The 102696-nt window shown below is 70.7% G+C and carries 90 protein-coding genes, 4 tRNA genes and 1 other RNA gene; 43 read left to right on the top strand and 52 right to left on the bottom strand.

The window, feature by feature from the left end:
- Positions 1-128: 128 nt before the first annotated feature.
- From WFI00_RS14580 to WFI00_RS14565, 4 genes are all read left to right on the top strand, one after another.
- Positions 129-338: a hypothetical protein gene (locus WFI00_RS14580; RefSeq protein ID WP_336633035.1), complete on the top strand. Its 210-nt coding sequence runs from the start codon at positions 129-131 to the stop codon at positions 336-338.
- Positions 335-1009 (top strand): hypothetical protein, encoded by a 675-nt coding sequence (locus WFI00_RS14575; protein ID WP_336633034.1) that lies wholly within the window; start codon positions 335-337, stop codon positions 1007-1009. The genes WFI00_RS14580 and WFI00_RS14575 overlap by 4 nt, the downstream gene beginning before the upstream one ends.
- Complete coding sequence (locus tag WFI00_RS14570) at positions 1009-1428, top strand: hypothetical protein (RefSeq protein WP_336633033.1); 420 nt, start codon at positions 1009-1011, stop codon at positions 1426-1428. The genes WFI00_RS14575 and WFI00_RS14570 overlap by 1 nt, the downstream gene beginning before the upstream one ends.
- A gap of 233 nt (positions 1429-1661) precedes the next feature.
- Positions 1662-2507, top strand: a complete 846-nt coding sequence (locus WFI00_RS14565) for a phage major capsid protein (RefSeq protein ID WP_336633032.1) — start codon at positions 1662-1664, stop codon at positions 2505-2507.
- A gap of 91 nt (positions 2508-2598) precedes the next feature.
- Here the strand turns inward: WFI00_RS14565 and WFI00_RS14560 are convergent, their stop codons facing one another.
- Positions 2599-2775, bottom strand: coding sequence for a hypothetical protein (locus WFI00_RS14560; protein ID WP_336633031.1), 177 nt, complete (start codon positions 2773-2775; stop codon positions 2599-2601).
- Between the two features lie 129 nt (positions 2776-2904).
- Between WFI00_RS14560 and WFI00_RS14555 the strand changes: the two genes are divergently transcribed.
- Positions 2905-2977: transfer RNA gene (locus tag WFI00_RS14555), tRNA-OTHER, on the top strand.
- A 97-nt stretch (positions 2978-3074) separates the two neighbouring features.
- Positions 3075-3209 (top strand): hypothetical protein, encoded by a 135-nt coding sequence (locus WFI00_RS14550; RefSeq protein ID WP_336633030.1) that lies wholly within the window; start codon positions 3075-3077, stop codon positions 3207-3209.
- Positions 3210-3221: 12 nt separating this feature from the next.
- On the opposite strand, the gene WFI00_RS14545 is transcribed toward WFI00_RS14550, so the two are convergent.
- The 4 genes from WFI00_RS14545 to WFI00_RS14530 all read right to left on the bottom strand — a co-directional run bounded on the left by WFI00_RS14545 (position 3222) and on the right by WFI00_RS14530 (position 7550).
- Positions 3222-3800, bottom strand: coding sequence for a type II toxin-antitoxin system PemK/MazF family toxin (locus tag WFI00_RS14545; RefSeq protein ID WP_336633029.1), 579 nt, complete (start codon positions 3798-3800; stop codon positions 3222-3224).
- 84 nt (positions 3801-3884) lie between these two features.
- The gene (locus WFI00_RS14540) at positions 3885-5111 is read right to left on the bottom strand and encodes an ammonium transporter (RefSeq protein ID WP_336633028.1); all 1227 of its coding nucleotides are present in this window, start codon (positions 5109-5111) and stop codon (positions 3885-3887) included.
- Between the two features lie 196 nt (positions 5112-5307).
- Positions 5308-6270 carry a cell division protein ZapE gene (gene zapE, locus WFI00_RS14535; RefSeq protein ID WP_336633041.1) on the bottom strand — a complete coding sequence of 321 codons (963 nt, stop codon included), beginning with the start codon at positions 6268-6270 and terminating at the stop codon, positions 5308-5310.
- Positions 6271-6320: 50 nt separating this feature from the next.
- Positions 6321-7550: an alpha/beta hydrolase family protein gene (locus tag WFI00_RS14530; protein ID WP_336633027.1), complete on the bottom strand. Its 1230-nt coding sequence runs from the start codon at positions 7548-7550 to the stop codon at positions 6321-6323.
- Between the two features lie 25 nt (positions 7551-7575).
- Here WFI00_RS14530 and WFI00_RS14525 point away from each other — a divergent pair, with 25 nt between their 5' ends.
- The 5 genes from WFI00_RS14525 (at position 7576) to WFI00_RS14505 (ending at position 13636) form a co-directional block, all read left to right on the top strand.
- Positions 7576-8166, top strand: a complete 591-nt coding sequence (locus WFI00_RS14525) for a DUF3000 domain-containing protein (protein WP_336633026.1) — start codon at positions 7576-7578, stop codon at positions 8164-8166.
- A complete protein-coding gene (locus WFI00_RS14520) occupies positions 8159-9355 on the top strand; it encodes a ribonuclease D (protein ID WP_336633025.1) in 1197 nt (398 codons plus the stop codon). Before WFI00_RS14525 ends, WFI00_RS14520 begins: the two co-directional genes overlap by 8 nt.
- A gap of 82 nt (positions 9356-9437) precedes the next feature.
- Positions 9438-10643, top strand: a complete 1206-nt coding sequence (locus WFI00_RS14515) for a thiolase family protein (protein WP_336633024.1) — start codon at positions 9438-9440, stop codon at positions 10641-10643.
- An 11-nt stretch (positions 10644-10654) separates the two neighbouring features.
- The gene (locus WFI00_RS14510; RefSeq protein WP_336642371.1) at positions 10655-12799 is read left to right on the top strand and encodes a 3-hydroxyacyl-CoA dehydrogenase NAD-binding domain-containing protein; all 2145 of its coding nucleotides are present in this window, start codon (positions 10655-10657) and stop codon (positions 12797-12799) included.
- A gap of 123 nt (positions 12800-12922) precedes the next feature.
- Positions 12923-13636 carry a TetR family transcriptional regulator gene (locus WFI00_RS14505; protein WP_336633022.1) on the top strand — a complete coding sequence of 238 codons (714 nt, stop codon included), beginning with the start codon at positions 12923-12925 and terminating at the stop codon, positions 13634-13636.
- Between the two features lie 39 nt (positions 13637-13675).
- On the opposite strand, the gene pepN is transcribed toward WFI00_RS14505, so the two are convergent.
- Together pepN and dxs are read right to left on the bottom strand one after the other, a co-directional pair.
- A complete protein-coding gene (gene pepN / locus WFI00_RS14500) occupies positions 13676-16189 on the bottom strand; it encodes an aminopeptidase N (protein WP_336633021.1) in 2514 nt (837 codons plus the stop codon).
- Positions 16190-16241: 52 nt separating this feature from the next.
- On the bottom strand, positions 16242-18212 hold the full coding sequence (gene dxs, locus WFI00_RS14495) for a 1-deoxy-D-xylulose-5-phosphate synthase (RefSeq protein WP_336633020.1): 1971 nt from the start codon (positions 18210-18212) through the stop codon (positions 16242-16244).
- 125 nt (positions 18213-18337) lie between these two features.
- Between dxs and WFI00_RS14490 the strand changes: the two genes are divergently transcribed.
- On the top strand, positions 18338-18919 hold the full coding sequence (locus WFI00_RS14490; protein WP_336633019.1) for a hypothetical protein: 582 nt from the start codon (positions 18338-18340) through the stop codon (positions 18917-18919).
- An 88-nt stretch (positions 18920-19007) separates the two neighbouring features.
- Here WFI00_RS14490 and WFI00_RS14485 read toward each other — a convergent pair whose 3' ends face one another.
- The 4 genes from WFI00_RS14485 to dut all read right to left on the bottom strand — a co-directional run bounded on the left by WFI00_RS14485 (position 19008) and on the right by dut (position 23822).
- The gene (locus WFI00_RS14485; protein ID WP_336633018.1) at positions 19008-21845 is read right to left on the bottom strand and encodes an aconitate hydratase; all 2838 of its coding nucleotides are present in this window, start codon (positions 21843-21845) and stop codon (positions 19008-19010) included.
- A 179-nt stretch (positions 21846-22024) separates the two neighbouring features.
- Positions 22025-22792, bottom strand: a complete 768-nt coding sequence (locus WFI00_RS14480; protein ID WP_336633017.1) for a DUF3159 domain-containing protein — start codon at positions 22790-22792, stop codon at positions 22025-22027.
- Complete coding sequence (locus WFI00_RS14475) at positions 22789-23376, bottom strand: DUF3710 domain-containing protein (protein WP_336633016.1); 588 nt, start codon at positions 23374-23376, stop codon at positions 22789-22791. Before WFI00_RS14475 ends, WFI00_RS14480 begins: the two co-directional genes overlap by 4 nt.
- Positions 23373-23822: a dUTP diphosphatase gene (dut, locus tag WFI00_RS14470; RefSeq protein WP_336633015.1), complete on the bottom strand. Its 450-nt coding sequence runs from the start codon at positions 23820-23822 to the stop codon at positions 23373-23375. The genes WFI00_RS14475 and dut overlap by 4 nt, the downstream gene beginning before the upstream one ends.
- Positions 23823-23834: 12 nt before the next feature.
- Between dut and WFI00_RS14465 the strand changes: the two genes are divergently transcribed.
- Positions 23835-24332 carry a DUF3093 family protein gene (locus WFI00_RS14465; RefSeq protein WP_336633014.1) on the top strand — a complete coding sequence of 166 codons (498 nt, stop codon included), beginning with the start codon at positions 23835-23837 and terminating at the stop codon, positions 24330-24332.
- Between the two features lie 49 nt (positions 24333-24381).
- Here WFI00_RS14465 and WFI00_RS14460 read toward each other — a convergent pair whose 3' ends face one another.
- A complete protein-coding gene (locus WFI00_RS14460) occupies positions 24382-24675 on the bottom strand; it encodes a DUF4193 domain-containing protein (protein ID WP_336633013.1) in 294 nt (97 codons plus the stop codon).
- 237 nt (positions 24676-24912) lie between these two features.
- On the opposite strand from WFI00_RS14460, the gene sepH reads away from it, so the two are divergent.
- Positions 24913-25944, top strand: coding sequence for a septation protein SepH (gene sepH, locus WFI00_RS14455; RefSeq protein ID WP_336633040.1), 1032 nt, complete (start codon positions 24913-24915; stop codon positions 25942-25944).
- 12 nt (positions 25945-25956) lie between these two features.
- Here sepH and WFI00_RS14450 read toward each other — a convergent pair whose 3' ends face one another.
- Complete coding sequence (locus tag WFI00_RS14450; RefSeq protein WP_336633012.1) at positions 25957-27090, bottom strand: alkaline phosphatase family protein; 1134 nt, start codon at positions 27088-27090, stop codon at positions 25957-25959.
- A 77-nt stretch (positions 27091-27167) separates the two neighbouring features.
- Here WFI00_RS14450 and WFI00_RS14445 point away from each other — a divergent pair, with 77 nt between their 5' ends.
- Positions 27168-29612: a DNA gyrase/topoisomerase IV subunit A gene (locus WFI00_RS14445; protein WP_336633011.1), complete on the top strand. Its 2445-nt coding sequence runs from the start codon at positions 27168-27170 to the stop codon at positions 29610-29612.
- An 18-nt stretch (positions 29613-29630) separates the two neighbouring features.
- Here WFI00_RS14445 and WFI00_RS14440 read toward each other — a convergent pair whose 3' ends face one another.
- The gene (locus WFI00_RS14440) at positions 29631-30293 is read right to left on the bottom strand and encodes a response regulator transcription factor (protein WP_336633010.1); all 663 of its coding nucleotides are present in this window, start codon (positions 30291-30293) and stop codon (positions 29631-29633) included.
- Between the two features lie 282 nt (positions 30294-30575).
- Here WFI00_RS14440 and WFI00_RS14435 point away from each other — a divergent pair, with 282 nt between their 5' ends.
- On the top strand, positions 30576-31700 hold the full coding sequence (locus WFI00_RS14435) for a sensor histidine kinase (RefSeq protein WP_336633009.1): 1125 nt from the start codon (positions 30576-30578) through the stop codon (positions 31698-31700).
- Between the two features lie 237 nt (positions 31701-31937).
- On the opposite strand, the gene WFI00_RS14430 is transcribed toward WFI00_RS14435, so the two are convergent.
- Positions 31938-34007, bottom strand: a complete 2070-nt coding sequence (locus tag WFI00_RS14430; RefSeq protein WP_442928332.1) for a DNA gyrase/topoisomerase IV subunit B — start codon at positions 34005-34007, stop codon at positions 31938-31940.
- A gap of 193 nt (positions 34008-34200) precedes the next feature.
- Between WFI00_RS14430 and WFI00_RS14425 the strand changes: the two genes are divergently transcribed.
- Both WFI00_RS14425 and WFI00_RS14420 read left to right on the top strand, forming a co-directional pair.
- The gene (locus WFI00_RS14425) at positions 34201-34419 is read left to right on the top strand and encodes a DUF7455 domain-containing protein (protein ID WP_292687390.1); all 219 of its coding nucleotides are present in this window, start codon (positions 34201-34203) and stop codon (positions 34417-34419) included.
- Between the two features lie 53 nt (positions 34420-34472).
- Positions 34473-35498 (top strand): sugar-transfer associated ATP-grasp domain-containing protein, encoded by a 1026-nt coding sequence (locus WFI00_RS14420; protein WP_336633008.1) that lies wholly within the window; start codon positions 34473-34475, stop codon positions 35496-35498.
- A 12-nt stretch (positions 35499-35510) separates the two neighbouring features.
- Here the strand turns inward: WFI00_RS14420 and WFI00_RS14415 are convergent, their stop codons facing one another.
- From WFI00_RS14415 to WFI00_RS14405, 3 genes are all read right to left on the bottom strand, one after another.
- Complete coding sequence (locus tag WFI00_RS14415; protein ID WP_336633007.1) at positions 35511-36209, bottom strand: coenzyme F420-0:L-glutamate ligase; 699 nt, start codon at positions 36207-36209, stop codon at positions 35511-35513.
- Positions 36206-37528, bottom strand: a complete 1323-nt coding sequence (locus tag WFI00_RS14410; protein ID WP_336633006.1) for an RNA polymerase sigma factor — start codon at positions 37526-37528, stop codon at positions 36206-36208. Before WFI00_RS14410 ends, WFI00_RS14415 begins: the two co-directional genes overlap by 4 nt.
- A 219-nt stretch (positions 37529-37747) precedes the next feature.
- Positions 37748-38671 (bottom strand): proteasome assembly chaperone family protein, encoded by a 924-nt coding sequence (locus WFI00_RS14405; RefSeq protein ID WP_336633005.1) that lies wholly within the window; start codon positions 38669-38671, stop codon positions 37748-37750.
- 97 nt (positions 38672-38768) lie between these two features.
- On the opposite strand from WFI00_RS14405, the gene WFI00_RS14400 reads away from it, so the two are divergent.
- The 3 genes from WFI00_RS14400 to sucB all read left to right on the top strand — a co-directional run bounded on the left by WFI00_RS14400 (position 38769) and on the right by sucB (position 43421).
- Complete coding sequence (locus tag WFI00_RS14400) at positions 38769-40232, top strand: leucyl aminopeptidase (protein ID WP_336633004.1); 1464 nt, start codon at positions 38769-38771, stop codon at positions 40230-40232.
- The gene (lpdA, locus tag WFI00_RS14395; RefSeq protein ID WP_336633003.1) at positions 40229-41599 is read left to right on the top strand and encodes a dihydrolipoyl dehydrogenase; all 1371 of its coding nucleotides are present in this window, start codon (positions 40229-40231) and stop codon (positions 41597-41599) included. Before WFI00_RS14400 ends, lpdA begins: the two co-directional genes overlap by 4 nt.
- A gap of 64 nt (positions 41600-41663) precedes the next feature.
- Complete coding sequence (sucB, locus tag WFI00_RS14390; protein ID WP_336633002.1) at positions 41664-43421, top strand: 2-oxoglutarate dehydrogenase, E2 component, dihydrolipoamide succinyltransferase; 1758 nt, start codon at positions 41664-41666, stop codon at positions 43419-43421.
- A gap of 18 nt (positions 43422-43439) precedes the next feature.
- Here the strand turns inward: sucB and WFI00_RS14385 are convergent, their stop codons facing one another.
- Positions 43440-44942, bottom strand: a complete 1503-nt coding sequence (locus tag WFI00_RS14385; protein ID WP_336633001.1) for a hypothetical protein — start codon at positions 44940-44942, stop codon at positions 43440-43442.
- 133 nt (positions 44943-45075) lie between these two features.
- Between WFI00_RS14385 and WFI00_RS14380 the strand changes: the two genes are divergently transcribed.
- Complete coding sequence (locus WFI00_RS14380; protein WP_336633000.1) at positions 45076-45786, top strand: DUF4191 domain-containing protein; 711 nt, start codon at positions 45076-45078, stop codon at positions 45784-45786.
- Between the two features lie 162 nt (positions 45787-45948).
- Here WFI00_RS14380 and WFI00_RS14375 read toward each other — a convergent pair whose 3' ends face one another.
- Positions 45949-46383 carry an RDD family protein gene (locus WFI00_RS14375; protein ID WP_336632999.1) on the bottom strand — a complete coding sequence of 145 codons (435 nt, stop codon included), beginning with the start codon at positions 46381-46383 and terminating at the stop codon, positions 45949-45951.
- 130 nt (positions 46384-46513) lie between these two features.
- Between WFI00_RS14375 and glnA the strand changes: the two genes are divergently transcribed.
- The 4 genes from glnA (at position 46514) to WFI00_RS14355 (ending at position 50791) form a co-directional block, all read left to right on the top strand.
- Positions 46514-47938: a type I glutamate--ammonia ligase gene (glnA, locus tag WFI00_RS14370; protein WP_336632998.1), complete on the top strand. Its 1425-nt coding sequence runs from the start codon at positions 46514-46516 to the stop codon at positions 47936-47938.
- 143 nt (positions 47939-48081) lie between these two features.
- Positions 48082-49857, top strand: a complete 1776-nt coding sequence (locus tag WFI00_RS14365) for a TIGR03767 family metallophosphoesterase (RefSeq protein ID WP_336632997.1) — start codon at positions 48082-48084, stop codon at positions 49855-49857.
- Positions 49854-50207 (top strand): hypothetical protein, encoded by a 354-nt coding sequence (locus tag WFI00_RS14360; protein ID WP_336632996.1) that lies wholly within the window; start codon positions 49854-49856, stop codon positions 50205-50207. Before WFI00_RS14365 ends, WFI00_RS14360 begins: the two co-directional genes overlap by 4 nt.
- A complete protein-coding gene (locus tag WFI00_RS14355; protein WP_336632995.1) occupies positions 50204-50791 on the top strand; it encodes a hypothetical protein in 588 nt (195 codons plus the stop codon). Before WFI00_RS14360 ends, WFI00_RS14355 begins: the two co-directional genes overlap by 4 nt.
- Here WFI00_RS14355 and WFI00_RS14350 read toward each other — a convergent pair.
- From WFI00_RS14350 to WFI00_RS14340, 3 genes are read right to left on the bottom strand one after another with little or no spacing between them, the layout of a single operon-like run.
- Entirely contained in the window at positions 50782-53781 is a 3000-nt protein-coding gene (locus WFI00_RS14350; protein ID WP_336632994.1) for a bifunctional [glutamine synthetase] adenylyltransferase/[glutamine synthetase]-adenylyl-L-tyrosine phosphorylase, read from the bottom strand. The two genes, WFI00_RS14355 and WFI00_RS14350, sit on opposite strands and share 10 nt — an antisense overlap.
- A gap of 6 nt (positions 53782-53787) precedes the next feature.
- On the bottom strand, positions 53788-55125 hold the full coding sequence (locus WFI00_RS14345; RefSeq protein ID WP_336632993.1) for a glutamine synthetase family protein: 1338 nt from the start codon (positions 55123-55125) through the stop codon (positions 53788-53790).
- A 50-nt stretch (positions 55126-55175) separates the two neighbouring features.
- Entirely contained in the window at positions 55176-55406 is a 231-nt protein-coding gene (locus WFI00_RS14340) for an SPOR domain-containing protein (protein WP_336632992.1), read from the bottom strand.
- A gap of 70 nt (positions 55407-55476) precedes the next feature.
- Between WFI00_RS14340 and ppgK the strand changes: the two genes are divergently transcribed.
- Complete coding sequence (gene ppgK, locus WFI00_RS14335) at positions 55477-56235, top strand: polyphosphate--glucose phosphotransferase (RefSeq protein ID WP_336632991.1); 759 nt, start codon at positions 55477-55479, stop codon at positions 56233-56235.
- 80 nt (positions 56236-56315) lie between these two features.
- Here ppgK and WFI00_RS14330 read toward each other — a convergent pair whose 3' ends face one another.
- Entirely contained in the window at positions 56316-56891 is a 576-nt protein-coding gene (locus WFI00_RS14330) for a dihydrofolate reductase family protein (protein ID WP_336632990.1), read from the bottom strand.
- A gap of 71 nt (positions 56892-56962) precedes the next feature.
- Here WFI00_RS14330 and WFI00_RS14325 point away from each other — a divergent pair, with 71 nt between their 5' ends.
- Together WFI00_RS14325 and WFI00_RS14320 are read left to right on the top strand one after the other, a co-directional pair.
- Positions 56963-57529, top strand: coding sequence for a TetR/AcrR family transcriptional regulator (locus tag WFI00_RS14325; protein WP_336632989.1), 567 nt, complete (start codon positions 56963-56965; stop codon positions 57527-57529).
- Between the two features lie 147 nt (positions 57530-57676).
- Positions 57677-59986, top strand: a complete 2310-nt coding sequence (locus tag WFI00_RS14320; protein ID WP_336632988.1) for a HelD family protein — start codon at positions 57677-57679, stop codon at positions 59984-59986.
- A gap of 6 nt (positions 59987-59992) precedes the next feature.
- Here the strand turns inward: WFI00_RS14320 and rnpB are convergent.
- The 3 genes from rnpB to WFI00_RS14305 all read right to left on the bottom strand — a co-directional run bounded on the left by rnpB (position 59993) and on the right by WFI00_RS14305 (position 62845).
- Positions 59993-60357: RNase P RNA component class A (gene rnpB, locus WFI00_RS14315), an RNA gene on the bottom strand.
- A 33-nt stretch (positions 60358-60390) separates the two neighbouring features.
- Positions 60391-62100, bottom strand: coding sequence for a bifunctional 3'-5' exonuclease/DNA polymerase (locus WFI00_RS14310; protein WP_336632987.1), 1710 nt, complete (start codon positions 62098-62100; stop codon positions 60391-60393).
- Positions 62101-62113: 13 nt separating this feature from the next.
- Positions 62114-62845 carry a zinc ribbon domain-containing protein gene (locus WFI00_RS14305; protein ID WP_336632986.1) on the bottom strand — a complete coding sequence of 244 codons (732 nt, stop codon included), beginning with the start codon at positions 62843-62845 and terminating at the stop codon, positions 62114-62116.
- A 106-nt stretch (positions 62846-62951) separates the two neighbouring features.
- Here WFI00_RS14305 and WFI00_RS14300 point away from each other — a divergent pair, with 106 nt between their 5' ends.
- The 3 genes from WFI00_RS14300 (at position 62952) to WFI00_RS14290 (ending at position 65211) form a co-directional block, all read left to right on the top strand.
- Complete coding sequence (locus tag WFI00_RS14300) at positions 62952-64454, top strand: amino acid permease (RefSeq protein ID WP_336632985.1); 1503 nt, start codon at positions 62952-62954, stop codon at positions 64452-64454.
- A 117-nt stretch (positions 64455-64571) separates the two neighbouring features.
- Positions 64572-64644: transfer RNA gene (locus tag WFI00_RS14295), tRNA-Val, on the top strand.
- A gap of 54 nt (positions 64645-64698) precedes the next feature.
- Positions 64699-65211 carry a ClbS/DfsB family four-helix bundle protein gene (locus WFI00_RS14290; protein ID WP_336632984.1) on the top strand — a complete coding sequence of 171 codons (513 nt, stop codon included), beginning with the start codon at positions 64699-64701 and terminating at the stop codon, positions 65209-65211.
- Here WFI00_RS14290 and WFI00_RS14285 read toward each other — a convergent pair.
- Positions 65208-66002 (bottom strand): MOSC domain-containing protein, encoded by a 795-nt coding sequence (locus WFI00_RS14285; RefSeq protein ID WP_336632983.1) that lies wholly within the window; start codon positions 66000-66002, stop codon positions 65208-65210. The two genes, WFI00_RS14290 and WFI00_RS14285, sit on opposite strands and share 4 nt — an antisense overlap.
- Before the next feature lie 159 nt (positions 66003-66161).
- Here WFI00_RS14285 and aceE point away from each other — a divergent pair, with 159 nt between their 5' ends.
- The 6 genes from aceE (at position 66162) to WFI00_RS14255 (ending at position 73770) form a co-directional block, all read left to right on the top strand.
- Entirely contained in the window at positions 66162-68891 is a 2730-nt protein-coding gene (gene aceE / locus WFI00_RS14280; RefSeq protein WP_336632982.1) for a pyruvate dehydrogenase (acetyl-transferring), homodimeric type, read from the top strand.
- An 8-nt stretch (positions 68892-68899) separates the two neighbouring features.
- Positions 68900-70111: a PucR family transcriptional regulator gene (locus tag WFI00_RS14275; RefSeq protein WP_336632981.1), complete on the top strand. Its 1212-nt coding sequence runs from the start codon at positions 68900-68902 to the stop codon at positions 70109-70111.
- Between the two features lie 102 nt (positions 70112-70213).
- The gene (locus WFI00_RS14270; protein ID WP_336632980.1) at positions 70214-71134 is read left to right on the top strand and encodes an ACP S-malonyltransferase; all 921 of its coding nucleotides are present in this window, start codon (positions 70214-70216) and stop codon (positions 71132-71134) included.
- Entirely contained in the window at positions 71131-72132 is a 1002-nt protein-coding gene (locus WFI00_RS14265; protein ID WP_336632979.1) for a beta-ketoacyl-ACP synthase III, read from the top strand. Before WFI00_RS14270 ends, WFI00_RS14265 begins: the two co-directional genes overlap by 4 nt.
- 79 nt (positions 72133-72211) lie before the next feature.
- Positions 72212-72460, top strand: a complete 249-nt coding sequence (locus WFI00_RS14260; RefSeq protein WP_005049448.1) for an acyl carrier protein — start codon at positions 72212-72214, stop codon at positions 72458-72460.
- A 71-nt stretch (positions 72461-72531) separates the two neighbouring features.
- Positions 72532-73770 carry a beta-ketoacyl-[acyl-carrier-protein] synthase family protein gene (locus WFI00_RS14255; protein WP_336632978.1) on the top strand — a complete coding sequence of 413 codons (1239 nt, stop codon included), beginning with the start codon at positions 72532-72534 and terminating at the stop codon, positions 73768-73770.
- 161 nt (positions 73771-73931) lie between these two features.
- Here the strand turns inward: WFI00_RS14255 and WFI00_RS14250 are convergent, their stop codons facing one another.
- The 3 genes from WFI00_RS14250 to WFI00_RS14240 all read right to left on the bottom strand — a co-directional run bounded on the left by WFI00_RS14250 (position 73932) and on the right by WFI00_RS14240 (position 75726).
- Positions 73932-74444, bottom strand: coding sequence for a DUF3145 domain-containing protein (locus WFI00_RS14250; protein ID WP_336632977.1), 513 nt, complete (start codon positions 74442-74444; stop codon positions 73932-73934).
- Between the two features lie 119 nt (positions 74445-74563).
- Positions 74564-74641: transfer RNA gene (locus WFI00_RS14245), tRNA-Ile, on the bottom strand.
- Positions 74642-74655: 14 nt separating this feature from the next.
- Positions 74656-75726 carry a DMT family transporter gene (locus WFI00_RS14240; protein ID WP_336632976.1) on the bottom strand — a complete coding sequence of 357 codons (1071 nt, stop codon included), beginning with the start codon at positions 75724-75726 and terminating at the stop codon, positions 74656-74658.
- Between the two features lie 42 nt (positions 75727-75768).
- On the opposite strand from WFI00_RS14240, the gene def reads away from it, so the two are divergent.
- Both def and WFI00_RS14230 read left to right on the top strand, forming a co-directional pair.
- A complete protein-coding gene (gene def / locus WFI00_RS14235) occupies positions 75769-76335 on the top strand; it encodes a peptide deformylase (protein ID WP_336632975.1) in 567 nt (188 codons plus the stop codon).
- 72 nt (positions 76336-76407) lie between these two features.
- Positions 76408-76638, top strand: coding sequence for a hypothetical protein (locus tag WFI00_RS14230; protein ID WP_336632974.1), 231 nt, complete (start codon positions 76408-76410; stop codon positions 76636-76638).
- Positions 76639-76700: 62 nt separating this feature from the next.
- Here the strand turns inward: WFI00_RS14230 and WFI00_RS14225 are convergent.
- The 5 genes from WFI00_RS14225 to dusB all read right to left on the bottom strand — a co-directional run bounded on the left by WFI00_RS14225 (position 76701) and on the right by dusB (position 82163).
- Positions 76701-76773 (bottom strand) — tRNA-Asn (locus WFI00_RS14225).
- Between the two features lie 70 nt (positions 76774-76843).
- Positions 76844-77605 (bottom strand): ATP-binding cassette domain-containing protein, encoded by a 762-nt coding sequence (locus WFI00_RS14220; RefSeq protein ID WP_336632973.1) that lies wholly within the window; start codon positions 77603-77605, stop codon positions 76844-76846.
- A 97-nt stretch (positions 77606-77702) separates the two neighbouring features.
- Positions 77703-79574, bottom strand: coding sequence for a DNA primase (gene dnaG / locus WFI00_RS14215; RefSeq protein ID WP_336632972.1), 1872 nt, complete (start codon positions 79572-79574; stop codon positions 77703-77705).
- Positions 79574-80962 (bottom strand): deoxyguanosinetriphosphate triphosphohydrolase, encoded by a 1389-nt coding sequence (locus tag WFI00_RS14210; RefSeq protein ID WP_336632971.1) that lies wholly within the window; start codon positions 80960-80962, stop codon positions 79574-79576. Before WFI00_RS14210 ends, dnaG begins: the two co-directional genes overlap by 1 nt.
- The gene (gene dusB, locus WFI00_RS14205) at positions 80952-82163 is read right to left on the bottom strand and encodes a tRNA dihydrouridine synthase DusB (protein WP_442928331.1); all 1212 of its coding nucleotides are present in this window, start codon (positions 82161-82163) and stop codon (positions 80952-80954) included. Before dusB ends, WFI00_RS14210 begins: the two co-directional genes overlap by 11 nt.
- Positions 82164-82225: 62 nt before the next feature.
- On the opposite strand from dusB, the gene WFI00_RS14200 reads away from it, so the two are divergent.
- Entirely contained in the window at positions 82226-82729 is a 504-nt protein-coding gene (locus tag WFI00_RS14200) for a glutathione peroxidase (protein WP_336632970.1), read from the top strand.
- Positions 82730-82732: 3 nt separating this feature from the next.
- Here WFI00_RS14200 and WFI00_RS14195 read toward each other — a convergent pair whose 3' ends face one another.
- Genes WFI00_RS14195 through recO form a run of 3 tightly spaced genes read right to left on the bottom strand, consistent with a single transcriptional unit; the run spans position 82733 to position 84970 of the window.
- Positions 82733-83398, bottom strand: coding sequence for a DsbA family oxidoreductase (locus WFI00_RS14195; protein WP_336632969.1), 666 nt, complete (start codon positions 83396-83398; stop codon positions 82733-82735).
- Positions 83399-83441: 43 nt separating this feature from the next.
- Entirely contained in the window at positions 83442-84245 is an 804-nt protein-coding gene (locus tag WFI00_RS14190; protein WP_336632968.1) for an isoprenyl transferase, read from the bottom strand.
- Positions 84242-84970, bottom strand: a complete 729-nt coding sequence (recO, locus tag WFI00_RS14185) for a DNA repair protein RecO (RefSeq protein WP_336632967.1) — start codon at positions 84968-84970, stop codon at positions 84242-84244. Before recO ends, WFI00_RS14190 begins: the two co-directional genes overlap by 4 nt.
- Positions 84971-85077: 107 nt before the next feature.
- Between recO and WFI00_RS14180 the strand changes: the two genes are divergently transcribed.
- Positions 85078-85764: a trimeric intracellular cation channel family protein gene (locus WFI00_RS14180; protein ID WP_336632966.1), complete on the top strand. Its 687-nt coding sequence runs from the start codon at positions 85078-85080 to the stop codon at positions 85762-85764.
- Between the two features lie 57 nt (positions 85765-85821).
- Here WFI00_RS14180 and leuA read toward each other — a convergent pair whose 3' ends face one another.
- From leuA to lepA, 13 genes are all read right to left on the bottom strand, one after another.
- Positions 85822-87582 (bottom strand): 2-isopropylmalate synthase, encoded by a 1761-nt coding sequence (leuA, locus tag WFI00_RS14175; protein WP_336632965.1) that lies wholly within the window; start codon positions 87580-87582, stop codon positions 85822-85824.
- Between the two features lie 203 nt (positions 87583-87785).
- Positions 87786-88721: a quinone oxidoreductase family protein gene (locus tag WFI00_RS14170; protein WP_336632964.1), complete on the bottom strand. Its 936-nt coding sequence runs from the start codon at positions 88719-88721 to the stop codon at positions 87786-87788.
- Entirely contained in the window at positions 88721-89614 is an 894-nt protein-coding gene (gene era / locus WFI00_RS14165) for a GTPase Era (protein ID WP_336632963.1), read from the bottom strand. Before era ends, WFI00_RS14170 begins: the two co-directional genes overlap by 1 nt.
- Positions 89611-90936, bottom strand: coding sequence for a hemolysin family protein (locus WFI00_RS14160; RefSeq protein ID WP_336632962.1), 1326 nt, complete (start codon positions 90934-90936; stop codon positions 89611-89613). The genes era and WFI00_RS14160 overlap by 4 nt, the downstream gene beginning before the upstream one ends.
- Positions 90933-91400 carry an rRNA maturation RNase YbeY gene (ybeY, locus tag WFI00_RS14155; RefSeq protein WP_336632961.1) on the bottom strand — a complete coding sequence of 156 codons (468 nt, stop codon included), beginning with the start codon at positions 91398-91400 and terminating at the stop codon, positions 90933-90935. The genes WFI00_RS14160 and ybeY overlap by 4 nt, the downstream gene beginning before the upstream one ends.
- Positions 91397-92428 carry a PhoH family protein gene (locus WFI00_RS14150; RefSeq protein ID WP_336633037.1) on the bottom strand — a complete coding sequence of 344 codons (1032 nt, stop codon included), beginning with the start codon at positions 92426-92428 and terminating at the stop codon, positions 91397-91399. The genes ybeY and WFI00_RS14150 overlap by 4 nt, the downstream gene beginning before the upstream one ends.
- A gap of 61 nt (positions 92429-92489) precedes the next feature.
- Positions 92490-92837, bottom strand: a complete 348-nt coding sequence (locus tag WFI00_RS14145) for an HIT domain-containing protein (protein ID WP_336632960.1) — start codon at positions 92835-92837, stop codon at positions 92490-92492.
- A gap of 61 nt (positions 92838-92898) precedes the next feature.
- The gene (locus WFI00_RS14140) at positions 92899-93687 is read right to left on the bottom strand and encodes a 16S rRNA (uracil(1498)-N(3))-methyltransferase (protein WP_442928330.1); all 789 of its coding nucleotides are present in this window, start codon (positions 93685-93687) and stop codon (positions 92899-92901) included.
- A gap of 3 nt (positions 93688-93690) precedes the next feature.
- The gene (dnaJ, locus tag WFI00_RS14135; RefSeq protein ID WP_336632959.1) at positions 93691-94803 is read right to left on the bottom strand and encodes a molecular chaperone DnaJ; all 1113 of its coding nucleotides are present in this window, start codon (positions 94801-94803) and stop codon (positions 93691-93693) included.
- A 51-nt stretch (positions 94804-94854) separates the two neighbouring features.
- Complete coding sequence (gene hrcA / locus WFI00_RS14130) at positions 94855-95892, bottom strand: heat-inducible transcriptional repressor HrcA (RefSeq protein WP_336632958.1); 1038 nt, start codon at positions 95890-95892, stop codon at positions 94855-94857.
- 118 nt (positions 95893-96010) lie between these two features.
- Complete coding sequence (hemW, locus tag WFI00_RS14125; RefSeq protein ID WP_336632957.1) at positions 96011-97228, bottom strand: radical SAM family heme chaperone HemW; 1218 nt, start codon at positions 97226-97228, stop codon at positions 96011-96013.
- Complete coding sequence (locus WFI00_RS14120) at positions 97228-97878, bottom strand: DUF1990 family protein (RefSeq protein WP_336632956.1); 651 nt, start codon at positions 97876-97878, stop codon at positions 97228-97230. Before WFI00_RS14120 ends, hemW begins: the two co-directional genes overlap by 1 nt.
- Positions 97879-97896: 18 nt before the next feature.
- The gene (gene lepA, locus WFI00_RS14115) at positions 97897-99741 is read right to left on the bottom strand and encodes a translation elongation factor 4 (RefSeq protein WP_336632955.1); all 1845 of its coding nucleotides are present in this window, start codon (positions 99739-99741) and stop codon (positions 97897-97899) included.
- A gap of 234 nt (positions 99742-99975) precedes the next feature.
- On the opposite strand from lepA, the gene WFI00_RS14110 reads away from it, so the two are divergent.
- A partial coding sequence (locus WFI00_RS14110) for an ExeM/NucH family extracellular endonuclease (protein WP_336632954.1) occupies positions 99976-102696 on the top strand: 2721 nt, incomplete at its 3' end.

The raw sequence follows: 102696 nt of genomic DNA, 5'->3' as shown, positions 1-102696 counted from the left end.
ACACCAGCCTCGGTAACCTCAGCCCCGCCGACTATGAAGCCCTTCACACCGCCGCAGAAATCGCGGCATGATCAACACACAAGAACCGTCCGGGAAACCGGGTCAGGCTCCCTCTGCATGAGGACCCGGTGAACGGGTGGGAGCGGCACAAGGTGACGGTGTATGAGTCGGCTCAGTACACGCCCGCGAGGATCGCGGAGGTTCGGGCGGCTCTGGGGTCGTTCACGTTCGCGTCGGATTACGAATGCGAGTTCGGGGACACGGACTCGCAACTGTTCGGCACCGAGATGGTGCGCGCGGCGTTCTCGCCGCTGGTGAAGCGATTGGAGTTGCCGTGAGTTCGTACACGGTGGGTTTGGACCTCGGGCAGGGGCAGGACTTCTCTGCCCTGGTGGTGGTGGAGCGGGTGCTGGTGTTGCCGCCGCTGGTGAGCGTGGGCGCGTTCTGGCGGGCACCGCAACTGGTGGGCCCGTCGATCCGGGAGGAGCGGCATGTGCGGCATCTGCGGCGCTGGGAACTGGGGACCCCGTATCCGGTGATCGTGGACGACGTGGCGACGATGATGCGCGCGGACGCCATGCGGGACGCGGTGCTGTTCATCGACCGGACAGGCGTGGGCCGGGCGGTGTTCGACATGTTCGTGGAGGCGTGGCAGGCGGAGGAGTTCGGCGCGTCGTATCCGCTGGGCGTGACGATCACGGCGGGGGCGAAGCGGAACGGCATGCACGTCCCGAAATCTGACCTTCTCGCGGCGATCCAGGTTCCCTTCCAGCAGGGCACTCTGCGGGTCGCGGACGGGCTGGCGCTGGGGCCGGTGCTGGAGCGCGAACTGGTGTCGTTCCGGCAGAAGATCAGCGACTCCGGGCGGGATTCGTTCGACGTTCAACGGCGTGCCGGTGAGGGGCACGGCGACCTGGTGACGGCGCTGTCTCTGGCGCTGTTCCAGGACAACACAATCTCTCGGCCGGAAGTGGTCGAGAACACCGATGCTCTGAAGGGGGCACTGTAATGACTGACGATGTGAAGGACGACGACCTGGCGGCGCTCCCTGCGGAGCGGCTGGCGGAGATGCTCCGCGAGAAGCGGCGCGCGGAGGCCACGGTGCGGTCCCGGCTCCGTGAGGTCGAGACGGAGCGGGATGCGCTGTCGGAGCGGGTGACGGCGTGGCAGGGTGACCGGTTCGCGGCGCTGGCGAAGGACGGCCGCGTGGTGGAGTCGGCGGTGAAAGACGTGGCCGCGCTGGTGCCGCTGGAGTCGGTGCTGGACGACGCGGGCCTGGTGGACGCGGAGAAGGTGTCGGAGGCGCTGATCGCTCTGCGGCAGGAGCGCCCGCACCTGTTCCAGCGTGTGGGGGCGTCGGGGCCGGATTCGTTCGGCGGCGCTCAGGGCGTCCCTCAGTCCGTGTCGTGGTCGGACGTGCTCCGGTAGGGCTGGGCGGCGCTGTGCGCCGATCTGAGCGGGTTTCGTGGCCTGGCGGGGTGATTGGTCGTCCTGCCGGGCCACGCGCTTAGATTCGATTCTGACGCGCCGGGGCGGCATCCAATGTCGCACTTGTGTCTGAACGGCCGTACACTGGTGGCGTGCCCTTGCGGCACGTTCTGACGCCCCTTGCGGGCAGACGAGAACTCATCGTTTCTCTCTGCTCTGGAAGGGGCTTTCTCGTGACTCTGTTCACCACCACCGACGACGTGAAGGGCATCAGCCCGGACGCCATCTCGACCCTCATCACGCTCCCCGTGGAGCGTCAGTCGGTCGCCGCTCAGGTCGCCACCGTCATCCCGACGAACGCAACCCGCACGCACATTCCGCTGGTCACCGCGGACCCTTCGGCCGCGTGGGTCGCGGAGGGCGCGGAAATCACCGCGTCGGACCCGACGCTGGACGACGTGATCGTGACCCCGGCGAAGATCGCGGGCCTGACGATCATCACGAACGAACTCGCCGCCGACACCAGCCCCGCCGCCGCGGGCATCGTCGGGGACGGCCTCTCGCGGGATATCGCCCGCAAGATCGACTCGGCGTTCTTCGGCTCGAAGGGTGCCAGCCCGGTCCAGCCCGCGGGCCTGGAGGACCTGGTGGGCGTCTCGGCCGTGGATGCCGGTGCGGACTGGGCGAACCTCGACCCGTTCGCCGCCGCGCTCGCGAACGCGGAGGGCTTCGGCCTGGCGGTGGATTCGTTCGTCGCGAACCCGGCCGACGCGCTGATCCTCGCGACTCTGAAGGAGTCCACGACCAGCCAGCGCCCGCTCCTGACCCCGGACCCCACCCAGCCGTCGAAGCGCCTCATTCAGGGCGTGCCGCTGTTCGTCTCCTCGGCCGTGACGCCGGGCACCGTGTGGGGCATCCCGAAGGTGCGGGCGATCCTGGTGCGCCGGAACGACGTGGACCTGGCCGTGGACCGCTCCGCGTACTTCACCAGCGACCGCACGGCGATCCGCGCGACCATGCGCGTGTCGTTCGCGTTCCCGCACGCGGCCGCGATTCAGAAGATCAGCCTGGGCGACTGATCTGCAAGCCTCCGCGCCCACACCCCCTCGGGTAGCGGATGGGAAATGAGGGGCCGGGCGGTCGTTGACGTTCGGCCCCTCTCTCGTGCGCTCAGTCGAACAGGCGCGACTCCCCCGGCGTCAGGTCGCGGTGGTGGCCGTTCGGGCACAGCCATTCGTCGTACTCGGTGCGGTCCCATCCGGGCGCGCGCTTCGGGCGGCGGTCGTCGGGCTTCACGCTGAGGCTCATGGGCTGGTCGCACTGTGTGCACGGGACGGTGTAGGGCATGCGCTCATCCTCGCGGGTGTGTGGATTCGTGTGTGGAATCCACACGCGGGAGGCCCCGGAACAGGCCGGGATGGAACGGGACGAGTCCCCGCCTGGAGCCCGTATTCACGGGGCAGACGGGGACTCGCCGGGATGGGGTGGGATGCCGTTTCCCTCTTTCACACGGAAGAGGTCATCAGTTCGAGTCTGGTATCGCCCACCAAGAGAGGCCCGGAATCACGCGAGTATCGCGGATGCCGGGCCCCTGTCGTCGGCCGATCGATCCGAGCGTGCGCGGCCGCGCGCGTCGTCACTCGAAGATGTCGCCGAACGACACGAAGTCCCACGCGTCACCGCGGGCGACGTTCTGGGACTACGTGGGATCGGGCGTCGCCCTCGCGGGCGCGGCGATCATCATCTTCGCGCCCGTCGTCCAGCGGGCCGCCTCCGAGTGATCCGAGGGCCGCCTACAGCTCGCTGACCCACCCGTACCGGCGCTGCAGCGCCTCGGCCACCGATACGAAGCGGGCCCGATCGAGGACGGCCGCCTCCCGGCGCATCCCTCGGCGATGCACGCTGTACAGCTGGTCGACGTCGATCCAGGACGGCCTGCCCCGTGAATCCCACGCGCCGGGTCCGATCGCGAGGAAGTCGCGATCTCCGTCGTGCGCTTTGCTGGTCAGACGCACCGCGAACACACGGTCCTCGCTCTGCCGCCCGATGACCAGGACGGGCCGGTCCTTGCCGCGGCCGTCGTTCTCGGCATACGGAACCCAGGTCCACACGACCTCGCCCGCGTCGGGATCTCCGTCCCGCTGCGGTGCGTAGGCGATGCGCAGGCCGGTCCGACCCGGTGCGGCGATCTCGCGCGTCGCCGTCTCGCCGGAGCGACCGGGGGTCGCGGCGTCCGTGTGTCCCGCAGGAGCCGACGACTGCCGGTGTCCCGCCGTCGACCGCTTCTCCACCGACGCAGGAGAGCCCGCGAGTGCCGTGACGATCCGTCTGATGAAGCCGTAGACACGTCCACGCTGTCCGGGTGCCGCCATCGCGCCAGCCTACCGGGCACGGCCGCGACGGACGCACGGCGAAGGGCGCCGGACCGGAGCCCGACGCCCTTCGCATGGCGATGATCAGTCGACGAGCGCGTAGCCCTCTTCACCGTGGACGACGGTGTCGATGCCGGCGATCTCGTCCTCGTTCTTGACGCGGAAGCCGATCGTCTTCTCGATGATCAGACCGAGGACGTAGGCGACGACGAACGAGAAGATCAGGACCGCGAAGGCGGCGATCGCCTGAACCACGAGCTGCTCGATGCCGCCGCCGACGAACAGGCCGGTGTCGGTCGCGAAGAAGCCGAGGTACAGCGTTCCGATGAGGCCGCCGACGAGGTGGACGCCGACCACGTCGAGCGAGTCGTCGTAGCCGAGCTTCCACTTGAGCTCGATCGACAGCGCGCAGACGGCACCGGCGATGACGCCGAGCAGGAGCGCCCAGCCCGGAGCGAGGTTCGCGCAGGACGGCGTGATGGCGACCAGACCGGCGACGGCGCCCGAGGCGGCTCCGACGGAGGTCGACTTGCCGTCCTTGAACTTCTCGACCACGACCCAGCCGATGATGGCCGCAGCCGTCGCGCCGAGCGTGTTGATGATGATGAGTCCGACGTGCGAGTCGGGAGTGCCGAGCAGTCCGGCGGTGCCCTCGGCGCCGGCGTTGAAGCCGAACCAGCCGAACCACAGGATCGCGGCGCCGAGCATCACCAGCGGCACGTTGTGCGGCTTGTGGATGCCCTTCTGGAAGCCGACGCGCTTGCCCAGCACCAGGGCCAGAGCCAGAGCGGCTGCACCGGCGTTGATGTGCACCGCGGTACCACCGGCGTAGTCGATGACGGACACGCCGTCGAAGCCGAGCGACTCGCCGAGCTTCATGATCCAGCCACCGCCCCAGACCCAGGCGGCGACGGGGAAGTAGACGAGGGTCGCCCAGATGCCCGTGAAGATCATCCACGAGCCGAACTTCGCGCGGTCGGCGATGGCGCCCGAGATCAGCGCGACGGTGATGATCGCGAAGGTCGCGCCGTACGTGGCCGACACGAGCGTGTCACTGTCGGCGGCGGCCAGACCGAAGTCGGAGAAGGGGTTTCCGGCGAGGAAGGAGGGGCTGTCACCGATCGCGGCCATGTTGAACCCGTACAGGATCCAGAGCACGCCGACCAGGCCCATCGCACCGAAGCTCAGCATCATCATGCTGACGACGCTCTTCGCCTTGACGAGGCCGCCGTAGAAGAACGCCACGCCCGGCGTCATAAAGAGTACGAGGGCTGCCGCGGCGACAGACCACGCGAGGTTTCCGCTGTCCATGAAGGTCCTCATTCAGGGTTGTGTGACTCAGTTACCCCTCCCCTGCAGCGTTTCGGGTCGCAGCGGTCCGGGCGATCCCCAGTGTGACCACGCGCGGTTTCCTGCGACATGCGTGTCGTGTTTCGGGGCCGTTACATACCCGGCGCGTATGTGAACATCACGTTTCGCGGACGGCCGGCGCGGGCACCTCGCCCCGTCAGGAGTGCGTCAGCGCGTTCAGACGCGAGATCGCACGCAGGTACTTCTTGCGATATCCGCCCGCGAGCATCTCGGGCGCGAACACGGCGTCCAGCGGCGCGCCGGTGGCGCGCACCGGGATCTGCGCGTCGTACGCCCGATCGACGAACGCGACGAAGCGCAGCGCGGCGGACTGGTCGTCGAGGGTGGCGACATCGCGCAGGCCGATCGTCTGCACGCCGTCGATGAGGCGGATGTACCGCGACGGATGCACCGCCGCGAGATGTGCGATGAGCGCGGCGAAGGCGTCATCGGACGTCGTCCCGCGCGCCGCGGCATCCGTCAGAGCCTCGGCGTACGCCGCCTCGTCGAGGGCGATCGCGTGACCGTCGATGGCGCGCTGCCGGTAGTCCGTGCCGTCGATGCGCAGCGTCTGGAAGCTCGCCGCCATCGCGTGGATCTCGCGCAGGAAGTCCTGAGCCGCGAACCGGCCTTCGCCGAGCGCGTTCGGCGGCGTGTTGGAGGTCGCGGCCAGGCGCGTCCCGGTCGGCACGAGCTCACCGATCAGGCGGGTCATGACCATCGTGTCGCCCGGGTCGTCCAGCTCGAACTCGTCGATGCACAGGAGGTCCGCGCCGCGGAAGAGCTCGACCGTCTTCTGATAGCCCAGCGCGCCGACGAGCGCGGTGTACTCGATGAACGAGCCGAAGTACTTCCGGCGTGCGGGCATCGCGTGGTAGATCGACGCGAGCAGGTGGGTCTTTCCGACGCCGAACCCGCCGTCGAGGTAGACGCCGGGCTTCATCTCCGGCGCCTTCTTCGCCCGGCGGAACAGGCCGCCGCGCTCAGCGGGCGCCCCTCCCCTGCTGAAGGTGATGAGGAAGTCCTTCGCCTCCTGCTGCGAGGGATAGGCGGGGTCGGCCCGGTACGTGTCGAACGTCGCTCCGTCGAACTGCGGCGGCGGGACGAGTGCGGCGACCATCTCCGCCCCGGAGACCTGCGGGGAGCGCTCGGTCAGGTGCACGACGGATGTCACGGAGCAGCCTCCTCGGCGGGCGCGAGGTCGAGTCGGCGCACCCAGTCACGGATCGCGTGGGTCCAGCGCTCCTGGTCGTAGTTCCACAGCTTCGTGTGCCGCGCGGTCGTGAACACCTGCAGCTCGACGAGGTCGGGGCGGGCCTCGGCGAGGCGATGCGACGCCGTGGACGGCACGAAGCCGTCGTCGTCGCTGTGGAGGATGAGGACGGGATGGCGCAGCTCCCCCGCGCGCGCCACGAGATCCAGTCGGTCGAACGGGATGCCGCCGCCGGACCGCGTCGCCGGTGCCGTCCAGTCGGCGCGCAGCGTCTCGATGGCGAGCCCCGTGACCGGCGCCGGCAGACCCAGCGCCCGCCCCTGGTAGGTGAGCACGGTCCGCCAGTCGACGACCGGCGACTCGAGGACGAGGCCTGCGATGCGCTCGCGGTGCGCCGAGCCCAGCGCGACCTGCAGGGCGATCGCGCCGCCCATCGACCATCCCATCAGCAGGACGCGCTCCGCGCCGTGCCGCAGGGCCCAGCCGATCGCCGCGTCCACATCGCGCCATTCCGTGGCGCCGAGGGCGTAGCTGCCGGTCCGGGTCCGCGGGGCGTCGCCGTCGTTGCGGTACGCCACGACGAGCGACGTGATCCCGAGCGCGTGGAACACCGGGACCGCCCGCAGGCACTCCGCGCGCGTCGTGCCGCGCCCGTGGATCTGGATGACCCACGTCCCGCTGGCGGCCGCGTCCGGGTCGACGGGGAACAGCCATGCCGGGCAGGGCCCGATGGCCGCGTGCACGACCTCACGGGTGAAGGGCAGATGCAGCTCCTCCGGACGGGGGAAGTACCAGCCGCTGAAGGCCGCCTCCGCCGCCAGGTGCATGTCGCCGCCGACCTCGGTGAGGAGCTTCCGCTTCACGCTGACGGCATCGCTGGACAGGACGGAGCCGATCTTGACGTAGTCCGTCGCCCCCGTCGTGAACAGGCCGTACCGACCGGGCAACGACGTGTCCGGGGTCCGCGCGAGAGTGATCGTCTGGGCCGCGACATCGACGTCGAGGATGCGGGTGTCGGCTGCGCGCGCGGCGGGCATGACGACACGGCGCGCGACGCGGAGGGTCAGGATCGCCAACCCCGCAGTGACGGCGAACAAGGCGGACGCGAGCGCCAGGATGACCGCGCGGAGCACCGCCGCGGAGCCGATTCGTGAGTCGCCGACGGCGGCGCGCCTGGATGCCTTCATCGTCCCCACATCCTAGTCTGACGACGTGGATGCACCCCGTCCCCCGGCCGGACCCCCGACGTTCGCCGAGGTCTCCGATACGCTGCGCGCGATGACGTTCCGCTCCGATTTCACGGTGCGCGAGATCCCGGCTCCGGGATCCCTGGCGCCGGAAGCCTTCGCCGTGGCAGGCGACGTGCGCCCGGACGCCGACGGAGCGTCGTCCGACTACGGCACGGGCCGGCTCATCCTCTTGCACGACCCCTCGGAGCCGGACGCATGGGACGGCGCGTGGCGGATCGTGTGCTTCGCGCAGGCGCCGCTGGAACCGGAGATCGGCACGGATCCGCTCCTCGCCGATGTAGCGTGGTCGTGGCTGCTCGACGCGCTCGAGGCGCGCGGCGCCGCGTTCCACTCCGCGTCGGGCACTGCCACGAAGACGCTCTCCAAGGGCTTCGGTAGCCTCGCCGGCGACGGCGACGGCGCACAGATAGAGCTGCGCGCGTCGTGGTCCCCCGAGGGCTCGCTCACCGCCCATCTCGACGCGTGGGCAGAATTGGTATGCATGCTGGCGGGACTGCCGCCGGGGTCGGAAGGAATCGCCGTGTTCGGAGCTCAGAGGAAGTCGCGTGGCTGAGTACGTCGTCGTCGCGGATATCGAAGGGCTCGAGGACGCCGCCCGTACTCTCGCCGCGGGCTCCGGACCGGTCGCCGTGGACGTGGAGCGCGCCTCCGGCTTCCGCTATTCGCAGCGCGCCTATCTGGTGCAGGTCTTCCGGCGCGACGCCGGGGTGTTCCTCTTCGACCCGCCGGCGATCGGCGACATGAGCGCGCTCCAGGCGGCGATCGGTGACGAGGAGTGGATCCTGCACGCGGCGAGCCAGGACCTTCCCTCACTGCGGGAGCTCCACCTCGAGCCGCCCTCGTTCTTCGACACCGAGCTCGCGGCGCGGCTGCTCGGCCACGAGCGCGTCGGACTCGGCGCCGTGGTCGAGGACGCGCTCGGGATCACCCTCGCCAAGGCGCACTCGGCGGCCGACTGGTCCACCCGCCCCCTGCCCCAACCGTGGCTGGAGTACGCGGCGCTCGACGTCCTCCACCTCGTCGACGTGTACGAGGTCCTCGTGCGGGAGCTCGCCGAGCAGGGCAAGTCGGAGTACGCCGCGCAGGAGTTCGAGACCGTGCGCACGCGCCCCGACAAGCCGCCGCGCGAAGAGCCGTGGCGTCGCTTGAGCGGGCTGCACACCGTCCGCGGCCGCCGGGCGCTGGCGATCGCCCGGTCGCTCTGGCAGGCGCGGGAGGACTACGCCCGGGAGCAGGACATCGCGCCCGGTCGCCTGGTGCCCGATCGATCGCTGGTGGCCGCGGTGCTGGCCAATCCGGCGAGCAAGCAGGATCTGTCGCGGGTGCGGGAGTTCACCGGCCGCGCCAGCCGCACTCAGCTCGACCGCTGGTGGGCCGCCATCGAGGCGGGCCGCAACGATCCGGCGCTGCCCGTCGAACGGGTGCCGGGCGACGGGATGCCGCCCGTGCGCGCGTGGGCCGATCGCAATCCCGCCGCCGACGCACGGCTGAAGGCATCGCGCCCCGTCGTCGAACACCTCGCGGGCGAGCTGCACATGCCGATCGAGAACCTCCTGACGCCCGACACGCTCCGCCGAGTCGCCTGGGCCCCGCCCGCCGAGATCGACGCCGCATCCGTCGGCGAAGCCCTCGCCGCGCACGGGGCTCGACCGTGGCAGATCGAGATCGCCGCGCCGGGGATCGCCGAGGCGTTTGTCGGATCCGTGCAGGAGGATCGGGACGCGTCGTCCGACGCCTCGTAGGATCGAGCCAATCGGTCCCGCGAGACTCAGTCTCACGTTACGCTGTACTCAATCCCATAATCACTGGAGCTCTGGAGGCAGTGTGGCCGAGATCTCGGATGTCTACTTCATCGACGGCGTGCGCACCCCGTTCGGTCGCGCGGGCGAGAAGGGCATGTACTGGAACACCCGCGCCGATGATCTCGCCGTCAAGGCGACCATCGGTCTCATGGAACGCAACCCCGGCGTCCCGGCCGACCGTGTCGACGACGTCGCGATCGCCGCGACCAGCCAGACCGGCGAGCAGGGCCTGACCCTGGGCCGTTCGGTCGCGATCCTCGCCGGGCTTCCCCAGACCGTGCCCGGCTTCGCGATCGACCGCATGTGCGCGGGCGCGATGACGAGCGTCGCGATGATGGGCGCCTCGATCGGCAGCGGCATGTACGACATCGCGCTCGCCGGCGGCGTGGAGCACATGGGCCACTATCCGATCGGAGGGAACGCCGACCCCAACCCCCGGTTCGTCGCCGAGCGGATGGTGGACCCGGGCGCCCTCAACATGGGCGTGACCGCCGAGCGCATCTTCGACCGCTTCCCGCAGCTGACCAAGGAGCGCAGCGACCGCTTCGGCATGCTGAGCCAGCACAAAGCCCAGGCCGCGTACGACGCGGGCCGGTTCCAGCCGGACCTCGTCCCCGTCGCGATCAAGGACGCCGAGGGCGGTTGGGGCCTCGCGACCGAGGACGAGGGCCGCCGCCCGCAGACCACGATGGACGACCTCGCCGCGCTGAAGACCCCGTTCCGCCCGCACGGCCGCGTGACCGCCGGCACCTCGTCGCCGCTCACCGACGGGGCGACGATCTCGCTCCTGGCCGGGCGCTCGGCGGTCCGCGAGCTGGGACTTTCCCCCAAGATGCGGATGGTCTCGTTCGCGTTCGCGGGCGTGCAGCCCGAGATCATGGGCATCGGCCCCATCCCCTCCACCGAGAAGGCGCTCACGAAGGCCGGCCTGACCATCGGCGACATCGGCCTGTTCGAGCTCAACGAGGCGTTCGCCGTCCAGGTGCTGTCGCTCCTCGACCACTTCGGCATCGCCGACGACGACCCTCGCGTCAATCAGTGGGGAGGAGCCATCGCGCTCGGCCACCCCCTGGCCGCATCCGGCGTCCGCCTCATGATCCAGCTCGCCGCCCAGTTCAAGGAGCGCCCCGACGTGCGCTACGGGCTCACGGCCATGTGCGTGGGACTCGGACAGGGCGGATCGGTCATCTGGGAGAACCCCCACTACGACGGCAAGAAGAAGAAGTGAGAGGCGGCGCCATGACGAACTACGACGAGATCGACTTCTCCCCGCTGACCGCCCTCACCGACGGCGAGGTGATCACCCACGCACGCGTGCGCGACGTCACCCTCCCCTCGGGGCGCATCCTCGCGCTGATCACGCTCGACAACGGACGCGACCACACGCGGCCGAACACGCTGGGGCCCGCCACGATGACGGCGCTCGGCGAGACCCTCGACGACCTCGCGCGGCGTGCCTCCGCCGGCGAGATCCATGCGGTCGGCATCACCGGCAAGCAGTACATCCTCGCCGCCGGCGCGGATCTGTCGGACATCACCCGTGTCGGGTCGAAGGACAACGCGCGCCTGGTCGCACAGCTCGGCCACAAGGTGTTCGGCAAGCTCGGATCGCTCGGCGTGCCCAGCTTCGCCTTCGTCAACGGGCTCGCCCTCGGCGGCGGACTGGAGATCGCCCTGAACTCCGACTACCGCACCGTCGACGCGTCCGCCGCGGCGATCGCGCTGCCCGAGGTGTTCCTCGGCATCATCCCCGGATGGGGCGGTGCGTATCTGCTGCCGAACCTCATCGGGATCGAGAACGCGCTCGAGGTCGTGATCTCCAACCCGCTGAAGCAGAACCGGATGCTCAAGCCCCAGCAGGCGTTCGACCTCGGCATCATGGACGTGATCTTCCCGGCGGCGACCTTCCTGGAGCGCTCCCTCGCGTGGGCCGACGGCGTCCTGTCCGGCGCCGTGAAGGTGGAGCGCAAGAACGTCCCGGGCAAGATCGAGCGCACCATCAAGTGGCCCGTCGCCGTCAAGATGGCGCGGGGCATGCTTGAGTCGAAGATCGGAACGATCCCGCGCTCCCCCTACGTCGCCCTCGATCTGCTGGACAAGGCACGCGGCGGGACGAAGGAGGAGGGGTTCGCACGCGAGGACGAGGCCCTCGCCGACCTCGTGACCGGCGATCAGTTCGCCGCATCGATGTACGCCTTCGACCTCGTGCAGAAGCGCGCGAAGCGGCCCGTCGGCGCCCCCGACAAGGCGCTCGCCAAGAAGGTGACCAAGGTCGGCATCATCGGCGCCGGTCTCATGGCGAGCCAGTTCGCCCTCCTGTTCGTCCGGAAACTCCAGGTTCCGGTGCTCATCACCGACCTCGACCAGGCGCGCGTCGACAAGGGCGTCGCGTACATCCACGACGAGATCGGCGCCCTCGAGGCGAAGGGCCGGCTCGACGCCGACAGCGCGAACAGGCTGCGCGCTCTCGTGACGGGGACGACGGACAAGAGCCTGTACGCCGATTGTGACTTCGTCATCGAGGCGGTGTTCGAGGAGGTCGGCGTCAAGCAGGCCGTGTTCGGCGAGATCGAGCAGATCGTCTCCGAGGACGCCATCCTCGCGACCAACACGTCGTCGCTGTCGGTCGCGGAGATCGGATCGAAGCTCGCCCATCCCGAGCGTCTCGTCGGGTTCCACTTCTTCAACCCGGTGGCCGTCATGCCGCTCATCGAGATCGTGAGGACGGATCACACGACGGATGCGGCGCTGTCGACCGCCTTCGTGGTCGCGAAGGGCCTCGGCAAGAACGCGGTGCTGACCGCGGACGCGCCCGGGTTCGTCGTCAACCGCCTGCTGGCCAAGGTGATGGGCGAAGCCGCTCGGGCGGTCTACGAGGGGACGCCCGTCGCGGACGTCGAGAAGGCATTCGGTCCGCTCGGCCTGCCGATGGGTCCCTTCCAGCTGATCGACCTCGTCGGCTGGAAGGTCGCCGCACACGTCCAGGACACGATGGTGCACGCCTTCCCCGATCGCTTCTACGCCAACGAGAACTTCCACGCCCTCGCGGAGCTCCCGCAGGTCGTCGAGAAGGACAAGGGCGGTCGCGTGACCGGGTTCACCAAGGCCGCCGAGAAGGCGCTCAAGGGTCAGGTCGGCTCGTCCCCGGCATCCGCCGACACGATCCTGCGCCGCGTGCAGGATGGGCTGGCGCAGGAGATCAGGCTGATGCTCGACGAGGGCGTCGTGCCCGAGGTCGAGGACATCGACCTGTGCCTCATCCTCGGTGCGGGCTGGCCCTTCATCGACGGCGGGGCATCGCCGTACCTCGATCGCGAGGGCGCCTCGGAGCAGACCTTCGGCGACACCTTCCACCACCCGCCGATCCGCGGGATCGGCGCCTGAGCCGCCGCACATCCATCTCACGAGACCGCGCAGATGTCACGCTCACCTCGGTGAAAGTGAACATCTGCGCGGTCTCGCGGTGCGGGGGTCGGCGAGGCGGGGGTCGGTGATAGCGTTTTGAACATGTCCAGTTCAGAGTCCGACACGCCGACCGACACCGAGAACGACACCGACATCGATCCCACGAGCAAGAGCGAACGCACGCGCACCCACCTGCGCGAACTCGCCCTGGAGTCGTTCCGCACGCGGGGTTACGACGCGACGACGATGCGGCTCCTCGCCACCGAGGCGGGCGTGTCGGTCGGAACGACGAACTACCACTTCGCCTCCAAGGTCGACCTCGTCCAGGAGCTCTACCTCGACGTGCAGGAGCGTCACCGCGCCGCCGCCGAGCCACTCCTCCAGGACGAGACGGATCTCGTCGCGCGACTGAAGATCGTCTACTCGACCGGTCTCGACCAACTGCAGCCGTACCACGCCCACGCCGCGGAGTTCGTGTCGGCGGCACTCGCGCCGAACTCGCCGATCAACCCCCTCTCGGTCGAGTCCTCGCCCGCCCGTGGCATCACCGAGGCCCTGTTCGCCGAGGCCGTCGAGGGTGCGCGGGCCTCCCTGCCCGACCGCATCGCCGCCGAGCTCCCGCGCGTCCTGTTCGTCGCGCACCTGCTTCTCGCGCTCTACTGGGCCTACGACGACTCGCCTCGCCAGAAGCGGACCCGCACCCTCCTCAGCCGCGGCCTGTCCCTGCTGAAGATCGGGCTGCCGCTCACGCGCCTTCCCCTGCTGCGCCGCCCGATGGCGGACCTCCTCGCGCTGATGGGCGACGTCCGCTCCTGATCCGTACGCAGCGCGGCGGGTTCGCGGCGGACCGTCGCGTCAGAGCGGAGGCTGCGCGGCCCGCACACGCAGATCGCGGGCCAGCCCGTCGCGCTGCTCCAGGACGAGACGCCGGAGCGCTGCGGGGGCATCCGTCTCGGCGTCCAGCCAGGCATCCACCGGCGCGAGCGACTCGGATGCCGGGAACAGCCCGATCACGAGACGTCGCGCGATCTCGATGCTCCGCTCGCTCCACGCGGGACGGATGCGCACGAAGTAGTCGTCGTCGAACGCGGCGATCAGGTCGCGCCGGCCGCCGGCGCCGACACCGGCGATCACCGCGTCGAGGTGATCGTTGGACAGCGTGCGATCGTCCCACGCCGCCGTCCACGCCTCCGCACGAACGTCGGGCTCGGGGCGCGCGGCGAGCACGGTGATGCGGGCTGTCTCGCCGTGCGCCGAGGGATCGCGGGCGAGCTCCGCGTCCGCGTCTTCGGCGGCGGCGTGGCCGGTCGCCGACAACGCGGTCAGCCAGCTCCAGCGCAGCTCCGGGTCGAGGGCCAGACCTTCCGGAGCGGGGATCTCGCCCCGGAGGATGCCGCGCAGCGGTGCACTGTAGGCATCGTCGCGCATCGCCGCGGCGCCGAGGGCCCTCGCCCACGCGAGCTGGGCGTCGGAGGCGGGGGCTGCGCCGTGCAGGGCCGACCACGCGGCGTCCAGCCAGCGACGCGCGAGCACGGGACGGGCGGCGACGGCCGCGTAGTGGGCGATCGCTCCGTCCGCGTGGGCGAGGGCATCCCCCAGCAGCGCCGCGTTCGTCTCGGCCGGCGCATGACGGACGACCATGTCGAGGTAGCGCTCGACGGGGAGCGCACCGTCACGCGTCGCGTTCCACAGCGAGGCCCATACGACGGCGCGCGAGACCGCGTCCTCGATCGTCGACAGCCCCGCGGAGACCGCGTCGAGGGAGACCTCATCCAGACGGATCTTCGCGTACGTGCGGTCGTCCACGTTGGGCAGCACGAGGTCCACCCCCTGCGGCAGCGGCTCCGGCAGCGCCAGGACCGAGCCCGCACCGTCGACCTCCGCGATGCCGCGAGGTTCCAGCCGTCCGGCGGCAGAGGAGAAGAAGCCGACGGCGATGCGGTCCGGCCGCGGTGCGTCGCGCACGACGACGCCGCCGCCCGCCGCATCACGCTCGACGCGCATCTCGGACACGCCCGTCGTCCGCAGCCACGCGTCGCTCCACGCCCCGAGGTCGCGCCCCGATGCCGCCTCGAGAGCCGCGAGCAGGTCGGGCAGTACGGTGTTGCCGTACGCATGGTCGGCGAAGTAGCGCCGCGCGCCGCGGAAGAAGGCGTCCTCGCCCACGAAGGCCACGAGCTGCTTGAGCACCGCGGCACCCTTCGCGTACGTGATCCCGTCGAAGTTGAGCTTGGCCGCTTCGAGATCGGGGATGTCGGCGACGATCGGATGCGTCGTCGGAAGCTGGTCCTGCGCGTACGCCCACCCCTTGCGGCGGCTGGCGAAGGTCACCCACGCATCGGGGAACCCGCCGGCGGCGACCGCGGCGTGCGCGCCCATGTAGTCGGCGAACGACTCCTTGAGCCACAGATCGTCCCACCAGCGCATCGTGACCAGGTCGCCGAACCACATGTGCGCCATCTCGTGCAGGATCGTGTTCGCCCGCCCTTCGTGCTGGGCGACCGTCGACGCCCCTCGGAACACGTACCGCTCCGTGAAGGTCACGAGCCCGGGGTTCTCCATCGCGCCGAGGTTGTACTCGGGCACGAAGATCTGGTCGTACGTGCCCCACGGATAGGGGAAGGCGAAGGCCTCCTCGAAGAACGCGAGACCCCGCCGCGTCACGTCGAGGATCTCGTCCGCGTCGAGGTGCGGTGCCAGGGAAGCACGGCAGAGCACACCGAGCGGGATCGTGCCGTGCGCGCCCGAGTAGACGCCCTCGACGCGATGATAGGGGCCGGCCGCGACCGCGGTCACGTAGCTCGACAACGGCGGTGTCTCGGCGAAGCGGACGAGCACTCCCCCGTCGACGGGCTCCCGCTCGGTCTCCGCCCCGTTGGACAGCACCTGCCATCCGTCCGGCGCCGCGACGACGAATCGCCAGCGCGCCTTCAGGTCGGGCTGCTCGAAGCACGGGTACACGCGCCGGCAGTCGGCCGGCTCGTACTGCGTGTAGAGATAGGTGGATCCGTCGACGGGGTCGCGGAACCGGTGGAGCCCCTCGCCGGAGGTGCTGTACAGCCCGCGTCCGCGCACCGTCACGGTGCTCGCCCGTTCCTGGTCGGGGGTCAGCCCGGTCACGCGGATGCGCGCGCCGTCCCAGTCGACCGGACGGGCCTCACCGTCGACGAGAACGGCCTCGACCGACTCACCGATGAAGTCCACCCAGGTCTCCTCGACCGCGCAGCGCAGCGTGAACGTCGACGAGGTGGGGAAGCTCCGGTCATCCGTCGCTGCACCGCGGAGATCCACCTCGACGTCGACGGTGTCGATGCGGATGCCGGCGGCGCGGGCCGCGGTCTCGGTGCGGGTCAGGTTCGCGGTGCTCATGCCTCCATCGTTCCACGCCGTCGCAGACCCGCGTCGGCGCCGGGTAGGACGGTCAGGACAGGTGGTCTCCGCGCTCGGCGTGCTCCTGACCCTCGCCGACGGTCCAGATCGCGCCGGTGTCGGCGGAGGGCCGGGCGACCGGGATGCGCGTTCCGAGGACCTGTGCGACGACGTCCTGGGCGATGCGTGCCGGGGTGAGGCCGGCGTCCTCGAGGATCTGCTCCCGCGACGCGTGGTCGATGAACTCGTCGGGCAGCCCGAGCTCGTCGACCGCCGTGTCCACGCCGTTCTCCCGCAGGACCTGACGCACCCGTGTGCCGACTCCGCCGACCCTGATGCCGTCCTCGATCGTGATCACCAGCCGGTGCGTCGCGGCGAGCTCCACGACGCTGCGCTGGACGGGCACCACCCAGCGCGGGTCGATGACGGTCGCACCGATCCCCTGCGCACGCAACCGCTCCGCCACGGAGAGGGCGAGCTCAGCCATCGGCCCGATGCCCACCAGGAGCACGTCTTCGGCACCCTGTCGCCACAGGACGTCGGTGCCGTCCGGGCGGCGTTCGAGGGCGGGGATGTCCGGCGAGACCGCGCCCTTGGGGAATCGGATGACCGTCGGCGCGTCGTCGACCTCGATGGCCTCGTCGAACTCCTCCCGCAGTCGCGACTCGTCGCGCGGGACGGCGATGCGGATGCCGGGCACGAGCTGCAGCATCGCGAGATCCCACACGCCGTGATGACTGGGGCCGTCGGGTCCCGTGACGCCGGAGCGGTCGAGCACGAAGGTGACGCCCGCCCGGTGCAGTGCCACGTCCATGAGCACCTGGTCGAAGGCGCGGTTCATGAACGTCGCGTAGATCGCGACGACCGGATGCAGGCCGCCGAACGCGAGCCCGGCGGCGGAGGCGACCGCGTGCTGCTCGGCGATCCCGACGTCGTAGACGCGGTCGGGGAACCGCTGCGCGAAGGGCTGGAGCCCGGTCGGGCGCAGCATCGCCGCGGTGATGGCGATCACGTCGTCGCGGCGCTCTCCGGCCGAGACGAGTGCGTCCGAGAAGGCGTCCGTCCACGCGACCGCGTCCGAGGATCCGAGGGGCTCGCCCGTGGCCGGATCGATCTTCCCGACGGCGTGGAACTGGTCGGCCTCGTCGTTGCGCGCCGGCTCGTAGCCGCGTCCCTTTTCCGTGATGACGTGGACGATGACCGGTGAGCGGTAGGCCTTGGCGAGCTGCAGCGTCTCCTCCAGGACGGCGAGGTCGTGCCCGTCGACCGGCCCGAGGTACTTGATGTCCAGGTTCGAGTACAGCGCCGCGTTGTTCGAGAACCGCGACAGGAACCCGTGCGTCCCTCCCCGCACACCGCGGTACACCGCGCGGCCGACCGGCCCCAGGCGGCGGAAGAACGTGTCCGATCCGCGCCGCAGGTTCTCGTACTGCTCCGTCGTGCGTACCCGGTTGAGGTAGCGCGCCATCCCGCCGATCGTCGGCGCATAGGAGCGGCCGTTGTCGTTGACGATGATGACGAGGTTGCGGTCGTTGTCGTCGGAGATGTTGTTGAGCGCCTCCCACGTCATGCCGCCCGTGAGCGCACCGTCTCCGACGACGGCGACGACGTGACGGTCCGTGCGCCCCGTGCGCGTGAGCGCGCGCGAGATGCCGTCGGCCCAGCTCAGCGAGCTCGACGCGTGGGAGGACTCCACGACGTCGTGCGGGCTCTCGGAGCGCTGCGGATACCCGGCGAGCCCGCCCCGCGAGCGCAGCCCGCGGAAGTCCTGACGCCCGGTCAGGAGCTTGTGGACGTACGACTGGTGACCGGTGTCGAAGACGAACGGGTCGTTCGGGGAGTCGAAGACCCGGTGCAGCGCGATCGTCAGCTCCACGACGCCGAGGTTCGGCCCGAGGTGGCCGCCGGTGCGCGAGACGTTCTCCACCAGGAAGTCGCGGACCTCCTGCGCGAGCTGCTCGAGCTGCGCCGGCGAGAGACCATCCAGATCGCGCGGACCGGTGATCGAAGCGAGCAGACTCATCCCCCGATTCTATGCGTCGCAGCAGCGACGCGCCCGGGTATCGCCGCCGTCCCCCGTGCGCCGCGGGCACCCGGACCGCCCCCGGGTAGATTGGCTGACAGCGGCGAGAGAGAGCAGGAGACCCCATGGCGAGATCGACGCGCGTCCCGTACCTCGACCGTGCGGACGAGGGACTCTCGCCATCGACCAGTCATCCCGGCTACGTCGCCGCCGCCCCCGCGTGGTTCTGGAGCGAGGACGATCCCCGCGCCCCCTTCGGCAGCGACGCCGGACACGACATGCTCAGCGCTTTGCACGAACACTTCGGCCGGGGAGGGAGCGACGCGCACGTGCCGGGCTGCGTGGCGACCGTGATCGCCGATGGCGAGCTGGTTCCGGAACGGATCTGGGACAGCTCCGCGGAGGAGATCGGGGCGTGGCTCGACGCCGACGAGAGTCATCGGGGATACCTCCACAGCGAGATCCACCTCTACGTCGCGGCCGCGTGCGGACAGTTCAAGATCTCCGGATGGATCCACCCCGCGCTGCGGTTCTGGGCCGAGCGCGCCCTGATGCTCCTCGAGCACGTCCTGCTGCCCTGGGAGCAGTCGACCCTCGGACTCGCCGCCGATCGCCACGACCCGAGGTTGGCCGCCGTCCGTGCGGTCATCCGCGACGCTCCTGAGCCTCCGAAGCGCATGCAGCTGCGGATGTATCGCGGGCGATGAGAACGACCCGCTCGCGGACATGCATGGCCGGTGAGTGGAGACGGGCCCCGACCGCGAGCGGTCGGGGCCCGTCTCCGAGCGGCGCGGCTCAGACGAGCGAGCGCAGCACGTACTGCAGGATGCCGCCGTTGCGGTAGTAGTCGGCCTCACCGGGCGTGTCGATGCGGACCTTCGCGTCGAACACGACGGTCTCCTTGCCCTCGGGCGAGAACTCGCTCGGCGCGGCGGTGACCTTCACGGTCTTGGGCGTGACGCCCTCGTTCAGCTGCTCGAGACCCTCGATCGAGACGATCTCGGTGCCGTCGAGGCCGAGGGACTTCCAGCTCTGTCCGTCGGGGAACTGAAGCGGGACGACGCCCATGCCGATGAGGTTCGAGCGGTGGATGCGCTCGAAGCTCTCGGTGATGACGGCACGGACGCCCAGGAGCGAGGTGCCCTTCGCCGCCCAGTCGCGCGACGAGCCGGAGCCGTACTCCTTGCCGCCGAAGACGACGAGCGGGGTCCCCTGCTCCTGGTAGTTCCGGCTCGCATCGAAGATGTACGACTGCGGGCCGCCGGCCTGCGTGAAGTCGCGGGTGAAGCCGCCCTCCACGATCTGACCGTCGTTCACCGCGGCCACGAGCTCGTTCTTCAGGCGGATGTTCGCGAACGTGCCGCGGATCATCACCTCGTGGTTGCCGCGACGCGAGCCGTAGGAGTTGAAGTCCTTCTGCGCGACGCCGTGCTCGGTGAGGTACTGCGCGGCCGGTGTGCCGGCCTTGATGTTGCCGGCCGGCGAGATGTGGTCGGTCGTGACCGAGTCGCCGAGGGTCGCCATGACGCGGGCTCCGTGGATGTCGCTGACGGGTGTCAGCTCCATCGACATCCCGTCGAAGTACGGCGCCTTGCGGACGTAGGTGGAGTCGTCGTCCCACTCGAAGATGGGCCCCTCCGGCGTCGGCAGGCTCGTCCAGCGCTCGTCGCCGTCGAACACCGTCGCGTACTGCTTGATGAACTGGTCGCGCGAGATCGACGAGTCGATGACCTCCTGCACCTCGTCGGGCGAGGGCCAGATGTCCTTCAGGAACACGTCGTTGCCGTCGGCGTCCTTCCCGAGGGGATCCGTATCGAAGTCGAAGTTCATCGACCCGGCCAGCGCGTAGGCGACCACGAGCGGCGGAGAGGCGAGGTAGTTCATCTTGACGTCGGGGCTGATACGGCCCTCGAAGTTGCGGTTGCCGGAGAGCACCGCGGTCACCGCGAGGTCGTTCTCGTTGATCGCCGCCGAGACCTCCTCGATGAGGGGTCCGGAGTTTCCGATGCAGATCGTGCAGCCGTAGCCGACCGTGTAGAAGCCGAGCCCCTCGAGCGCCTTGTCGAGGCCGGACTTCTCGTAGTAGTCGGTGACGACCTTCGAGCCCGGGCCCAGCGTGGTCTTGACCCACGGCTTGCGCTTCAGGCCCTTGTCGACGGCCTTCTTGGCCAGCAGGCCCGCCGCGAGCATGACCGAGGGGTTCGACGTATTGGTGCACGAGGTGATCGCGGCGAGCGTCACGGCACCGTTGTCGAGGATGTAGGACGTGCCCTCCGGGGTCGCGACCTTGACCGGCTTGGAGGCCGCGGCCGGTCCCCCGCTGGAGATGACGACCTCGCTCGTCTCGGGCTGCTCGTCTCCGGGCACGGGACCGGGGTCGGAAGCCGGGAACGATCCGTCGCCCTCGAGGTCGACGATGGAGTTCGAGACGGCGGGCGTCGCGTAGTTCAGGATGTCCTTCTCGAACTGGCTCTTCGCCTCGCTCAGCAGGATGCGGTCCTGCGGACGCTTCGGGCCGGCGATCGAGGGGACGACGGTCGACAGGTCGAGTTCCATGTACTCGCTGAACACGGGCTCGTTGGCGGCGTCGTGCCAGAGCCTCTGCTCCTTCGCGTACGCCTCGACGAGTGCCACCGTCTGGTCGTCGCGACCGGTCAGTCGCAGGTAGTCGAGGGTGACGTCGTCGATCGGGAACATCGCGGCGGTCGAGCCGAACTCCGGGCTCATGTTGCCGATCGTGGCCCGGTTGGCCAGCGGCACGGATGCCACGCCGGCGCCGTAGAACTCGACGAATTTGCCGACCACGCCGTGCTTGCGCAGCATGTCGGTGATCGTGAGCACGACATCGGTCGCCGTGACACCCGCGGGGATCTCCCCGGTGAGCTTGAAGCCGACGACGCGCGGGATGAGCATCGACACGGGCTGACCGAGCATCGCGGCCTCGGCCTCGATGCCGCCGACGCCCCAGCCGAGCACGCCCAGGCCGTTGACCATCGTGGTGTGCGAGTCGGTGCCGACGCACGTGTCGGGGTAGGCCCGCAGCACGCCGTCCCGCCCGGTGCGGTCGTAGATGACCTTGGCCAGGTGCTCGATGTTCACCTGGTGGACGATGCCGGTGCCCGGCGGGACGACCTTGAAGTCCTGGAACGCCGTCTGGCCCCAGCGCAGGAACTGATAACGCTCGCCGTTGCGCTCGTACTCGATCTCGACGTTCCGCTCGAGGGCGTTCTCCGTGCCGAACAGATCGGCGATGACGGAGTGGTCGATGACCATCTCCGCCGGGGACAGCGGGTTGATCTTGTCGGGGTTGCCGCCCAGGGCCGTCACGGCCTCGCGCATCGTGGCGAGGTCGACGATGCAGGGCACGCCGGTGAAGTCCTGCATGACCACGCGCGCGGGCGTGAACTGGATCTCCGTGTCGGGCTCCGCGTCGGCGTCCCAGTTGCCGAGCGCCTCGATCTGGGCCTTGGTGACGTTCGCGCCGTCCTCGGTGCGCAGGAGGTTCTCGAGGAGAACCTTCAGGCTGAACGGGAGCTTCTCGAACCCGGCGACGGTGTCGACGCGGTAGATCTCGTAGTCGGTTCCCCCGACCGTGAGGGTGCTCTTGGCACCGAAACTGTCAACTGTGGACACGTCTGCTCTCCTTCGTCGGGGGCACCGGACCGGGCTCGTCGCGGCGGCCTGCGCTTCCATCTTCCCCGCGTCCGCCACGCCCGGCTAGTGAGGTTGACCTTACTCGGCGGGAGGCGACGACACCCCGTGGAAGGAGCATCGCGCGAGGATGAATTTATCTTGATGTCAAGATAAATCTATCACGCCTCGGGGGTCGCCCCGGCCTTCGGGTACACGGCGCGGACCGCCAGCCAGGTCACGGCGATCAGCGGTGCGAACAGAGGCAGCCCCATGACGAGCTTGAGCGTGCCGAGTGTCGTGACGTCGCCGGAGAAATAGAACGGCAGCTGGACCGCGAGACGGAGGAAGAACAGCGACGCCCAGGCGATCGCGAGCCAGAAGAAGACCCGTCGCTTGCGCGGGTCGCGTCGCCAGGCCGTGCCCTCGTTCATGAGGAACCCGACCGCGAGGCCGATGAGCGACCAGCCGACCAGGGCGGACACGAGGAACGCCGTGCCGTTGGCGGCATTGGTCAGAAGGCCCGGGACGAAGTTGTCCTGACCGCGGCCGGTCCAGAGCGCCAGTCCTGCCGCCACGGCCGCCGCGATGAGACCTCCGAGCGCGGCTCCGACGGGAGAGCGTTGAGCGATGCGGACCAGGGTGAACACGGCGGCGAGCCCCACCGACACTCCGAGCGAGATCGGGAGGTCGGTCGTGACGGTGAACAGCACGACGAACGCCAGTCCGGGCAGGACCGACTCGACGACGCCCCTCCAACCGCCCATCGCCGACCATACGACGTGGCCGGTGTGGGCCTCCTTCGCGGGATCCATCCCCGCCCGGCGCGCGGCCTGGCCGAGCGCCTGCGCCACCAGGTCGGAGGCGGTCGGCCCCTCGACCGACGGGTCTCCCGTCGAGCCCGACGCGTCCCGCTCGGCGTCGCCGCGCGGGGCCTCGGGGGTGCTCATGCGGTGCCGGGGGCGGCGGGCATCTTCAGGGCGATCAGGTCGCGCGGCGGCATCGGCGTGCCGCCGCGGACGACCACGAGGGACCGGAAGAGGTCCTCGACCTTCGCCGCGGCGTTGACGTCGCTCGTCGCCGCTCCCCCGATGACGCCCCGGAGGAACCAGCGGGGGCCGTCGACGCCGACGAAGCGGGCGAGGCGCTTGCCCGGTGCGGCATCCGGACCGGCCGCGACGGGCACCTCGGCGAGGAGCTCGGGACCCAGCGGGCCCTCGCGCTCCTCGACGCGTCCACCCTGCTGGCGGATCTGCTGCCGGATCTGCTCACGCGTCTCCGCCCACAGCCCCGTCGTGCGCGGCGCGGCGAACGGCTGCACCTGCAGCGTCGAGTCGGCGTAGTCGAGGCCGACCGCGACGATCCGTTTGGTCTGCTCCTCTACCTCGAGGCGCATGTTGAGCCCCTCCCGGGGCAGGACCTTGATGCCGCCCAGATCGATGTAGGGGCGGACGGGATTCGCCTCGGACTCGTCGAACGGTCCCGCCGACGCCCGATCATCCGGGGCCGACTTCACCTGCGGCTCGTCGCTCATGACTGTCCTCCTGACTGATAGCCCGTCGAGCCGAATCCGCCCTCTCCTCGGGTGGAGTCGGGGAGCTCGTCGACGGGGATGAAGCGCGCGCGCGGCACCGGCAGGACGATCATCTGCGCGATCCGGTCCCCGACGGCGATGTCGTACGCCGCATCGGCGTCCGTGTTCAGCAACGACACCTTGATCTCGCCGCGGTAGCCGGCGTCCACCGTGCCCGGAGCGTTGACGATCGTGATCCCGTGCTTCGCGGCGAGACCACTGCGCGGCACGACGAAGGCCGCATAGCCCTCGGGCAACGCGATGCGGACACCCGTGCCCACCAGCGCCCGCTGTCCCGGCTCGAGGCGGACCGCCTCGGCGGCCACCAGATCCGCTCCGGCGTCGCCGGGATGCGCGTAGACGGGCGGATGCGACGCGATAATGGGAACGTCCACGGAATCGATCACCCCACGAGGCTAATGCACGCCCTCCTGAACGCAGACACCGCGTCCTCCGCCGTCACCTACCGCGAACGGCTGAGCCCGTCGCTGTGGACGCTGTTGAGCGCCGCGGTCGCCGCGCCGATGGTCACCCTCGTCTTCGTGCCACTGGACGCCACGGTCGCACTCGTCGCCGGTCTCGGCGTCGCGGTCGCGCTCGTCCTCGCGCTCGTGTTCGCCTCCCCCGTGGTCGAGGTGGCGGGCGGCGAGCTGCGCGTGGGCCGCGCCCACATCCCCGTCGGGATGCTCGGGAGCGCATCGGGAGCGGTCGGCGAGGAGGCGCGCCAGGTGCGCGGGCCCGGCCTGCCACGCACCGCCTGGCATCTGCTGCGCGGAGGAATCGACGGCGTCGTGCGCGTCGCTGTCCTGGATGAGCGCGATCCCGTCAGCGAGTGGGTCTTCTCCACGCGCACGCCCGATCGCGTCCTCGCCGCGCTCTCGCGCGCCCAGCGCGCCGCACAGGCCGACAACGACTGACGCCCCCGCGAGTCGCGGAGGCGTCGGTCGGATCCAAGGGATCGCGCGGTCAGGCCGCGCACTCGACGCACACGGCGCCGATCGAGTTCTCGTGGTCGATCTGGGTGCGGTGCTTCACCAGGAAGCACTCGATGCAGGTGAACTCGTCCTCCTGCGGCGGGAGCACGACGACGTCCAGCTCGAGGTCGGAGAGGTCTGCGCCCGGCAGCTCGAACCCCGAGGGGTTGTCGGCGTCCTCGGCGTCGACCGATCCCGACAGCTTGTCGGGAACGCGCTCCTTCAGGGCCTCGATCGACTCGCTGTCGTCTTCGGTCTTGCGCGGTGCGTCGTAGTCGGTCGCCATGCTCTCACTTCCAGGATGTATCGGTGCTGCCTCGGCCTTCGGGGGGCGGGGCGGCCATAGTTTGCATGACCGAGCGGGATTTGGCAAATGCCCCCGTGTTACGGAGGGGATCCACCCGGTGCGTCCAGGTGAACTCGCGGCGCGCCCGCGATATTCCCTGTCCCGGGGGATCACCGTGTCAGCATGGTCGCGGCATCGTCATCGATGTCCACGCAGGGATCTGGAGGCATGTCTCGTATGGAGCAGCTCAAAGTCATCGGAATCGAGGAAGGCGTCCTCGTCGTCGCGACCGACGCGGGCGAGAGGTTCGCGTTGCCGGCCGACGAGACGCTGCGTGCGCAGCTGCGCCGGCTGCAGCGGGCCGAGGAACCCCGCGCCGTCCGTCCCAGCCCCCGAGACATCCAGGCCCACATCCGCGCCGGCATGTCGGCGCAGGAGGTGGCCGACCTCCTCGGCGCCCGCCTGGAGGACATCGAGCGCTACGAGGGGCCCGTCGTCGCCGAGCGCGAGCACATCGTGTCCCAGGCGCTCGCTGTGCCCGTCCTGATCGGCGGCGAGCTCGACGCGAGCGCGCAGCCGACGTTCGGCACGGCGGTGCGCGCCAAGCTCGCCGAGGCGGGTGCCGCCGGCGAGCGGTGGACGAGCTGGAAGGACGAGTCCGGCTGGGTGATCAAGCTGGAGTTCACCGCGAACGAGGTGGACCACGACGCCCGGTGGAGCTTCGATCCGCGACGCTCGACGCTGGCGCCGCAGAACGCGGATGCGACCCAGCTCTCCCGCCAGGGCTCGCTCCCCGAGGGGCTCATCCCGAGACTGCGCGCGCTCGACCATTCGCCCCTCAAGGACTCGTCGAGGTTCGACTCCGGCGCCTTCGGGCCCCGGCGACTCGACCCCGACGCGGAGATCGTGAGCCGCGACGCCCGCCCCGCGGCGACCGCCGCCGTGCAGGACGCGGCGATCAAGCGCGCCCCCGAGCAGGGCATCACCTCCGCGGACACCGCCGATCTCCTGGAGGCGCTGCGCCGCCGCCGGGGTCTGCGCGAACCGATGCCGGAGGATGCGGCGGACGCCGCCGAAGCCGGAGCGACGGCGAGCCCCGCGGCGCTGTTCGATGCGCTGGAGCCCGGCTACGACGACGCCGCGTCGGATGCCGACGAGGGCGCGGAGCCCGAGGAGACGGTTCTGTCGGAGGCGTCCCGGCGCAAGGGACGTACGTCGATGCCCTCGTGGGACGAGATCGTCTTCGGTGCCCGCACCGAGGACGGCTGATCGTCCGGACCCTCAGCGTCCGAACGCGCCCAGACCGATGAGCGGGACGATGCGCTCGAGGTCGGTCATCGAGCCGTGCTGGCCGATCATCCGCTGCGCCTTCTTGTCCGCTTCCCGGTCGTCGTAGTACGCGACCACGCCGCGCGCGGCGACGAGCACATCGCCGATCCGGGGCAGCACCTCGGCGTCGACCCGGTCTCCGTAGAGCCCCGCCGCCACCGCCTCCTCGCGCGTCAGTACCCAGGAGCGGGCCTGCTCGCTAGCCCGCCAGCGGCGCGCGACCTCCTCGGCGGCCCCGTCGGTCGTGTAGAGCTGCAGCAGACGCGGTTCTCCCCCGACGAGCTCGACACCGTCGAGGAGATCGTCGCCGGCGCGCAGCAGCACGTGGCGGTCGGACGGGACGTCGACCATGCCGTGGTCGGCCGTGACCACGATGCCGGTGTCGCGCGAGGCACGCCGTTCGGCGGCTGCCATCGCCGCATCCAGGTTTTCGAGAGCGGCGATCCACTCGCCGCTCTCCCACCCGCGCGCGTGGCCGACGGTGTCGAGTTCGGGCAGGTACACGTAGACGAGCGCACCGGCGTGCTCGGCGGCGAGGTCGGCCGCGATCTCGAGGCGATCCTCGACACCGGCGCCCGCCACGAACCGCGCGCCCCGCTGGATCGCGCGGGTGAACCCGGAGCTGCGATAGATCTCCTTGGAGACCACGAAGCACGGACGCCCCGCCGCACCTTCGCGCGCGAACAGCGGCTCCGCCCGCTGCCAGCTCAGCGGGTCGAGCCCGTCCGTCTCCCAGCCCTTCAGCTGGTTGGGGGCCCGGAGCGTCCCCGGGATCCTGCCGCGATAGCCGACGATGCCGTGCACCCCCGCGTCCTCGGCCGTCAGCAGGCTCGTGAGGGCCGTCGCGGTCGTCGCGGGGAACACCGTGCGTGCCGAGGCCTTCTTCGTCATGCGCGATGCGAGGAACCGCGCGTGACCGGCGCGCGCGGTGAGGTTGCCCCGGCCAAGACCGTCGACGAGGACGAGGATCGCCGATCTCGCCTCCGGGAACCAGCCCGCGGCGCCCGACAGCGAGCCCAGCAGCTGCGGGACGAGGCCGGTGAGGCTCCGGGCATCGGGAGGGTCCGCGGGTAGGCTGAGTGACATCGGGGCCAGTCTCGCACACGCGGATGACGCGGCCCCGCTCCCGTCATCCGTCACTCCAGCGAGGGCACCCGAACGATATGGCAGCTGCGCGCACCGAGTCCACCCCCGACGACCAGGGCCGCATCGAAGACGTCGACGTGTCGGCGGAGATGCAGGACTCGTTCCTGGAGTACGCGTACTCGGTCATCTACTCGCGTGCGCTCCCCGATGCCCGCGACGGCCTGAAGCCCGTCCAGCGGCGCATCCTCTTCCAGATGGCCGACATGGGACTGCGGCCCGACCGCGGCCACGTCAAGAGCGCTCGCGTCGTCGGCGAGGTGATGGGAAAGCTGCATCCGCACGGCGACTCGGCGATCTATGACGCGCTGGTGCGTCTGGCCCAGCCGTTCGCCCTGCGCGTGCCCCTCGTTGACGGCCACGGCAACTTCGGCTCTCTGGACGACGGGCCCGCCGCGGCCCGCTACACCGAGGCCCGTCTCGCCCCCGCGGCGCTCGCCCTCACGGAGAACCTGGACGAGGACGTCGTCGACTTCGTGCCGAACTACGACGGACAGTTCCAGCAGCCCGCCGTGCTCCCGGCGGCGTTCCCGAATCTCCTCGTCAACGGCACGACCGGCATCGCGGTGGGCATGGCCACCAACATGGCCCCGCACAACCTCGTGGAGGTGGTCGGCGCAGCGATCCACCTGCTCGAGAACCCGGATGCCACCACGGCGGACCTCATGGAGTACGTGCCCGGGCCGGACCTCCCCGGCGGGGGGATCATCGTCGGCCTCGACGGCATCACCGAGGCCTACGAGACCGGGCGCGGCACGTTCCGCACCCGCGCGAAGACCTCCATCGAGTCACTGGGCCCGCGCCGCACCGGCATCGTCGTGACCGAGCTGCCGTACATGGTCGGCGCGGAGCGGGTCATCGAGAAGATCAAGGACGCCGTCGGTGCGAAGAAACTCACCGGTATCGCCGACGTCAACGACCTGACCGACCGCAACCACGGGCTCCGACTCGTCATCGGCATCAAGACGGGGTTCGATCCGAACGCCGTGCTCGATCAGCTCTACCGTCTGACGCCGTTGGAGGACTCGTTCGGCATCAACAACGTGGCGCTCGTCGACGGTCAGCCCCAGACCCTCGGGCTGAAGGCCCTCCTGCGGGTCTACCTGGATCACCGCCTGCAGGTCGTCATCCGGCGCAGCCGGTACCGTCTCGCCCGCAAGCAGGAGCGCCTGCACCTCGTCGAGGGTCTGCTCATCGCGATCCTCGACATCGACGAGGTCATCCAGGTCATCCGGGCGTCGGATGACGGAGAGCAGGCGCGCGAGCGCCTGATCAGCGTCTTCGACCTCTCGCAGCCGCAGGCCGAGTACATCCTCGAGCTCCGCCTGCGCCGCCTCACGAAGTTCTCGCGCATCGAGCTCGAGAGCGAGCGCGACCGCCTCACCGCCGAGATCGCGGAGCTCGAGGCGCTTCTGGCCAGCGACGCGCTCCTGCGCGCGCAGGTCGCCCGCGAACTGGATGCAGCCGCCGAGACGTTCGGCACTCCGCGGCGCACTCTGCTGCTCAACGGCGGCCCGGTCGCCACCCGCTCGCGCGCCTCGGCGCCCGCCGACCTCCAGATCGCCGATGCCCCGTGCCGCGTCCTGCTGTCGGCGACGGGCCGGATGGTGCGGGCCGAGCTGTCGCCCGAGGGCGGCATCGTCGCGCCGACGCGGCGGTCGGCGCACGACGGCATCCGGGCATCGGTCGACACGACCACCCGGGGCGACCTCGGCGCGGTGACCAGCGGCGGCCGCCTCGTCCGCTTCTCCCCGGTCGACCTGCCCTCGGTGCCCGCCAACGCCGTCCAACTGGCCGCCGGCACGCGTGCCGACTCCTATCTCGGCCTCACCGGTGGAGAGCACGTCGTGACGATCGTCCCGCTCGGCGACGAGGTGCTGGCCCTCGGCACGGCCCAGGGCGTCGTGAAGCGCGTGGCCGCCTCGGAGCTGCCCGCGGGCAAGCAGGACGTCGAGATCATCGCTCTGAAGCCCGGCGACAGCGTCGTGGGCGCCGGCCTCGCACCGAACGGGTCGGAGCTCGTCTTCGTCGCCTCCGACGCGCAGCTGCTGCGCTTCGACGCCGACGCCGTGCGGCCGCAGGGCCGCTCGGCGGGCGGGATGGCGGGTATCCGCCTGTCAGCCGGGGCGGACGCCGTCTTCTTCGCGCCCGTGCTCCCGGACGAGCAGACCGTCGTCGTCACCGTCGCCGGTTCGACCCAGTCGATCGCGGGCACCGACCCGGGCTCGGCGAAGGTCTCGGCCTTCACCGAGTTCCCGGCCAAGGGCCGCGCCACGGGAGGTGTGCGCGCGCAGCGCTTCCTGCGGGGTGAGGACGCCCTGGTGCTCGCCTGGGTCGGTGTCGAGCCGCGCGCCCTGGGATCGGACGGATCGGTCCGGCGACTGCCGGCCGCCGGTGCCAAGCGCGACGCGTCGGGGCAGGCTCTGGACGCCGTCGTGTCCGCCGTGGGCGCCGCGCTCGAGTGAATCCGCGTCACCGCGCTGTCAGGTGAGGGACACCAGTCCGAGCTGCGTCGCGCGGATCAGCACCTGGATGCGGTCGCGCACGCCCCACTTGGCGGTGATGCGCCCCAGGTGCGACTTCACGGTCGCCTCCGACACGAACATCGCGCCGGCGATCTCCGCGTTCGACATGCCCTGGGCCAGCAGGGTCACCACTTCGAGTTCTCGCTCGGTCAGCTCCTCGTCGCGCCCGAGCGGTCGGGTCGCCTGGCTGTGTCCGCTCTGCACCGATGACACGAGCTCCTTCGCCACGCGCGGGGAGAGCACGTATCCGCCCTCGTAGGCCAGCCGCGCGGCGTCGAGGATGCGGTCGGGAGAGGTGTCCTTCACGAGGTAGCCGGACGCGCCGGCGCTCAGCATGGGCACGATGACGCGCTCCGCCGAGAACGTGGTCAGCGCCACCACCTTGATCCCGGGGAACTCCTTCGTCAGTCGCGACGTGGCCTCGATGCCGTCCATGACCGGCATCTGCACGTCCATCAGGACGACATCGGGGCGGACCTCGCGCGCGAGCGTGATCGCATCGGCACCGTTGTCGGCCTCCCCGACCAGCTCGAAGCCCTCCGACGAGTCCAGGAACACCCGCAGCGCCGCGCGCACCAGGGATTCGTCGTCCACGATGATCACTCGAATCGAATCGGTCACGTCGCCATCCTACGAATGCCGCGCATCCTGCGATCGCACCCCCGAACCCACAATCGAGATATCAGACAAAAGTCGCTATCGAACTAGACGTATGACTGTCGTTTGGTGAGACGGACGTCGCAAGAATCGATTCGAACAGTTTCGCAATCGTGTAGGAGGTGCAACCATGTTCGACCTTATCTGGAAGATGCTCTTCGGCCGTTGATTCGCCCACAGGACATAATGCAAGATGTGAGTCCTGAATCCCGTCGCCCGCGTTGGCAACACCTCCAGAAATGGACGGTGTATCAGCCGATGCGCCCCGTGTCGCGACGGCTCGTGATTCTCATCTCCGCCTTATGGCTGATCCTCGACTCCCTCATCCGCTCGACGAGTAACGAACCGCCCTCGGTGTTCCGAGCGGCGACCGGAACCGCGATCGTGCTCTGCTTCGCTCTCATCGCGTGGCGGCCGCCGATCGCAGCCGTTGCATTGATCGTCACCTGCACCGTCGCCGCTATCGCGGGCGATGCAGGCAGCAGCGGCCTTCTGGGCGTCATCGTCGTCCTCGGAGCCATAGCCCTCACGACCACCGTGAGGCTGACCATCGTCTGCGCGATCCCTGCAGCCGCCTGGCTGGTTGCCGAGGTCGTGAAGCCGCAGTCCACCACGGGACCTCTGCCCGCTGCCGTCATCGCATTCCTCGGCGTCATCAGCGTCGCGGTCGGGCTCGCCGCGAAGCGGCAGGCCGAACGTTCGAGAGCGCTGGCCGACGAACTCGTGGCTCGCGATCACGAGGTCGCCGAACAACTCCGACACGAACGCGATCTGATCGCGGACGAACTCCACGACATCGTGGCCCACGAGATCACGATCGTCGCCTTGCACGCCGCAGTCCTCGAACGCACCGAGGATCCACAGACCCGAGCCCAGTCCCAGACCGCCATCCGCGAGGCGGCGGTCCAGGCGCTCACCGACATCCGGCGCGTCCTCGGGATGGTCCGGGGCGAGGAGAACCTCGCCCCCGAGCGCATCCCCTCGGCGGACAGCCTCCCGGAGACCATCAACGCCGTCACCAAGGAGCTCGGCCGAGCCGGCATCACCGTCACGGCAGATGTCCCCGTCGACGTGCGACTGCCCAGCGCGCCGCACGTCGCCCTCATGCGCGTGATCCGAGAGAGCAGCACCAACGTCCTCAAGCACGCCACGGGCGCCAAGAACGTGCGCATCTCCCTCGTGGTCGAGCGCGGGTGGGCGCGACTCGAGTTCGCCGACGATTCCCCACCCTCCCGGACGGCCGGACTCCCGGCGTCGGGATATGGCATCATGAGACTGCAGGAGCGTTTCCGCCTCTTCGGCGGATCCTTCTCTGCGGAGCAGCAGCCCAGAGGCTGGGTCGTCTCCGCGTCGCTCCCTCTCGATTCCTAGACGAAAGTCGCATGCGGATCATCCCTTCGTCGGTCTGACGCGGATGAGAGCGCGCCTAATGTGATTACTGCCGAAGTACCGATCCCCAGTCGGGACTTCTCGGAGCACAACGCAGCATCCGATGATTTCGGGGACGACAGTTCGCGTATCGCGACATCGTCATCATCCGAGGTGCGCGTGTGCCGCGGCGATGGCCCGAAACCGATCCCCCCAGCTCGGTTTCGGGCCCCGCGGTGCCTACGCGTCGATGGCTTCGCGGTCCAGCCGGTCGGCGGACGAGACGATGAAGTCCCGACGCGGCGCGACGTCGCTGCCCATCAGCAGCTCGAAGACGCCCGACACGGCTTCCGCGTCCTGCACGCGTACGCGCCGCAGGGTGCGCCCGGCACGATCCATCGTCGTGGTCGCCAGCTGATCGGCATCCATCTCGCCGAGGCCCTTGTAGCGCTGCACGGGCTCCTGCCAGCGACGACCTGACTTCTGCAGGCGTGACAGAAGGGCGTGCAACTCCTGCTCGGAGTACGTGTAGATCGTCTCGTTCGGCTTCGAGCCCGGGTTGACCACGATCACCCGGTGCAGCGGCGGCACGGCGGCATAGACGCGCCCCTCCTCGATGAGGGGACGCATGTACCGGAAGAAGAGCGTGAGCAGCAGCGTGCGGATGTGGGCTCCGTCGACATCCGCGTCGCTCATCAGGATGATCTTGCCGTAGCGCGCGGCGTCGAGATCGAACGACCGCCCCGATCCGGCGCCGATCGTCTGGATGATCGCCGCGCACTCCGCATTGGAGAGCATGTCGCTGATCGACGCCTTCTGGACGTTGAGGATCTTGCCGCGGATCGGCAGGAGGGCCTGGTACTCGCTGTTGCGCGCATGCTTGGCCGTGCCGAGCGCGGAGTCGCCCTCGACGATGAACAGCTCAGACTGCGCGACGTCGTTCGTGCGGCAGTCCGCGAGCTTCGCTGGCAGCGACGACGACTCGAGCGCGTTCTTGCGACGCTGGGTCTCCTTGTGGGTGCGCGCCGAGATGCGCGCCTTCATCTCGGAGACGACCTTGTCGAGCACGAGCGCGGTCTGCGTCTTGTCCTCGCGCTTGGTCGACGCGAACCGCGCCGACAACTCCTTCGAGACGACGTTCGCCACGATGGTGCGGACCGCCGGCGTTCCCAGGATCTCCTTGGTCTGACCCTCGAACTGCGGCTCGGGAAGGCGCACCGTCAGCACCGTGGTGAGTCCCGCCAGGACGTCGTCCTTCTCGAGCTTGTCGTTGCCGACCTTCAGCCGCCGGGCGTTCTGCTCGACCTGTGCGCGCACGACCTTCAGCAGTCCCTGCTCGAAGCCGGTCTGATGCGTGCCGCCCTTGGGCGTCGCGATGATGTTGACGAACGATCGACCGACCGTCTCGTATCCGGTCCCCCACCGCAGGGCGACATCCACCTCGCACGTGCGCTCGACCTCGGTCGGGACCATCGCACCGCCCGGCTGCAGGACGGGCACCGTCTCGACGAACGTCCCCGTGCCCGTGAGCCGCCACGTGTCCGTGACGGGCGCGTCGGGAGCGAGGTAATCGGCGAACTCCGAGATCCCGCCGTCGAATCGGAACGCCGTCGTGACGCGCTCGTCGCCGCGATCGTCGGCGATGTCGATCTCGAGGCCCGGCACGAGGAAGGCGGTCTGTCTCGCGCGCTGCTCGAGCTCGTCGAGGTGGAAGGCCGCGTCCTTCGTGAAGATCTGCCGATCGGCCCAGTAGCGGATGCGGGTGCCGGTCACGCCGCGCGGCGCCTTGCCGACCACGCGCAGCTCGGAGGCCCGCTCGAAGGGGGTGAAGGGCGAGTCGGGCGCGGGACCGTCGAAGACTCCGGGCTCGCCGCGGTGGAAGGACATCGCGTACGTCTTGCCGCCGCGGTCCACCTCGACGTCGAGGCGCTCGCTCAACGCGTTGACGACCGAGGCACCGACGCCGTGCAGGCCGCCGGAGGCGGCGTACGAGCCGCCACCGAACTTCCCGCCGGCGTGCAGCTTGGTGAAGACGACCTCGACGCCGGTCAGTCCGGTGCGCGGCTCGACGTCGACCGGGATGCCTCGTGCGCGGTCGCGCACTTCGACGCTGCCGTCCGCGTGGAGGACGATGTCGATGTGCGAGCCGTAGCCGGCCAGGGCCTCGTCGACCGCGTTGTCGATGATCTCCCACACGCAGTGCATGAGACCGCGCGAATCGGTCGAGCCGATGTACATCCCGGGACGCTTGCGGACGGCCTCGAGTCCTTCGAGCACCTGGAGGTGGTGGGCGGAATACTCGGCGGTCACAATCTCCAAGCGTAAGCCGAGGACGGCCCGAGGGCCCGCGCGGACACGCGAGCGTCACACGACCGCCGTATTCCCCGGCCCCGCACGGGTACGCGCACAGCGAAATGTGATCGGATCGCGGCATTCTCGCAACATGCGCATGGTTGTATGTCATGCATCCGCACCGCATCGCATGTCTCGAGGAGGAACCGAAATGAGCATGTCCACCACCGCTGAGCCCGCTGTCCTCGAGTACCGTCTCTCCGCCACCGACCGGTGCGACTCGTGTGGCGCCCAGGCGTACATCGCCGCCGAGGTCAACGGCAGCGAGCTCCTGTTCTGCGCCCACCACGGGCGCAAGTACGAGGAGAAGCTGCGCGCCGTCGCGACGTCGTGGCACGACGAGACAGCGCGCCTCGCCGAGGCGCGCTGAGCGCTCGACCGTAGACTGTCGGAATCCCACCCCTTTTCCCGGAGGATTCCGTCATGGCTTCGCGCGGTCTGTCGCCCCTGCACCGTCTTCAGGTGCTCTTCGAGCGTGCACGCGGGTTCGATTACGCATCGGTGACCGAGCGTGCGCGCTTCACCGCCCGCGTGCACGACAAGGCCTATCCGCTCGTCATGGCGGACATGCTGTGGTCTGCCGCGAGGCATCGCGTGGGGTTCAACGACTACGTGGAGTTCGACTTCGCCATCCTCACGAGGGCCGAGCGGGCCACGTGGGTCACCAGCCCCCTCGCCCTCGAGCTCTCGAATCGCTACGACGATCCCGCGCACGTCCACCATTTCCACCACAAGGTCGACTTCAACCGCGTCTTCGACCGCTTCCTCGGTCGCGAATGGCTCGAGCTGACGCCCGACAACGCGGCGGAGCTCGAGGCGTTCGCCGCCCGGCATCCCGTGTTCATCGCGAAGGTCCCGGTGAGCAAGTCGGGGGCGGGCGTCCGTCGGTACAGCGCTGCCGACGTGACCGACTGGGCCGCCTTCCACGCCGAGCTGCTCGCGAAGGACGAGATCCTCATCGAGGAGAGCATCCTCCAGCATCCCGACCTCGAGGCGATCGCGCCCGGGACGGCCAACACGACGCGTGTGACGACCTTCGTGAAGGAGGACGGCACCGTCGAGATCATCAACATGGCGCAGAAGTTCGGGCGCGGGCAGGTGAGCGATCAGGCGTCGTTCGGCGGTTTCTACACCGCTCTGCACGAGGACGGCCGCGCGATGGGAATGGGGTACTCGACGAGCGGTCGCCTGTTCGAGACCCACCCCGACACCGGATACCGCATCGCGGACTTCCGTCTGCCGATGATCGACGAGGTGCGCGCACTCATCACGGAGGTCGCCCTCGTGATCCCCGAAGTGCGCTACGTCGGCTGGGACGTCGTCGTCACCGCGGAGGGCCCCGTGCTCGTCGAAGGGAACTGGGGCGCCGGCGTGTTCGAGAACAAGCCGACCGCCTCGGGCATCCGGCACGGACACCTGCCGCGGTACCGCGCGGCGATGGGATTCTGAGCGGACCCGCGCTCAGGCGCGGCGGATGATCCCCATCGGCGTCGACTGGTGGCCCTGACCCAGGGGGTTGTCCGAGAGGATCCGCACGAGCTGCTGCTCTCCGGAGCGATCGAGCGTCGACCCCAGGATGTTGCCGCCGATGTCGTTGATGTCCACGACCGCGACGTGCTCCACCGTGCCCAGCAGCTGCCTGAGGCGCGCGGCCACCGCGTCCGGCTCGGTGGGCCCGAGCACGACCGCTCGGTCGTACGGCGGGATCGTGCCGTCGGTGGGCCCGTCGATCGCGCGGGCACGGTCGCCGGCGATGCGGTAGAAGTCGCCCCGACGGCCGAACAGCTTCGTCACGGCGCTGACGGCCGCCGCGAACAGGATGCGCGGCGTGCCGCACTCGCGCAGCGCCATCTCCATCGTCTCGGGCATCCCCAAGCCGATCCCGTAGGACGTCTTCGTGACGTAGCGGGAGAGGAAGCGTGCGAGCCGGCGCGGGTGGATCTCGTCGAGCGTGTACGACCGGCCCTGCGTGATCGCGACGATCTTCTCGGTCACGAACAGGGTGTCGCCCGGCCGGACGAGATCCTTCGCGTACTCCAGGACGAACGGATCGAGCTCATCTCCCGGCATCACGACGCGCGTGCGGATGGGGATGCGCTTGAACGTGCCCGCGTCGAGCGTGACCGACAGCACCTTGCCGTCGTTGGGGGCCTCGCTCATTCGAGGTAGTCCCGCAGCGACTGCGACCGCGACGGGTGACGCAGCTTCGCCATCGTCTTCGACTCGATCTGACGGATGCGCTCGCGCGTGACGCCGAACGTGTCGCCGATCTGGTCGAGCGTCTTGGGCTGACCGTCGCCGAGACCGAAGCGCATGCGGATCACACCCGCCTCGCGCTCACTGAGCGAGTCGAGCAGGGACTCCAGCTGACGCTGCAGCATCGTGAACCCGACGGCATCGGCCGGCACGACCGCCTCGGTGTCCTCGATGAGGTCACCGAACTCGCTGTCGCCGTCCTCGCCCAGAGGCGTGTGCAGCGAGATCGGCTCGCGCCCGTACTTCTGCACCTCGATGACCTTCTCGGGGGTCATGTCGAGCTCACGGCTGAGCTCTTCGGGCGTGGGCTCGCGGCCGAGGTCCTGGAGCATCTGGCGCTGCACGCGGGCGAGCTTGTTGATGACCTCGACCATGTGGACCGGGATGCGGATCGTGCGCGCCTGATCGGCCATGGCACGGGTGATCGCCTGGCGGATCCACCACGTCGCATACGTCGAGAACTTGAAGCCCTTGGTGTAGTCGAACTTCTCGACCGCGCGGATGAGACCGAGGTTGCCCTCCTGGATGAGGTCGAGGAACTGCATCCCACGGCCCGTGTACCGCTTCGCGAGCGAGACGACCAGACGCAGGTTCGCCCCGAGCAGGTGGCTCTTCGCCCGCTGTCCGTCGCGCGCGACCCACTGCAGATCCAGGCCCAGCTGGTTCGACTTCTCGGCCGCGGACATGTGCGACAGCTTCTCCTCGGCGAACAGGCCCGCCTCGATGCGCATCGCGAGCTCGACCTCTTCGGCCGCGTTCAGCAGCGGGACCTTGCCGATCTGCTTCAGGTAGTCCTTGACGGGGTCGGCCGTGGCACCGGTGATCTGCGTCGAGTAGACCGGGACGTCGTCCTCGTCCGTCGACGAGATGACGATGGCTCCCGTGGGGAGCGGCTCGGTGAACGCCGGCTTCGTCGTGCTCTCGTCCTCGTCCTCGTCGGCGTCGGCGTCGGAATCCTTCGCGGACTTCGCGGGGGCGGCCTCGTCCGCCTCGGACTCGTCGGCGTCGGCCTCGATGTCCTCGTCGAGCTCGATGTCCTCGTCGTCCTCGTCGTCGTCCTTCGCGGTCGCCTTCGATGCCTTCGCGGGGGTGGCCTTCTTCGCCGCCGGCTTCTTCGCCGGAGCCTTCTTCGCAGCGGTCTTCGCCGCCGGGGCCGTGGAGGTCTCGTCCAGCTCGGTGTCGTCTGCCGCGCGTGTACGGGTTGTCTTCGTGCCGGAAGTCACGTCTCGCCTTTCACCGACGACGGGCGTCGGGGGTTTCGGACACTAGTAAGACCCTTGTCAAGTCCGACGCGTCTGCCGGAGGTTCTCTCCACCGGGATCGGCGCCGTCTCGACAACGGGTCGGTATCCTATTGTCGCATACCCCGGACGCACGCCTTACGTGCCCGCCCGGGTGCGGTCTCGTCCTGGATGCAACGCGGCGAGGGCGCGCATCATTCCGTCAGCGCCAGCCGCGCTTGTCCTCATCGGAGCGCCGATCGGCGAGGAATCGCTCGAGTTCCGCGGCCAGCTCGTCCGCGCTCGGCAGGTCGCCGGTGTGGATGATCGGCTGCGCCGTCGTGGATCCGGCCATGTAGGAGTCGTACCGCTCCTCGAGGGTGCGGAGCATGGTCGTCAGCTCGGCGTTGCCCTCGACCTGGTCGTCGACCTTGGACAGGTACTCGCGGTTCTCCTCGCGGACCCCGTCGGCGTCGAAGACGAGCCCCGTGGCCACCGAGAGGCTGTCGAGGCCGGCGATGGCGGCCGCCGGGTACTCCGTGTCGGCGAGGTAATGCGGAACCAGCAGGACGAACCCGGCGACCTCGGCACCGCTCTCGGCGAGGCGCAGCTCCAGGAGGTGGCCCATCGTGGCCGGCACCTGGGTATGGGGCTTCCACACCGAATGCGCGTCCGTGAGCGCCCGTCGCGTGCCGCTCACGGTCGTGCCGATGGGGCGGGTGTGCGGCACCGGCATGGGGATCGCATGGACCCACGTCACGTTCGCGACCTGCAGCCCCTCGGCGAGGCCGACGATCGTCTCCGAGAACGCCTCCCACGCGAAGTCCGGCTCGTACCCGGCGAGCAGCACGAACGGCTGTCCGAGGGCGTCGTGCGCGAGCGAGAGCTCGAGGCGCGCGGGGCGGTAGTCGAGCAGGTGGTCGCCGTCGAACGTGATCGTCGGGCGGCGTGCGCGGTAGTCGAGGAGCACGTCGGGTGAGAAGACGACGATGGGCGCCGGGTCGAGATCGTCGCGGAAGAGCTCGATCATGCGGGACACGGCACCGCCGGCATCCGTGAACCCGGTCAGCGCGATGACCATCGGGAGTCCCGGCGGCACGGAGGGTGCCGACGCGACGCGCTCGTAGAGGGGACCGCTCAGGGGCATGCTTCCACTGTACGAGTCGTGGGACCGCGCGGACGCGGTCGCGCTGAGAGCGAACACACCACGCGAGCGACGCGGATCGCAAACCTAGGATGGAGCCATGGCGTTCCCCGAGCTGTCCACCTCTCCCCTGCCCCTCCTCGACGCGGAAGCGGATGCGCTGCTGCTGGCCGTCGCGCCGCTCGACGACGACGCGACGCTCGAGGGGTGGCCCGGCCTCGCCGCCGCCCTCTCCGGCGTCGGCTTCACGGGTGCGGCGGGCTCCGTCGTCCGCGTCCACGCGCCGGAGGCGACCGCACTACCGTTGTTCGTCGTCGGCACCGGTCCGGCTCCCGACCCCGGCACGGTCCGTGAGACCGTCGGCTCCGCGGTGCGCACGACGACCGGATTCGACCATCTGGCGATCGGTGCCGTGGACGACCTGGCGATCGGCGCGCTCGCCGAAGGCGCGCTGCTGGGCGGGTATCGCTTCGACGACTACAAGTCGGCCTCCGCGCCCGCGCGCGCGACGCGGATCACCCTGCACGGCACCGACCTCCCGGACTCCGCCGACGAGATCCTCCGCGCCCGCACGGTCGCGTCCGCCGCGGCGCTCGTCAAAGACCTCGTCCACACGCCGGCGCAGTGGCTCGGCCCGCAGGACGTGGCGGATGCCGCCGTCGACGCGCTCTCGGACCTGCCGGTCGAGGTCACGGTGCTGGACGAGACCGCCCTCGCCGAACAGGGCTACGGCGGAATCCTCGGCATCGGCCAGGGTTCGGACCGGCCGCCGAGACTCGTCCACGTGGACTACCACCCGGCCGGGGCGACGCACCACGTGTCGCTCGTCGGCAAGGGCATCACCTTCGATACGGGCGGACTGTCGCTCAAGCCGCCCGCAGGCATGGTCGGGATGAAGTTCGACATGGCCGGAGCCGCGACGGTGCTCGCCGTCGTCCGCGCGGCCGCCGAGCGGTCGCTTCCCCTCCGCGTGTCGGGCTGGATGTGCCTCGCCGAGAACATGCCCTCCGGGCGGGCCCTGCGCCCCGGCGACGTGGTCCGCATCGCCGACGGGACGAGCGTCGAGGTGCTCAACACGGATGCCGAGGGCCGAGTCGTCCTCGCCGACGGGCTCGTCGCGGCGAGCCGCACCCGGCCCGACGCGATCATCGACATCGCGACGCTGACCGGAGCGATCATCGTCGCGCTGGGCCACCGCCACACCGGCGTGATGGGCGAGGACGGCGCGGTCGCGGACTATCTCGCCGCCGCGGAGAGCGCCGGAGAGCTCGCCTGGCACCTGCCGCTCCCGGCGCACATGGAGGACGAGCTGGACTCCCCCATCGCCGACCTGCAGAACGCCAAGATCGGCGACACCGCCGGCGGCTCGCTGTTCGCGGGGCTCTTCCTGCAGCACTTCGTCGGTCGTATCTCCGACGACGAGGGCGCCCCCCGCATCCCGTGGGTCCATCTGGACATCGCCGGCAGCGGCACCGCGAAGGCGGGCTACGGCTCGACCGACAAGGGGCCGACCGCCGCGACGGTGCGCACCCTCCTCACCTACCTCGAGGAGGCGTCGCGATGACCGAGCACCTCGGCGACGTCGTCGTCCTGGGCGGCGGCAGCGGGGGCTACGCCGCGGCGATCCGGGCGACCGAGCTCGGCCGATCGGTCGTGCTGATCGAGAAGGACAAGGTCGGCGGCACGTGCCTGCACCGTGGCTGCATCCCCACCAAGGCCCTCCTGCACGCCGCCGAGGTCGCCGATCACGTGCGTTCCGCCGGCAGCGTCGGGGTCACGGCCAGCTTCGAGGGCATCGATCCCGCCGCCGTGACGGCGTATCGCGAGGACATCGTCGCGAAGAAGTTCCGCGGCCTCCAGGGCCTGCTCACCGCGCGCGGCATCACCGTCGTGCCGGGCGAGGGACGTCTTCTGCCGGACGGCGCCGTCTCGGTGGGCGACGACCTCTACCGCGGCGCCGACGTCGTGCTCGCGACGGGTTCGACGACGCGCACCCTGCCCGGTCTCGACATCGGCGGACGAGTGATCACGAGCGAGGGCGCGCTCGCGCTCGACGTCGTGCCGGAACGGGTCGTCGTGCTCGGCGGCGGCGTCATCGGTGTCGAGTTCGCGAGCGTCTGGCGCTCCTTCGGCGCGGAGGTCACGATCGTCGAGGCGCTCGACCACCTCGTCCCGAACGAGGACGTCGCCCTCAGCAAAGGCCTGGAGCGCGCGTTCCGCAAGCGCGGGATCGCCGCGCGGCTCGGCGCCCGCTTCGCCGGAGTGACGCAGACCGAGGACGCCGTGCAGGTGACGCTCGAAGACGGCACCGTGCTCGACGCCGACTACCTGCTCGTCGCGGTGGGACGGGGGCCCGCGACCGCGGGGCTCGGCTTCGAGGAAGCGGGGGTCGCGCTCGATCGCGGATTCGTCACCGTCGACACGCGTCTGCAGACCTCCGTCCCCCATGTCTGGGCGGTCGGGGACATCGTGCCCGGGCTCCAGCTCGCGCATCGCGGCTTCCAGCAGGGCATCTTCGTCGCCGAGCAGATCGCGGGCCTCGACCCTGTCGCCGTGCCGGAGAGCTCGATCCCGCGGGTGACCTATTCCAGCCCCGAGGTCGCCTCGGTGGGACTCACCGAGGCGCAGGCGCGCGACGCGCACGGCGACCGTGTCGCGACGTACGAGTACAACCTCGCCGGCAACGGCAAGAGCGAGATCCTCGGGACGGGCGGTCTCGTGAAGGTGGTCCGCCTCGTCGACGGCCCCATCGTGGGCGTCCACCTCGTCGGGGACCGCGTCGGCGAGCTGATCACGGAGGGCCAGCTCGCCGTCGGATGGGAGGCGCACCCGGACGACCTCGCGCCCCTCATCCACGCGCACCCCACGCAGAGCGAGGCCCTGGGCGAGGCCTTCCTCGCGCTGGCCGGCAAGCCGCTGCACGCCCTCTGACACCCGGCCCGCGCGCGGGTCACTAAGCTAGAACGACATCGGACTTTCTGAAGGAGACACAGTCATGAGCACATCCGTGGTCCTCCCCGCGCTCGGAGAGAGCGTCACCGAGGGAACGGTCACCCGCTGGCTCAAGAAGGTCGGTGACACGATCCAGGCCGATGAGGGTCTGCTCGAGATCTCGACCGACAAGGTGGACACGGAGATCCCGTCGCCCGTGAGCGGCGTGATCGAGGAGATCCTCGTGCAGGAGGACGAGACCGTCGAGGTCGGCGCCGTCCTGGCGAAGATCGGCGACGGTTCCAGCCCCGCACCGGCCGACGACGCTCCCGCACAGGAGCAGCCGGCCGCCGAAGCGGCGCCCGAGCCCGCGCCCGCCGAGGCGCCGGCCCAGGCCGAGACATCGGCGCCCGCCGCCCCGTCGGGCGACGCAAAGGACGTCGTGCTCCCCGAGCTGGGCGAGAGCGTCACCGAGGGCACCGTCACCCGCTGGCTGAAGCAGGTCGGAGACGACGTCGCGGTGGACGAGCCGCTCCTGGAGATCTCCACCGACAAGGTCGACACCGAGATCCCGTCGCCCGTCGCCGGGACCCTGCAGGAGGTCCTGGTCGGCGAGGACGAGACGGTCGCCGTGGGCGCCGTCCTGGCCCGCATCGGCTCGGGCGCTCCCGCCGCCGACCCGGCGCCCGCCGCCCCGGCTCCCGCCGCCGAGCCGGCGCCCGCTCCGGCACCCGCCGCTGCTCCGGCCGCCGCTCCGGCTCCGGCCGCCGCTCCGGCTCCGGCCGCCGCTCCGGCTCCGGCCGCCGCTCCGGCTCCGGCCGCCGCTCCGGCTCCGGCCGCTGCTCCGGCGCCGACTCCGGCTCCGGCCGCTGCTCCGGCGCCCGCTGCGGCTCCGGCTGCGGCGACCGACGACGAGGTCACGACGTACGTCACGCCCCTCGTCCGTCGTCTCGCGCAGCAGCAGGGCGTCGACCTGGCGACCGTGACCGGCACCGGCGTGGGCGGACGCATCCGCAAGGAGGACGTCCTGCACGCCGCCGAGGCCGCCGCCGCGCCGACCGCCCCGACCGCCCCGCCGGCAACGGCACCGGCCCTCGAGGTCTCGCCGCTGCGCGGCACGACCCAGCCGATGTCGCGCCTGCGCAAGGTGCTGGCCGAGCGCGCCGTCGCCTCGATGCAGCAGACGGCTCAGCTCACGACGGTCGTCAAGGTCGATGTGACCAAGGTCGCCGCCTACCGCACCGCGGTGCAGTCCGACTTCGTCGCGAAGACCGGCGGCAAGCTGTCGTTCCTGCCCTTCTTCGTCCTCGCCGCCGCCGAGGCGCTGCAGGCCTTCCCGGTCATCAACGCGACCGTGAACGGCACGGACATCGTCTACCCGTCCACGGAGAACATCTCGATCGCCGTCGACACCGAGCGGGGTCTGCTGACGCCGGTCCTGCGCGACGCGGGGGGCAAGTCGCTCGCCGCGATCTCGTCCGAGATCGCGGATCTCGCGGCGCGCACGCGCGACAACAAGCTGAAGCCGGACGAGCTCGCCGGCGGCACGTTCACCGTGACGAACACCGGCTCCCGCGGTGCACTGTTCGACACCCCCGTGGTGTTCCTGCCGCAGTCGGCGATCCTCGGAACCGGCGCGGTCGTCAAGGAGCCGGGCATCGTCAAGGTGGACGGCGTGGACGCGATCGGCGTGCGCTCGTACGTCTACCTCGCGCTGTCCTACGACCACCGCATCGTCGACGGAGCGGACGCCGCCCGCTTCCTGGGCGCCGTCAAGGCACGCCTCGAGGCAGCCGAGTTCGGCCCGCAGCTCGGGATCTGAGACACCCCCGCAGCACGATCATGGCTGGTCCGCGACGTCGTACACGTCGCGGACCAGCCATTTCGCATCCACCCGCACGAGCGCGAGCACGCGGGACCGCCCGCCGGGAAGCTTCACGCGGAACACGGCGACGCCGCCGTACTCGTCGATGAGCGAGGTCTCCGCATCGGGGACCGTGCCGTCGTCGCGCGGCTCGCGCCGGAGATCTGCGGCGAGCGTGGCGGCCCCGCCCGCACGCTCCGGCGACTCGAGGATCTCGGCGCATTCCTCCGGCTCCACACACTCGGAGAGACGACTCAACACGGCGCGTGCCGCCGCTTCGAGGTCGCTCGGCTCCGCCTCCCCGCCCTGAGGCACCGGGTCCGAGTCAGCTTCGGGATCACGCGCCGGATCCGGCTCCGGCGCGGTGGGCCGGATCGACAGCGCATCCGTGGGCGGAGCGCCGTCTCCGCTCGCCCCGCCTTCGCCCGGGCCCGCCGTCCGCTCGCCCGCGTCCTGCGCCGCGTCCATGCCGCTCGCCTCGGACCCGTCGATCGCAGAGGGCCACAGGAGCCCCGCGAGGACGATCGCAACCGCCAGCGCCGCGGCGACGACCCACGGCCTCCCCCGCGACCGCGCCGCCGCGCGAGCTGTCCCTGCGTCCGACCGCGCCCTCCGCGTCCGTCGGCCGCGCGTGCGCTCGCGCCCGGAGGCGCCGCCGCGCCGCGGCGCGGCCGTTCGCACCGCCGCCCGCACCCCTGCCACGGCTCCGTGAACGCGCTCGGCCCACTCCGATCCGACGAACGTCGCGATCCAGGATCCGACCACCGATGAGGCGACGTCCCGCGGTACCGTGACCGGGCTCTTTGATCCCCGGCCTCCGACGTCCGCTCTGGAGGGGCCCGCCGTGGCGCCCGTGCCCGGCTCGGGCATCCGCAGCGGTGCAGGTGCGGCGAGGGCGAACAGGCGTTCCTCGCACGCGGCCACCTCGTCTGCTCCCGCGCGCTCCGCGCGCAGCAGGCCCGCGGCCGCGGTGATCGCCGCCTCGCACGACGCCGGTGCGCCGGCCGCGAGCCGCTCGAGGAGGTGCGCGCCCTCTCGCGACCAGTCCGTGTCGCGGCCCGCCCGGACGACCGCGGCGAGGACCGGTCGACCGGATGCGTCGACCCACCAGGTGCCGGCCGTGATCCGGGCGCTCCGCGCCTCCTGAGCGGCGCGCAGCATGCTGACCGCGATCGTGATCGCCTCCCCCGCGGTGACGTCGTCGCGCAGGAGGGCCCCGAGCCGGTGCGGACAGTGGGGTATGACGGCGGCGTGGCCCGCCTCGCCCGTCCCGTCCACGACACGGGCGAGATCCGTGGGAGCCAGCAGGTGCCGGTCACCTGCGCGCGCCCAGACCGCCTCCGGCATCAGGGCCGGGTCGACCCAGACCGTCGGCGGATCGCCGGCGTGCAGGCGCCCCGGATAGGGCGCCTCGTCGGCTCCGAGTCGCCGCAGCGCACCGGGTTCGTCGAGAAGAAGGTGGCCGGCGGAGGTCGTCATCCTCCGAGTGTGCGCGCCGCGATCGCCGCGACGCCGACGATCGTCGCGATCTGTGCATGGGGAGCGGGGATCCGGGCGTGGGGAGGGACGGATGCGGGCACGGATCCGCGCCGTCCGAAGGTAGGCTGTCCCCATGGCATCCCGCAGTACCTCGCCCGAAAAGCGCCCCGGATTCTTCTCGCAGCTGCGCTCGCTCTTCACCTTCACGAAGGCCGAGTTCGCATGGCTGGGCTGGGCGCTGATCGCCATCGTCATCGTGGGCGTCGCGCTCGGTGTGCTCGTGGGCTTCCTCATCCCGCCGGTCGCCATCTGGAGCATCATCCTCTGGGGTGTCACCGGTCTCATGCTGGGTGTGCTCGCCGCGATGATCACGCTCACGCGCCTGTCGACGCGTGCGATGTACATCAAGCTCGACGGCATGCCCGGCGCCGCCGGCCACATCCTGTCGACGTCACTGGGACGCAACTGGGTCGCCTCGGACATGCCCGTCGGCGTCAACCCCAAGAGCCAGGATGCGGTGTACCGCGTCATCGGCCGCGGTGGCGTGGTCATCGTCGCCGAGGGTGCGCGCGGCCGGCTGACCCGGCTCGTGGGCGACGAGAAGATGAAGGTGCAGCGCGTGGCGTCGGGCGTGCCCATCAACGTCGTGTACGTCGGTCATGGCGAGGGCGACGTCCCCATCTCGAAGCTGTCGTCCACGATCAAGGCCTTCCCGAAGAAGGTCGACCGGGCCACCATGGCGGCCGTGGTGAAGCGGGTCGACTCGGTGTCGCAGTCGGTCACGTCGCTGCCGATCCCGAAGGGCATCGACCCGATGCGCGCGCGGGCGCCTCGGCCCCGGTGACCCTCCACTGAAACCTCCGCTCTGACCCGCGGCTGAGCCCTCGCCGTGCCGGTCGTCGGACCCGTGGTGCGCCTGCACGCCCATGGGACCCCACAGAGGACACCATCCCCACCGCTCCGACGACCGGTCACCCGAAGGCGACGCCCGGAGGCGACGCCGGGGTCAGCCGCGGACGAGGACGGTCCCCGCGGCCTTGTCGTGGAGGCCGCGCTGGTCGTTGTCCCACACGACGGCGGGAATCACGAGACACAGCAGCAGCGTGCGCACGATCGGGCGCCACAGCCCCACCCATCCGCCGCGGGCGAGCTGCAGCCGCATGCCCAGCAGACGATGGCCCGGCGTGCCGCCGAGCGTGGGGAGGAAGAGCACGTTGATCGCGGCGAACACGATCATGGGCGCGAACTGGGTCGATCCGGCCTCGCCGGGCAGGGCGAACTGGTCGTATCCGAAGAACGCCATGGCGATGACCGTGGAGGCCGCGTAGTCGATCGCGAGCGCGCCGATCCGGCGTCCGGGCCGGGCGATGCTCCCCGCACCGGAGGCGGGGAGACCGAGCCGCTCACCGGGGTAGGAGTTCTCGGCCAGGGCATCCGTCACCCCCTCAGCCTAACCGCGGCGTCGTAACATGCCCGAAACACGCGGGATACTGGTGAGCAACCCTCCCCCGCTAGCGTCGAGGCGAGCCTGGCCCCGTCAGGCGTGTTCCACACCCGATCTTGGAGACTCCATGTTCAAAGATTCATCCGAGGTGCTGAAGTTCATCAAGGACGAGGACGTCAAGTTCCTCGACATCCGTTTCACGGATCTCCCTGGTGTGCAGCAGCACTTCAACATCCCGGCCTCGACCGTCGACGAGGAGTTCTTCACGGTCGGTCAGCTGTTCGACGGCTCGTCGATCCGCGGTTTCGCGAACATCCACGAGTCCGACATGCAGCTCATCCCCGACGTGTCGACGGCATACCTCGACCCGTTCCGCGAGGCCAAGACGCTGATCATGGTGTTCGACATCTACAACCCCCGCAACGGGGAGATCTACGCGAAGGACCCGCGTCAGGTCGCCAAGAAGGCGGAGAAGTACCTCGCCTCCACCGGCATCGCCGACACGGCCTTCTTCGCCCCGGAGGCGGAGTTCTACATCTTCGACGACGTCCGCTACGAGGTGAAGCAGAACGCCAGCTTCTACAGCGTCGACTCCGAAGAGGGCGCCTGGAACACGGGCCGCGCCGAAGAGGGCGGCAACCTCGGCAACAAGACCCCCTATAAGGGCGGCTACTTCCCCGTCTCCCCCGTCGACAAGACGGCGGACCTCCGCGACGACATCTCGCTGCGCCTCATCGAGGCGGGCCTCGTCCTCGAGCGCGCCCACCACGAGGTCGGCACCGGCGGACAGCAGGAGATCAACTACCGCTTCGACACGATGGTCCACTCCGCGGACGACATCCTGAAGTTCAAGTACATCGTCAAGAACGTCGCCGAGCAGTGGGGCAAGGTCGCGACCTTCATGCCCAAGCCGCTCTTCGGCGACAACGGCTCGGGCATGCACACGCACCAGTCCCTGTGGCTGAACGGCGAGCCCCTCTTCTACGATGAGAAGGGCTACGGCGGCCTGTCCGACACGGCTCGCTGGTACATCGGCGGCCTCCTCGCGCACGCCCCGGCGGTCCTCGCCTTCACGAACCCGACGCTGAACTCCTACAAGCGCCTGGTCAAGGGCTACGAGGCTCCCGTCAACCTGGTCTACTCGGCCGGCAACCGCTCCGCCGCCATCCGCATCCCGATCACGGGATCGAACCCGAAGGCCAAGCGCATCGAGTTCCGCGCGCCGGATGCCTCGGGCAACCCGTACCTCGCCTTCGCCGCACAGATGATGGCGGGCCTCGACGGCATCAAGAACCGCATCGAGCCGCACGAGCCGGTCGACAAGGACCTCTACGAGCTGCCGCCCGAGGAGGCCAAGAACATCCCGCAGGTCCCGAACTCGCTGCTCGACTCGCTGGAGGCGCTGCGCGCCGACCACGAGTTCCTGCTGGCGGGCGGGGTGTTCACTCCCGAGCTGATCGAGACCTGGATCGAGTACAAGATCGAGAACGAGATCAAGCCGCTCGCGGCGCGTCCGCACCCGTTCGAGTACGAGCTGTACTTCGGCGTCTGACGCTCGTCCGAGAAAACCCCCGGGGTCACCGCCCCGGGGGTTTTCCGCGCCGGGCCCCGTGCGGATATGCGCTCCGCGGGGCCCTCCCGGCGCTAGATTGAGCGCACCCGATCACATCCCCGACGCACCTACCCGGAGGCACCGTGGGCGCGCTCTCCCGCCGCCAGTTCCTCACGCTCGCCGGAGGCCTCGCGACCGCCGCGGCGCTCCCGCGCGACGAGCTCGCCGCGGCGCTGACCGCACCGACGGCCGCGGCCGAGGCGCCCAGCACCCTCGGCCGCACGATCCTCCAGGGCCCGGTGCAGAAGGGCTCCTACCGATCGCTCGTCGCGGGTCCGGGTGAGGCTCACATCCCGCGCCTGGACGTCCTGGGCCGCTCCGCAGCGCCTGGGCGTGCGGCCTCCCGCAGGTCGCTCCTGTACCTCGCGCACCTGTCGGACATGCACGTCATCGACGCCCAGTCGCCCGGGCGGATCGAGCCGATGATCGTGCAGGACCACTCCGCCTGGGGATCGGCGTTCCACCCGCAGGATCCCCTGAGTCCGCACGTCATCGCCGCGATGACGACGTCGATCTCCGATCTGCGCTACAGCCCGGTGACCGGGGCACCGATGGACGCCGCCGTGGTCACCGGCGACAGCGCCGACATGCACTCGCACCGTGAGCTGCGCTGGTACATCGACCTGCTCGACGGGCTGAGCGTCGACCCGCGCACGAGCGACACCTTCCAGGGTGTGCAGGCCTGGGCGGAGGCGGTCTGGGCGTATCGCCCGACGGATCCGGCGGGCGGCGCGTTCGGCGCCTACGGCTTCCCCACCCTCCCGACCCTGCTCGACGACGCGATCTCGCGCCCGGTGGCCTCCGTCGGGCTCCCTGCCCCGTGGTACACCGTGTACGGCAACCACGAGACGCTCCTGCTCGGCACGTTCGATCTCGACACGCAGCTGCGGTCCCTGGCGGTGGGCGGACGCAAGTCGTACACGCTCGAGGCGACGGCGGCTCTCGCGCTCGGCGGCTACGCGGCGCGGACGAGCGCCGTGCAGCAGACGCTGGATGCCTGGGGGCTGGAGCTCGGCCTGCGTCCCGGTTTCAAGGCGGTGCCGGCCGTCGCCGACCGTGCGCTGTTCACCCGCCAGGAGTTCATGGCGGAGCACTTCCGCACGCAGCAGCGCCCCGGACCCGTCGGGCACGGCTTCACCGACCACAATCTGCGGTCGGGCGAGACCTGGTGGAAGGCCGATCTCTCCCCCCGCGTGCGCGTCTTCGGCCTCGACACGTGCAACCAGGTGGCGGGACCCGACGGAGCCGTCCCCCAGAACCAGTTCGACTGGCTGCGGGGCGAACTGGAGACCGCCACGAAGGAGAGCCGCCTCGCCATCGTGCTCAGCCACCACAACAGCGACACGCTCGAGAACCGCGCTCAGCGCCCCGGCCAGGACGAGGTGCTCATCGGCGCGGACGAGTTCGTCGCGATGCTGGGGTCCTTCCCGGTCGTCGTCGCCTGGCTCAACGGGCACACGCACCTCAACCAGATCCTCGCGCACCGCTCCGCCGCGGGCGGCTTCTGGGAGATCACGACCGCATCGTGCATCGACTTCCCCCAACAGCAGCAGACGGTGGAGCTCGTCGACAACCGCGACGGCACGCTGTCGATCTTCACGACCGTCGTCGACCACGCGGGCGACCCCACGCCGGGGAGCGGCGCCGACGTCCTCGCCCTCGCCTCGCGCAGCCGGGAGCTCGCCTCGAACGACTGGGCGGAGACGCCCCTCATGCGTCGCGGTTCGCCCCTCGACCGGAACACCGAGCTGCTGCTGCACGCGCCGTTCGACCTGTCGGCGATCAGCGACGCGACGCTCGAGGCCCAGCACCTCACCGCCCGCGCACGCATCCTCGCCCACGAGAGGGGGCTGTCGTGACCGCCCGTCGTGTCGGCGCCGTCATCGCCCTCATCGTCGCCGTGACGACGCTCGCGGCCTGTTCCCAGCTGAGCGCGCTGGCGCCCGTGGGCGGCAACAGGCTCGCCGAGGTGCGATTCGGTGCCATCGATGTGCTGCACGAGCGGGGCATCGACCTCATGACGGCACCGGCGTGCGCCCAGACGGGGGACGGACCGAAGATCTCCTGCGCCGGGACCACGGCGGACGGCGACGACGTCGCCGTCGTGTCGGACACGGGCGACGACGCGAGGCTCGAGGTCTCCGTCGCGGGGACGGTCGTCTTCGAGGGCGCCCTCTCCGAGGTCCTGGATGCGGCGGCGCGCGGATGAGCGGCATCGGATCCTCGCCGCGTCGCGCCGCGCTGTCGGCCGCGACGATCGTCGGCAACGCCGCCGTCCAGGCCGCTGCGATCGCGCTCGCGCCGCGGCTTCCGCTCGACGCGCTCGCACTCGTCCTCGCCGCCCTCTCGGGTGCCGCGATCCTCGGCTCCACGGTCATCCTGTGGGGCCTCGCCCTGAGGCGCGCCGTGCGCCGCACCCTCATGGTCGTCGCCCCCGCCGCACTCGCGACGGTGATCGTCGCGGTGGCGGCGCCCTACCTGCTGCCGCTCGTCATCGCGCTCGTCAGTCCCGTGATCGCCGGCGACGGCCTGGGCCGCGCCTGGTCGCTGGCGCGCAGACGTCCCTGGTCCACCATCGCCGCGCTGCTCCTCACGGTGGTCGCCGTCCTCCTCGCCACGGTCGTCGCGATGCTCCTCGGGCTGCTCCTCCCCGGCCCGCTCGGGGCGGCGGCGGCGTGGCTGGTCACCGGCGCCGGAGCCGTGGCCCTCATCGGCGTGTGGGCCCGTCTGGCGCACGCGATCGCGGACCCGGCGCGCGACCGACCCGGGCCCTCCGCGCATCCTCAGCCGTAGAACAGGCGCTCGAAATCGCGGCGCGCCCGACGGGCGGTCCGCAGCCACTCCTCCTCGACGAGCGTCGCGGAGCGCGGCGGATACTCGAGGAGCCGCCCGATACCGTCGAGCTTGCCCCGATCGGTCGGAAGCACATCGCTCGTCTGCCCCGACAGCAGCGTGTTGGCGGAGCGCAGGCGACTCGCGAGGCGCCACGACGAGGCGAGTCGCTCGGCCTGCGCGGCCTGCAGCAGCCCCGCTTCGCGCGCCGCCTCCAGCGCGTCGAGGGTGGACGTCGTCCGCAGCGCCGGGACGTCGCGTGCGTGCGCGTGCTGCCAGAGCTGGACAAGCCACTCGACGTCGCTGAGCCCGCCCGGACCGAGCTTCAGGTGTCGCGAGCGGTCCGCGCCCTGCGGCAGCCGCTCATTCTCGACCCGCGCCTTGATGCGCTTGATCTCGCGCAGATCCTGGACGTCGACGCGCGCCGGATAGCGGACGTCGTCGGCGAGCGACATGAACCGGGCGATCAGCTTGACGCTGCCCGCGATGCCGCGCGCGCGCAGGAGCGCCTGCGCCTCCCACGAGAGCGACCACCGCCGGTAGTACTCGGCGTAGGAGTCGAGGGAACGGACGAGCGGGCCGTTGCGCCCCTCCGGGCGGAGATCCGCGTCCAGGTCGAACGGCACCCGGTGATCCTCGGAGTACGTGCGCAGACCCGCGACGATCTTCAGCGACAGCTCGTGGGCGCGCTGCGGATCGAGGCCGTTGGGGTCGTACACGTAGAGGACGTCGGCGTCCGAGCCGAAACCGAGCTCGGCTCCGCCGAAGCGCCCCATCGCGATGACGGAGAAGTCGAGCGCGGAGTCCTCGGGCGGGACGATCTCGCGCCGCACCGCGCGGAGGGTCGCCTGGATCTTCACCTCGCTGACGGTGGTGAGCCCGTCGGCGAGCTCGTCGATCGTCAGGGTCCCGAGCACCGCACCGAACGCGAGACGCAGAAGCTCGCGCCGACGCAGCGCGCGTACGGCGTTCATCGCGTCGCCGACGGTCTCGTGCCGGGTCTGGATGGCGCGCGCCTCCTCCTGGAGCGCGTGTCCGCTACGCGGCCGGATGAGCTCGTCGGAGTCGAGCCACGCGACCGACTCGGGGATCCACTCCATCAGCTCGCCGATGTAGCGCGATCCCGACAGCACCCGCGTCAGGCGCTCCGCCGCGCCGGAGGAGTCCCGCAGCATCCGCAGGAACCACGGTGTGTCGCCGAGGCGCTCGCTGACGCGCCGGAACGCCAGCAGTCCGTAGTCGGGGTCGACCCCGTCGGCGAACCATCGGATCATCACCGGCATGAGGTGGCGCTGGATCGTGGCCTTCCGGCTGAGGCCTCCCGTCAGCGCGCCGATGTGCCGCAGGGCACCGGCGGGGTCGCGGAAGCCGATCGCGGCGAGACGGTCGTGAGCCTGTGCGGGCGAGAGCTGCTGCTCCTCGGCGGGCAGGGCCGCCACCGCCGACAGCAGGGGGCGGTAGAACAGTCGCACGTGGATCTCGCGCACCTCGCGCTTGATGCCCTCCCACAGGCCCCACACAGAGGGCCCGTCCGCGGCGAGACGACTCGCCCGGGCGAGGACGCGCAGACCCTCCGGGGCCTGCGGCATGAGGTGCGTGCGCCGCAGCTCCCGCAGCTGGACGCGGTGCTCCAGCACGCGCAGCATCCGGTAGTCGCGTGCGAACGCCGCCGCGTCCGTGCGTCCGATGTACCCCTGTGCGACGAGGGCGTCGAGGGCCTCGAGAGTGCCGCGCTGCCTGATCAGATCGTCGGAGAGGCCGTGCACGAGCTGGAGCAGCTGGACGGTGAACTCGATGTCCCGGATGCCGCCGGGGCCGAGCTTCAACTGGTACGCGACCTCGTCGGCGGGGATGAAGTCGGTGACGCGTTCGCGCATGCGCTGCACGCTGTCGACGAAGTTCTCCCGTGCCGCACTGGTCCAGACCTTTGGCTGGACCGCCGCGACGTATGCCTCGCCCAGCATGCGATCCCCGGCCAAGGGCCGGGCCTTCAGCAGCGCCTGGAACTCCCAGCTCTTGGCCCAGCGGTCGTAGTACGAGAGGTGGGATTCCAGACTGCGGACGAGCGCACCCTGCTTGCCCTCCGGGCGGAGGTTCGCATCGACCTCCCACAGCGGAGGCTCGATCTCCATGCCGGAGATGCCGCGCATGGTCTGCACGGCCAGTCGCGTCGCGATGTCGATGACGCGGCTCTCGCCGACCTCCTCGGTCAGCGCCTCGGACGCGCCGCCGACGAAGATGACGTCGACGTCGCTGACGTAGTTGAGCTCGCGCGCGCCGGTCTTGCCCATCCCGATGATGGCGAGACGGGTGCCCGAGACCTGCGAGCGTGGGAAGAGGCCCGCGCCCGCTCCCCCGCCCGCCACGCGTGTGCGGGCGACGCAGAGCGATGCCTCCAGCGCGGCCCCGGCCGCATCGGCGAGGGCGGCGGCGACCGCCGGCAGCACCTCGACGGGGTCGGATGCCCCGAGATCGACGACCGCGATCCGGGCGAGCAGGCGGCGGTAGCGGACCCGGAGCGACACCCACGCGCTCTCGTCGCCCACCTCGGCGAAGCCGTCCTCGTCGGCCCCGACGGCGGCGCGCAGCTCGGCGATCAGCTCCTCCGCGGTCGGCAGCGAGCCGTCCGGTCCGGGGACGTGCACGAGTTCCTCGGGGTGGCGGAGGAAGAAGTCGGCGAAGCCGTTCGACGCACCGAGCAGCAGCCAGATCGTCGATCCGACGCGCTGCAGCGCCCCCGCGACGGCGGACGGGTCGCGCCGGGCGATCCGCGCCAGGGCGGCCAGGGCCGCATCCGGATCGGCGGCTCGGTCCGCCCCGCCGAGGATGTGCGCGCGCGAGAGGTCGAGCGCCGCGGAGAGCTCGGTCAGCAGCGTCTCGGCGTGCCCGATGTCGCCGAACCCGTCCCGAGCCAGCTCGGTCCGGGCGGAGGTCCGCTCGCCCGCCGACATGGCCGCCTAGAGCATCTCCAGGTTGCTCTGCAGCTCGAACGGCGTCACCTGGGCGCGGTACTCCTGCCACTCGCGGCGCTTGTTGAGCAGCACGTAGTTGAAGACCTGCTCACCGAGCGTCTCGGCGACCAGCTCCGATTCCTCCATGTACTCGAGGGCGTGGTCGAGGCTCGCCGGCAGCGGCGCATAGCCGAGCGCGCGACGCTCGGCGTCGGTCAGCGACCAGACGTTGTCCTCGGCCTCGGGCGGGAGCTCGTACCCCTCCTCGATGCCCTTGAGACCGGCGGCGAGCAGCAGCGCGTACGCCAGGTACGGGTTCGCGGCGGAGTCCAGAGCGCGGTACTCGACGCGCGTCGACTGGCCCTTGTTCGGCTTGTACATCGGCACGCGCACGAGCGCGGAGCGATTGTTGTGACCCCAGCAGATGAAGCTGGGCGCCTCGTCGCCGCCCCACAGGCGCTTGTACGAGTTGACGAACTGGTTCGTGACGGCGGCGATCTCGTTCGCGTGGGTCAGGAGTCCGGCGATGAACTGTCGCCCCGTCTTGGAGAGCTGGTACTGCGCACCCTCCTCGTAGAAGGCGTTCTGATCGCCCTCGAACAGCGACATGTGCGTGTGCATGCCGCTCCCCGGCTTGCCGGACAGGGGCTTCGGCATGAAGGTGGCGTACACGCCCTGCTCGATGGCCACCTCCTTCACGACGGTGCGGAACGTCATGATGTTGTCGGCCGTCGCGAGGGCGTCGGCGTAGCGCAGGTCGATCTCGTTCTGGCCGGGACCGCCCTCGTGGTGGCTGAACTCGACCGAGATGCCGAGATCTTCCAGCATCCGCACGCTGCGGCGGCGGAAGTCGTGCGCCGTCCCGCCGGGGACGTTGTCGAAGTACCCTGCGGAGTCGACGGGCTCGGGTCCGTTGGGCCCGTACGCCGACGACTTGAGCAGGTAGAACTCGATCTCGGGGTGCGTGTAGAACGTGAACCCGGCATCGGCCGCCTTCGCGAGCGTGCGCTTGAGCACGTGACGGGGGTCGGCGACGGCGGGCTGGCCGTCCGGCGTCGTGATGTCGCAGAACATCCGCGCCGTCGGGTCGATCTCACCGCGCCAGGGCAGTGTCTGGAACGTCGTCGGATCGGGGTGGGCGAGCAGGTCCGACTCGTAGGAGCGCGTCAGGCCCTCGATCGCCGAGCCGTCGAATCCGAGACCCTCGGTGAAGGCACCCTCCACCTCGGCCGGGGCGATCGCGACGGACTTGAGGGTGCCGATCACATCCGTGAACCAGAGGCGGACGAACTTGATCCCCCGCTCCTCGATCGTGCGCAGTACGAAGTCCCGCTGCTTGTCCATCGCGTCCTCTCACACACGGCTTCGCGTGCGAAGCCGAACCGAAGGCCAGACTATCGGGCCGAGGTGTCCGAGCCGTCACCGTCGGCGGGCGCGCCCCAGGCGTCCTCGGCGGCGTCGTCGTCGGCCCAGGCGCGGGAGCGCTCGGCGAGCAGCTTCGGCGCGTTGGCCGCCTCTTCCTCCGTGTCGAACGGTCCGGCGCGATCGATCGCCGGCGACTCGAAGCCGCGCTCCACGGTGCCCGTGGTGAGGTTGTACCAGTACTTGTCTTCGCCGGCGGACATCGCGGGCTCCTTCCCATGGGGTCAGGTCGATCCTAACGAGACGAGCGCGCGACCTGGATAGGCTGAAGGCATGACGACGAAGGCGACCCGCGCGGTCGGAGTGGACATCGGCGGCACGGGCATCAAGGGTGCCCTCGTGGACCTCGAGGCGGGTGGACTCCTGAGCGACCGCGTCAAGGTGCCGACACCCAAGGGCGCCGAGCCCGACGACGTTCTCGCCGCGGTGCGGATCGTGCTCGACACCCTCGGCGTCACCGACGCGGACATCCCGCTCGGCGTCGCCTTCCCGGCCATCATCAAGCACGGACGGACGCTGTCGGCGGCGAACGTGGCCGACACGTGGATCGGCTTCGAGGCGGAGAAGTTCTTCGAGGACGGACTCGGGCGCGAGATCCACTTCGCGAACGACGCCGACGTCGCCGGGATCGCCGAGGCCCGCTACGGCGCGGCTCGCGGCGTCGACGGGCTCGTCCTGCTCACGACGCTGGGGACCGGCATCGGCACGGCGATGCTCCACGACGGCGTCCTCATCCCCAACGCCGAACTGGGGCACCTGCCGCGTGCGGGCAAGACGACCGACTTCGAGGCGTGGGCCGCGTACTCGGCGGTCGAGCGTGAGGAGCTCAGCTGGTCGAAGTGGGCCAAGAGGCTCCAGACCTACTACGACACATTGGAGTTCCTGCTGAGCCCCGACCTGTTCATCGTCGGCGGCGGCGTCTCGAAGCACGCGGACGAGTTCCTGCCGCTGCTGTCGCTCTCGACGCCGATCGTCCCGGCCGTCCACCGCAACAACGCGGGGATCATCGGCGCCGCAGCCCTCGCCGTCTGAGCAGCCAGGCGTCGGGGGCCACCGCCAGGCGCGTGCGCAAGGAATTCTTCGGCTGCGCCGGTCGAGGCCGACCACGCGGCTCACGCTCCGCCACGGGAGGTGTACTCCTCGATCACGACACCCGACTCGAATGAGCGGGTTCTGGTCAGAGCGAACGCGCGCGGCTCGTACGGGGCAGTGCCGAACAGGGAGATGCCGGAGCCGAAGACCACTGGGTTGCGTTTCAGGACGAGGCCGTCGATCTCCGGCAGTAGCGTGCCCGCGAGCACCCCACCCCCGCAGAGCCAGACGTCTAGACCGTCTTCCCGCTTCAGACTGCGGACCGCGGCGAGAGGATCGTCGGTGAGCGTGATCTCCGGATCGACGTCGCGCGGGCTGCGGCTCGCAACGACCTGACGCAGGTGGGGGTACGGGCTGGAGATTCCGATATCGAGCGCGGGTGCGAGCGTGTTCCACCCCATGATCACCGTGTCGAATCGCGTCTTGGGCGGTTCGATTCCCCGCGCCGTGTGCACGTGCGTGGGCAGCGCGTCCGCGTACTCGCCGAACACGACCGATGCGTGGTCGCCGTCGACGAGGAACGAATCGAAACCGCCGGTCGGGTCGGCGATGTATCCGTCGATGCTGACAGCGACGTAGTAGACGAGGTTCCTCATGGTGTCTCCGATCACGACAGTTGTCGTAGTCAAAGTACAACAGGAGTCGTAGTTTAGCTAGCATGAGCGACATGGCTCGCAATGACGAACGACGCTCGGCTCTCGCCGACGCGGGGATCCGCGTGCTGGCGGAGGAAGGAGCACGCGGTCTCACGCATCGCGCTGTCGACGCCGCCGCCGGCACGCCACGTGGCACTGCCTCGAACTACTTCCCGACCCGTGACGATCTCGTCTCCGCACTCGTCGGCCGCATCGGTGAGCGACTCACCCCCGATCCCGAGGCTGCGTCTTCGCGCGCAGCTCGGATCCCCGACCGCGAGCTCTTCGCCGACTACCTGCGTGACGTCGTGCGGCGACTCAGTGCTGACCCGCACGTGTCACTCGCCCTCTTCGAGCTGCGGCTGGAAGCCGCACGGCGTCCTGCTGTCGCCGAAGCGCTCGGGGCGTGGCGACAGCGAGCCTTCCAGGAGGACGTCTCATTCAACGTCGGCTCTGGCCTGCCAGGGGGACGAACGGAGATCGCCTTGTTCCACTACGCCATCGACGGGCTGATGCTCGACCATCTCACCGCGCCACTCGATACCGGATTGTCCGTCGACGTCGCCATAAACGAGTTCGTCGACCGCATACTTCGGTGACCCCGGCCTCCTGGCCAGCAACAGTCAGGCGTCGACCTTCCTCTTCCATTATCCCTCCGCACGGGGGGCTTGCCGCAACGCCCCCGTCGTGAGGCAGAATCGCTGATCGCGCGCGGATTCCGCCCGCGCGGCGAGGGGAGAGTAGCGATGACCGAGGCGACCGCGAACGGTGTCTTCCACCTTCCGGATCGGCTGCGCGCGAAGGGGGTGCCCGCGCTCGTCGCGGACGACGAACGCCACTTCGCCCGTGTGTCCGCCGCTCTCGCGGCGACCCGCAACGACCTCGATCGGCGCCTCGCGGACGCCCGGCGCCTGCAGACCCGCTCCGGGCAGGAGGCGCTGGAGCGAGACCTCGAGATCCAGCGGCTCAGCGCGCGTCGGGGCGTGCTGAGCCGTTTCGGCGACGACGTCTGCATCGGTCGCACCGTCGCCCTCGACGGCACCGTCACTCACATCGGCCGGCTGGGACTCGCCGATGACGAGGGCCGGCGCCTCCTCGTGGACTGGCGGGCGCCGGCGGCGGAGCCCTTCTTCGCGGCCGGCCACGGGCATCCGATGGGTCTGACGAGCCGCCGCCGATACCGCTGGGTGCGCGGATGCATCGTCGACTACTGGGACGAGGTGTTCGCGGAGGACGGGATCGACCGCAGCGCCGCCCTCGACGACCAGTCCGCGTTCATCGCGAGCCTGGGGGCGAGCCGCTCGCCGAAGATGCGCGACGTGCTCGCGACGATCCAGACCGACCAGGATGCCGTCATCCGCTCCGGATCGCGGGGCGCCCTCGTGGTGGACGGCGGCCCCGGCACCGGCAAGACGGTCGTCGCGCTGCACCGCGCCGCCTACCTCCTGTACGCCGATCCGCGCCTGCAGCCCGGCCGCGGCGGGCTGCTGTTCGTCGGCCCGCACCGTCCGTACATCGACTACATCGACGAGGTGCTCCCCAGTCTCGGCGAAGAGGGTGCCGTCGTCGCCACCCTGGCGGAGCTGGTGACCGGCGGCCCGGACGTCGCGGAGGAGCCCGACCCGCACCTGCGTCGCATCGCCGGGGACGCGCGCATGCCGGACGCGGTCGAGGCCGCCGTGCGCCTCTGGGAGCGCCCGCCCGCGACGCGCACGACCGTGCCCACGGCGTGGGGGCCGGTCGCGGTGAGCGCGTGGGAGTGGAGCGAGGTGTTCACCGCGGCCGCGGAGGGCCTTCCGCACAACGCCGTGCGCACGGACGCGCGGGACCGGTTGCTCGACCTGATCGCGGAGCGGATCGACGCCGCACTCCGGCGCGGCGGCGAGCCGGGCGCGCAGGGGGGCGCATGGGGCGAGAACTGGGGCGAAGGGTGGGGCGAAGCGTCCGTTTCCGCACGATCGCCGGAGCACCACGTCGACGCGTACGCCGCGGAGGAGGATTTCGACGCGTACGGCCTCGTCGACGACGACGCGGAGGCCCCCACCCGCGCGGCGCTCGAGGACGACGAGGACCTCTCCGCTTACCTGGAGGGCCTCTGGCCGCTGCTCGACCCCGACGCCCTGCTGCGAGGCCTGTTCGCGTCTCCGCGGATGCTCCGCGTCTGCGCCCCGTGGCTCGCGGGCGACGAGGCCGCCCGCCTCGCCGCCCACGCCGGGGCGACGGAATGGACGGACGTCGATCTGCCGCTGCTGGACGTCGCGCGACGACGCGTCGGCGACCCGAGGGCGGAGCTCCGCCGCCTCCGCCGACGCGCCGAGGAGGCCTCGGAGAGACGGGTGCGCGCCGATGTCGTCACCCACCTCGTCGCCGCCGACGACGGAGATCTGCGCATCATGTCGATGCTGCGGGGCCAGGACCTCCGGAGGACCCTCGCGGCGCACGATGAGGAGGACGTCGATCCCCTGGCGGGCCCCTTCGCCCACATCGTCGTCGACGAGGCGCAGGAGCTCACGGATGCGCAGTGGCGGATGCTGCTGCGTCGATGCCCCGCGCGCAGTTTCACGATCGTGGGCGATCGCGCACAGGCGCGCCACGGCTTCGAGGAGTCCTGGGACGAGCGGCTGCGCCGCATCGGCATGGACGATGTCCGCATCGCCGCACTGTCGATCAACTACCGCACTCCGCAGGAGGTGATGGATGTCGCCGGTCCCGTCATCCGCGAGGCCCTCCCCGATGCGAACGTGCCGACGGCCATCCGGCGCAGCGGCGTGTCGGTGCACCGAGGACGGGTGGCGGAGCTCGAGGGCATCCTCGCCGGGTGGCTGCATCGCCACGACGCCGGGACCGCCGTCGTCGTGGGTGCCCCGGAGTTCCGGCCGGCGCCCGCCGATCACGGTCGTGTGCGCTCCCTCTCGCCCCGTCTCGTGAAGGGCCTGGAGTTCGACCTTGTGGTGCTGGTCGATCCCTCGGCCTTCGGGGAGGGCGTGACGGGCGCGGTCGACCGCTACGTGGCCATGACGCGCGCGACCGGGGAGCTCGTGGTCCTCGAGCCGTGAGGCGGGCGAATGGGCCGGCCTGTACGCCGGGTTCTGTCCGGGAGCTCGCGCTCCGTGGACGGTCATCTCTCTCGGCGACACGTTGCCGTGCCGCTCCAGCGGTCTACCCGGGGACTCGGCGGGCCGCGTCGGCATCCCCTGTCTGACCTTGCTCCGGGCGAGGTTTACCGTGCGGGTCGTGTCACCACGACCCCGGTGGTCTCTTACACCACCCTTTCACCCTTACCGATGCCTCGCGGCACCGGCGGTCTGCTCTCTGTGGCACTGTCTCGCGGATCACTCCGGGTGGGTGTTACCCACCGCCCTGCCCTGTGGAGCCCGGACGTTCCTCGGTGCGGGCGGACCCGCAACGCGACCGTCCAGCCGACCCATTCGCCCCCTCAGTCTATCGGCCGCCGCCCGGCTCACGCCTTGGCGGCGTCGGCCGTGATGCGCAGATCGAGGGGGAAGTCGATCGGGAACCCGCCGAACAGCAGCGACGCCGCCCGGTTCGCGGACTCCCGCACGGCCGCCGCCACCGCCTCCGCATGCGCCGCCGGCGTGTGCACGATGATCTCGTCGTGCAGGAAGAAGCACAGGTGCGCCCTCCGCGAGAACACGGCACCGGAGGCGTCGGCGGCATCCCCGTCCTCCACGGGGGGCATCTCTCCGAGCACGCGGCGCAGATCGGCGAGCCAGGCGAGCGCCCACTCCGCGGCGGTGCCCTGCACGACGAAGTTGCGGGTGAAGCGCCCACGATCCCGCGCCGCACGCCGGGCCCGCTCACGATCGGGCTCGCCGGCATCGGGCGCCCCGGCGCGGTCCTGCACCGCTCGCCACCCCGCCGACGCCGCGGGGCTGGTGCGCCCGAGCCACGTGCTGACCGTGCCGCCCTCCTCGCCGGTGCGCGCGGCGGCGTCGACGAGCCCCATCGCGCGGGGATAGGCCCGGCGCAGCGCGGGCACGAGCCGGCCGCTGTCCCCCGTCGTGGCGCCGTACATGGCACCGAGCATCGCGATCTTCGCGTCAGCGCGCGTGGAGACCGCGCCGCCCGCGACGACGCCGTCGTAGAGATCGCGTCCACGTGCGGCATCGGCCAGGGCGAGGTCGCCGGAGAGAGCGGCGAGAACCCGGGGCTCGAGCTGAGCCACATCGGCGACGACCAGCATCCACCCCGGGTCCGCCCGCACCGCGGGGCGGAGCTGACGCGGCAGCTGCAGCGCTCCCCCGCCCGAGGACGCCCATCGCCCGGTGACCACGCCCCCGGGGACGTAGACGGGGCGGAACCGGCCCTCGCGCGCCCACTCGTCGAGCCAGGTCCATCCGTTCGCGCTCAGCAGACGCGTCAGCTTCTTGTACTGCAGGAGCGGGGCGATCGCGGGGTGGTCGTACTCCGCCAGCTCCCAGCGGCTCGTCGTCCGCGCGAGGACGCCCACACGATGGAGGCTGCGCAGCAGCTTCGGCTGGGAGTCGAGGCCGGCCGACGGATCCCCCAGCGCAGCGCGCACCGCTGCGGCGAGCTCCTGGACGCGCGCGGGCGCCGCGCCCGCCGCGGGGCGGGGTCCCAGCGCCTCCTCGAGGATCCGCTCGTGCACGGCGCGACTCCACGGCACCCCCGCAGCCGTCAGCTCGGCCGCGAGCAGCGCCCCCGCGGACTCGGCCGCCAGCAGCAGGCGGAGTCGACCGGGGTCGGTCGCGGTCGCGACCGCGTCCTGCTGACGCAGGAACTCCGCCAGCACCGCGTCGGGATCGTCCGGCACGCCCGCCGCACCGGTGTCGAGGTCGAACAGCGCCGGCGCGCCGAGGTCCGGCTCGGCGGCCGGGGAGGCATCCCAGGCCGTCGTCGCGCGGACGTCCGCCCTCGTGACCAGCGCGCTCGACCGGACGATCGCACGGCTCAGCCGCAGGTCGTGGCATCGCTCGACGACGATCCCCGCCGCGAGCAGGTCGGGGTACCACCGGCCCGTGTCGCTCCACACCCACCGGGTCTCGCCACCGGTCGCGGATGCCTCCGCACGCCACTGCTCACGGGTGCACCGCCGGCGACGCAGCTCCGCCAGGTCGTCGGCGAGGTCGACCACCACCGTGGCGTCGCCGTCGCGGGCGACGATCCTCCATCGCGGCGACGGTGTCATCGCCGCCGTCTGCTCACAGTCCCGACTCGTCCGACCGCACGAGGATGCCTCCGCACTCGGGACACATCACGACGTCGTCGTCGGCGGCCTCGCGGAGGGCCTGCAGATCCGTTCCCGAGAGCACCATGTGGCAGCCCTCGCACGTCCGTCGCCGCAGCAGACCTGCACCCACACCCCGCGCGGCGAGCCGGTCGTAGAGCGCGAGCAGGTCGGACGGCACCTGCTCCGCGAGGGCCGCGCGGTCGCGCGCCGCGGCCTCGCCGGTCGCCGTCGCGCGCGCCACCGCCGCCTTCCCCTCGGCGCTGATCCGTGCGCCCTCCTCGTTCGTCGCGGCGATCACGGCCTCCTGCGCCGCGACGGCGGCATCGGCGGATTCGAGCCGTTCCATGATCTCCAGCTCGGCGTCCTCGAGGTCGCTCTTGCGCTTCGCGAGGGAGGCGAGCTCGTGCTCGAGACCCTGCGCCTCCTTGACGTTGGCGCTCACCGCGAGACGTTCGGTGTCGCGTGCGACGCGAGCGTCGACGAGGGCCACGTCGGATTCGAGCCGCGACAGCTCGGCGCGCGCGTCGTCACGATCGCCCAGGAGGCGCGTCAGCTCGGCAGACTGCGCCTGGCGCTGGGCGAGCAGCTCGTTCACCCGTGCCGTCTGCTCGGGGTTGCGTCGCTGGTGGTCGGCGGCGCGGATGGTCGCATCCAGACGCGCGACATCGATGAGGAGCAGCTGGTCGGCGGGGCGGGCTTTCACCCGTCCAATCTATCGTTTCCCCCCGGCGCGGGACCTCCCGGCGCCGGGGCGATCCGACTAGCATGTGGTCCCTGATGCCCGCCGGCGTCCATCGAGGGGAGCCGCCATGAGCGTGATGCGTACCAAGTCGGTCGAACGGTCCATCGCCGACACGGAGGAACCGGAGTTCCGGCTGCGCAAGTCCCTGTCGGCGCTCGATCTCACCGTCTTCGGCGTCGGCGTCGTGATCGGCGCGGGCATCTTCACCCTGACCGGGCGCGCCGCGCACGAGGTCGCCGGGCCCGCGATCGTCGTGAGCTTCGTCGTCGCCGCGATCGCCTGCGCGCTCGCGGCGATGTGCTACGCCGAGTTCGCCTCGACGGTGCCCGTGTCGGGCTCGGCCTACACGTTCTCGTACGCCTCCCTCGGGGAGCTGTTCGCGTGGATCATCGGGTGGGATCTGATCCTCGAGATGTTCCTCGGGGCGAGCGTCGTCGCACAGGGATGGAGCGCCTACCTCGGGGTGCTGATGGAGCAGCTCGGTGCGCCGATCCCCGCCGCGATCGGCTACGGCGGGACGGTCGATGTGATGGCCATCCTGCTGGTCGTCGTCCTCGGCATCCTCATGACCCTGGGCATCCGCGAATCGATGCGCGTGAACCTCGTGCTCGTCGGGGTCAAGCTCTTCATCGTGCTGTTCGTGATCGTCGCCGGGATCATGTTCGTGAACCCCGCCAACTACTCGCCGTTCGTGCCGGATGCCGCCCCGCGCGAGACCGCGACGGGCCTCACCCAGCCGCTCCTGCAGTTCTTCTCCGGCATCGAGCCCATGGCGTTCGGGGTGGGCGGCATCTTCGCCGGCGCCGCTCTGGTGTTCTTCGCCTACATCGGCTTCGACGTCGTGGCCACGACCGCGGAAGAGACGCGCAACCCGCAGCGTGACATGCCGATCGGCATCATCGCGTCGCTGGCGATCTGCACCATCCTGTACTGCGCGGTCGCCCTCGTGGTGACCGGCATGGTCCCCTACGACCAGCTCGACCCGGCGGCCGCCCTGGCGAACGCCTTCGCGCACCACGGGCAGACCTGGATGGCGACAGTGATCTCGGCGGGTGCGGTGGCCGGTCTCACCACGGTCGTCCTCACCCTCCTCATCGGCGCGACGCGCATCATCTTCGCGATGTCCCGGGACCACCTGCTGCCGGGCGGGCTCGCGCGCGTGCATCCGACGCGGCGCACGCCGTGGCTCATCTCGATCATCGTGACCGTCATCGTGGCGGTCGTCGCCGGTCTCACGCCGGTCGGCGTGCTCGAGGAGATGGTGAACATCGGGACGCTGTCCGCCTTCGTGCTCGTCTCGGTCGGCGTCGTGGTGCTGCGTCGCACCCGTCCGGACCTGAAGCGCGGCTTCCGGGTGCCCTGGAGCCCGTTCCTCCCCATCCTGTCCGCCGCCGTCTGCACCTATCTGATGCTGAACCTCACCGTCGAGACCTGGCTGCGGTTCCTCGTCTGGCTCGTCATCGGGTTCGTCGTGTACTTCTCGTACTCCCACCGGAACTCGCGGCTCGGCAAGGACGCCCACCCCTACCTCAACCCCGCGGAGCCGCGGGTCGTCGGCCGCGATGGCTGACGCGCCTCGCGCGGCGCATCCGTGTCGCATCTCGTCGTTCTGCATCGCCTACAGCGACCGTTTGCGACACATCTGGGCCGCGGCGCGTCCGTGCGCGCCCGTAGACTGACGTCGTCAGGGCCTTTAGCTCAGCTGGTAGAGCGCCACGTTTACACCGTGGATGTCGTCGGTTCGATCCCGGCAGGGCCCACATCCACCCTCGCGGGAGCGCGACGCGACGAGGGCGTTCCGGAGGAGGTCCGACGTGGGAGTCCCGCAGAGCAAGGCGGAGCTCGTGCGCGCGGTGACGATCGGATACGACCGGCTCGCCGTCGACCTCGCCCACGTCCCGGAGGACGCCGCACGCGAGCGGACGATGCCGGGCCACGCGCGCGGCACCCGGATGTCGCCGGCAGACCTGGTCGCCTACCTGATCGGGTGGAACGAGCTCGTCCTCTCCTGGCATGAGCAGCGCGCCGCCGGCATCGAACCGGCGTTCCCCGCCGAGGGATACCGGTGGAACCAGCTGGGCGAGCTCGCGGAGAGCTTCTACGCTCGGGGGGCCGATCTCGCCTGGGCGGAGCTCATCGCGCGCTTCGACCGCGCCGAGAAGGCGATCCTCGCCCTGATCGACGGGCTCGACGACGACGCGCTCTACGGTGCGCCGTGGTACGGGACCCACACCGCGGGCCGGATGATCCAGCTCAACACGTCCTCCCCCTACGCCAACGCCCGCACGCGGCTGCGGCGGTGGCTGCGGGAGCGCGACGCCCGCTAGTCGACTCGCACGTCGTCGCCCACCCGGATGCGGCCGCCGCCCGAGACCGGCAGCAGCAGGCGCCCGAGCGTCGGCTTCTGCTGGCCGAACCGGCGGGTCAGGGCCGTGAGGATCGGCGCGTCCCGTTCGCCGGTGTCCGGGTTCGCGTGCGTGGCGAGGCAGCGGACGATCGGCCCTTGCGGGGCGAAGAGCACGTCGCCGATGCGCACCGGTCCGCTCCAGTCGAGCTCGGACCAGGCCGCGGCACCGGCGATGACGACGTTCGAGCGGAATCGCCGGTCGTCGACGGATGCCGGGAGCGCCGCGTCCAGGGCCTCGGCGCTCTCGCGGGTGTGCACCGACACGAAGCCGCGCGCCCGGTCCTGGAACCGCGACGTGACCCCGTCGCCCACGAGCACGAGAGGCAGCCGTCCCGGCGCCTGCAAGCGCGCGGCATCCGGCGAGGAGAGCACGTACTGGGTGACGGTGTCCACGAGGAGGCGGCGTTCCGGCTCGTCGATGCCCGCCTCGACGAGCACCTGCGACCCCAGGGCGACCCGCACGCGACGCTCGGCGTCGTCGTACGCCACCGACAGACGCGCGAGCGAGGGGAAGTCTTGCAGCGCGAGGCCCTTCGATTTCGGCCAGTAGTCGAGACCGTCGCGCTCCTCCGGCCGGGCGGCGTCGGCGAACCGGAACGCGAGCACCCGGTCCCCCGCGATCCGGCCGTCCTCCTGCACCTCGAGCTCGTCGCGCGTCTCGGGCGTGAAGCCCTTGACGGGGTGGCGGAAGAGGGCGACGACGTGCGGCACGACGTCCAGTCTGTCAGCCGCGTCGGAGTCGGGAAACGCATCCGACCGGTCTCGGATTGTGACTAGGCTGATCCAGGGACGCGTCGTGGACGCTGCACAACGCCGCGCGCTCCCGAAGCCCCTACCTGGCACGATCTGCCAGATGACGAAAGGTGTCTCGTGACGGTCAACGATCAGGATCCGTACTCGCAGGGCCCGCAGGACAGCGATCCCGAAGAGACGCACGAGTGGCAGGAATCGCTCCAGCAGCTCGTCGACAGCAAGGGCGCCGGCCGCGGCCGCGAGATCATGCTGAGCCTCCTGCACAAGTCGCACGAGCTTCAGCTGAACGTGCCGCAGGTGCCCGTCACGGACTACATCAACACGATCGCTCCGGAGAACGAGCCCGAGTTCCCCGGCGACGAGGAGCTCGAACGCCGCTACCGCCGGTGGATCCGCTGGAACGCCGCCATCACGGTGCACCGCGCGCAGCGTCCCGGCATCGGCGTGGGTGGCCATATCTCGACCTACGCGTCGTCCGCCTCGCTCTATGAAGTCGGCTTCAACCACTTCTTCCGGGGTCTGGACGCGCCCTCCGGCGGCGACCAGATCTTCATCCAGGGCCACGCCTCCCCCGGCATCTACGCCCGGTCCTTCCTCGAAGGCCGGCTCACCGAGGACCAGCTCGACGGCTTCCGCCAGGAGAAGTCGAAGGCGCCGGACGCCGTCCCCTCCTACCCGCACCCGCGCCTCATGCCGCACTACTGGCAGTTCCCGACGGTGTCGATGGGTCTCGGGCCGATCAACGCCATCTACCAGGCGATGACGAACAAGTACCTCACCAACCGCGGCATCAAGGACGTCTCCGACTCGCACGTATGGGCGTTCCTCGGCGACGGCGAGATGGACGAGGTCGAGTCGCGCGGTCAGCTGCAGGTCGCCGCCAACGAGGGCCTCGACAACCTCACCTTCGTCGTGAACTGCAACCTGCAGCGCCTCGACGGTCCCGTGCGCGGAAACGGCAAGATCATCCAGGAGCTCGAGGCGTTCTTCCGCGGTGCGGGCTGGAACGTCATCAAGGTCGTCTGGGGCCGCGGATGGGACGAGCTGCTCGAGGTCGACACCGACGGCGCGCTCGTGCGCCTCATGAACACGACGCCGGACGGCGACTTCCAGACCTACCGCGCCGAGGACGGCAAGTTCATCCGCGACCACTTCTTCGGTCGCGACGAGCGCACCGCGGCGATGGTCAAGGACTGGTCCGACCAGGACATCTGGGGCAAGCTGCGCCGCGGCGGTCTCGACTACCAGAAGCTCTACGCCGCCTACAAGGCCGCGACCGAGCACAAGGGCCAGCCCACGGTCATCCTCGCCAAGACCATCAAGGGCTACGGCCTCGGTCATCACTTCGAGGGGCGCAACGCGACCCACCAGATGAAGAAGATGACCCTCGAGGACCTCAAGCACTTCCGCGACTCGATGCGCATCCCGATCTCCGACGCCCAGCTCGAGGAGAACCCCTACCTGCCCCCGTACTACAACCCGGGGCTGGAGAACGAGACGATCCAGTACATGGTCGAGAAGCGTCGTTCGCTGCAGGGCTTCCTGCCCGAGCGCCGCACGCACCACGTGCCGATCAGCCTGCCGGACGAGAGCGCCTACGCGATGCCGAAGAAGGGCTCGGGCACGCAGGAGATCGCGACCACCATGGCGTTCGTCCGCCTGCTGAAGGACCTGCTGCGCGCGAAGGACTTCGGGAACCGGATCGTCCCGATCATCCCCGACGAGGCCCGTACGTTCGGCCTCGACGCCTTCTTCCCGACCGCGAAGATCTACAACCCCAACGGGCAGAACTACACGTCGGTGGACCGCGAACTGCTGCTCGCCTACAAGGAGAGCCCGCAGGGCCAGATCATGCACGTCGGCATCAACGAGGCCGGTGCGATGGCGGCGTTCACCGGCACGGGCACCGCGTACTCCACGCACGGCGAGCCGCTCATCCCCGTCTACATCTTCTACTCGATGTTCGGCTTCCAGCGCACGGGCGACGCCCAGTGGGCGGCGGGCGACCAGATGGCGCGCGGATTCATCATGGGCGCCACCGCGGGACGCACCACCCTGACCGGTGAGGGCCTGCAGCACGCGGACGGCCACTCGCACCTTCTCGCCTCCACGAATCCGGCGACGGTCTCGTACGACCCCGCCTACGGCTACGAGATCGCCCACATCGTGCGTGCCGGCATCGACCGGATGTACGGTGGCAACCACCCCGAGCCGGACGTGATGTACTACATCACCCTGTACAACGAGCCGATCGTGCAGCCCGCCGAACCGGAGAACGTCGACGCCGAGGGCATCGTCCGCGGCATCCACCGCATCTCGGAGGGCTCGGGCGACGGCAACCGCGTACAGCTCCTCGCCTCCGGCGTGGGCGTGCCGTGGGCGCTCGAGGCCCAGCAGCTCCTCGCTCAGGACTGGGGCATCGCGGCGGACGTCTGGTCGGTCACCAGCTGGACGGAGCTGCGCCGCGACGGTCTCGCCGCCGACGAGCACAACTTCCTGAACCCGCTGGCGGAGCCGCGCACCGCCTACCTCACCGAGAAGCTGCGGGGCAGCCAGGGCCCGGTGGTCGCGGTGAGCGACTACATGCACGCGGTGCAGGATCAGATCCGCCCCTGGGTTCCGGCACGCTTCGCCACGCTCGGTGCGGACGGCTTCGGCTTCTCCGACACGCGCGCCGCCGCACGTCGGTACTTCAAGATCGACGGACCGTCCATCGTGGTCCGCGCCCTCCAGGCACTCGCCGAGGACGGCGCGGTCGACCGCGCTCTCTCGGCGCAGGCGATCGAGAAGTACCGGCTGCACGATGTCGCCGCCGGAACGAGCGGGAACGCAGGCGGCGAGAGCTGACCGGCTCGATGCCCGCCCGCCCCACCCCCCAGGAGAAGGCGGAGACCCTCGCCTGGCTGCGGCGGATCTCCGGCGACCTGGCGACGGCCACGATCAAGCGGCTCGAAGAGTCCTTGCCGTGGTACGCCGACATGCCTCCGGCGCGTCGGTCGTCGGTCGGACTCGTGGCGCAGGCGGGCATCGCCTCGTTCATCCAGTGGTACGAGGATCCGCAGTCGACGCCGTGGATCGCGGCGGACATCTTCGCCGCCGCGCCGCGGGAGCTGCTGCGGAGCGTGAGCCTCACACAGACGCTGCAACTGATCCGCGTGACGGTCGCGGTCACCGAGGAGCGCGTCGCCGGGCGCGCGGAGGACCTGCGCGAGAGCATCCTCCTGTTCTCCCGCGAGGTCGCCTTCGCCTCGGCGGACGTCTACGCCCGTGCCGCGGAGGCCCGCGGCCTCTGGGATGCACGCCTGGAGGCGCTCGTCGTCGACTCGATCCTCACCGGCGAAGCCGACGAGGAGCTCCCCAGCCGGATCGCGGCACTCGGCTGGCACGGCCACGGCGAGGTCGCGGTGCTCGTCGGCACGACGCCCGCCCAGTTCGACGTCGACCAGTTGCGTCGGCTCGCCCGCAAGACCGGCGTCGACGTCCTCATCGGCGTCCAGGGCTCACGCCTCGTGCTCGTCATCGGGCGCTCCGACGCGGCACCGCGCGAGGATGCCCGTGACGCGCTGCCCTTCGTCGAGATCGCACGCCGATTGGAGCCGGGCTTCGGCGCGGGGCACCTGGTGCTCGGTCCGACCGTGCCGGCCCTGGTCGACGCGGGTCTCAGCGCGCGCGCCGCACTCGCCGGTTTCGCCGTCGCCGGCGCCTGGCGGGGTGCGCCGCGACCGGTGGAGGCCGACGACCTGCTGCCCGAGCGGGCCCTCGCGGGCGATTCCGCGGCCAAGGCGACGCTGGTGGAGCGGATCTACCGACCCCTGCAGGCGCATTCCTCGGATCTCGTGACGACCCTGTGGAGCTACCTGGACAACGGCCGCTCGCTGGAGGCGACGGCCCGTGAGCTGTTCGTGCACCCCAACACCGTGCGGTACCGGCTGAAGCGCGTGTCGGACGTGATCGGCTGGGACGCGACGGGGCCGCGCGAAGCGCTGATCCTGCAGACCGCGCTGATCATCGGATCCATCGGCACGGAGGTCACGCGGCGCCGCATCGGCTCACGGCGACCCTCGTGACCGCCGCCGACCCGCGCATGTTGTGGGGCACGCACAAGGCTTCCGCGCTTTGTTGTGACATGAGCCCCAGCATGCGCGACGGGAACTTGGCAGGATAGAGCAGTGATCATCACCGTCTTCCCCGGCCAGGGGTCGCAGACCCCCGGATTCCTCGAGCCCTGGCTCGCCCTCGACGGCGCCCGCGAGCGCCTCGAGCGCTACGCCGCCGACAGCGAGGTCGACCTGATCGCCGCCGGCACCGAGTGGGACGCGGACCGCATCCGCGACACCCAGGTGGCCCAGCCCCTCATCGTCGCCGCGAGTCTCCTGTCGTACGCCGCCCTGACGGACGCCGCGGGCGCGGTCCCCGCCGGCGTCGCCGGGCATTCGGTGGGCGAGGTCGCCGCGCTCGTCGCGGCGGGGGTGGTCTCCGACGACGACGGCATGCGCCTGGTCGGTCGGCGCGGCCGCGCGATGGCCGAAGCGGCCGCGACTGCCGAGACCGGCATGAGCGCCGTGCTCGGCGGCGACCGCGACGCCGTGCTCGCCCGGCTGGACGAGCTCGGCCTGACCCCCGCCAACCACAACGGGGCCGGTCAGATCGTCGCCGCGGGAGCGTTCGACGCCCTCGCCGCGTTGGCCGCCTCGCCCGTCGCGGGCAGCCGTGTCATCCCGCTGCAGGTCGCCGGCGCCTTCCACACCGACGTCATGGCGCCCGCGGTGGAGACCCTGCGCGCCGCGGCGGCCGACACGCCCGTGGCGGATCCGTCGCTGACGCTCTGGACCAACAGCGACGGCAGCATCGTCGCCTCGGGGAGCGAGGCCGTCGACCTGCTCGTACGCCAGGTCGCCTCGCCGGTCCGGTGGGACCTGTGCATGGAGTCCTTCGCGGCGGCCGGCGTCACGGGCATCATCGAGATGGCCCCCGCGGGCACCCTCACCGGCCTGGCGAAGCGCGCGCTGCGCGGCGTGCCCACCGTCGCCGTCAAGACACCCGATGACCTCGCGGCCGCGGTCGCGCTGCTGACAGGAGAATCCGCGTGAGCATCACCCTCACCCAGCCCACGGGCCCCGCCCACACGCGCATCTACGCCTACGGAGCCGCCCGCGGTGAGAACGCCGTCCCCAACGACGACCTCGTCGGCCCGATCGATTCGAGCGACGAGTGGATCCGTCAGCGCACGGGCATCGTCACGCGCATGCGTGCCGACGCCGGCACGACGGCGATCGATCTCGCGTCCGACGCCGCCGCCGAGGCCGTCGCGCGCTCGGGCGTGGACCCCGACCTGATCGACGCCGTGATCGTCGCCACGATCTCCAACCCGAAGCAGACGCCGTCGGTCTCGGCGATCGTCGCCGACCGGATCGGCGCGAATCCGGCCGCCGCCTACGACATCAACGCCGCCTGCGCGGGCTTCGCCTACGGCGTCGCCCAGGCCGACGCCCTCATCCGCGGTGGTGTCGCGAACTACGCCGTCGTCGTGGGTGCCGAGAAGCTCAGCGACATCGTCGACCCGACGGATCGGTCGATCTCGTTCCTCCTCGGCGACGGAGCCGGCGCGGTCGTCGTCGGTCCCAGCGAGTTCGCGGGCATCGGTCCGACGGTCTGGGGCTCCGACGGCTCCAAGGCCGACGCCGTGGGCATGAACCACACCCTCGTCGAGTTCCGCGACGGAGCCGCCCCGTGGCCCACCCTCCGGCAGGAGGGGCCGACGGTCTTCCGCTGGGCCGTCTGGGAGATGGTGAAGGTCGCCCGGCAGGCGCTGGACGCGGCCGGAGTCCAGACCTCCGACCTGGCGGCGTTCGTGCCCCATCAGGCGAACATGCGCATCATCGACGAGTTCGCCAAGCAGCTCGGGCTCCCCGAGACCGTCGTGATCGGTCGCGACATCGAGACGACCGGCAACACGTCGGCGGCATCGATCCCGCTGGCCACCCATCGTCTGCTGGAGGAGCACCCCGAACTGTCGGGGGGCCTCGCTCTGCAGATCGGCTTCGGCGCCGGTCTCGTCTTCGGTGCACAGGTCGTCGTCCTTCCGTGACGGCGGTCGCCGCGCACCTAGACTGAACGACGACCCGCCGGGTCCAACCCATCCCCTACCCCGACACAAGGAGAATCCCATGGCATTCAGCAACGACGAGGTCCTCGCCGGGCTCGCCGAGCTCATCACCGACGAGACGGGCATCTCGGCCGACGAGGTCGCGCTGGAGAAGTCCTTCACGGACGACCTCGACATCGACTCGATCTCGATGATGACGATCGTCGTCAACGCCGAGGAGAAGTTCGGCGTGACCATCCCGGACGAAGAGGTCAAGAACCTCAAGACGGTCGGCGACGCCGTCACCTTCATCACCACCAACCAGGCCTGACACCCGCTGCGGGCGGCCTTGATCGCTGACGGTGGGGGCGCATGCCCCCACCGGAGCATCACGAGGAGACCATGAGCAATCCCCGAATCGTCGTCACCGGCATCGGCGCGTCGAGCCCCATCGGCGGCACGGCACCCGACAGCTGGTCGGCGCTGCTGGCCGGCGCCTCCGGCGCTCGCACCCTCGAGTACGACTGGGTGGAGCAGTACAACCTGCCCGTGACCTTCGCCGCACAGGCCGCCGTCCGCGCGGACACGATCCTCGAGCGCCCCATCGCGAAGCGACTCGACCCGTCGTCGCAGTTCGCCCTCGTCGCCGCGATGGAGGCCTGGGCGGACGCGGGAAGCCCGGAGGTCGACCCCGAACGGCTCGGCGTCGACTTCGCGACCGGCATCGGCGGCCTCTGGACCCTGCTGGACGCGTGGGACACGCTGCGCGAGAAGGGTCCGCGTCGGGTGCTCCCGATGACGGTGCCGATGCTCATGCCGAACGCCGCGGCCGGGAACCTGTCGCTGCACTTCGGGGCCCGCGCGTACGCGCGCACGGTCGCGAGTGCGTGCGCCTCGAGCACGGAGTCGATCGTCAACGCGATCGAGCACCTGCGCGACGGGCTCGCCGACGTCGTCATCGCCGGCGGCACCGAGTCGGTGATCCACCCGGTCACGATCGCCTCCTTCTCCTCGATGCAGGCCCTCTCCAAGCGCAACGACTCCCCCGAGACGGCGTCGCGCCCGGGCAGCATCGACCGCGACGGCTTCGTCATGGGCGAAGGAGCGGCTGCCCTCATCCTTGAGACCGAGGAGCACGCCAAGGCTCGCGGCGCGAAGATCTACGCCGCCGTCGTCGGCGGCGGCGTCACCGCGGACTCGTACCACATCACCGCGAACGACCCGGACGGAGCCGGCGCAGCCCGCGCCGTCCGTCTCGCGCTCGAGATGGCGGGCGCGTCGCCCGACGATGTGACCCACATCAACGCCCACGCGACCTCCACACCGGTCGGCGACCCGAACGAGTACGTCGCGCTCAAGACCGTGTTCGGCGATCGCATCGACGAGATCCCGGTGTCGGCGACCAAGGCGTCCACCGGCCACCTCCTGGGCGGCACCGGCGCGCTCGAGGCGATCTTCACCATCCAGGCGCTGCGCGATCGCCTGGCTCCGCCGACGATCAACATCACCGAGCAGGACCCCGCGGTACCGTTCCGGATCTCCGGCGAACCCACCCCGCTGGGCTCGGGCGACCAGTTGGCGATCAGCAACTCCTTCGGGTTCGGCGGCCACAACGCCGTCGTCGCGTTCGCCTCGGTGTGAACCGCTGAGGCACGCGACGAAGGGCCCCTCCGTGAAGCCGACGGAGGGGCCCTTCGCTGTGAGGCGGCCGGTACGCGATCCCCGTCCCCGGGAAGCCGTCCGAGGCAGGTACGAGCGCTCTCCTGCCGCCTGGTCTGTGGAGTTGTGAGCCCGGAGCCCGCTCAGCCGACCTTGTGGAGCCACACGACGGGCGCGTCGTCGCTCGCGTGGCGGAACGGCTCGAGCTCCTCGTCCCAGGCGGAGCCGAGCGCGACCTGGAGCTCACGCTGCAGCTCCGCGAGGTCGCCGGCGGCGATCTCCATCGCGTAGCGGATGCGATCCTCGCCGATGACGACGTTGCCGGCGGTGTCGGTCTGCGCGAAGTGGATCCCCAGGCCCGGGGTGTGCATCCAGCGCCCGCCGTCGCTGCGCGGTGTCGGATCCTCGCTGACCTCGAAGCGCAGGTGCTCCCAGCCGCGGATCGCCGTGGCCAGTGCAGCTCCCGTCCCCGCGGGGCCTTCCCAGTAGAACTCCGCGCGCCGGCTGCCGCCGAGCACGGGCTGATCGGCCCAGTCGAAGTTGACGGCGCGCCCGAGGGCACGACCGACCGCCCACTCGAGGTGGGGACACAGCGCACGTGGCGCGGAGTGGATGTAGATCACTCCGCGCGCATGTGGGGTCGACGTGGTCGCCATCGCGATTCTCCGTTTCTTCAGGTACGTCTTCCCCTACGACCTGAGTGCCGGATGCGTGGCGGCTATGCGGTTGTGCGCCCATTATCGCCGAAAACGTCGGAGAATCACAACCGTGTCATTGGTAGGGCGGGTGGGACTTGAACCCACGAATTGTCGGGTTATGAGCCCGCTGCCTTAACCAGCTTGGCCACCGCCCCCTGTACGCGGAATCCTATCGCGGCGCCGGATCGTCCCGGTCGCGCACCGGCGGCTCCGGCCAGACCTTCGCCACGGCATCCGTGAGACGCTGCGAGCTCGGAGATGGCTGCTCCGCACCGCTGCCGCGAGGAATCGGGACCTCCTGGCTGTCGCTCACCACCTGGGGATGGTGACGCGCCAGCTGGAAGACTCCGGCGACCGCGAGAGCACCCGCAGCGACGAAACCGACGTACGCGCCCCAGGGCGCCCCGTCCGCCTCGCGCAGCACGGCGAGCCCGATCACGATCGCGACGATCGGATCGATCACGGTGAGACCAGCGATGACGAGGTCCGGCGGCCCGGACGCGTAGGCGGTCTGCACGAAGTAGGCGCCGATCGCGGTCCCCGCCAGCAGGGCGACGATGCAGACGATCGTCAGCCACTCGAAGTCGCCGGAGCGGATGCGGCTGAGGACGACCTTGGCGAGAGTCGCCACGAAGCCGTACATGACGCCAGCGGCGACGATGTAGAAGAGGGCGCCCATGCGGGTGCGCAGCCACAGCCAGAGTCCCGTCACGACGATCGCGACGACCGCGAGGATGACCAGAACCGTGATGAGCTGTGCGTCGCTGATCGGGGTCTCGGTCGCGTACAGCGCGGCGATCGTGACGAAGACGAAGATACCCGCGACGCACAGTCCGATGGCGGACAGCGACCGCCTCGTCGGTTTGAGACCGCTGATCCGGGCGTTCAGAAGCGTCGTGATCACCAGCGACACCGCACCCAGCGGCTGGACGAGGATCAGGGGCGCGAACGACAGCGCCGACAGCTGGCACACGATGGCCAGCCCCAGCATGACGGTCCCCGCCACCCAGGACGGACGCCGCAGGAGGTTCCAGATCTGTCCGCCGGTGAGGCCCGCGCCTCCGTCGGTCGCAGTGAGGCGCTCGACCTTCTGCACCCCGCGGTGCTGGTACTGGGCCCCGAACGACATGAAGACGGCGCCGAGGAGGGCCAGCGGGATGCCGATCAGGATGCCCGGGTCGGCGAAGACACCGACGAGCTTGTCGGTCACGTCTCCGAGGTCGGTCAGGGCGGCTCTCACCCCTCGACACTAACCGCCGGGGCCGGTCGGTAGGCTCAGGACGTGGCTGTTCTTCCGATTCGCATCATGGGCGATCCCGTCCTCCATGCCCCCGCGGCTCCTGTCGCAGAGATCACCGACGAGATCCGTGAGCTGGTCGCCGACATGTACGACACCATGGACGCCGCACCCGGCGTGGGCCTCGCGGCGCCCCAGGTGGGCGTCGGCCTGCGGATCTACACCTACACGTATCAGGACGACGACGGTGCGCCCTGGCGCGGCGAGATCATCAACCCCGAGCTGTGGATGGTGCCGCTGGAGCCGGGCGCCCCCGACCCGGACGAGGAGTCCGAGGGATGCCTGTCGTTCCCGGGCGAGCGCTTCCCCCTGCGGCGGTCGGATCGGGTGCTCGTGACGGGCACCGACCTCGAGGGTGAGCCCGTCCGCATCGAGGTCGACGGCTGGCGCGCCCGCATCATGCAGCACGAGTTCGACCACCTGGACGGCATCCTCTACATCGACCGTCTCGACGACGGCGACTGGAAGACCGTGCAGAAGATCGCCCGCAAGCGCGGCTGGGGTCGGCCCGGCGCCTCCTGGACCCCGGGCATCGACGACCTCGACGCCTGATCGACCCGCCCCCTCGCGCGTCCCCGCATCCCGATGATGGACACCCGGGCGCCGACCTGGGAAGGTGAGGACATGCCGACCCCCCGCAGCAAGAAGACCCTTCCGCGCATCCTCCTGTGGTTCGGGGTGATCTACGCCGTGGTCGTGACCGTCCTCATCATCGTGGGTGTGATGGGTCCCGGTCTCTGGATCACCGTCGCCGCCATGGTCCTCCTGGCGGTGTCCCAGTGGATGACCCTTCGATCGATCGATCGTGCGGCCCCGAAGGCCGACGCCGACGGCGCGGAGACGAGCCGGACCTGACGCTCACGCCGCCGTCGGTGGAAACGAGAAGCGGCCCCAGAGTGGAGTCTGAGGCCGCTTCGCTCCCCGGCTTGGACTCGAACCAAGAACCTGCCGGTTAACAGCCGGCTGCTCTGCCAATTGAGCTACCGAGGATCAGTCACCCGCGAGCGGGCAACCCGTCCATACTAGCAAAGTCCGCGGGGTGCTCGTGCACGCGCACGGGTCACGAGGCGAGGCGTGTCGCCTCGTCCGGCGTCCACAGCAGGTCCGACGTGCCCCGGCCGTAGGCGACCGGGTGACCGGCGCGGAGGACGAGGACGTCCGCGTCGAGCTCGCGCACGGCCTCGGGCTCGTTCGTCACGAGGAGGATCGCCATGGCGCGCTCGTCTCGTCGGCGCAGGAGCGCGTCCCGCGCCGCGCGGCGCACCTCGAGGTCGAGGTTCGCGTAGGGGTCGTCGCCGATGAAGAGGGGCGGCTCCAGCACGAGGGCCCGCGCGAGCGCGACGCGCTGACGCATGCCGGAGCTCAGTTCGTACGGATATTTGGTCGCAGCCCCCAGCGGCAGCTCGAGCTCGTCCAGAAGCCCCGCGACGCGCAGGGCGAGGGCGCGCTCGTTCACGCGCCGGTCCCGGGAGGTGATCGGCTGGCCGATGACCTCCCCGACCGTGAGCCGAGCCGGAAGGTCGGTTCCCGCCCCCTGCGCGAGGTAGCCCGTGACGTAGGAGCGGATCCGCGGCGACCGGCCGCGTGACCGCACCGTGACGCCCTCGACCGAGGCCGACCCTCCACCGACGGTCAGGCCGGGCTCGTCCGCACCTGCCAGCAGGGCGACGACGCTCGACTTGCCCGCACCGGTGGGCCCCATGACGGCCAGCGATCCCCCGGCGTGCAGCCGCAGCGTGATCCCCTCGACGACCCGGGTGCCGCCGCGCGCGACGGTGAGGTCGTCACAGCGGACGGCGAGGTCGCTCGGAGTACGTCGCATGGGGTTCATCCTGCCGCCTTCCGAGCGGATGCGCCAGCGAGGACGACGCGGCGGGCCGCACGGCACCGCCCGGATCGACGCACGGAGCGACGTGCGCTCAGACCCCGTCGGCGAGGGCGCGGCGGCGGGCATCGAGGTCGCGCAGGGCGATCCGGACGTTGCGGCCCTCCACGGAATCGGCGGGCAGGCGTTGGATCGCCCCCAGCAGCTCGGCCTTCTCGCGGTCGACCGCGCGGATGCGGAGCCGCCGTGCGAGCGACCGCGTCGACGACGTCGCCTCCTCCTCGGTCAGCGCGGGGAAGGCGGCAGTCAGGAGCTCGACGCCCAGCGAGCGGTACGGCTCGCGGACGGCCTCGATCGCCGCCGACGCCCAGCCGATGCGGGATCTGTCGGGCTGCGCCTGGATGCTCTGCCGGACGGCGTCGAGTGCCGGGACGTGCATCGGGAGGGCAAGCGCCGCGTCGATCTCCGCCGCGTCGACGAGATGGCCGTACTGCAGCATCCCCATGAGTGCATCGCGCTCGAGCGCGGCATCGGAGGTGCGCGGCAGCGACGCGATCGTCACCCGCACGACGGCCTGCTCGGGGGCACTCATCGCGTCCTGCGGACCGCGGGCGGCCTCGCCGCGGCGTGAGTCGGCATCACCGCTGCGGGAGGCACGGGCCGCGCGTTCCACGGCGGAGCGGACCTCGCCGAGGTCCAAGCCGAGCTTGCGCGCGAGCACGCGGGTGTAGCCCGGCCGCAGCGCCGGATCGCGGATGTCGGCCACGATCGGAGCGGCCGCGCGCAGCGCACCCACCCGACCCTCCACGCTGGCGAGGTCGAACGCCGCGAGCCGCTGATCCATCACGAACTCGAACATCGGTGCCTTGGCGTCCATGAGAGCGCGCACCGCCGCATCGCCGCGGTTCAGCCGCAGATCGCACGGGTCGAGACCGTCGGGCGCCACCGCGACGTACGTCTGCGCGGCGAAGCGCTTCTCGTCGCCGAAGGCGCGCAGCGCCGCCTTCTGGCCGGCGGCGTCGGGGTCGAACGTGAACACGACCTCGCCGGAGGCGCTGTCGTCGCCCATCACCCGGCGGAGGACCGTGATGTGCTCGGAGCCGAAGGCCGTCCCGCAGCTGGCGATCGCGGTGGTGACCCCCGCGAGGTGACACGCCATGACGTCGGTGTACCCCTCAACCACCACGACGCGGTGCGAGCGGGAGATGTCCTTCTTGGCGAGGTCGAGGCCGTAGAGGACCTGGGCCTTCTTGTAGATGGGCGTCTCGGGCGTGTTGAGGTACTTCGGCCCCTGATCGTCCTCGTACAGCCGGCGCGCGCCGAACCCGATCGTCTGCCCCGTGACGTCGCGGATGGGCCAGACGACGCGCCCGCGGAAGCGGTCATACACGCCGCGCTGTCCCTGGGAGAGGATGCCCGCCGCCAGCAGCTCCTCATCCGTGAACCCCTGGGACTTCAGCGCATCGCGTGCGCCGTTCCACCCCTTCGGCGCGTACCCGACCCCGAAGTGCGCCGCGGCGCCCGCATCGAAGCCGCGCTCCCCCAGGAAACGTCGTCCGGCGTCGGCCTCGGGGCTCGCCAGTTGGGTGCGGAACCACTCCGCCGCGGCGGTGTTCGCCTGGTAGAGGCGGGTCCGGCCGCTCGTCTCGGGGGCGGCTCCCCCGTCCTCGTAGTGCAGGGTGTACCCGATCCGCGCCGCGAGTCGTTCCACCGCCTCCGTGAAGGTCAGGTGGTCCATCGCCCGGAGGAACGAGTACACATCACCCGACTCCCCGCATCCGAAGCAGTGGTAGTAGCCGACCTGCGGGCGGACGTGGAAGCTCGGGCTGCGCTCGTCGTGGAAGGGGCACAGCCCCTTCATGGAGCCGACGCCCGCGGACTTCAGCGCGACCCGCTCGCCGACGATGTCGGCGATGTTGGTGCGCGCCTTGACCTCGTCGACGTCGGCCTGTGCGATCCGCGGCATCAGGGACCCTCGACCGGCCACAGCCCGGCGAGAGGCTCCGGCAGCGCGAAGCCGGCGTGCACGACGGTCCTGCGGTCGTTGGACCACAGGCCCAGCTCGCGGAGGTCGACCTCGCCCACCAGCCGCGTATGCCACTCGATGGCGAACCGGTCCGTGAGGCTCGCGACCTGGTCGACCACGACCCGCCGCCGCGCCGCGTCCGTGTCGGCGGCGGCGAAGTCCTCGGCGTGGAGGCGATCGAGGTGCTCGGGGCGATCGGCCAGGGCGGTCGCGAGTCTCTTCAGCACCCGTCGCTGCTCCTTGTAGAGCCCCTTGCGGCCGTCGATCGAGACGACGAAGGCCCCGATGATGCCCTTGAGGACCGCCATCTCGGCCTCGATGACCCGCGGCACGACCACCCGGCCGCGGAACCGGGTGAGGACCGGCGCCTCGTACCGCTCGCGGGTGGCCGTCGTCGCGGCGCGGGCGAACCGTCCGATCAGGTCGGAGGTCAGGTTCTTCAGGCGCGCGACCGCCGCCCGGTCGCCGGCGAAGGAGGTCAGCCACTCGGGAAGCAGGCTCAGCCGATACAGCGCGTCTTCGAGCTCGTCCCTCGTGAAGCCGTAGCCGACCCAGGTCTGGATCGCCGTCAGCAGCGCATCGCGCTCTCGCGGATCGGCGAGACGGGCGGGGTCGAGATAGCCGTTCAGGACCGCGTCCTCGAAGTCGTGCACCGAGTACGCGATGTCGTCGGAGAGGTCCATGACCTCCGCCTCGATGCAGCGCAGGCGACCCGGGGCACCCTCGCGCATCCAGCGGAAGACCGGTTCGTCCTCCGGGTACACGCCGAACTTCTCGCGGCCACCGGGGTCGGGGATCGCATGCTCGACCGTCCACGGATACTTGCAGGTCGCGTCGAGACTCGCGCGCGTCAGGTTGAGCCCGACGCTGTCCCCGCCGGGCGAGAGCACCTTCGGCTCGAGTCTCGACAGGATCCGCAGCGTCTGCGCGTTGCCCTCGAATCCGCCGATGTCCGCGGCCCACTCGTTCAGCGCGCGCTCGCCGTTGTGTCCGAAGGGGGGATGCCCGATGTCGTGGCTCAGGCAGGCGGTGTCCACGACGTCCGGTGAGAGCTCGAGCGCGATGGCCAGCTCACGACCGACCTGCGCGACCTCGAGGGAATGGGTCAGGCGGTTGCGGGCGAAGTCGGCGGGGCTCGCGGGGCTCAGCACCTGGGTCTTCGAGGCGAGGCGGCGCAGCGCCGCCGAATGCAGCACCCGCGCGCGGTCCCGCGCGAAGCTGTCCCGGCGCGAGCGGTGGGCCTCGGTGAGATAGCGCGCGGCGTCGTGATCGCCGTACCCGGCGGGACGACCCGGCAGCGCGCCCACCGCACCCGCCTCAGCCGCCACTGGTGTCCACCTCCGCCTCGGCGAGGGCGCGCGCGGCCTCTCCCGACATCTCGCGGCTCGCCAGCCATCCGTCCGGGAGCGCGGGCCGCTTCGGGGTGCCGGCACGTCCGCGCTGACCCTCCGCTCCGGCGCCCGGGTACGGCGCCGCCAGATCCAGCTGCGCGAGCAGGTCGTCGATCTCGGCGAGAGTCGACGCGGTGGCGAGCGCCGCGCGGATCTCCCCGCCCACCGGATACCCCTTGAAGTACCAGGCGACGTGCTTGCGGATGTCACGGCAGCCGCGCCCCTCGTCCTCGAAGAACTCCACGAGCAGCTCGGCGTGGCGGCGGAAGGCCCCCGCCACGAAACCGAGCGTGGCGTCGGGGCGGATCCCGGGCGCACCGAACGCGGCGGCGAGGTCTCCGAACAGCCACGGGCGCCCGAGGCACCCGCGCCCGACGACGACGCCGTCGCAGCCCGTCTCCGCCATCATCCGCACCGCGTCCGCGCCGGACCAGATGTCGCCGTTGCCGAGGACGGGCACGCTCGTCACGGTCTGTGCGAGCTGGGCGATCGCGTCCCAGTCCGCGGTGCCGGAGTAGAACTCCGCCGCCGTCCGCGCGTGGAGCGCGACGGCCGCCACGCCGGCGTCCTCCGCGATGCGTCCGGCATCCAGGAAGGTGAGGTGGTCGGCGTCGATGCCCTTGCGCATCTTGACCGTGAGCGGCACGTCGCCGGCGGCGCGCACCGCGCGCGTCACGATCTCACGGAACAGCCCCAGCTTCCACGGGAGCGCCGCACCGCCCCCCTTGCGGGTGACCTTCGGCACGGGGCATCCGAAGTTCAGGTCGATGTGGTCGGCGCGGTCCTCCTCGACGAGGAGGCGCACCGCGGCCTCGGTGGTCGCCGGGTCCACGCCGTACAACTGGATCGATCGCGGAGTCTCGGACTCATGATGGGTGATGAGCCGCATCGTGGTCGCGTTCCGCTCGACGAGCGCGCGCGTGGTGATCATCTCGCTCACGTACAGGCCCGCGCCGTACTCGCGGCACAGCCGCCGGAACGCGGTGTTCGTAATCCCCGCCATCGGCGCGAGCACGACGGGGGCGTCCAGGACGATCGGGCCTATCCGCAGCGCCGACGGCGCCGGAATCGACTCGGCGCCCCCGCCGGGGCGCGACGGAGCGGCCTCGGGGCGGGCGGAAGCGGTGATCACGGACATCCTTCCCATTCTCCCAGAATCCGTCGGCCCGCGGCGCCGGAGGCGGGCCTATCGTGGAGAACATGGCCGACACCTCTCCCACGGATCTCCGCGACATCCCCTACCTCGACGCCGACGGCACCGAGCACACCCTCGCCGAGCTCGGCGAGAAGGCCGTGCTCATCGTCAACGTGGCATCCAAGTGCGGGCTGACGCCGCAGTACGAGCAGCTCGAGCAGCTGCAGCGCACGTACGGCGAGAGAGGTCTGCAGGTGATCGGCTTCCCGTGCAACCAGTTCATGGGGCAGGAGCCGGGCTCGATGGACGAGATCCTCGACTACTGCGCCGTCGCGTGGGGCGTGAGCTTCCCCATCGCCGACAAGATCCGCGTCAACGGCTCCCACGCCGCACCGCTGTACAAGGCGCTGAAGAAGGCGAAGAACGCCGAGGGCGCGAAGGGCCCCGTGATGTGGAACTTCGAGAAGTTCCTCCTCACGGCCGACGGCACGGTGCACCGGTTCCGTCCGCAGACGAAGCCGGATGCCCCGGAGGTCGTCGCCGCGATCGAGGCGGGACTGCCCGCCTGACGCTCAGGAGCCCGAGCGCTCCGACCACACCTGCCGGGCGATCTGCGCGAACGCCTCGGGGGGCTGTGCACCGCTGACCCCGTACGTGCCGTCGATGACGAAGAACGGCACGCCCTGGATCCCGTACGCCTGCGCCTGAGCCTGGTCCGCGCGCACCGCGGGGAGGTGGCGCTCCGACTCCAGCGCCTCGCGCGTCGCGCCGGGGTCGAGGCCCACCTCTGCGGCGAGGTCGACCAGGTCATCGATCCTGCCGACGTGGCGGCCCTCGGTGAAGTACGCGGCCATCAGGCGCTCGGTCATGGCGTCCTGCATCCCCTGCTCCTTCGCGTGGTGCAGGAGTTCGTGCGCCTTCACGGTGTTCGTGTGCTGGAGCAGGTCGAACCGGTATCCGAGTCCCGCCTTCGCCGCGACGTCCGTCACCTGACCGAGCATCTCCTGCACGCGCTCCCGCGGCATCCCCTTGTGCCCGGCGAGGAAGTCGATCTCGTCGCCCTCGAAGTCCACCGGGGTGTCCGGAGACAGCTCGAACGAGTGGAACGTCACCTCCACGACGGGCGCGTCGTCGTCCGCCGCCGTCTCGGCGAGGCCCTTCTCGAGATTCCGCTTGCCGATGTAGCACCAGGGGCAGGCGATGTCACTCCACACGTCGATCTTGATGGCATTGGTCACACAAGCGTCAACCGCGCGCGCCGCCTCGGATATTCCCGACGGCTCAGGCCGTCGGTGCGTCCACGGCGCCGCCGAAGCGACGGTCGCGATCGAGGTAGAGCTGGATCGCGTGCCAGAGGTCCGTGCGGGAGAAGTCCGGCCACAGGGTGTCGAGGAACACCATCTCGGCGTACGCCGACTCCCACAGGAGGAAGTTCGAGGTGCGCTGCTCGCCGCTGGAGCGGACGAACAGGTCGACGTCGGGCATGTCGGGCACGTAGAGGTGACGCCGCAGAGTCTTCTCGGTGATGGCCGACGGCGTGAGGCGGCCTCGGGCGATCTCCTCGCCCATCGCGCGCATCGCGTCGATGATCTCGTGCCGCCCGCCGTAGTTGACGCACATCGTGAGCGTGAGTCCGCGGTTCGCTCGGGTCAGCTGCTCGGCGTACTGCAGCTCCTTGATCACCGAGCCCCAGAGCCGCGGCCTGCGGCCCGCCCACCGGATGCGCACGTCCCATTCGTTCAGCTGGTCGCGGCGGCGGTGCAGCACGTCGCGGTTGTACCCCATGAGGAAGCGGACCTCCTCGGGCGAGCGCGCCCAGTTCTCCGTGGAGAACGCGTAGACGCTCAAGTGGGAGACGCCGGCCTGGATCGCCCCGGCGACGACGTCCAGAAGCACCTCTTCACCCGCGCGGTGCCCTTCGATCCGCGTGAGGCCGCGCCGGTTCGCCCAGCGACCGTTGCCGTCCATGACGATCGCGACGTGCTGCGGCACCCGGCCCTTCGGGAAGGCGGGGGCCGTGATCCCCGTCCAGTCCAACGGCCGGTACGGGACGGCGTCGCGATGCGTGTAGGGCTTGGGGCTCACCGGCGGGTCTCCATCTGCGAGAGCGAGCGGATGCCTCGCTCGAGGTGGTACTGGGTATAGGCGGCGATCAGTCCGGACGCCGCCGCGTGCACGTGCTCCGCCGCGGCGTCGACGAGGTCCCACTCGCCCGCGATCAGGGCGCGCAGCAGACTGCGCGTCTCCGGTCGCACACGCGGAGAGCCGGCGGGGGCGCACGCGTCGCACACGGCGCCGCCGAGGGGGGCGACGAACCAGTCGTGCGGACCCGGCGCACCGCACCGCGCACAGTCCTCCAGCGACGGTGCCCAGCCCGAGAGCGCCATGGCGCGTAGCAGGTACGAGTCCAGCACGGAGCGCGGAGCGTGACCCCCCTGCGACAGGGTGCGCAGACCGCCCACCAGCAGCAGGTACTGCTGCGGCGTCGCCTCGGCCTCGTTCAGCCGATCGGCGGTCTCCACCATCACATGCGCCGCGGTGTAGCGCTCGTAGTCGGCGACGATGGGCGCGCCGTAGGCGCCGAGCGATTCGGCCTGCTGCACGATGTCGAGCGAGCGCCCCTGATAGAGCTGCACGTCGGCGACCATGAACGGCTCGAGCCGCGCGCCGAACTTCGAGGACGTGCGCCGCACACCCTTGGCGACGGCGCGCACTTTGCCGTGACGGCGGCTGAGCATCGTCACGATGCGGTCCGCCTCCCCGAGCTTGTGGGTACGCAGGACCACGACCTCGTCGCGGTAGGTGGGCACTCCTCCATTATCGTCGGGGCCGCCGACAGGGGCGTCAGCGCCGCGGCTCGGATCGTCCGCGGGCGCGCCGATCGCGGAGCGCCCGCCGGGCACGCGAGAATGGACGGGTGTCCGACCAGCTCTTCGTCATCCCGCTGTGGGCGGACCTCCTCGCCGTCGGCCTGGGCGGCGTGCAGGGGGCGCTGTTCGCCTCCGGCTTCGTCGGACGCCAGCGCCTCGACCTGCTCGGCGTCGCGCTCATCGGCATCCTGATGGGGATGGGCGGCGGCATCATCCGCGACCTGCTGCTGAATCAGCCGCTCGCCACGCTCCAGAGCAACTGGTACCTGCTGACCGCGACGGTCGCCGCACTCGTCGGGATGCTGCTCGCCAACATCTTCGAACGCCTGAACGCCCTGATCGTCGCCCTCGACGCCGTCGTGATCGGCCTGTTCGGCGCGTTCGGCACCGCGAAGGCCCTGGCCCTCGCGGTGCCCGTCGTGCCGGCCGTCTTCATCGGCGTGTGCGCGGCGGTGGGCGGAGGCATCCTCCGCGACGTCATCATGGGGCTGCCCGTCTCGGTGATGCACGTCGGGTCCCTCTATGCCGTCGCCGCCGGCGTCGGCTGCGCCGTCCTCGTCGCGGCGCACGCGCTCGGCGCGCCCATCGCCGCGGCCGCCGTCGCCTGCGTGATCGTGACGACGGTGATCCGGCTGCTCGCCGTGATCTTCGACATCTCCCTGCCGGAGCAGCGCGCCCTGCATCGCCGCAAGGTGGCGCTGGAGACCTCGGCGATCCCCATCATCAAGCCCTGACCGGCGAGTGCTCGGCCCCGCCTTCCGCGTGGAGCGCAGGGACGGGGCCGAGCGGGATCAGACGCCGGCGAGCTCGCCCGTGCGAGCGCGGGTGCGGATCGCGCGGTTGACCCCGGACACGATCGCCTTGAGGCTCGCCGTCGAGATGTCACCGTCGATCCCGACGCCCCACAGGCGCTCGCCGTCGACCTGCAGCTCGACGTACGAGGCCGCCTGTGCGTCGCCGCCGGCACTGAGAGTGTGCTCGACGTAGTCGTACAGCGTGATGTCGAAGCCCTGCTCCCGCACGACCTCCAGGAAGGCCGAGACGGGTCCGTTGCCGACGCCGCGCGTCGCCACCGTCGCCTCGCCGTCGCGCAGGGTGACCTCCAGGGCGACCTCACCGGACATGTCGCTCTGCGTGCGGGTGGAGAGCAGCTCGAAGCGCCCCCACTTGTCGTCCGCGGCCGCGGCGGGCAGGTACTCGTCGGTGAAGATCGACCAGATCTGGTCGCTGGAGACCTCACCGCCCTCGGCATCGGTCTTCGCCTGCACGACGCCCGAGAACTCGATCTGCAGCTTACGGGGCAGATCCAGCGCGTGATCGGTCTTGAGCAGGTACGCCACGCCGCCCTTGCCGGACTGAGAGTTGACGCGGATGACGGCCTCGTACGAGCGCCCCAGGTCCTTGGGGTCGATCGGCAGGTACGGCACCGCCCACTCGATCTCGTCGACGGAGACGCCGGCCGCGTCGGCGCGCGCCTCCATCGCCTCGAACCCCTTCTTGATGGCGTCCTGATGCGAGCCGCTGAACGCGGTGAAGACCAGGTCTCCCGCCCACGGGCTGCGCTCGTGCACCGGCAGCTGGTTGCAGTACTCGGCCGTGCGCTTCACGTGGTCGATGTCGCTGAAGTCGATCTCGGGATCGATGCCCTGGGTCAGCATGTTGATGCCGAGGGCGACCAGGTCGACGTTCCCCGTGCGCTCGCCGTTGCCGAACAGGCATCCCTCGATGCGATCCGCGCCGGCCATGTAGCCGAGCTCGGCGGCGGCGATGGCCGTGCCGCGATCGTTGTGAGGGTGCAGGGAGATGATGATGTTCTCGCGGTGGGCGAGGTGTCGGCCCATCCACTCGATCGAGTCGGCGTAGACGTTCGGGGTCGCCATCTCGACCGTGGCCGGCAGGTTGATGATGACCTTGCGCTCGGGGGTCGGCTCGAAGATCTCGATGACCTGGTTGCACACGTCGACGGCGAACTCGAGCTCCGTGCCGGTGTAGGACTCGGGCGAGTACTCGTAGTAGACCGTCGTCTCGGGGATGCGCTTCTCGAACTCGCGGCACAGCCGAGCGCCGTTCAGGGCGATGTCGATGATGCCCTGCTTGTCGCTGCGGAAGACCACGTTGCGCTGGAGGACGCTCGTCGAGTTGTAGAGGTGCACGATCGCCTGCTTGGCACCGGCGATGGCCTCGTAGGTGCGCTCGATGAGGTGCTCGCGCGCCTGGGTCAGCACCTGGATCGTGACGTCGTCGGGGATCAGCCCCTCCTCGATCAGCTGGCGCACGAAGTCGAAGTCGGTCTGGCTCGCCGAGGGGAACCCGACCTCGATCTCCTTGTAGCCCATCTGCACGAGCAGCTCGAACATGACGCGCTTGCGCTCGGGGCTCATCGGGTCGATCAATGCCTGGTTGCCGTCGCGCAGATCGACGGCGCACCAGCGCGGAGCCTTCGTGATGCGGGCGTCGGGCCAGGTGCGGCCGTCGAGGTCGACGCGGATCTGCTCGTGATACGGGCGGTACTTGTGCACCGGCATGCCGGACGTCTTCTGGGTGTTCTCCATGATGTGGCTTCTCTCGTCAGATGAGGGCGGGCCAGCGGTGTCGAGATACGACAAGCTCCGCGACGAGGAAGGCCCTAGATCGAGGCCTCGTCGCGGCAGCTAAGGAGGAGCTGGCCGAAGCGCATGGGGACAGCGTACACCTCGCCGCGGCGCCCGGCGAACGCGCCCGGCGCGGATCACGACCGTCGTCTCAGGCAGAGGCTTCAGGGCAGAAGGGCGAGCGCGCCGCCGGGGTGACCCTCGGCGAGCAGCTCGAGCGCCGCGGGGGCCTCCGCGAGCGGATACGTCCGGGTGACCGGCACGACGAGGGTCCCCGCTTCGGCGGCGGCGATCAGGCCGGGCCGGGCGGCATCGCGGAACCGGGCGCTGTCGGGCAGCGAACCGGCGATCCAGCGGATGTCGTCGCTCGCCGCCCGGGCGGGCGCGGCGATCGTGACGATCCGCGACCGGTCGGCGACGACCGCGAGCGACACGTCGATCGCCTCATCGGTGCCGACCGCGTCGAGGGCCGCGACGATCGGTGCGTCGCCGGCGACGGCGATCACCCGCTCGAACAGGCCCGGGCCGTACTCGACCGGGATCCCGCCGAAGCGGCGCACGCGCTCGAAGGACTCGGCCGCCGCGGTGCCGATGACGCGGATGCCGCGCACGGCGGCCTGCTGCAGCACGCTGACACCGACGGCGCCCGAGGCTCCGTGCAGGAGGAGCGTCTCCCCCGGCCGCGCGGCGACGATGGCCAGCATCTCCGCGGCGGTCGTGCCGGTCAGGAAGAGGTTCGCCGCCTCGGGGTGCGATAGCGTCGTCGGCTTGTGGAAGGCCGTCGACGCGTCGACCGTGACCTCGGTGGCGTATCCGCCCGCGATGCGGAAGGCGACGACCTCGTCGCCCACGCGGACCTCGCCGGAGCCGATCGAGGTGTCCGGGCCGACCGCGCGCACCTCGCCCGAGACCTCGTAACCGATGGCGACGGGCCAGGACTGCCCGTTCTCGGCGGCGACGTGCTTCGCATCGGCGGGGTTGACGCCCGCGGCGCGCACGGCGATCGTGATCTCGCCCGCCCCCGGGGCGGCCGTGTCCTCGTCGACGAGCTCCCACGAGCGGGGCGGTCCCGGTCGGCGCGCGATCCAGCGCAGAGCCATCAGAAGCCCAGCCGTCCCAGCTGCTTCGGGTCGCGCTGCCATTCCTTCGCGACCCGCACGTGGAGCTTGAGGAACACGTTCGTGCCGACGAGGGGTTCGATCTGCGCGCGCGCCCGTGCTCCGACGTCGCGCAGGCGCGACCCCTTGTGCCCGATGATGATGGCCTTCTGGCTGTCGCGCTCGACCACGAGGTTCGCATGGATGTCGGTCATCGACCCGGTCTCGCGCTCGGCGATGTCCTCGATGGTGACGGCGATCGAGTGCGGCAGCTCGTCGCGCACGCCCTCGAGAGCGGCCTCGCGGATGATCTCGGCGATCCGGTCCTCCAGCGACTCGTCGGTGACGACGCCCTCCTCGTACAGGGGCGGCCCCTCCGGCAGCAGCGACAGCAGTTCGTCGGCGAGCACGTCGAGCTGCTCCCCCGCGACCGCCGACAGCGGTATGACGGCGTCCCAATCCTCGCGCAGCGCGTCGACCTCGAGGAGGCGCTCGGTGATCTGGTCGCGGGACGCGATGTCGGTCTTCGTGACGATCGCGACCTTCTTGGCCCGCGAGTACCCGTCGAGCGACGCGGCGATCCGGCGATCGCCGGGGCCCACCTTCTCGGTGGCCGGCACGAGGAAGCCGATCGCGTCCACGTCGCCGAGCACCTGTTCGACCAGGTCGTTCAGCCGCTGCCCGAGGAGCGTACGGGGCTTGTGGATGCCCGGGGTGTCCACGATGATCAGCTGCCCGGCGGGGCGGTTGAGGATGCCGCGGATGGCGCGCCGCGTCGTCTGCGGCTTGTCGGAGGTGATGGCGACCTTCTCGCCGACGAGCGCGTTGGTGAGCGTCGACTTGCCCACGTTGGGGCGCCCGACGAAGGTGACGAATCCTGATCTGTGCGCGGTCATCCGTTCTCGCCCTTCTGTACTGCGATCGGTCCGGTGCGCGGCGCCCGCCCCGTGAAGGCGCCGTCGACGGCGGCCAGGGCGGCGGAGGCCTCGACGAACACGGTGGCGATGCCGCGGCCTCTCCCGCGCGACGTGCCACCGGTCATGACGATCCCGCCGTACTCGGCCTGCGCCCCCGGAAGCGGTACGCGGCCGAGCTGCTTGCCCAGGAGACCGCCGATCGAGTCGACGTCCTCGTCCTCGAGTTCGATGCCGAACAGCTCTCCGACCTCGTCGAGCCCGAGTCGCGCGCTCACGCGGTAGCGTCCCTCGCCGAGGTCGACGATCTCGCTCTGGCGCGGGTCGTACTCGTCGGCGATCTCGCCCACGAGCTCCTCGATGAGGTCCTCCAGGGTGACCAGGCCCGCCACGCCGCCGTACTCGTCGACGACGAGGCAGACGTGCACGGCATCCCGCTTCATCTGCTGCAGCAGGGTCTCGGCCTTCATCGACTCCGGCACGAACACGGCAGGGCGCGCGATCTGCACCACCGGCGCGTCCCGCCACGCCGACTCGTCGCGGAACGCGAACTGCACCAGGTCCTTCAGGTACACGACGCCGGTGATGTCGTCGGCCTCGGTCACCGGCACGCGGGACACGCCCTTGTCGAGGAAGAGTCGCATCGCCTCCTGGGTCGTCGCGACGGCGTCCATCGTCACCATGTCGGTGCGCGGAACCATCACTGCGCGGACGAACGTGTCGGTGAAGTCGAAGACCGAGTGGATGAGCTCGCGGTCGTCCTCCTCGATGAGATCCTGCGATGCGGCCTCGTCGACCATCGACAGCAGCTGCTCCTCGCTCGCGAACGACGTGCTGCGGTGGATGCCGGGGGTGACCCGGTCGCCGAGCAGGACGAGCAGGTGTGCGAGGGGGCCGAGCACGACGCGGGCGCCCCGCACGAGGGGCGCGGCACCGCGCAGCAGACCGCGCGCGTGCTGGCGGCCGACCGCGCGGGGGCTCGCCCCGACGAGGACGAAGGAGACGACGGTCATCAGGACGGCCGCCGCGAGCATCGCCCACCAGATGCTGTCGAGCGCGATCGTGAAGGCGACCGTCACCAGCACGGCGGCGGTCGTCTCGGCGAGGATGCGGATGAAGACCACGGCGTTGCCGTGCGCCTCCGGGTCGGCCGCGATCCGGGCGAGCGACGGACCGTTGCGGCCGGACGACATGTCCAGCAGATCCGCGCGCGAGGTGACGCCCAGCGCCGCGTCGAGCGCCGCCATCAGGCCGCCGAGGGCGACCAGGAGGGCTGCGGCGACGAGGAGGAGGATCGCGGTCATGCGCGCCGTCGTCGTTCGGTCGCCTGGAAGGAGGCGATCAGCTCGCGCTGCAGACCGAACATCTCACGCTCCTCCTCGGGTTCGGCGTGGTCGAAGCCGAGGAGGTGGAGCGTCCCGTGCGTGGTCAAGAGGATGAGCTCGTCCAGCGTGGAGTGCTTCGCCGCCGCGGCCTGCGTCTCCGCGACCTGCGGGCACAGGACGATGTCGCCGAGGAGCCCCGGGGGCGTCGGCTGCTCCTGAGTGCCCGGACGCAGCTCGTCCATCGGGAAGCTCAGCACGTCGGTCGGTCCGGGCTCGTCCATCCACTGGACGTGCAGCGCCTCCATCGCCCCCTCGTCGACGAGGAGGATCGCGACGTCGGCGTCGGGGCTCACGTGGAGCTCCTCGAGGTTGTGCTCGGTGAGCCGGAGCAGCACCGTCTCGTCGACCTCGACGCCGGACTCGTTGGTGATCTCGATCGTCATGACATTCCTCGCTTGGGGAGATGGTCGCGGGGGCCGCCCGGACGGGAGGACTGGCCGCGGCGCTGCGCGCGGTTGGCGAATTCGGATGCTTCGTCGCGCTCGCGCCGCGACGCCAGGCGCTGCTCGTCGTACTCGGTGTACGCGTCGACGATGCGGCCCACGAGCGTGTGGCGCACGACGTCGTCGCTCGTGAGGTGGCTGAACGAGATGTCGTCGATGTCCTTCAGCACGCGCGTCACGAGGCGGAGGCCCGACGCGCCCTGGGGCAGGTCGATCTGCGTGATATCGCCTGTGACGACCATGCGGGTGCCGAAGCCCAGACGCGTGAGGAACATCTTCATCTGCTCGGGAGTCGTGTTCTGCGCCTCGTCGAGGACGACGAACGAGTCGTTCAGCGTGCGTCCTCGCATGTAGGCCAGCGGCGCGACCTCGATCGTGCCCGAGGCGATCAGCTTCGGCACGATCTCGGGATCCATCATCTCGTTCAGCGCGTCGTAGAGCGGCCGCAGGTACGGATCGATCTTGTCGCTGAGGGTGCCCGGAAGGAACCCGAGCCGCTCGCCCGCCTCGATCGCGGGCCGGCTGAGGATGATGCGGCTCACCTCCTTGCGCTGGAGGGCCTGCACCGCCTTGGCCATCGCGAGGTAGGTCTTGCCTGTTCCGGCGGGGCCGATGCCGAACGTGATCGTGTTCTCGTCGATGGCGTCGACGTACGACTTCTGCCCCAGCGTCTTCGGGCGGATCACGCGGCCACGCGAGGACAGGATCGCCTCGCCGAGGACCTCCGAGGGACGTTGGCCCGTCTCGCCGCGGAGGATCCGCTCGCTGGAGACGACGTCCGAGGGGTCCAGCCCCTGACCCGTGCGCGACAGGGCGATCAGCTCGTCGACGAGCGCGCGGGCGCGCGCCACGTCCGCCGCCTCGCCGGACAGGGTGATCTCGTTGCCCCGGACGTGCACCTGGACGCGCGGGTGCTCCCGCTCGACCACCCGGAGCAGCCGGTCCTGCGGACCGAGCAGCTGGACCATCGCGACCCCGTCCGCGTAGATGCGCTCGACGACCTCGCCGTCGGCTCCGGGACCGGATCCCTCACTCACCGAGGCCGCCCTCCGTGAGCCCTCCGGCCAGCACGTGCGCGTGCACGTGGAAGACCGTCTGACCGGCACCGGCGCCGGTGTTGAAGACGAGGCGGAAGTCGCCGTCGGCGTGCTCGGCCGCGAGCGACCGCGCGAGCCCGATCATCTCGGTCAGCAGCGCGGGGTCCCCCGCCGCCAGCTCGACGACGTTGCGGTACTCGGCCGTCTTGGGGATCACGAGCAGGTGGACGGGCGCCTTCGGCGCGATGTCGCGGATCGCGAACGTGTTCTCGGTCTCGGCGATGATCTCGGAGGGGATCTCGCCCTGGTAGATCCGGGTGAAGATCGACGGTTCGCTCATACACCCAGTCTATTCGCGGGCCCGGACGGCAGGAGGGGCCCCCTCGACGCGGCGTCCAGGCTCACCAGCGCGCGAGTCGGGCGTTCAGGAGTGCGATCGCGGCCGGCCCCGCCGTTGAGGTGCGCAGGACGGTGTCGCCGAGTCGGACCGGCGTGGCACCGGCGGCCACGAAGGCGTCGAGCTCGTCGGACGAGATGCCTCCCTCGGGTCCGACGACGAGCACGAGGTCGTCGGCGCCGTCGGGATCCACGTCGACCGTGGTCAACGCCGTCGCCGCCGTCGGCTCGAGGACCAGGAGGCGGGAGTTCGGGCGGGCGGCGAGCTGCGCCGTGGTGGCCGGCTCTGCCACCTCGGGCACCCAGGCGCGGTGCGCCTGCTTCGCCGCCTCGCGGACGATCGCGCCCCAGCGCGCCACGCCCTTCTGTGCCTTGGCCGCGTCCCAGCGCGACACGCTGCGCGACGCCTGCCACGGCACGATCTCGTCGGCGCCGAGCTCGGTCGCCGCCTGCACCGCGAGCTCGTCGCGGTCGCCCTTCGCGAGCGCCTGCGCGAGCACGAGTCGCGGCGACGCCGGAGCGACGTCGGAGCGCCCGTCGATGAGGACGGACAGCTGCTTCGGTGCGATCGGCTCGCTCACGGTGCCGGTCACCCAGACGCCGCGACCGTCGCCGACCGTGACCGCCTCGCCGACGCGCACCCGCCGCACGACCACGGCATGGTGGGCCTCCGCGCCGCGCAGCGTCACGGTGTCGCCGGGGCGCGCATCCGCCAGCGTCGCGGCGAGCGTGAACCTGTCGTCGCCCGGCCGCGACACGCTCGCGTCCGCCTCCGCGAGGAAGTGCAGCGCCACGCGTCAGCCCCGGAAGCGGTCGCGCAGCTTCGAGAACAGTCCCTGGTGGAACTGCGCGAGCTGGGGTCCGGGGGCCTTGGTCTTCTTGGCGAAGTCCTCGATGAGCGCGCGCGAGCGGGCATCCAGCTTCGTCGGGGTCACGACCTGCACGCCGACCCGCAGGTCGCCCCGCGCTCCGCCGCGCAGCGGCGTGATGCCGCGGCCCTTGATCGTCAGCACGTCGCCGGACTGGACGCCCGCGCGGACCTCGAGGTCGACCTCACCGTCGAGCGAGGTGATCGTGGTGCGCGTACCGAGGACGGCATCGGGCATCGACACCTCGAGCGTCGCAAGCAGGTCGTCGCCGTCGCGGCTGAACACCTCGTCGTGAGCCACCGTCACCTCGAGGTACAGGTCGCCGTTCGGGCCCCCGGCGGGGCCGACCTCGCCCGATCCGGGCAGCTGCAGACGCAGGCCGGTCTCGACGCCGGCGGGGATGTCGACCGACACGGTGCGGCGCGCGCGGACACGACCCTGACCCTGACACGTCGCGCACGGGTACGGGATCGTCGTGCCGTACCCCTGACACGTCGCGCACGGCTGCGAGGTGACCACGTTCCCGAGGAGGCTGCGCACCGTGCGCTGCACCTGACCGGAGCCGTGGCAGATGTCGCAGGTGACCGGCTGGGTGCCCGGCTGGCAGCACGATCCCTCGCAGGTCTCGCAGAGGATCGCCGTGTCGACGTCGAGATCACGGTGCGTGCCGAAGACGACGTCGCGAAGGTCCAGGGTGACGCGCACCAGGGCATCCTGCCCGCGCTCGCGCCGGGACCGCGGTCGTCCGGCGCGGCCGCCGCCGCCCCCGCCGAAGAACGTCTCGAAGATGTCGCCGAAGCCGCCGAAGTTCCCGGCACCGCCGCCGAAGGGCGAGCCGTCGCCCCCGAGATCGTAGCGCTGACGCTGCTCCGGGTCGGACAGCACGTCGTACGCGTGCGTGACGAGCTTGAAGCGCTCGGATGCCTCCGCACCGGGGTTCACATCGGGGTGGAGCTCGCGCGCGAGCCGCCGGTACGCCTTCTTGATCTCGTCCGGGCTCGCGTCTCGCGCGACACCCAGTACTTCGTAGTGGTCGGCCACAATCGCCTTTCGGCGCCCCTCGGGCGCGGTGGTTGTCTTCGTGCGTGCCGCTCAGCGGGACGAGTCGTCCTCGTCCAGCAGGCGGCTGAGGTAGAGCGCGACGGCGCGGACCGCCGCGAGGTTCGTGGGGTAGTCCATGCGGGTGGGGCCGAGCAGACCGACGCGCGCACGGCTGCCGGCGCCGTCGTAGTCACCCGTCACCACCGAGGCCTCGCCGAGCCCGAACGAGGCGTTCTCGCGTCCGATGCTCGCGGCGAGCCCCTGATCGTCGGCCACCATCTCCCCCATGAGGCGCAGGAGGGTCACCTGCTCCTCGATCGCTTCCAGCAGCGGCGAGATGCTGCCGCGGAAGTCGCCCTCCCGGCGTGCGAGCGTCGCACTGCCGGCCATGACGAGTCTGTCCTGGCGGAAGTCCTCGAGCTCCTCCGCGACGATCCGCGCCACGGTGCGGACCGCCTCATCCACCCGGGAGGATCCGGCGGGCGAGGCCGACAGCTCGGCGATCGCCTGGGCGGCCGCGGCCACGGGCTTGCCCGTGACGAGGGCGGCGACGGCGCTGCGCACCGCCGCGACGTCGGCGTCCTCGAGCTCGGTCTGCAGCAGGGCGACCCGCTGCGACACCCGGCCCGTGTCCGTCACGACGATGACGACGATGCGCGTACCCCCCAGATGGACGAACTCGACGTGCGAGACGCGCGCCCGGGAGAACGACGGGTACTGGACGATCGCGACCTGCCCGGTCAGCCGGGTGAGCGCGCGCACCGTGCGCATGAGCAGGTCGTCGAGATCGACGGGGTCGGCGAGGAACGTCGAGATCGCCGAGCGCTGCGCGCTGGAGAGCGGACGCAGCTCCGCCAGGTGGTCGACGAAGACCCGGTAGCCCTTGTCCGTCGGCACCCGACCCGACGAGGTGTGCGGGGCCGCGATCAGCTCTTCGTCCTCCAGCAGCGCCATGTCGTTGCGGATGGTGGCCGCGGAGACGCCGAACTGATGGCGCTCGACGATCGTCTTGCTCCCGACGGGCTCGTTCGTGTCGACGTAGTCCTGCACGATCGCGCGGAGGACCTGCAGGCCGCGTTCCGAGACCATCGTTCCTCCTCCCGCCGGAGCATTGGCACTCCGCACTGTCGAGTGCCAATCTTACCGCGGCCCGGCGACGCACGTCGGTCGAGCACGCCGGAGTGCGCTCGGCGCGGGGTTCCGGGGGTCAGGCGGTGAGAGCGCGCACCACGGCATCCGCGAGCAGTCGGCCGCGCCGGGTGAGCACGACCCGCCCGCGCACGGCGGCGGAGCCGTCGATCAGCCCGTCGGCGATGAGCGCCGCCACCGCGTGGCGACCCTCGCCTTCGAGCTCGGACACGGCGAGGCCCTCGGCGATCCGGGAGCGCAGCAGCACGTCCTCCAGACGTCGAGCCGCGGCGTCCGGACGCTCCCGCGCCGCGGCCGGGGACTCCCCCGCCGCCAGGCGCTGCGCGTACGCGGCCGGATGCTTCACGTTCCACCACCGCAGTCCGTCCACATGGCTGTGCGCTCCCGGGCCGTATCCCCACCAGTCGGTCCCGCGCCAGTACGCGAGGTTGTGCCGCGAGCGGTGCTCGGGCGCGGTGGCCCAGTTCGACACCTCGTACCACGCGAACCCGCCCGCCCCGAGGAGCTCGTCGACGAGGTCGTACATGTCGGCCTGCAGGTCGTCATCGGGCGCGGGCACCTCGCCGCGTCGGATCTCGCGCTCCAGGCGCGTTCCCTCCTCGACGATCAGCGCGTAGGCGGAGATGTGGTCGGGCGCGAGCGCGAGCGCCGCCCGCACCGACGTCTCCCAGTCGGCGAGCGATTCGCCGGGCGCGCCGTAGATCAGGTCGACGCTGACGTCGAGGCCCGCTGCACGGGCGGCGTCCACCGCCACGGCGACGTTCTCGGGGTCGTGCGTCCGATCGAGCGCACGGAGCACGTGCGGCACGGCCGACTGCATCCCGATGGACATCCGCGTGACGCCGGCGGCCGCCAGCTCGTGCGCCATCGCCGGGTCGACCGTGTCGGGGTTCGCCTCGACGGTGACCTCCGCCCCCGCCGCGAGCCCGAAGGCGTCACGCACGTCCGCCAGCATCCGTCCGAGGTGCCCGGAGGGAAGGAGGGTCGGCGTCCCACCCCCGAAGAACACGGTCCGGGCGGGGCGGAGCGGCCCGGCATCCGCCAGGACGCGCCGCGAGAGCTCGATCTCCCGTCGCACCTCGTCGGCGTAGTCCTCCTGGCGGGCGCCGCGCAGCTCGGTCGACGTGTAGGTGTTGAAGTCGCAGTACCCGCAGCGCACGCGGCAGAACGGCACGTGCAGGTACACGCCGAAGTCGCGATCCGCGTCGACGACGATGTCGTCGGGCAGCGCGCCGTCCGGTGGGGCGGGGTCGCCGATCGGGAGAGCCGATCCCATCAGGACGGCGTCGTGAACATCGGTGAGACCGCGCGCAGGTAGCCCTGGAAGAGCTCGCGGCGACGACGCTTCAGCAGCGGCGGCAGCAGGCGGTACGCCGGCGCGATCGGCCGGTCGAACGCGCGCACCACGAAACGCACCTCGTCGGTGTCGGCCCACTCGACGGCGAACGACTCCTCGCCGCTGACGACCGAGCCGCCGACGGTGCCGAGGGCGAACGCCACCCGGCGCGGCTCCTCCGTCGCGGAGATCACGCGCAGCTCGCCGTCGGCGTTCATCCCCTTCACCCGGCCGTGGACGCGGATGGTCGTGCCGGCGGCGACGTAGGGCGTCCCGTCCGCGTCGAAGCGCTGGTCGGCCTCCAGACGGCTCGGCGCGACGGGCATCCCCTCGGCATCGAACCCGACTCCCGAGTACATCGGGCCGGCGGCGGGTCGCACGTCGCTGATCGTGAGCCCCGCACCGCGCAACGCCGCCCACGACAGCAGGGCGTCGGCGGAGGTCTCGAAGCGCTCCTGTCCGCTGCCGATGCGCCAGGACGCCTCGGCGGGCACGCTCTGCTCGGGCGGATACGACATCAGATCGTGGGCGCTGGTCGCTCCCACCGCGGCGTAGTCGACCGTGCCCTCCTGGAAGTTCCCACGACGCATGACAACCAGCCTACCGAGCTACTTCTTCGTCTCGACGTCGCCGGAGAGGGCGGCGATGAACGCCTCCTGCGGCACCTCGACGCGGCCCACCATCTTCATGCGCTTCTTGCCCTCCTTCTGCTTCTCGAGGAGCTTGCGCTTGCGGGTGATGTCACCGCCGTAGCACTTGGCGAGCACGTCCTTGCGGATCGCGCGGATGTTCTCGCGGGCGATGATGCGCGCCCCGATGGCGGCCTGGATCGGCACCTCGAACTGCTGGCGCGGGATGAGCTTGCGCAGGCGCTCGGTCATCAGAGTGCCGTACGCGTAGGCCTTCTCGCGGTGGACGATCGAGGAGAACGCATCCACCTTCTCGCCCTGCAGCAGGATGTCGACCTTCACGAGGTCGGCCTCCTGCGAGCCGGCGGGCTCGTAGTCGAGCGAGGCGTACCCCTGCGTCTTCGACTTCAGCTGATCGAAGAAGTCGAAGACGATCTCGCCGAGCGGCATGTTGTAGCGCAGCTCGACGCGGTCCTCGGAGAGGTACTCCATGCCGAGCAGCGTGCCGCGACGCTGCTGGCAGAGCTCCATGACCGTGCCGACGTAGTCCTTCGGGAGCAGGATGCCGACCTTGACGACGGGCTCGGAGACCGAGGCCACACGGCCGTCCGGGTACTCGCTCGGGTTCGTGACGACGACCTGCTCGCCGGTGTCCGTCGTGACCTCGTAGGTCACGGACGGCGCCGTCGTGATCAGGTCGAGGTCGAACTCGCGTGAGAGGCGTTCGGTGATGATCTCCAGGTGCAGGAGCCCTAGGAACCCGCACCGGAACCCGAAGCCGAGGGCCACGGAGGTCTCGGGCTCGTACTGCAGCGAGGCGTCCGAGAGCTTCAGCTTGTCGAGCGCTTCGCGCAGGTCGGCGTAGTCGCTGCCGTCGATCGGGTAGATGCCCGAGAACACCATCGGCTTCGGGTCGGTGTAGCCGGCGAGGGCCTCCGTGGCGGGCTTGCGCTGGTTCGTGATCGTGTCGCCGACCTTCGACTGGCGCACGTCCTTCACCCCGGTGATGAGGTAGCCGACCTCGCCGACGCCGAGGCCCTTGGTGGGCACCGGCTCGGGGCTCGACACGCCGATCTCGATCAGCTCGTGCGTCGCGCGCGTCGACATCATCTGGATGCGCTCGCGCGGCTCGAGCTTGCCGTCCACCATGCGGACGTAGGTCACCACGCCGCGGTACGCGTCGTAGACGGAGTCGAAGATCATCGCGCGGGCGGGGGCCGTCGGGTCGCCCACCGGCGCGGGGATCTGCTCGACGATGCGGTCGAGGAGCTCCTCGACGCCCATGCCGGTCTTGCCGGAGACGCGCAGCACGTCGGCGGGGTCGCCGCCGATGAGGTTCGCGAGCTCGGCGGCGTACTTCTCGGGATCGGCGGCGGGCAGGTCGATCTTGTTGAGGACCGGGATGATCTGCAGGTCGTTCTCGAGCGCGAGGTACAGGTTCGCGAGGGTCTGCGCCTCGATGCCCTGGGCGGCGTCGACGAGGAGGATCGCGCCCTCGCAGGCGGCGAGGGAGCGCGAGACCTCGTATGTGAAGTCGACGTGGCCGGGCGTGTCGATCATGTTGAGGGCGAAGGTGCCCGCATCGGTGGCCCACGGCATCCGCACCGCCTGCGACTTGATCGTGATGCCGCGCTCGCGCTCGATGTCCATCCGGTCGAGGTACTGCGCCCGCATGTCGCGGTCGGACACGACGCCGGTGATCTGCAGCATGCGGTCGGCCAAGGTCGATTTGCCGTGGTCGATGTGGGCGATGATGCAGAAATTGCGGATCAGCTCTGGAGGGGTCGCAGACGGCTCGAGAGGCTTCAGGGCGCGCGGGGACATGTTCCCGCAAGTCTACCGGCGCGCGGGTGGTGCGATCGGCGGACACCCTGCGCAGGCGCGCGGACGCGCGAACGATAACCCGTCCGGCGCAGACACGCCAGTGGACGGACGTATGAGAAAGAGTTAACCGATGTGCGCCTTGTCAGGCTCCGTGGTCACCCATGATGCTCAATTCGTCGGGCGTCCTCTGCGCGAACCCCCCTGTCGTGCTCGCCCGGCACTCGGAGAGACATCGTGACGTTCGCGCAGCCCGCCCCGGCATCCCCGTCCCCTCGCCCCGTCCCGGGTCGATCCCGTCGAAGGACGCCTCGAGCGCTGGCGATCGCCGCGACGCTCTCGACGGTCGTCGCGGGCGTGCTGCTCGCCCCGGCGACCGCACAGGCCGCCGTGTCCCCCTCGGCTCCGGTCGTCATCTCGGAGGTCTACGGCGGCGGCGGGAACGCGCAGGGGGTCTACGACCGCGACTTCATCGAGCTCGCGAATGTCACCGACGCCCCGGTCGATCTCTCCGGCTACAGCGTGCAGTATGCCTCGGCGACGGGCGGGTCGTGGCAGGTGACCGCGCTCACCGGCGTGATCGTGCCGGGCGGAGGCCAGATCCTCATCGGCGAAGCCTCCGGCGCGGACACGTCCCTGCCGCGGTTCACCGCGGACGTGGAGGGATCGATCCCGCTCTCCGGCTCGCAGGGCAAGGTCGCGCTCGTGTCGTCGACGACGGCGCTCTCCGGATCCACGGCACTCGTCGATCTGCCCGAGGTGGTCGACTTCGTCGGCTGGGGCGGCGCGACCCACTTCGCCGGGTCGGGCGCGGCGCCCGGCACCAGCAACGCGACGAGCGTCTCCCGCTCCGCAGCCTTCGCCAACACGGGCGACAACGCCGCCGACTTCACGGTGGGCGCCCCGACTCCGACGGGGCTCGGAACGGACCCGACCGATCCGACGGATCCGACGGACCCGATCGTGGCCACGATCGCGGAGATCCAAGGGACGGGCGACGCCTCGGCCCTCGTCGGGCAGACCGTCACGACCGAGGGCGTGGTCACCGCGCACTACCCCACGGGCGGGTACGACGGGTACGTGATCCAGACCGCGGGGACCGGCGGCGCGCTCGACCTCGGCGCGCACGCCGCGTCCGACGCCGTCTTCGTCTACGCCCCGGGGGCCACGGGCGAGGTGGCGCCGGGCGACACCGTGCGCGTCACGGGCACGGTGTCCGAGTGGCACGGTCTCACGCAGATCACCGTCGCACCCGGCGCGGCGCAGCACATCGACGCGCAGACGGCCCCCGCGCCCGCCCTGGTGACGTGGCCGGCCGATGCGGCGCAGCGCGAGTCCCTCGAGTCCATGCTCCTCCAGCCGCAGGGCTCGTTCACCGTCACGAACACCTACGCCACGAACCAGTACGGCGAGGTGGGCCTCGCCGCGGGCGACGCGCCGCTGCGCCAGCCCACTGACGGTGCACGGCCCGGCTCCGAGGAGTCGGCGGCGATCGTCGCCGACAACGCGGCCCGAGCGGTCACGCTCGACGATGGGACGAGCATCAACTACCTGTCCGCTGCGAATAGCGCGCTCACCCCCGCGTACGTCTCCCTCGCGGAGCCCGTCATCGTCGGAGCCTCGGTGACGTTCACCGAGCCCGTCGTCCTCGACTGGCGCAACGACACGTGGAAGCTGAACCCGACCGCACCCCTGCCGGGCGACGGATCGGGGACGGACGGCGTGGTCTTCGCCGACACGCGGACCGCGGCGCCCGACGCCGTCGGCGGCGACGTGCGGGTCGCCTCGTTCAACGTCCTCAACTACTTCACGACCCTCGGCGATGAGAACCCGTCCTGCGTGCCGTACCGGGATCGCCTGGGCGACGGCGTCACGGTGCGCGAGGGCTGCCCGCAGCGCGGGGCGTGGGATGCCGGCGACCTGGAGCGCCAGCAGTCGAAGATCGTGGCCGCCATCGGGGCGCTCGACGCCGACGTCGTGGGGCTCATGGAGATCGAGAACTCCGCCGCGCTCGGCGAGACGACCGACGAGGCGACGTCGACCCTGGTCGACGCCCTCAACGCCGCAGCCGGTGCCGGGACGTGGTCGTTCGTCCCCTCGTCCGCCGATCTCCCGCCCGCCGCCGAGCAGGACGTGATCACCAACGCGATCATCTACCGCACCGCGGCCGTGGATCGCGTCGGCGATTCCCGGGCGCTCGGCGACCAGAGCGACGACGGCGAGGCCTTCCAGAACGCGCGCGAACCGATCGCGCAGACGTTCGCGCCCGCGGACGGCGGAGCGCCGTTCCTCTTCGTCGTCAACCACTTCAAGTCGAAGGGCTCGGCGGGCCCGTGGCCCGGCGACGCGGACACCGGCGACGGGCAGGGCTCGTCCAACGAGTCGCGCGTGCGACAGGCGACCGCCCTGCGCGACTGGGTCGACCAGGTGCGCGGCGACACGGCGTCGGTCGCTCTCGCCGGAGACTTCAACTCGTACACCTCCGAGGACCCGCTCCAGGTGCTCTACGACGCGGGCTACGTCGACGCCGCCCGGGCCTTCGACGTCGGCAGCTCGTCGTACAGCTTCGACGGGCTGAGCGGCTCGCTCGACCACATCCTGCTGAGCGGCGCGGCGAAGGCGCGCGCCACGGGCGCGGACATCTGGAACATCAACTCCGGCGAGTCGGTGGCCCTCGAGTACAGCCGCTTCCGTTCGCACGGCACCGAGTTCTACGCGCCGGATGCCTACCGCTCGAGCGATCACGACCCGGTGCTCGTCGGCCTGGCCGCGGCCGAGCCGCCCGTCGAGCTGACGGTGCTCGGGGTCAACGACTTCCATGGTCGGATCGACGCGAACACGGTCGCCGTCGCGGGCACGGTCGAGGAGCAGCGCGCCGCCGCCCCCGGACCGGTCCTGTTCCTGTCCTCGGGTGACAACATCGGTGCGTCCCTGTTCGCGTCGTCGGTCGCGAAGGAC

The organism is Microbacterium sp. MMO-56 (assembly GCF_037146215.1).
Lineage (GTDB): Bacteria > Actinomycetota > Actinomycetes > Actinomycetales > Microbacteriaceae > Microbacterium.
Note: the sequence above shows the minus strand (reverse complement) of the source record. Positions and strands in the feature narration are given on the sequence as shown.

Excerpts from the sequence above, each read along its gene's own strand:
- WFI00_RS14300 (WP_336632985.1), top strand. The coding sequence starts at position 62,952 with ATGAGCGTGATGCGTACCAAGTCGGTCGAACGGTCCATCGCCGACACG.
- WFI00_RS14570 (WP_336633033.1), top strand. The coding sequence starts at position 1,009 with ATGACTGACGATGTGAAGGACGACGACCTGGCGGCGCTCCCTGCGGAG.
- pepN (WP_336633021.1), bottom strand. The coding sequence starts at position 16,189 with ATGAGCACCGCGAACCTGACCCGCACCGAGACCGCGGCCCGCGCCGCC.
- WFI00_RS14405 (WP_336633005.1), bottom strand. The coding sequence starts at position 38,671 with ATGCCCCTGAGCGGTCCCCTCTACGAGCGCGTCGCGTCGGCACCCTCC.
- WFI00_RS14420 (WP_336633008.1), top strand. The coding sequence starts at position 34,473 with ATGGCTTCGCGCGGTCTGTCGCCCCTGCACCGTCTTCAGGTGCTCTTC.
- WFI00_RS14545 (WP_336633029.1), bottom strand. The coding sequence starts at position 3,800 with ATGGCGGCACCCGGACAGCGTGGACGTGTCTACGGCTTCATCAGACGG.
- WFI00_RS14490 (WP_336633019.1), top strand. The coding sequence starts at position 18,338 with ATGGCGAGATCGACGCGCGTCCCGTACCTCGACCGTGCGGACGAGGGA.
- hemW (WP_336632957.1), bottom strand. The coding sequence starts at position 97,228 with ATGGGATCGGCTCTCCCGATCGGCGACCCCGCCCCACCGGACGGCGCG.
- sepH (WP_336633040.1), top strand. The coding sequence starts at position 24,913 with ATGGAGCAGCTCAAAGTCATCGGAATCGAGGAAGGCGTCCTCGTCGTC.
- WFI00_RS14505 (WP_336633022.1), top strand. The coding sequence starts at position 12,923 with ATGTCCAGTTCAGAGTCCGACACGCCGACCGACACCGAGAACGACACC.
- WFI00_RS14480 (WP_336633017.1), bottom strand. The coding sequence starts at position 22,792 with ATGAGCACCCCCGAGGCCCCGCGCGGCGACGCCGAGCGGGACGCGTCG.
- WFI00_RS14510 (WP_336642371.1), top strand. The coding sequence starts at position 10,655 with ATGACGAACTACGACGAGATCGACTTCTCCCCGCTGACCGCCCTCACC.
- WFI00_RS14250 (WP_336632977.1), bottom strand. The coding sequence starts at position 74,444 with ATGGCGACCACGTCGACCCCACATGCGCGCGGAGTGATCTACATCCAC.
- WFI00_RS14460 (WP_336633013.1), bottom strand. The coding sequence starts at position 24,675 with ATGGCGACCGACTACGACGCACCGCGCAAGACCGAAGACGACAGCGAG.
- WFI00_RS14415 (WP_336633007.1), bottom strand. The coding sequence starts at position 36,209 with ATGAGCGAGGCCCCCAACGACGGCAAGGTGCTGTCGGTCACGCTCGAC.
- WFI00_RS14450 (WP_336633012.1), bottom strand. The coding sequence starts at position 27,090 with ATGTCACTCAGCCTACCCGCGGACCCTCCCGATGCCCGGAGCCTCACC.
- WFI00_RS14340 (WP_336632992.1), bottom strand. The coding sequence starts at position 55,406 with ATGTCCGCCGGCGAAGACAAGTACTGGTACAACCTCACCACGGGCACC.
- WFI00_RS14310 (WP_336632987.1), bottom strand. The coding sequence starts at position 62,100 with ATGACACCGTCGCCGCGATGGAGGATCGTCGCCCGCGACGGCGACGCC.
- WFI00_RS14230 (WP_336632974.1), top strand. The coding sequence starts at position 76,408 with ATGCCGACCCCCCGCAGCAAGAAGACCCTTCCGCGCATCCTCCTGTGG.
- WFI00_RS14330 (WP_336632990.1), bottom strand. The coding sequence starts at position 56,891 with ATGAGGAACCTCGTCTACTACGTCGCTGTCAGCATCGACGGATACATC.
- WFI00_RS14345 (WP_336632993.1), bottom strand. The coding sequence starts at position 55,125 with ATGGACAAGCAGCGGGACTTCGTACTGCGCACGATCGAGGAGCGGGGG.
- era (WP_336632963.1), bottom strand. The coding sequence starts at position 89,614 with ATGACCGCGCACAGATCAGGATTCGTCACCTTCGTCGGGCGCCCCAAC.
- WFI00_RS14465 (WP_336633014.1), top strand. The coding sequence starts at position 23,835 with ATGCACGCCCTCCTGAACGCAGACACCGCGTCCTCCGCCGTCACCTAC.
- leuA (WP_336632965.1), bottom strand. The coding sequence starts at position 87,582 with ATGGAGAACACCCAGAAGACGTCCGGCATGCCGGTGCACAAGTACCGC.
- WFI00_RS14540 (WP_336633028.1), bottom strand. The coding sequence starts at position 5,111 with ATGGACAGCGGAAACCTCGCGTGGTCTGTCGCCGCGGCAGCCCTCGTA.
- WFI00_RS14275 (WP_336632981.1), top strand. The coding sequence starts at position 68,900 with ATGCCCGCCCGCCCCACCCCCCAGGAGAAGGCGGAGACCCTCGCCTGG.
- glnA (WP_336632998.1), top strand. The coding sequence starts at position 46,514 with ATGTTCAAAGATTCATCCGAGGTGCTGAAGTTCATCAAGGACGAGGAC.
- ybeY (WP_336632961.1), bottom strand. The coding sequence starts at position 91,400 with ATGACGATCGAGATCACCAACGAGTCCGGCGTCGAGGTCGACGAGACG.
- WFI00_RS14550 (WP_336633030.1), top strand. The coding sequence starts at position 3,075 with ATGTCGCCGAACGACACGAAGTCCCACGCGTCACCGCGGGCGACGTTC.
- sucB (WP_336633002.1), top strand. The coding sequence starts at position 41,664 with ATGAGCACATCCGTGGTCCTCCCCGCGCTCGGAGAGAGCGTCACCGAG.
- WFI00_RS14400 (WP_336633004.1), top strand. The coding sequence starts at position 38,769 with ATGGCGTTCCCCGAGCTGTCCACCTCTCCCCTGCCCCTCCTCGACGCG.
- WFI00_RS14320 (WP_336632988.1), top strand. The coding sequence starts at position 57,677 with ATGACCGAGGCGACCGCGAACGGTGTCTTCCACCTTCCGGATCGGCTG.
- WFI00_RS14220 (WP_336632973.1), bottom strand. The coding sequence starts at position 77,605 with ATGCGACGTACTCCGAGCGACCTCGCCGTCCGCTGTGACGACCTCACC.
- lpdA (WP_336633003.1), top strand. The coding sequence starts at position 40,229 with ATGACCGAGCACCTCGGCGACGTCGTCGTCCTGGGCGGCGGCAGCGGG.
- WFI00_RS14120 (WP_336632956.1), bottom strand. The coding sequence starts at position 97,878 with ATGCGTCGTGGGAACTTCCAGGAGGGCACGGTCGACTACGCCGCGGTG.
- WFI00_RS14475 (WP_336633016.1), bottom strand. The coding sequence starts at position 23,376 with ATGAGCGACGAGCCGCAGGTGAAGTCGGCCCCGGATGATCGGGCGTCG.
- lepA (WP_336632955.1), bottom strand. The coding sequence starts at position 99,741 with ATGTCCCCGCGCGCCCTGAAGCCTCTCGAGCCGTCTGCGACCCCTCCA.
- WFI00_RS14425 (WP_292687390.1), top strand. The coding sequence starts at position 34,201 with ATGAGCATGTCCACCACCGCTGAGCCCGCTGTCCTCGAGTACCGTCTC.
- zapE (WP_336633041.1), bottom strand. The coding sequence starts at position 6,270 with ATGGTCGCCGCACTCGTCCCGCCGCCGCAGTTCGACGGAGCGACGTTC.
- WFI00_RS14160 (WP_336632962.1), bottom strand. The coding sequence starts at position 90,936 with ATGACCGCGATCCTCCTCCTCGTCGCCGCAGCCCTCCTGGTCGCCCTC.
- dusB (WP_442928331.1), bottom strand. The coding sequence starts at position 82,163 with ATGTCCGTGATCACCGCTTCCGCCCGCCCCGAGGCCGCTCCGTCGCGC.
- WFI00_RS14255 (WP_336632978.1), top strand. The coding sequence starts at position 72,532 with ATGAGCAATCCCCGAATCGTCGTCACCGGCATCGGCGCGTCGAGCCCC.
- WFI00_RS14530 (WP_336633027.1), bottom strand. The coding sequence starts at position 7,550 with ATGAAGGCATCCAGGCGCGCCGCCGTCGGCGACTCACGAATCGGCTCC.
- dxs (WP_336633020.1), bottom strand. The coding sequence starts at position 18,212 with ATGAGTCTGCTCGCTTCGATCACCGGTCCGCGCGATCTGGATGGTCTC.
- WFI00_RS14200 (WP_336632970.1), top strand. The coding sequence starts at position 82,226 with ATGGCCGACACCTCTCCCACGGATCTCCGCGACATCCCCTACCTCGAC.
- dnaG (WP_336632972.1), bottom strand. The coding sequence starts at position 79,574 with ATGCCGCGGATCGCACAGGCCGACGTCGACGAGGTCAAGGCGCGCACC.
- WFI00_RS14350 (WP_336632994.1), bottom strand. The coding sequence starts at position 53,781 with ATGTCGGCGGGCGAGCGGACCTCCGCCCGGACCGAGCTGGCTCGGGAC.
- WFI00_RS14355 (WP_336632995.1), top strand. The coding sequence starts at position 50,204 with ATGAGCGGCATCGGATCCTCGCCGCGTCGCGCCGCGCTGTCGGCCGCG.
- WFI00_RS14560 (WP_336633031.1), bottom strand. The coding sequence starts at position 2,775 with ATGCCCTACACCGTCCCGTGCACACAGTGCGACCAGCCCATGAGCCTC.
- WFI00_RS14325 (WP_336632989.1), top strand. The coding sequence starts at position 56,963 with ATGGCTCGCAATGACGAACGACGCTCGGCTCTCGCCGACGCGGGGATC.
- hrcA (WP_336632958.1), bottom strand. The coding sequence starts at position 95,892 with ATGGTCTCGGAACGCGGCCTGCAGGTCCTCCGCGCGATCGTGCAGGAC.
- ppgK (WP_336632991.1), top strand. The coding sequence starts at position 55,477 with ATGACGACGAAGGCGACCCGCGCGGTCGGAGTGGACATCGGCGGCACG.
- WFI00_RS14170 (WP_336632964.1), bottom strand. The coding sequence starts at position 88,721 with ATGGCTCTGCGCTGGATCGCGCGCCGACCGGGACCGCCCCGCTCGTGG.
- WFI00_RS14150 (WP_336633037.1), bottom strand. The coding sequence starts at position 92,428 with ATGGTCCAGCTGCTCGGTCCGCAGGACCGGCTGCTCCGGGTGGTCGAG.
- WFI00_RS14385 (WP_336633001.1), bottom strand. The coding sequence starts at position 44,942 with ATGACGACCTCCGCCGGCCACCTTCTTCTCGACGAACCCGGTGCGCTG.
- WFI00_RS14445 (WP_336633011.1), top strand. The coding sequence starts at position 27,168 with ATGGCAGCTGCGCGCACCGAGTCCACCCCCGACGACCAGGGCCGCATC.
- WFI00_RS14145 (WP_336632960.1), bottom strand. The coding sequence starts at position 92,837 with ATGAGCGAACCGTCGATCTTCACCCGGATCTACCAGGGCGAGATCCCC.
- WFI00_RS14260 (WP_005049448.1), top strand. The coding sequence starts at position 72,212 with ATGGCATTCAGCAACGACGAGGTCCTCGCCGGGCTCGCCGAGCTCATC.
- WFI00_RS14380 (WP_336633000.1), top strand. The coding sequence starts at position 45,076 with ATGGCATCCCGCAGTACCTCGCCCGAAAAGCGCCCCGGATTCTTCTCG.